Below are 115,343 nucleotides of genomic sequence, written 5' to 3' on the forward strand. Positions count from 1 at the left end.
GTCCAAGGACGAGCACGGCTCCGAGTACGGCTCGGACAAGGGCTGGGAGTCCAAGGACGAGCACGGCTCGGAATACGGCTCGGACAAGGGCTGGGAGTCCAAGGACGAGCACGGCTCCGAGTACGGCTCGGACAAGGGCTGGGAGTCCAAGGACGAGCACGGCTCGGAATACGGCTCGGACAAGGGCTGGGAGTCCAAGGACGAGCACGGCTCCGAGTACGGCTCCGACGAGCGCGGCGGTTACGGCAAGGACGAGCGCGGCTCGGACGAGCGTGACTGGAACAAGGAGCGCGAGTTCGTCTACTACGGCGAAGCCACTGTCGACAAGCACGCGAAGCCGGGTCGCTACGAGCTCAAGGGCTCCTGCGGCGAGGGCGAGCTGGTCGTGCTGCCGCACGGCGGTGTCGACGGCGGTGACGGCGGCGTCAGCACCGGTACCGACCGGGGTCTGGCCACTGGCGGGGCGGGCCTGCTCGGCGCTGCCGCGCTGGGCGGGATCGTGCTGATGCGTCGTCGGCGGACCGATGGTTCGCTCGTCTGACGTGACGACGACACCGGCCGGCGGCCGTCGCGGGAAACCGTGGCGTGCCGCCGGCACGGCCGTCGTCGTCACCATGGCCATGATCGGCGCCGGCATGATCGGCGCCAGTCTGAAGGACACACCCGCCCCCCGACCGCCGCAGCCGTTGGCCCAGGCCGCCCCGCAGACCAGCGGGCCGGCGAGCACCGCCGACGACGCCCCGCCGGTCGACGGGCAGCCGATCGGGGACGCGCCGGCCGGGCTGGCCCGGTCGGCGCCGACCAGCATCGAGATCCCCCGGATCGGTGTCGACGCGACGATCATGTCGTTGGGCACCAACCCGGACGGCACCGTCCAGGTCCCGCCGCTGGACCAGGCCGACCAGGCCGGCTGGTACGAACCTGGCGCGAGCCCGGGCGAGACGGGCAACGCCGTCATCGTCGGGCACGTGGACTCGGCGGTGCTCGGCCCGGCCGTCTTCTTCGACCTCGGCGCTCTCACCCCCGGCGACACCATCACCGTGCGCCGCGCCGACGGCGTGCCCGCCACCTTCACTGTCGACTCGGTGACGTCGTACCCGAAGACGGCCTTCCCCACCGAGCTGGTGTACGGACCGAGCGACCGGCCCGGCCTGCGGGTGGTCACCTGCGGCGGCCAGTTCGACCAGGCCGCGAAGAGCTACCCCGACAACATCGTCGTCTTCGCCACCCTGGCGGCGTGACCCACGACGAAACGAAACGCGGTCCGGCCGGTCGGGGATTCCCGACCGGCCGGACCGCGTCCGGCGTACCTGACTCAGGCGGCTGCGGAAGTCCGCACCAGGGTGCGGATCTGACGCAGCAGCACCGACAGCGCAGCGAGATCCGCTCGCGACTCGTCGAACTCCCCCATCGCCCGTCGGGCCCGATGGATGGACGTGGCGTTCGACTGTTCCCACTGCTGCACCCGCTCGTGCGGCGGCAGGTCACCCGGGGTGGAGTCGAGCACCTCAGCGGTGAGCGCGGCCAACGCGGCGTACAGGTCGTAGCGCAACGCCATCCGGGCCAGCGTCTGCCAGCGGTCCTCCCGCGGCAGCAGGGAGATCTTCGACAGCAGCGAGTCCACCCGGAACAGGTCGGACAGCACGAAGTAGACCGAGGCCACCTCGCTGACGTCCCGACCGCTGGCGTTCGCGGTCTCCACCACGTCCATCAGGCCGAAGCTGTACATCAGCCGGGTCGCCCGTTCTGCCAGCTCGCGGGGCAGCCCACGCTCGGTCATCGAGTCCATGTGCGCGACGATGCCCTGACGCTCGTTGCCGTAGAACAGCTCCTCCAGCCCGGGCAGCAGCCGGGTGACCCCGTCCCGTAGGCGGGCGATCTCGGCCGGCACGTCGATCGGCGAGCGCCGGTTGGAGACCAGCCACCGCACCGCCCGGTCGAGCAGCCGGCGGGTGTCCAGGTACACGCTGGTCTGTAGCTCCGGCGCCACCTTGTTGTCCAGCGCCTCGACCGCGTCCCACAGGTCGCGCAGGCCGAACACCTCGCTGACCACCACGTACGCCCGGATCACGTCCGCCGCACTGGCCGCCGTCTCCTCGACCACCCGGAAGATGAACGAGATACCACCCCGGTTGATCGCCTCGTTGACCAGCACTGTGGTGACGATGTCCCGGCGCAGCCGGTGCCGGCCCATCCGGTCGGCGAACCGTTCGCGCATCGGCGTCGGGAAGTAGTTGACCAGGACGTCGGTCGTCCACTCCTCGTCGGCCAGACCCTCGGTGAGGATCTCCCGCTCCAGGACGATCTTCACGTACGCGAGCAGCACCGCGAACTCCGGCGCGGTCAGCCCGGACTCGCTGCGGACCGCCAGTTCCTCGTCCGGCGGCAGCGCCTCCAGGGCCCGGTCCAACCCGCCCGAACGCTCCAACTCGTTGATCATCCGACGGTGCACCGGGAGCAGCGAGGCGGCCTGGGCCTGGGCGTTGTTGATCGCCCGCGCCTGGTCGTAGTTGTCCCGCAGCACCAGCTCGGCGACCTCGTCGGTCATCCCGGCCAGCAGTTCGTCCCGCTCGGCCGTGGTCAGCTCGCCGTCGGCCACCGCCGTGTTCAGCAGGATCTTGATGTTCACCTCGTGGTCGGAGGTGTCCACCCCGGCCGCGTTGTCGATGAAGTCCGTGTAGATCCGGCCACCGGTCAACGCGTACTCGATCCGGCCGAGCTGGGTCCAGCCCAGGTTGCCGCCCTCGCCCGCCACCCGGCAGCGCAGGTTGCGCCCGTCCACCCGGATCGCATCGTTGGACTTGTCGCCCACCTCGGCGTTGGTCTGGCTGGAGGCCTTGACGTAGGTGCCGATGCCGCCGTTCCAGAACAGGTCCACCGGGGCGGTGAGGATCGCCTTCATCAGGTCCTGCGGCGACATCTGCGTGACGTCGTCGTCCAGGCCGATCACCGCCCGGACCTGCGGCGTGATCGGGATGGACTTCGCGGTACGCGGGAAGATGCCACCACCTTCCGAGATCAGCTCCGTGTTGTAGTCCTCCCAGGACGACCGGGACAGGTCGAACAACCGCCGACGCTCCGCGTACGAGGTGGCGGCGTCCGGGGCCGGATCGAGGAAGATGTGCCGGTGGTCGAAGGCGGCCACCAGCCGGATGTGCTCGGAGAGCAGCATCCCGTTGCCGAACACGTCACCGGACATGTCGCCCACGCCGACCACGGTGAAGTCCTGGGTCTGAGTGTCCAGGCCCAGCTCCCGGAAGTGCCGCTTGACCGACTCCCAGGCGCCCCTGGCGGTGATGCCCATCTTCTTGTGGTCGTAGCCGGCGGAGCCGCCGGACGCGAACGCGTCGCCCATCCAGAAGTTGTGGTTCTTGGAGATCTCGTTGGCGATGTCCGAGAACGTGGCGGTGCCCTTGTCGGCCGCCACCACCAGGTACGGGTCGTCCTCGTCGTGCCGGACCACGTCCTCGGGCGGCACGATCTGCCCGCTGACGATGTTGTCGGTGACGTCCAGCATCGCGCCGACGAACTCCTGGTAGCAGGCGACCGCCTCGTCCCGGTCACCCGGCTTCTGCTTCAACACGAAGCCGCCCTTGGCGCCCACCGGCACGATCACCGTGTTCTTCACCATCTGCGCCTTGACCAGGCCCAGCACCTCGGTCCGGAAGTCCTCCCGACGGTCGGACCAGCGCAACCCGCCCCGGGCCACCGGCCCGAACCGCAGGTGCACACCCTCGAACCGGGGCGAGTAGACGAAGATCTCGAACTTCGGTCGCGGAGCGGGCAGGTCGGGAATGGCCTGCGGGTCGAGCTTGAACGCCACGTACGCCTTCGGCCGCCCGTCGGCGCGCTTCTGGTAGAAGCTGGTCCGCAGGGTCGCCTCGATCAGCGTCAGGTACGAGCGCAGGATCCGATCCTGGTCGAGGCTCGCCACGTCGTCCAGCGCGCCCCGGATCGTCTCCACCAGCTCACCGCTGCGCTGCTGACGCTGCTCGGTGGTCTGCTCCCCCGGCGCGAACCGGGTCTCGAAGAGCTCCACCAGCAACGCGGCGAGCTTCGGGTACGCGATGAAGGTCTGCTCCATGTAGTCCTGCGAGAAGACCGTGCCGGCCTGCCGCAGGTACTTCGCGTACGCCCGTAGCACCACCACCTGCCGCCAGGTCAGCCCGCCGCGCAGCACCAGCTCGTTGAACCGGTCCACCTCGGCCTCGCCGCGCCAGGCCGCCGCGAAGGCGTTCTCCACGTGCGGGCGCACCTCGGCCAGTTCCTGATGTCCCTCGGGCAGCATGAGCCCGAAGTCGTACAGGTAGACCCGGCCGTCGATCCGGTCCACCTCGTACGGGTGCTCGTCGACCACCCGCACGCCGAGCGAGTGCAGCACCGGGAGCACGGCGGAGAGCATCATGGGCTCGCCGTACCGGTAGACCTTGAACCGGACGTCCATCGCCTCGGCCAGGTCCGCACCCGGCACCCGGGTGCCGGGTCGCGGCGCCAACTGCTTGCGGAACAGGTGCATCTCCAGCTGGCCGGGCTCCTCCAGCAGCTCCAGCTTTGCCAGGTCCTTCATCGCCTCGTACGGCGTGTGCCCGTCCTTGTAGCCCTCCGGGAACGCGTCGGCGTACCGGGTGAACAGGTGCTTGGCCTGTTCGTCGCCGAGCTTGCGCTCCAGCACCAACCGGTAGTCGTCGTCCCACAGTCGGGTGGCGTCGGCCAACTCCTCGGCCAGCAGGTCGGCGTCGATGTCGCCGGGCGGCCGGGTCGGGTCGGTACGGACGATGAAGTGCACCCGGGCCAGCATCGACTCGGTGACCCGGGTGGTGTAGTCCACCCCGACACCGTTCAGCTCGCGCAGCAGGATGTCCTGCATGCGCAGCCGGTTCTGGGTGGTGAACCGGTCCCGGGGCAGGTAGATCAGGCAGGAGATGAACCGCCCGTACGCGTCCCGACGGAGGAACACCCGCAGCTGCCGGCGGCCGGCCATCCGCAGCACGCCGATCACCGCGTGGTACAGATCGTCGGTCTTGATCTGGAACAACTCGTCGCGCGGGTACGTCTCCAGGATCTGGATCAGATCCTTGCCCGAGTGGCTGCGCTGGCTCAGGCCGGAGCGGTCCAGCACCTCGGCCACCTTGCGGCGCACCACCGGCAGCTCACGGACGCTGGTCCGGTAGGCGGCGGTGGAGAACAGGCCCAGGAAACGCCGCTCACCGATCACGTCACCGGCGGAGTTGAAGATCTTGAAGCCGATGTAGTCCAGGTACGCCGAGCGGTGCACGGTGGCCCGGGAGTTGGCCTTGGTGATGATGAGCAGGCGCTTCTCCAGCACCTTCTCGTGCGCCTCGGGCGTCATCGAGGACAGCGACCGCGCCTCCGGCGAATCGGAGCGCAGGATGCCCAGACCGGTGCCGAGCACCGCCTCCAACGCCTTGCCGTCGGCATCGCCGTCGTCGGCGTCCACCAGCCGGTACTCGCGGTAGCCGAGGAAGGTGAAGTGGTCGTGGGCGAGCCACCGCAGCAGCTCCACCGAGTCGGTGATGTCCTTCTCCGGCACCGGTGGGCGATTGTCGGAGGTACGGGCCGAGGCCAGCTCGTCGGCGAGCGCGAGGGCCCGCTGACGCATCTTCGGCCAGTCCTCCACCGCCTCCCGCACGTCGGTGAGCACCCGCTGCAACTCGCGGCGCAACCGGTCCCGCTCGGCCGCGTCCCGGACCGGGTCGATCTCGATCCGCATCCAGCTCTCGATGATGTCGCCGGCGATCGCGTCGTCCGGCTCCACATCAGCGGAGACCTCGGTGAGCCGGCCGAGGGGCTCGCGCCGCACCACCACCAGCGGGTGCACCAGCAGGTGCACGTCGAGGTGGTACGAGTTGAGCAGCGCCGTCACCGAGTCGACCAGGAACGGCATGTCGTCCGTGACGATCTCGACGACCGTGTGGTGCTGGTCCGCGTGCGGTTCGTGGATCCGCAGCTTCAACTCGCCGGGCACCCGCTGCTGGGCGAGGTCCCGGTGCGCCCGGGCCGCGTCGAGCATCTCCTCCGCCGTGAAGCCGACCAGCTCCTCGTCCGGGGCGAACCGCCAGAAACGGCCGACAAGTGTCGCCGCGTCGTGGTCGTCCCCCGCGAGCGCGACGGCCTGGGCCACCAGGCGCTCCGCGTTGGGAACGGGTTCGTCGAGCTCCGCGTCCTCCACGTCGTCGGCCAACGCCTCGGTCGGCAGGCCCAGATCGTAGATGGTGTCGATGCTCGACCCGGTCAGCCCGGTGACGCCCGTGTCGAGCCGGCCGTAGCCGTCCCCGTCGGTCGCCGAATCGAAGCTGTCATCGTCCCGGCCGGAGTCATCCTGCCGGAGGTCGGGTTCCGGTTTGATCGCCGGACGCCGGTCCATCGGTGCCACTCCCCTCGACCCACCGCGTTGTGGGTCACTCTGCCGCCCAGCCTAGGCCCTGCCGTTCTGCGCCTTCGTCGGCGGACCACTGGCCAGACGTCCGGATCGGGACTTTGTCCTTTCACCCGTTGCGGGTCCGAGGTTGGCCGGCTGCGGGATACCCCGCCACGCGATGTTCATCACACGGGTGCGGCCCATCTTTGAGCGCGGCCGAACACCTGGGGGACGTTGGGGACGCCGTTCACGTACTACCGTGCGAGGGCAGTCCGAGATCGGAAGGACCAGCTTCATGACCTTGTCGTACCCCCGGCCCCACCGGCCGAACCCCGCTCGCCGCCTGGCCGCCGCGGTCAGCACGGCGCTGCTCGCGGCAGGCGTCCTGGTCGGTTGCTCGGGTGACGACGGGCCGCAGCGCACCGTTGACGCCTTCCTCGCGGGCTGGCGCAGCGGCGACCTCCAGTCGGTCGGCATGATCGACCCGCTGGGCTCGAAACTGCCGTCGGCCGACGTGGCTCGCGAAATCAAGGACCTCTCCGGCGAGCTGGCGGCCACCCCGCCCACCCTGACGCGACGCGGCGAGCCGAAGGTCACGAAGGACATCGCCACCACCACGGTGCAGGTGGAGTGGACCCTGCCCGGCCAGACCCGCTGGGCGTACGACCGGGAGGTGCGGCTCGCCCACGGCGGTGACGACCAGTGGCAGGTGATCTGGGAGCCGACGCTGGTGCACGAGCAGCTCGCCAAGGGCGACCGGTTGGCGCTGCGCCGCGACACCGGCGCCCGCGCCGCCGTGCTGGACAACGCCGGCCAGCCGCTCGTGACCCCGCGCCCGGTGGTCCGGGTGGGTGTGCAGCCCAACGGGGTCGCCGACATCAAGAAGCTCGTCAAGGACCTCGACGCGGCGTTCAAGGCCATCCGTCCGGCGCTGGTCCCCGGCGTCGACCTGGCCGACCTGCCCAAACGGGTGGCTGAGGCGGAGCCGGGTGCCTTCGTCGAGGTGGTGTCGCTCCGCGACGAGGCGTACCGGCAGATCAAGCCCCGGATCTACGACCTGCCCGGCACCAAGTTCATCTCCGACAAGATCGACCTGGCACCCACCCGCGAGTTCGCCCGCGCGCTGCTCGGCACCGTCGACCCGGCGCAGGCCGACGACATCGCCGCACACCCCGACCGGTACGTCGTCGGCGACCTGGTGGGGCACGGCGGGCTGCAGGGCCGCTACGACGAACGACTGCGCGGCGGCCCCGGGCTGACCGTGGTGGTCGAGCGTCCGGCTGAGGGCGGCAAACTCGAACCCACCGGCACCGAACTGTTCCGGCGGGAGCCGCAGCCCGGGCAGGCGCTGAAGACCACGTTGGACGTCGCCGTCCAGAACGCGGCCGACGGGGCGCTGCGCGGCGAAGCACGCCGGTCCGCCCTGGTGGCGCTCCGGGTCAGCGACGGTGCCGTGCTCGCCGCGGCGAACGGCCCCGGCCCGGCCGGGGAGAACCTGGCCTTCAACGCCCAGGTGCCGCCGGGTTCCACGTTCAAGATGGTCAGCACGCTGGGCCTGCTGGACCGGGGCGCGGTCACCCTGGACGGGCCGGTGGCCTGCCCGAAGACCTTCACCGTGGACGGTCGGTCCTTCAAGAACTCCGACAACTTCGAGCTGGGCTCGGTGCCGTTCCGCACCGACTTCGCCAAGTCCTGCAACACGGCGTTCGCCGCGCTGGCGCCGAAGCTCGGCGGCGACGGGCTGGCCGCCGCCGGCCGCACGCTGGGCCTGGAGGGTCAATGGGACCTCGGCACGGACGCCTTCACCGGCAAGGTCTCCACGGGCGGCAGCCCAGCCGAGCAGGCCGCGGCGTCGTTCGGGCAGGGCACCACGCTGGTCAGCCCGCTGGCCATGGCCGGCGCCACCGCCGCCGTCGCCCGCGGCCGCTTCGAGCAGCCGAAGCTGCTGATCGACCCGGCACCGGCCAAGTCGGCTCCGGCGGGTGAGCAGCTCAAGCCGGAGTCCGTCGCGGCGCTGCGCACGATGATGCGCGAGGTGGTCACCAACGGCACCGGCAGCGCGCTCAAGGATGTGCCGGGCGAGGTGTACGGCAAGACCGGCACCGCCGAGTACGACGACAACCCGGCCCACACCCACGCCTGGTTCGTCGGCTGGCGGGGTGACGTGGCGTTCGCCGTCTTCGTGGAGAAGGGCGGGGCCAGCACCGCCTCGGCCGTCCCGATCGCCGAGCGCTTCCTCCGCGCCCTGCCCACCAGCTGACCCGGACCGCCACGCCTCGGGGCACGGCGCAAAGCCGACCCCGCCCCGGGGCGTGACGCAGAGCCGGCCACGCCCTCCGGGCCGGCCCCGCCTCGGGGAGCGACCGCAGAGCCGACCGCGCCTCCGGGCCGGCCCCGCCTCGGGGCGCGACCGCAGAGCCGACCGCGCCTCGGGGGCGGCGAAGCGCCCGGACATCGCGCCTCGGGGCGGCCCTGCCGGCCTTGATCCACTCGGGTTTCAGGAAAGCGCGCTATCCGGCGCGGCCGGATGCCCCAACTTCAAGAAACCCGAGTCGATCAATCCGCCCACGACCCGGGTTCGAGTCAAGCAGTGTCGGCTTTGTGTAGATCTGCGCTGTTCTCGATAACTGAGCTCTGACGCGGAACGTCCTCGGCGGGCTGCGCGGGTCGCCGGAGCAGGCCCGGACCCGCCGATGCGGGCGGGCCGACCGGTTCGCGCTCGACCGCAGCCGGGATCACCGCCGGCACTACTCCCGACGGCTCGGTCTGCGGGTGCCCGAGGAGGCCCGGCTGCGCCGAATCGACAGCGCCGTCGCGGTCGGCATCAGCCAGTCCCCCACCGGGGCCGTCGCCGCCGGCAAGACCCACGGCGTCGAGCCCGTCCAGCCGCGCAGCACCGTCCAGCCGCGCAGCACCGTCCAGCCGCCCCGCCGCAGCGGACCGCCCGTCACCGTCCAGCCGCCCCACGCCGTCCAGCCGCTCGGCACCGTCCAGCCGTGCCGCGCCGTCAAGCCGTTCCACCCGGTCGCTGGTGCGCCGAGGGCTGGGCGTCGGCCGGGGCGACAGCAGCCGGGGTGGCACCGCCTCCGGGGCGGTCACCGGCGCCAGGCCGGCGACGACGGTGTTGACGATCTCGGCCGCGTACGAGCCGTCCGGGTCGTAGTCGGGGTCGAAGACAGTCAGCTCCACGCCGAGGCAGTGCGGGGTGTCAACCAGGCCGGCGAGCAGGATCTCCAGTTCGGCGAAGGCGATCCCACCCGGGTCGGGGGCGTCCACCGCGGGCATCACCGCCGGGTCGAGCACGTCGACGTCGATGTGCACCCAGTAGCCCGCGCAGTCGACGAGCTGCTCGTGCGCCCACTGGGCCGTCCGGGCAGCGCCTTCGGCTCGCAGTGCCGGCACCGGTCGGGTGGTGATCCCAGCCGCCTGGAGGTCGAGCCGGTACTCGTCCTGGGCGCGGATGCCGAGCACCACCACGTCGATGTCGCGGAAGTAGGGCCGACGACCCTCCAGCGCGGCCAGGTCCGCCTGCCCCCGCCCGGTGACCAGGGCCAGGTCCTCTCCGGCGGCGGCACCGACGTAGGAAGCGTTGCCGGGATGCCGGAAGTCGGAGTGCCCGTCGACGAAGACCAGCCCGATCCGCCCACCGACGGCCTCACCGAGGCGGTGCATGGCCAGGGCCGAGCCGAGCAGCACGGAGCAGTCGCCGCCCAGCACCACCGGGAACTCGCCCCGGTCGATGATCGAGCCGATGCGTTCGGCGAGGGCCAGCGAGTAGTCGGCGATCTCGCGGGCGTGACACACCCCGTCGCCGGGCCGCCAGTCGCCCGGGTCGTACCGGGCGGGGGTGACGCAGCCGGCGTCGCGGGCCCGGAGCCGGGCCAGCAGGTCGTGGTCACGCAGCGCCCCGGGCGCCTTGGCGCAACCCGGGACCGACGTGGGCGTCGGCGGCCGTAGACCGAGATTTGTCGGCGCGTCGAGGACGGCGATCCGGCGCATCATGAGCTCCCGTCCTCGGTGGTCGGGCGGGCCGGCCGGAACGCCGGCCCGCGCTGGCGTGCTACGAACTCAGAACAGGGCGCTGGCGAGGGCCCGACGCGCCGAGGCGACCGCCGGATCGTCCGGGCCGGCGATCGAGAAGAGCGAGACCAGGTGCTGGCGCGCCGTCTCACGATCCTCACCGGCGGTGCGCCGGACCAGGGCGACGAGCCGCGCGTACGCCTGCTCGGCCAGGCCGCTGAGCACCTCGATGTCGGCGGCCAGCAGTTGGGCGGCGACATCGTCGGGGGCGCTCTCGGCGGCGGCCAGCGCGGCGGACGGGTCGGCACCGGCCACCCGGCGGGCCACCCCGACCTGGGCCAGCCCCGCGGTGGCGGCGGCGTCCGCCGGGGCGTCGGCGAGGATCTTGCGGTACGCCTGCTCGGCGGCGTCCAGATCGCCGCTCATCAACGCGTCGTCGGCCTCGTCGAGGCGCGGATCCTCCGGCTCGGCGACCGTCACGCCGCCGGCCTTGAGCACGGCCTGGATCCACTGCCGCAACTGCGGCTCGGGCACCACTCCGGAGAAGGCGTCGACCGGCTGACCACCGACGACCGCGTAGACCATGGGAATGCCCTGCACCCGGAACATCTGGGCGATTCGGGGATTTTCCTGCACGTCGACCCGGGCCAGCACCCAGGCGCCGCCACCCTCGGCGTTCAGCCGCTCCAGGACCGGGGCGAACTCGTCGCTCTCCGGGAAGCCGGCCGCGCCGAAGAACACGACGACGGGCGTGGCCATCGAGCGTTCGAGCACGTCGGACTGGATGGTCGCCTCGGTGACGTCCACGATGGCGGTGTCACCGCCAGCGGAGGGCGCACCGGGTGAGCCGTTGGACGGGCCGCCCTGCGGGGGCGTGCCGGGGCGGGTACCTGCTGGTGCGGGGCCACGCAGCGTGCTGAGGTCGACCGCGCCGCGGGTGAAGATCGACGAGGTGATCCGTGGGTCGCTCATGGTTACCTAGTCTCGCACGTGAGCCCCCGATCTCAGCTCACCCGCAACCCCGACGTTGCAACTCTCACGCCCCGCCCCGACCCCCCGCGATCTTGCATATTCTGTCGCCGATACGCCGCATTTACGCCCTATGACGGCACCAAAACTGCAAGATCGACGCGGGCGGGGTGAGGGTGGGTGGGGTTAGAAGCGGGCTGGCTCTCGGTAGGTGCCCCACTCGGCGCGGAGGGCGTCGCAGATCTCGCCCAACGTCGCCTCGGCGCGGACCGCGTCGAGCATGGCGGGGATCATGTTCTCGTCGGTGCGGCTCGCCTCGATCATCCGGGTCACCGCCGCGCGGACCGCCGACTCGTCCCGCGCGCTCTTGCGCTCGGCGAGCACCCGACGCTGCTCCAGCTCCACCTCGTGCGAGATGCGCAGGATCTCCAGCTCCTTGGCGACGGTGCCGGTGTGGCAGTTGACCCCGACGATCTTCTTGTCGCCCTTCTCCAGGGCCTGCTGGTAGACGAAGGCCGACTCGGCGATGTGCCCGGTGAACCAGCCGTCCTCGATGCCGCGCAGGATGCCCGAGGTCATCGGGCCGATCTGGTGCGGCCCGTCCCCGCCGAGCTGCCGGATCCGGGCGAAGATCTCCTCCGCCTCGGCCTCGATCTTGTCGGTCAGCGCCTCGACGTACCAGGACCCGCCGAGCGGGTCGGCCACGTTGACCACTCCGGTCTCCTCCATCAGCACCTGCTGCGTACGCAGGGCGATCTCGGCGGACTCGTCGGTGGGCAGCGCCAGGGTCTCGTCCAGCGCGTTGGTGTGCAGCGAGTTCGTGCCGCCGAGCACCGCCGCGAGCGCCTCGACGGCGGTGCGTACCACGTTGTTGACCGGCTGCTGCGCGGTCAGCGACACCCCGGCGGTCTGGGTGTGGAACCGCAGCCACAGGGCCTTCTCGCTGGTCGCGCCGTACACGTCGCGCAGCCAGCGCGCCCAGATCCGGCGGGCGGCCCGGAACTTGGCGATCTCCTCGAAGAAGTCGAGGTGCGAGTCGAAGAAGAAGCTCAGCCCCGGGGCGAAGACGTTCACGTCCAGCCCGCGCGACAGACCCAGCTCGACATAGCCGAAGCCGTCGGCCAGGGTGTACGCCAACTCCTGCGCGGCGGTCGAGCCGGCCTCGCGGATGTGGTAGCCGGAGACCGACAGCGGCTTGTAGCGCGGGATCTCCCGGGCGCAGTACTCCATCAGGTCGCCGATCAGGCGCAGGTGCGGCTCCGGGTCGAAGAGCCACTCCTTCTGCGCGATGTACTCCTTGAAGATGTCCGTCTGCAGTGTGCCGTCCAGCTTGGACAGATCGGCGCCCTGCCGCTCGGCGGCGACCAGGTACATGCAGAACACCGGCACGGCCGGGCCGGAGATGGTCATCGAGGTGGTGACGCCGGACAGGTCGATGCCGTCGAAGAGCGTCTGCATGTCGGTGGCGGTGTCGATGGCCACGCCGCAGTGGCCGACCTCGCCGAGCGCCTGCGGGTCGTCCGAGTCGCGGCCCATCAGCGTCGGCATGTCGAACGCGACCGACAGGCCGCCGCCACCGGCGCCGAGGATCATCTTGTAACGCTCGTTGGTCTGCTGGGCGTTGCCGAAGCCGGCGAACTGCCGGATCGTCCAGGTCCGCCCGCGGTAGCCGGTCGGATACAGACCCCGGGTGTACGGATACTCGCCCGGCCAGCCGATCCGTTCGAAGCCCGGGTACGCGCTGCCCTCGGGCGGCCCGTAGACGGGCTCCACCGGCATCCCGGAGAGCGTGGTGAAGTCCGCGTCCCGCTTGCGCGCGGCGTCGTACCGGGCCTGCCAGCGCGCCCGGCCGGCGTCGATCTCGTCGGCGTCCATGAGCAGGGCTCCTCCTCGGGTCCTCGACTGCACGTCGAGTGTAAGGCCCCCACCTGAACGATCGCTAAGTCGTGTCGTACCGGCAAGTAACACCCCGCCGGACGGGACGGCCGCAACCCGACTCAGACCGTCGGCGACCCCACGGACCCGCCCATCGCCACGTCGTCGACCCGGATGTTGACCTCGTCCACCCGCAGCCCGTACGCCTCGACCGCCTCGGTCACCTGGGCGCGCACCTGACCGGTGATCTCCGGCACCGGCCGACCTGCCTCGATCACCAACACCAGGTTGACCACGGCGGCGTCCCCGGTCACATGGGCCGAGCAACCCCGCCGGGCGTCACCCACCTGGTCCAGCCCGACCCGGTCGAGAACCGCGTTGAAGAACCGGGCGACGTCCCCGCCCAGGTCGGCCACGCCGGGCACCGCGCGGGCAGCCGCGACGGCGATCTTCTCGATCACCTCGTCAGCGACCTGGGTCGTGCCACCGGCCGGCACCGACGCCCTGGTCAGCTTCTGCGTTGCTTCCAGGTCCACAGTCGCTCCCTGCTCCTCGCACCACCGCGTCCGGGCACGTCCTGCCCTCCGACGACGGTGGGCGGTGCGAGCCTACTGGGACGGCGCGGCCCCGGGCTGTCCGCGGTGGATGGTCAACGGGCGGCCCAGCAGCCGTCGCCGGCCGCCGGCGGGTACGCCTCAGGCCCCGGCAGTCGCCCCGGGCTGGTTCAGCTCGATGTCGTCCACAGTGACGTTGACCTGGGTGACAGTGAGGCCGTACTTCTCCACCGCCTCGATCACCGCGGCCCGCACCGCCTCGGTCACGTCGGTCACGACGTGCCCGGCGTCGATCACCAGGACCACGTTGATGACGACGGAGCCGCCCTTCACGTCGGCCGACACGCCCCGCCGAGCGTCGCCCACCTGGTCCAGGCCGACCTTGTCCAACACGCTGTTGAAGAACCGGGACACGTCACCACCGAGGTCGGCGACACCGGGCACGGTACGAGCGGCCGCACCGGCGATCTTCTCGACGACCTCGTCGGAAACCGACGTGGCACCCCGGGCCGCGCCCGTCGAGGGCGACACCGCGCCGGCGTTCTCCACCGCGTCCGTCATGATCACATCTCCCCTGGTCCCGGTGCGATGTGGACCGACCGTCCCGTCAGCCCGCCGCGCGGTGGCCGACCGCCGGCCACGCGCCGCGAGCCTACTAAAACCGGAGCCCGCTTCGCGTCCGGGCACTCGGGGCCGGCGCGCCTGCCGGTCAGCGGGCGAGCTGGGCGAGCAACTCGTCCGCCGCCGTGTACGGGTCGGTCGCGCCCTCGGCCACCCGGGCGGCGAGAGTGGACAAGTGCGTACCGTCGCGAAGGGACCCGATCCGGGCGCGGAGGGTGCCGAGCGCGATCGCCTCGATCTCGGCGGCGGCCCGCGCCTCCTGGCGGCGGCGCAGCTCGCCGTGCTCGACCAGCCAGCCCCGGTGCTTGTCGATGGCGGCGGCGATGTCGTCGATGCCCTCGCCGCGCGCTGCGACCGAGCGGACCACCTGCGGCCGCCACTGCCCCGGGCCGCGCTCACCCAGAGCGATCATGCCCTGGATGTCCCGGACGGTGGCGTCGACGCCGTCCCGGTCCGCCTTGTTGACCACGAACACGTCGGCGATCTCCAGGATGCCGGCCTTGACCGCCTGGATCGCGTCACCCATCCCCGGTGCGAGCAGCACCAGCGTCGTGTCGGCCAGCGAGGCGACCTCCACCTCGGCCTGCCCGACGCCGACGGTCTCCACCAGCACCACGTCGCAGCCGGCGCCCTCCAGCACCCGGACCGCCTGCGGTGTCGCGGCGGCCAGCCCGCCGAGGTGCCCCCGGCTGGACATCGACCGGATGTAGACGCCCGGATCGGTGGCGTGGTCCTGCATCCGGACCCGGTCACCGAGGATCGCCCCACCCGTGAACGGGCTGGACGGGTCGACCGCCAGCACACCGACCCGGTGCCCCTGCGCCCGCAGCGCCCGGACCAGCTCGTTCGTGGTGGTCGACTTGCCCACCCCGGGTGAACCGGTCAGCCCGACCACCTGGGCCTGCCCGGCGTACGGCGCCAGCGCCGCGGCGATCGCCGGCAGCAACTCGTCGCCGTTCTCCACCAGGGTGATCAGGCGGGCCACCGCGCGGGGGTCACCCGCGCGGGCCCGCTCGACCAGCAGCGGTACGTCCCGACTACGGCGCACCGACGTGCTGCCCGCCGGGACGGGCTCGGCCTCGCTCACCGCACCACCTTCGTTCGCGACTGCGGGGCTCGCAAAACCGGCTCACTCCTCGCGCTCACCGCACCACCTTCGTTCGCGACTGCGGGGCTCGCAAAACCGGCTCACTCCTCGCGCTCACTGGCCCGGCACATGGATGATCAGCGCGTCGCCCTGCCCACCGCCGCCGCAGAGCGCCGCCGCGCCCGTGCCACCGCCGCGCCGCTTCAGCTCCAGGGCGAGGGTGAGGACGAGACGCGCTCCGGACATGCCGATCGGGTGGCCGAGCGCGATCGCGCCGCCGTTGACGTTGACCTTGTCCGGGCTGACCCCGAGGTCCCGGGTGGACTGGATGCCGACCTGGGCGAACGCCTCGTTGATCTCGATGAGGTCCAGGTCCGCGACGCTCAGGCCGCCCTTCTTCAGGGCGTGGTTGATCGCGTTGGACGGCTGCGAGTGCAGGGAGTTGTCCGGGCCCGCCACGTTGCCGTGCGCGCCGATCTCGGCCAACCAGGTCAGCCCCAGCTCCTTCGCCTTGGCCTTGCTCATGACGAGCACCGCGGCGGCACCGTCGGAGATCGGCGACGAACTGCCCGCGGTGATCGTGCCGTCCTTCGCGAAGGCGGGGCGCAGCTTGGCCAGCGACTCGGCGGTGGTGTCCGGGCGGATGCCCTCGTCCTCGCTGATCACCAGCGGGTCACCCTTGCGCTGCGGGATGACCACCGGGGTGATCTCGTCGGCGAAGTGGCCGTTCTTCTGCGCGGCGGCGGCCCGCTGGTGGCTGGCGGCGGCGAAGGCGTCCTGCTCCGCGCGGGAGATACCGTGCTTGACGCCGAGCCGCTCGGTCGACTCGCCCATCGAGCAGCAGTCCCAGGCGTCGCTGAGCCCGTCGTGCGCCATGTGGTCCTTGACCACCACGTCGCCGTACTTGTAGCCGGTGCGCTGGCCCATCAGCAGGTGCGGGGCGTTGGTCATCGACTCCATGCCGCCGGCCACCACGATGTCGAACTCGCCGGCCCGGATCAGCTGGTCGGCCAGGGCGATCGCGTCCAGGCCGGAGAGGCAGACCTTGTTGATGGTCAGCGCCGGCACCGACATCGGTACGCCGGCCTCGACCGCCGCCTGCCGGGCCGGGATCTGACCGGCGCCGGCCTGCAACACCTGTCCCATGATCACGTACTGGACCTGGTCCGGGCTGACGCCGGCCCGCTCCAGCGCCGCCTTGATGGCGATCCCGCCGAGCTTCGTGGCGGGAAGGTCCTTGAGGTTGCCCAGCAGCCGGCCCATCGGGGTCCGCGCGCCGCTGACGATCACCGAAGCCATGCCTGCCTCCGAGGGGGGTGCCGAGCTGTACGCCTTAACGATTGTTCGGCCAGACTAGCGCCATGGCAGAGAACTCCCCCGTCGAGCCCGGTGCGGACTACGTCACAGACATCGGGCTTCGCAAGATTGACCACGTCGGGATCGCCGTGGCCGACCTGGACGCCGCGATCGACTTCTACCAGCGGACGTTCGGGATGCGCTGCGTACACGTGGAGACCAACGCCGAGCAGGGCGTCCGGGAAGCGATGCTGGCCGTCGGGCCGACCACCGAGGGCGGCTGCGTGCAGTTGCTCGCCCCGCTCACCCCGGAGTCGACGATCGCGAAGTTCCTGGACCGCAACGGGCCGGGCGTGCAGCAGGTCGCGTACACCGTGATGGACATCGACGCAGCCTGCGCGGCGCTGCGCGAGCGCGGCATGCGCCTTCTCTACGACGCCCCGAGGCGTGGCACGGCGGACAGCCGGATCAACTTCGTCCACCCGAAGGACGCCGGCGGCGTCCTCGTCGAACTGGTTCAACCCGCGCCCACTGCCCACTGACCCCGCCCCGCTCCGCCCCCGTTGATCAAGAGGTCGGCGTCATGCCTGCGCCGCGCAGCTGACCAAGAGCTCTTGATCAACGGGGGCGGCGTCGTTCGGGAGCCCCCGGGCGCGCACGTCAGTGCGCGGTTGGCGGGGTCGCCGGACACCTTCACGCATCGGCGGATGCAGTTTTTCACAGAGGACTTCCCGGCCTAGCTACCGTTCAGTAACGTCCGGCCCCACAAGAGCGCGACCGGTGCCGGATGTGTCGAATGCCGACATGGCGGTCGTGCCCACCGGCGCCGACGATGGCAGCACCCGGGCCCGTGCGGGTGCGGACGAACCGGAGGTCACCGTGCAGGACATCCTCGAAGCGATCATGGCGGCGGAGGAATCGAACGATCCGGACCGCGAACTCGCCGGCGTCGCCGGACTGCCCGTACCGGAGAGCTACCGGGGCGTGGTCGTCCGCGCCGAGGAAGCCCGGATGTTCGACGGCATGGCCACCCGGGACAAGGACCCACGCAAGGCACTGCACGTGCAGGAGGTGCCGACACCGCAGCTGGCACCGGGCGAGGCGCTGATCGCGGTGATGGCCAGCGCGATCAACTACAACACGGTGTGGACCAGCATCTTCGAGCCGGTGTCCACCTTCAGGTTCCTGCAACGCTACGGCCGGGTCTCCGAACTGACCCGCCGGCACGACCTGCCGTACCACGTGGTCGGCTCGGACGCGGCGGGCGTGGTGCTGCGCACCGGCCCCGGGGTGACCCGCTGGGCGCCCGGCGACGAGGTGGTCGCGCACTGCCTCTCCGTCGAGCTGGAGGACGCGGCCGGTCACGACGACACCATGCTCGACCCGCAGCAGCGGATCTGGGGCTTCGAGACCAACTTCGGCGGGCTCGCCGAGCTGGCCATCGTCAAGGCCAACCAGCTGATGCCCAAGCCACGGCACCTGAGCTGGGAGGAGGCGGCCAGCCCCGGGCTGGTCAACTCCACCGCGTACCGGCAGCTCGTCTCGCACCACGGCGCCAACATGAAACAGGGCGACGTGGTGTTGATCTGGGGCGCCTCCGGCGGCCTCGGCGGGTACGCCACGCAGATGGCACTCAACGGCGGCGCGATCCCGGTCTGCGTGGTGTCCTCACCGGAGAAGGCCGAGCTGTGCCGCCGGATGGGTGCGGAACTCGTCATCGACCGGGCCGCTGAGGGCTTCCGCTTCTGGAAGGACGAGGAGACCCAGGACCCGGACGAGTGGCGGCGCTTCGGCGAGCGGATCCGCGAGCTGACCGGCGGCGAGGACCCGGACATCGTGTTCGAGCACCCGGGACGGGAGACGTTCGGCGCCAGCGTCTACGTGGCCCGACGCGGCGGGACCATCGTCACCTGCGCCTCCACGAGCGGCTTCCAGCACCAGTACGACAACCGCTACCTGTGGATGCACCTCAAGCGGATCGTCGGCAGCCACTTCGCCAACTACCACGAGGCGTGGCAGGCCAACCGCCTGGTGGCGCTCGGCAAGGTGCACCCCACGGTGTCCCGCACCTACCCGTTGGAGCAGACCGGCCAGGCCGCGTACGAGGTGCACCGCAACGCCCACCAGGGCAAGGTCGGCGTGCGCTGCCTCGCGCCCGCCGACGGGCTGGGCGTACGCGACGGGGAACTGCGGGCCCGGCACGAGGACGCGATCAACCGGTTCCGCGGTCACTGACCGGCCCGGCGGGTCCCCGGCCCACTGACCTTCTGTGCCGGTCCCAGCCACTGACCGGCCCGGCGGGTCCCCATCGACCGGCCCGGCCGGTTCGCCGAGCGGCGCGACCGGTTGCGGGGCGCCGGCCGGCCGGACGGGTGAACGCGGGATGACCATTGCGATGATCGCTCATTGTTCTTCCGCCCTCATTAGCGGATAACCCACCCGGATCGAACAAAGGGCCTCGGGGTAACCCCGGGGCCCTTTTCCGCGTCACGCTGCGTGGCGTGCGACAGGCCGGGACCTGCCAAGATCGCCGATTGGTCCGACCTCGTCGACGGCAGGAGTTGACCATGTAAAGAGGGCACGAAAGCTTCCCACCGCTCTTGCGAAGCACCCTGGGGCGTCTGCCAGTATGTCCCAATGCCCCAGCAGCAGTCCTCCCCTCTCGCGTTCTTCGATAACGCGAACTCGCAGCCAGATTTCACCGTTGGCCTGCGCGGATACAACACTCACCAGGTCGACGACTTCCTCGGCCGGATGACCGCCGCGCTGACCCAGTCCGAGCAGGCCCGTGCCGAGGCCGAGCAGCGGATGAACGACGCCCAGCGTCGGCTCCGCCAGGCCGAGCAGCGCATGAGTGCGCTGGAGCAGAAGCTCACCGACACGAACAAGCAGCTCGAAGAGAACAGCCGGCCCACCCTCTCCGGGCTCGGCACCCGCGTGGAGCAGATCCTGCGGCTCGCCGAGGAGCAGGCCAACGATCACCGCAACGAGGCCAAGCGCGAGTCGGAGGGCATCCTCTCCGCCGCCCGCCTCGAGGCCCGCGAGATCACCGACAAGGCCCGTGCCGAGGCCGCTGCCATGAAGGCGAGCGCCGAGCGCGAGGCGGGCAACCTGCGCACGGCCGCCGAGCGTGAGGCCGCCGAGGTCCGGGTGCAGGCCCGCCGCGAGGCTGACACGCTGCGCGCCGACGCCGACCGTGAGACCAAGCAGCTGCGTACCGTCACCGCACACGAGGTGGCCGAGCTGAAGTCGACTGTCGAGCGGGAGGTCGCGACCCTGCGCGCCACCGCCGAGCGGGAGATCACCCAGCAGCGGGCGAAGGCCGCCCGCGAAGCTGAGGAGAAGCGCGCCGAGGCGACCAAGCTGCTCACCGACGCGCGGGACAAGCGCGACAAGGACCTGCAGGCCCTGGAGCTTCAGCTGGCCGAGCGTCGGGAGAAGGCCGAGCGCGAGGAGTCCGAGCGCCACGCCGCCCAGGTCGCGCAGACCCAGAAGATGGTCAGCGAGGCCGAGCAGCGGGCCCGGGCCGCGCAGGAGCGCGCCAAGGAGATCGAGCAGCGCGCCGAGGCGCGGCGGATCGAGTCGGAGCGCAACGCCGCCGAGACGATCGACAAGGCCAAGGCCCTCTCGGAGAAGACCCTCAACGAGGCGAAGGCCGAGTCGCAGCGCCTGCTCACCGAGGCTCGCACCGAGGCGGAGCTGACCACGCAGGCCGCCCGCCGCGAGGTCGAGGACCTCACCCGGCAGAAGGACGCTGTCACCTCGCAGCTGGGTCAGATGCTGTCCGGGCTCGCCGGCATCGTTCCGGGAATGCCGGCGCAGGCCGCTCCGGCTGCCAAGCCGGACGCCAAGAAGAACGACGGCGGTCAGGAGCGGGTGCCCGCGGAGACCGCCGGCTGACGCGAGGCGTCAGGTCGGGGCATCGACGGCGCGAGGTGACACCGGGTAACCGGTGCCACCTCGCGCCGTATGCGTTTCCCTACCCCTGGTATCCGTCAGCCGCGCCGGAGTGAAGTAGCTCCCACAAGGCCCGTCCGTATCGCCCCAGCAGGGCCCGTTGCGTGTGAGGATGGGGGCATGTCGCACGGCGAGGAACTGTTCGCCCTTGGCGGGGACGTGACGACGGAGCCCAGCTTCGAGTCCGCTCTGCGGGGGTACGAGAAGAAACAGGTCGACCGATATGTCGCGCGTGCTGAGCACGAGATAGCGACCCTCGCCTCCGAACGGGAACAGGCGTACACACAGATCCACAAGCTCGCCGGCCAGGTCGAGGTTCTCCAGCGTGACCTGACCCAGGTGCGCAAGCAGATGAACGTGGTCGACCGGGCGTCGTTCCGCCATCTCGGCCCGCGGGTCGAGTCGATCCTCACTCTCGCCGAGGAACAGGCCGAGCAGATCCTCGCCGACGCCAACGGGGAAATCGAGGCCCGTCGTGCCGCGGCCGAGCACATCATCGAGGAGGCTCGCGAGCAGGCCGCGCGGGCGCTGAAGGACTTTGAGATCGCTCTCGCCGCCCGGCGCGCGGAGGAGGAGCGGCACAGCGCCGCCCGGCGGGCCGAGGCGGAGGAGACCCTGCGGTCGGCCAAGGACGAGTCGGCGCAGTTGCGCAAGGCGGCGCAGGACGCGCTGGCGAAGGCCCAGCAGGAGGCCACCCAGCTGCGGGATTCCGCCAAGGAGATCCACACCCGGGCCCAGCAGGAAGCCACCAAGCTGCGCGAGACGGCCCGCGAGACGCTGGCCAACGCCCGGCAGGAGGCCAGCGATCTGCGCGATGCGGCCAAGGAGGTGCATGCCAAGGCCCTCCAGGAGGCCAAACGGCTCACCGACACCGCGACCGAGGCCGGACGGGCCACCCACGCCAAGGCGCAGCAGGAGGCCAAGCAGATCATCGACGACGCGTCGATGGCCGGGCGGGCCACCCGCGCCAAGGCGCAGCAGGAGGCCGAGCGGCTGACGACGCAGGCCACCGAGTCGGCGAAGCGCAGCCGCGCCGAGACCGAGGCGTACGTGCAGCGGATGCGCACCGAGACCGAGGCGTACGTGCAGCACACCCGGGCGCAGACCCAGCAGGAACTGGGCGCGTGGCGGGCCGGGGTGGAACAGGAGGTCAACTCCCGTCGGGAGGCGGCCGACCGGGAGCTGGCGCAGCGACGGTCCGCGGCCGAGCAGGAGTTCGCCAAGCGCCGCGACGAGTTGGACAAGCAGCACGGCGCACGCCAGCAGGAGCTGGAAGCCGCGTTCGCCAGCCGTCAGCAGGAGCTGGAGAGCGGCTTCACCGCCCGCCGCGACGAGTTGGAGACGGAGTACTCCACCCGCAAGAACGAGCTGGAGACCGAGTACACCGCCCGCAAGAACGAGATCGAACAGGGTGCGGCCGGCATCCGTCAGGCGGCCGAGCAGGACGCTGCGGCGCTGCGCCAGCGGTCCGAGGCGGAGGCCACCGAGCTGCTGAGTCGGGCCGAGACCGAGGCCGGCGACAAGCGCCGCAAGGCCGACGAGCATGTCGCGGCGTCCCGGCGGCAGTTCGAGGAGTACGCGGCCACCACGCAGCAGCACCTGGCCACCACCCAGCAGCACCTGGCGGCGACGCAGCAGGAGGCGGCGGCGGGCCGGCAGCAGTTGGCGCAGGTGATGCTGGAGATCGCCCAGGCCCAGCAGCAGCTCGCGGATCTGCGGCAGGAGACCTGGAAGGCCCGGCAGGAGTCCGACGAGCTCCAGCGTCAGATGTCCGAGCTGCGGTTGCAGAGTGTCGCCGGCCCGATCGACGGCCCGACCGCGCCGGACGCGGCGTCCGACGCGAGCGCGGACAGGTCCGGTGGTGGGGACGACGGCGTGAGCGTTACCGCCGGCACCGGCGCCCGGTCGGGTCCGGGCGAGTCGGGTACGGGCACCGGGCTGAAGGCGGAGCCCGCCGACACCCGGCAGCCGGTGAACGCGGGTACGGACGAGTCGGGGCAGCCCACGACGCGGCCGGTGGCCGAGCCGGTGACCACGGTGGACGGTGGGACGGCGAGCGCCGGGGTGGACGGGGAGCCGACAGTGGCCGCCGTGCCGGGCGAGGGTGGCCGGGGCGCCAAGCCCACCAAGATCACTAGCACCGGTGAGAACGGCAAGCGACCCAGTAAGCCGACCACCGACGAGCGCAGCGCCAAGCCCAGCAAGGTCACCCTCGACAAGGACTGACCGCCCACACCCAGGCTTCGAGATTTTGGACACTTTCCGTCAACACCTGACGGAAAGTGTCCAAAATTCACTTTGCCGTCGGGTGGCGCAGCGGTGGGGTGGGGGTCCAGCCGGCCGCTACGAGAGCGCGGCGGACGGTGTCGGCGACCTCGTCCGGGCGGGCACGGACCAGCCAGGCCGGGAAGCGCAGGATCCGGTCGCCGCTGGTCCAGACGTCGTTCTGCCGACGCATGTCCGCCGCCCACTGCCGGGCGTCCATGTGGTGCGCCCCGTCGACCTCCACCTGCACCCGCCACTTCCGCCAGTACGCGTCCAGCCAGCGGCTGCGGCCGGCCGCGTCGACCCGGTGTTTCTGAAGATCGGGTGCGGGCAGCCCGTGCCGGCGGCACAGCCGAAGAAAATCGATCTCGGAGAGCGCCTGTGCGCCGCCCGCGATGTCGCCGACCGTCTGCCCGATCAGGTGCCGGCGCGGCACCCGGGGCAGCACGTCGAGCACCGCCCGCAACTCCTCGGGCAGTACCCGGCGTTGCTGGCAACCGGCGGCCAGCACCGCCTGCGCCTCGTCCACGCCAGCCGCCCAGCCTGCCGCGTCCACCAGAGCCCGGGCCGTCGTGGTGCGTGGCGGACGGGCGAGTTGACGGTGTGATTCGGGCAGCACCGTCGTGCGATGCACCAGCACCGCTGGCATGTCGATCGGCAGGCGCCGCAGTGTGGTCCGCGCCGCACGGCGGGCGGCCGGCACCAGTACGTGCAGTGGTTCGCGGCGCAGCCCTCGTACCCCGGCCTCGGCGGCGGCGGTCACCCCGGCCAGCATCGCCCCCGGTCCGGCGGCCAGCACCGCGACCCACAGTTGCTGGTCGCGGGTCAGGCGGCCGTTGCCGGTCAGCAGGATTCCCCGGCAGATCGACCGCCACCGGCCGGTGCGGATCCGGCCCCGCACCGCGCCCTCGCTGAGCAGCCCGGCCACCTGCGCGGTGGTCAGCACGCCCGCCTGCTCGAAGGCGAGCCAGTCGAGGGTGTCGGCGTCGTCGGCGGGCAGCATCCGAACAGCCTTCACCGTCGGGAAGCCACCTCACCACCAGATCTTGGACAGTTTCCGTCAGGACGTGACGGAAACTGTCCAAGATCTACGGTTCTGGTCGACCCCCGGGGCGTCGTCGGCCTTTCCGGGCCGTTCAATCCGGCCGGGGGCACTGACGGTGGTTGGGTGGGGCACATGGAGCACCGGATTGACGGTCGCGCGGTCGGTGGCGACCATGAGGTGGCTACGCTGCTGGCGCGTGGGGGGATGATCAGAAACGGTGCGTTGTCCCGGCGCCAGTCGATCGAACTGATGAAGGAAGTCGTGACCTCATGGACCTGACCGGCCCGGTGCTGGTGTTCGCGCCTCCCGCGTGGCGGACGTTCGTGGCCGTCGCCCGTCGTCCGACGGCCTGAGCCGGGAGGTCCCTGGTGCCACAGCACGACCCGGCTGGCGACGACCCGGACGTGACCGCCGGTCCCCAGCCAGCAGAAACACCCCAGTCACCGCAAACACCGGAGCCAACAGAAACACCCCAGCCACCGCAAACACCGGAGCGGGCGGAGACAGCACAGCGGACGGCAACTCCGCAGCCGGTGCAGACGCCACCGCCGGTGCCGGTTCCCGCCCCGGGGATCGACCCGGACGAGCCGCCCGCGGTCCCGTCCGGAAAGTTCGGCACGCCGGGGCGGCCACTGCGTCGCAGCAGTTTCCTGATCGGTTTCACCGGCGCGCTGGGCGTGCTGCTGGCGTACACCCTCTATCTGGGGATTCGCAATGCCGGCGGCATCCTGGTGCTGGTGGTGATCGCGCTCTTCCTCGCTGTCGGTCTCAACCCGGCGGTGGTCCGGCTGGGCCGCTGGGGTGTGCCGCACGGCCTGGCGGTGGCCGCGGTGGCGTTGACCGTGGTGTTGCTGCTCTGCGGCGGGGTGGTGGCGCTGGTCCCGCCGATCGTCACCCAGTCGGGTCAGTTCATCGACCAGATCCCGAGCCTGCTCGACGAGCTGCGCCGCAACCCGACGGTCAATGACCTGGTGGAGCGGTACGACGTGGTGGAGCGGGTGCAGAACGCCGCCAACGCCCAGACGGTCGGGCGGGCACTCGGCGGGGTGCTGGGCGGAGCACAACTGATCTTCGGCACGGTGTTCCGGACGCTGACCGTGCTGGTGCTGACGATCTACTTCCTGGCCTATTTCGACCGGCTGCGCTCGCTGGGCTACTCGTTGGTGCCCCGGTCGCGCCGGGAGCGTGTGCAGCTGATCGGCGACGAGATCCTGGCAAAGGTCGGCTCGTACATGGTCGGCGCGCTGAGCATCGCGGTGCTGGCCGGCGCGACCACCTTCGTCTTCGCGCTGATCGTCGACCTGCCGTATCCGTTCGCGCTGGCCGTGGTCGTCGCGGTGACCGACCTGATCCCGCAGATCGGCGCCACCCTCGGCGCGGTGATCGTGAGCCTGGTCGGCTTCGCCGCGGACCTGCCCACCGGCATCGCCTGCGCGATCTTCTTTCTGATCTACCAGCAGGTGGAGAACTACCTCATCTACCCGAAGGTGATGCGGCGCTCGGTGGAGGTCAACGAGGTGGCCGCCCTGCTGGCCGCGCTGCTCGGGGTGTCGCTGCTGGGCGTGGTGGGCGCGCTGATCGCCATCCCCACGGTGGCCGCCCTGCAACTGATCCTGCGCGAGGTGGTGCTGCCCCGCCAGGAACGCCGCTGACCGTCAGCACTGACCGACGACCGGACAGAGCCAGCAGGCCGGGCGGGAGCCAGCAGGCCGGGCGGTCAGTCCGCCTTGGTGGCGGCCGGGCCGGGGACGGGCGTGTCGGCGAAGGCAGCCACCGTCCGGTCGGCGTACGCGCTGACGTCGCCGGCCTCCATCGGGCCGTCCCAGGTCGTCGGCAGCGGCACCTCGACGGCCGGGTTGACCCGCCGGACGATCTCGTCCAGAACGGTCTCCGCGTCGCCCACCCAGAGGTGCTTGGCACCCGGCACCCCGACCACCTCGGCCTGCGGCACGGCGGCGAACCGCTCCCCCGCCTCGGCGGGGCGCAGGTAGTCGTCGAACTCCGGCACCAGCGCCACCAGTGGCCGACCCGAGCTGGCCCAGGTGGCCAGGTCCTCCGGGGCGGAGAAGCGCAGCGGCGGGGAGAGCAGGATCGCCCCGACGATCGCGGGGTCGCAGCCGTACTTCAGCGCCAGGTCGGTGCCGAACGACCAGCCGACGAGCCAGATGTTGGGCAGCTCGGCGAACTCCGCGTACTCGATGGCGGCGGCCACGTCGTACCGCTCGCCCACCGCGCCGTCGAAGGCTCCTTCGCTGGTGCCGCGCACGCTGCTGGTGCCCCGGGTGTTGAACCGCAGCACCGCCAGGTCGGCCAGCGCGGGCAGCCGCCAGGCGGCCTTGCGGAACACGTGGCTGTCCATCATGCCGCCGTGGGTGGGCAGCGGGTGCAGGCAGACCAGGGTGGCCACCGGCGGCCGGTCGGCCGGCAGGGCCAGCTCACCGACCAGCCGCAGACCGTCGGCGGTGTGCAGCTCAATGTCCTCCCGGCGGCCGGGCAGGATCGACGACGCGCGGATCGCTGTGCTCACCGCTCAAGTCTGTCGCGAAGTCGCCGCCGCCGCCCGCCCAGGCACGAACAGGGTGACCCAGGTCGCTAACGGGCGGACCGCTCAGGCCGAGAGCCGGCACCGCCCCGGGCCGCTCGGTAAGGCGTCAGCACGCCAGGTTGATCAGTAGCGCGGGGTGCCCCGGCCGCGCTGCACCGCCGGGCCGCGCCGGTCCCGGGCGCGCCAGCAGCCGCTGTGCCAGTGCCGCCGGTCGGTCAGGTCACCCAGGCCGTCCGCCGGCCAGGCCACCAGGTGTGCCACCCCGGGTCGGATCTCCTGGTCACAACCGGGGCAACGGTACGTCTTGACCGACGCGCCGGCGCCGATGCCGCGTACCTGCCAGGCGCCGTCGGTCCACTGCTGCACCGAGGCGACGCCCTGCCGGACCCGGTCGGCGTCCAGGTTGGCGTTCTCGTCCCGGCGGGGGCGGTTGCGACGGGGGCTCACAGTCACCAAGCGTACGTCCGGCGGGTGCGGCCGCCCGGGGCGGTCACCAGGTCGCGGGCCGGTCCAGGTGCTCGGCGACCTGCACCCCGCCCAGCACCGTCGCCGCGTCCTCCTCGGTGAAACCCTCGTTCGGCCGGCCCCAACCGGCCGTGACTTGGGCCTTCGGTACGTCGAGCAATTCCATCGTCTCGCCCTGCGCGGAGACGTGGACCGGCCGCCCGCCCGCCGTCGCGTTGGGTTCCGGGCGGTCACCGACGATGCCGTGCGGGTATCGGAGCCGCACCTCCATCGAGCGGAATCCGCTCCCGTTGACGACCAGCGAGACGTCCAGCGCGGTCGGGAGGCTGGCCACGCTGACCTCGCATCCGGCATTCCACGCCCCCGCCGGCATCGCGGTGAGCCGCACCGGGGCGCTGCACCGGTGCGCCACATCCAGCCGCAGCGCGCTCCTGGCCGCCTGCAGCGCCGCGTCGGTGGGCGCCACCGTGCGCAGGCGGGCGAAGAGACCGGGCACCGGCTGCCATCGCAGCACCCAGATCGGGTCACTGTCGGGGATGTCCAGGGAGAACTGAGTCAACTGACCGTCGTAGGGCGGAATCATCACTGCCGGGACGTACCTGTCGCCCTCCAGGTGGACCTCCTCGGCCACGCCGGCGCTGCGGGCGAGGGAGAAACTGACCGGTGCGGCGCCGCCGAGATCCAGCTGGGCGCTCTCCAGGCCGTCCGCCGATCGCCAGCTCAGGTAGCGGGCGTGGGCCGGGTCGACGCCGAAGTGCAGCAGACCGGGGTCCTTTCCGACCAGGTCAGGGCGGGTGAGTGCGCCCGGCACCCCGTCCGCCACCGCCGGCATGGCCGCCTGGGTTGCCGGCTTCGCCCCCGTCCACGGCACCCGCACGGGCAGCCCACCGCCGCCCGCCACGCCGAGGCCGAGCACCGTCACCACGCCGAGCGCCGTCCCGCCCACCGCGGCCCGTCGCCGCATCCGCCGGGCCCGGCCCCGGGCAACCGCCCCGCTGGTCAAGAGGCTGATGTCCACCTGACCCTCGGCGTGCTCCCGCAGGGTGGAGATGATCCGCTCGTCGAGGTCTGTCACGGTCGGCTCCCGTTGCTGGCCGGGGCACCGCAGCGCTCCCGGAGGTTGGCGAGCGCCCGCATCGCGTGGGTACGGACGGTGACCGGCGAGCAGTTCAGGATCTGCGCGATCGTCGCGTCGTCGAGGTCCTCGTAGTAGCGCAGCACCAGGACCGCTCGCTGACGGTCGGGCAGGCCCAGGATCAGCCGCCACATCTCGTCCCGGTCGGCCGCTTCGCCGCCCAGGTCGCCTCGGTGCGCCCGCTCGGCGAAGGTGTCGACGACCAACTCCCGGCTGGACCGACGCCGCCACCAGGAGATGTTGGCGTTGACCAGCATCCGGCGCACGTAGACGTCCGGCCGGTCGGCGCGGGCGATCCTGCGCCACTGCACGTACGCCTGGGACAGCACGTCCTGGGCGAGGTCCTCGGCCCGGTGCTCGTCACCGGTCAGCAGCCGGGCGAGCCGGACCAGCGCCGGACCCCGGCTGCTGACGTACTCCTCGAAGGTCACACCCTGCAGACGCGCTCAGCGCCCACGGGCGTTGACCCGGTCAGCGGTGTGAGTGGTCGCGGAAGCCGCGGCGGGTCTTGCGGCCCAGGTAGCCGGCGGTGACCAGGTGCTCCAGCAGCGGCGCGGGCGCGAAGCCCGGCTCGCGCAGTTCCAGGTACAGCTCGCGCTGGATGGCCAGGGAGACGTCCAGCCCCACCACGTCGAGCAGCTCGAACGGGCCCATCGGGTAGCCGCAGCCCAGCTTCATGGCGTGGTCGATGTCGTCGGCCGTGGAGTAGCTGGCCTCCAGCATCTTCACCGCGTCGTTCAGGTACGGGAAGAGCAGCGCGTTGACGATGAACCCGGACCGGTCGCCGCAGACCACGCCGGTCTTGCCGAGGGCGGCGCAGACGGCGCGGGCGGTGGCGGTGGCCTCCGGGGAGGTGCGGATGGTGCGGACGACCTCGACCAGCGGCATGACCGGCGCCGGGTTGAAGAAGTGCAGCCCCACCACGTCGGCCGGCCGCTGGGTGGCCATCGCCACGTCGATCACCGGCAGCGACGAGGTGGTGGTGGCCAACACGACGCCCGGCTTGCAGATCTCGTCGAGGCTGGCGAAGAGGGCCTTCTTGACGCTCAACTCCTCGACGACCGCCTCGACCACCAGGTCGACGTCGGCGAGGTGGTCGAGCGTGGCGGACCAGCTGATCCGGCCCAGCGCGGCGTCCCGGTCGGCCTCGGCGAGCTTGCCGCGCACCACGCCCTTGTTCAGCGAGGTCTTCACCGCCTCGCAGACCTTCGCGGACTTCTCCGCGCCGCGGGTGACCGAGACGACCTCGTAGCCGGCCTTCGCGAACACCTCGATGATCCCGGTGGCCATCGTCCCGGAACCCACCACGCCCACCTTCGCGATGGCGCGGGCCCCGTCGGCGAGCGCGGCCTCCGTGGCCGGCGGCGTCGCCTCATCCGATACGACCACCGGGGAGCCGGGCCGCTCGTAGGTGTAGAAGCCCCGGCCGGACTTCCGGCCGAGCAGTCCCGCCGTGACCATCTGCTTGAGCAGCGGCACCGGGGCGTGCCGGCGGTCCCGCCCGCCGCGCCGGTACATGGTGTCCAGGATCTCGTACGCGGTGTCCAGACCGATGAGGTCCATCAGCGCCAGCGGGCCCATCGGCAGGCCGCAGCCGAGCTTCATGGCGGCGTCGATGTCCTCCCGGGTCGCGTAGTGCGACTCGAACATGCCGACGGCGTGGTTGAGGTAGCCGAAGAGCAGCGCGTTGGCGATGAAGCCGGCCCGGTCGTTGATGGTGACGTCGACCTTGCCGAGCCGGGCGCAGAGCGCCTCCACGTCGGCGACCACCTCGGGCGCGGTGACGACGGTGCGGACCACCTCGACCAGCTTCATCACCGGAGCCGGGTTGAAGAAGTGGATGCCGATGACCTGGTTGGGTCGGCTGGTGGCCACCGAGATCTCGGTGACGCTCAGCGACGAGGTGTTGGTGGCGAGGATCGTGTCGGGGCGGCAGACCCGGTCCAGCTCCGCGAAGATCCGCTGCTTGAGGTCCAGGTGCTCGGGCACCGCCTCGATGACCAGGTCGACGGAGTGCAGCGCGTCCAGCCCGACCGCGAAGTGCACCCGCTCGTGCAGGGCGTCGCGGTCCGCCTCGGCGAGCTTGCCCTTGGCGACCGCCCGGTCGGTGGAGCCCTTCAGGGTGGCCCGGCCGCGTTCCAGGGCGGGTGCGGAGATCTCCACGGCCACCACGTCGATGCCGTTGCGGGCGAAGACCTCGACGATGCCGGCACCCATGGTGCCCAGCCCGACCACCCCTACGGTGCTGAACTCGCGCGCCACGACCGGCCTCCCCAGAGACTCCGCACGGCCACTGAACGGCCGCTAAGGTTATGCGCGCGAGTCTGCCACGTGACGGTGAGTTGTCGAGACGCCGTGGCATATTTCACCCACGGCACGGCACTGCTCCCCGGCCGACCGCCGGGCCGCCGGTCAGGCGGTCGACCGGCTGGTCAGGGCCAACAACTCGGCGACGAACTCCGCCGGGCGTTCCAGGTGCGGGCTGTGCCCGCACGCCGGCAGCACCACCTCGTGGTACGCCCCGCCAGCCGCCGCGTACCGGTCGAGCACCGCCCGGGTCTGGCCGACCATCGGCTGCGGCGGGCAGGCGTCCGCGCCGGGCCAGCCGGGCACGAGGTCCAGCGAACCCAGGTACGCCAGGTCGAACAGCGAGGTGTCCGAGACGATGACGTCGGCGTCGCCGCGTACCCAGGTGACCGGCGGTTTCTCGGCGACGGCCACCAGTTCGTCGGCGAGCCGGAACCAGGTCGGCGCGAGCGCGTTGAGCACGCCGCGCTCCCCCGGCGCGGTGCCCGGCCAGTTCTCCGACGGCACCGCCGTGCCCGGGTAGTTGTCGTCCCCGGTCGCTGTGGAGAGCACGGTGTCCAGCAGCAGCTCCTCGTCCACGCCGAGCGAGGCGGGATCGGCCACATAGGTGGTTCGCAGGACGGCGCGCGGGCTGGCCGCCGCGTCGGCGCTCCGGTCACCGGCGGCGAGTCGGGCCACGAAGTCCCGGTTCGCCGTGCCCGCGCCGGTGCCGGCGAAGTCGGGGGTGGTCGGCGTGCCGGTCAGGTCGCGGGTGCCGCCGAAGCCGTACGGGGAGACCGGAGCGGCGAGCAGCAACGCCCCCACCCGGTGCGGGTGGTCGACCAGCAGGCTCATCGCCACCCCGCCGCCGAGGGAATGCCCGACCACCACCGGGCGCGCGTCGGCGGGGAAGAGTGTGGGGTCGGCCAGCAGGGCGGCGACGTCGTCGGCGAAGTCCCGCAGGCCCCGGGTGGCGTCCACCGGGGCGGTCGCGGAGTCGCCGTACCCCCGCAGGTCGGGGGCGACCACCCGCAGCGTCGGTGGCAACCGGCGGACGAGCGGCTCCCAGAACAGCGCTGACGAGCAGTTGCCGTGGATCAGCAGAACCGGAGCGCCGTCCGGCGGGCCGGCCACCCGTACCGCCTGGGTGATGCCGTTCGCCGTCACGATCCGCTGCTCGGTTTCCATCCGCGGCATGCTGCCACGGGTGTTCCCGCCGGTCCAGGTGTCGGACCGCCATCCAGCGCGGCCGCCCCGTGTGGCTGGCCGCCAGGCGGTCAGCGGCGGGTGCCCGGCGGTGCGGCCAGGGGCAGCGGCAGGGTCGGCCGGACGTCGCGCCGGGGCGGGCCGAAGCTGAGCCCCACCGGGTCGGTGAGCGCCACCCCGGGGTCGAACAGGCGCAGTTCGGTACGACCCAGCCGGATCACGTCACCGTCGGAGAGTCGTTCCACCTCGGTGATCCGCCGGTCGTTGAGCCAGGTGCCATTTGTCGAGCCGAGGTCCCGCAGGGACGGCCCTTCCGGTGCCAGCCACACCTCGGCGTGGCGACGGCTCAGGTGCGGGTCGTTGATGACCACCTGGCCGCTCGGCGCTCGGCCGATCACCTGTATCTCGGCTCGCATACGAAAACTCGCGCCGCGCATCGGCCCACCCGCGACCGTCAACAGCGGCATCAGTTCCGGATGTTCCTCCATGGACAGTCAGCCCTCCACCCCACACCGTCACTCCGCGCGTCAGCTTGCCATCAGACGGTAGTCGTCAATACCGACCGGCCGGTCAGCCTCTCGTCACCTCCCGGACACCTGCCGTTCGACGATTCGGGCGGGCCACACTCGTCACCACCACACTGACCTGCACTGATCAACGATCGGTCGGGTTGGCGCGACGCCGGCCCCTCGGCCCCGAATCGGCGACCCTACCGGTGAGTAATCCTCGGGTCTAGACTTCCGCCATGACGGCAGTGCATGTCCCGGGCGTTCCGGTCATCGAAGCGGGCCAGTTGGTCTCCACCAGCCCGGCGACCGGTGCCGAGGCCGGTCGCTTCCCGGTCGCCACCGACGTCGACGTGCAGCAGGCCGTCGCCTGCACCCGTGCCGCCGGCGAGTGGTGGGCCAGCCTTGGCTTCACCGGCCGTCGTGAGCGGATGCTGCGCTGGCGTGCCCTGCTCGCCACGCGCATCGAGCAGTTGGCCGAGGTGGTGCACGTCGAGGGCGGGAAGCCGGTCGCCGACGCCATCGTCGAGATCGTCACCGCGATCGAGCACATCGACTGGGCCGCCCGTAACGCCGGGCGCGTACTCGGCCCACGCCGGGTGCGGTCTCGGCTCATCCTCGCCGAATTCTCCGGGCACCTCGAATACCAGCCGTACGGGGTGGTCGGCGTGATCGGGCCGTGGAACTATCCGGTCTTCACGCCCATCGGCTCCGCCGCGTACGCCCTCGCCGCCGGCAACGGCGTGGTGCTCAAGCCGAGCGAGTACACCCCGGCCGTCGGCCAGTGGCTGGTGGACAGCTTCGCCGAGGTGGTGCCCGAGCAGCCGGTGTTCACCGCCGTGCACGGGCAGGGCGACGTGGGCGCCGCGCTGTGCCGCTCCGGCGTCGACAAGCTGGCCTTCACCGGCTCCACCGCCACCGCCCGCAAGGTGATGGCCGCCTGCGCCGAGTCGCTGACCCCGGTGCTCATCGAGGGCGGCGGCAAGGACGCCATGATCGTCGACAGCGACGCCGACCTGGACGCCGCCGCCGAGGCGTGCGTCTGGGGCGGCATGACCAACGCGGGCCAGACCTGCATCGGCATCGAGCGGGTGTACGCCGTCGACGCCGTCTTCGACACCTTCGTCGACAAGGTGGTGGCCCGCGCTGGCCGGCTGACGGTCGGGCCGCAGGGCACCGACATCGGCCCGATCACCATGCCCCAGCAGATCGACGTGATCCGTCGGCACATCGACGCCGCGATCACGTCCGGCGGGCGCGCCGTGCTCGGCGGCCCGAGCGCCGTGCAGCCGCCGTACGTCCACCCCACAGTGCTGGTGGACGTCCCGGAGGACTCGGCGGCGATCCGCGAGGAGACCTTCGGCCCCACGCTGACCATCAGCCGGGTCCGCGACGCCGACGAGGCCGTCACCCGCGCCAACGCCCTGTCGTACGGCCTCGGTGGTTCGGTCTTCGGCCGGCGGCGCGCGGTGTCCATCGCCCGGCGGCTGCGCTCCGGGATGGCGTCGATCAACTCCACGCTGACCTTCGCCGGCATGTCCACCCTGCCGTTCGGCGGTGTCGGTGACTCCGGTTTCGGCCGGATCCACGGTGAGGACGGCCTGCGTGAGTTCGGTCGGGCCAAGGCGATCACCCGACGCCGCGCCCGGTCGCTGCTGCCGTCGATGACCTTCGACCGCACCCCCACCGACGTGGCCCGGCTCGTCAAGGCCATCAAGATCATGTACGGAAGGTGAGTGTCGGATAACCGATCTTCAATAAGGATCGGCGTATCCGCATGTTTGTACGCCGTGGCCACGGCGGTACATTGCGTTAAATGGGCCCCAATCGATTGCGCTACCGCCTTGTCGACAGTGACCAGTCGTGGAGCGCCCGACGGCGTCGGCACCGCTCGGACTGGCTGGCGCGCACCTTCCCGGACATCGGCGACATGCACGTTGTCGATCTCGGTGGCCGGCTCGGCACCTGGCACCGCGCCACCGTCCGGCCGGCCCGCGTGACAGTCGTCAACCTGGAGTCGCCGCCCACCGCCGTCCCGGACTGGGCCCACGTCGAGCAGGCCGACGCCTGCGACCTGCCCCCGCACCTGGCCAAGGGCAGCTACGACCTGGTCTTCTCGAACTCCGTGCTGGAGCATGTGGGCGGGCACGAACGCCGGATCCGCTTCGCCGCCGCCGCCCGCTCCCTTGCTGACCGGCACTGGGTGCAGACGCCCTACCGCTACTTCCCCATCGAGCCACACTGGATCGCGCCGGGCATGCAGTTCCTGCCGGTCCGGCTGCGCACCGCGTTCGCCCGCCGCTGGCCGTTGGGGCACAAACCCACCCGCAGCCACGACGCCGCCATCCACCAGGTGCTCTGGACCGAGTTGTTGGACCGCTCGCAGATGCGGCACTACTTCCCCGACTCCACCATGCTGGTGGAGCGGGTGTTCGGCCTGCCGAAGTCGCTGATCGCGGTGCGCACCGGGTAGGGCCAGTTCCTACGAAACAGGCCCTGAGGCGCCGGGGGTCAGAACAGGGTCAGCTCGTCCTTCACGATGCCGCGCAGCTTGTCGTAGTCCACCACCACACAGCGGATGCCCCGGTCGGTGGCGAGCACCCGGGCCTGCGGCTTGATCTCCTGAGCGGCGAAGACCCCGACGACCGGGCTGAGCAGTGGGTCGCGGTTCATCAACTCGAGATAGCGGGTCAACTGCTCCACCCCGTCGATGTCGCCGCGCCGCTTGACCTCGACGGCCACCGAGCCGGAGTTGGCGTCCCGGCAGAGCAGGTCCACCGGGCCGATCGCCGTCATGTACTCGCGGCGGACCAGGGTGAAACCCTCACCCAGGGCACTCGGGTTGGCGGCCAGCAACTCCTGCAGGTGCGCCTCCACCCCGTCCTTGCGCAGACCCGGATCCACCCCCAACTCGTACGAGGTGTCCTGGAAAATCTCCTCCAGGGTGATCCGCAGCTCCTCGCCGGCCTTGTTGACGACTCGCCACACCCCGGGGGCCTCCTCCAGCCGGCAGGGCGGGCTCATCCAGTTCAACGGCTTGTACGCCCGGTCGTCGGCGTGAATGGACACCGACCCGTCCGCCTTCACCATCAGCAACCGGGTGGCCAGCGGCAGGTGAGCCGAGAGCCGTCCGACGTAGTCCACCGAGCACTTCGCAATGACCAACCGCACCCGACGAGGGTAGCCGAGCACCCACCCGTCGCCAGCGAGCGGCACTGGCGCGTCGATGCGATGCTGAGATCGTGTTCGAAGTCCTCACCGGCACCGGTCTCGCCGCCTCGGCGGGGCTGAACGCCTACATTCCCCTGCTCATCCTCGGTCTGCTCGGCCGCTACACCGACCTGATCGACCTGCCCAGCGGCTGGACCTGGCTCGGCAACGGCTGGGTCATCGTCATCATGGCCGTGCTGCTCGCCGTGGAGGTGGTGGCGGACAAGGTGCCCGTGGTCGACCACGTCAACGACGTGGTGCAGACAGTGGTCCGACCCACCGCCGGGGGCCTGGCCTTCGGTGCCGGCTCCTCGTCGGAGACGGTGACGGTCAGCGACCCGGGCAGCTTCTTCTCGTCCCACCAGTGGGTGCCGGTCGTCACGGGCGTACTGCTGGCGTTGGGCGTGCACCTGCTCAAGTCGGCGGCCCGGCCCGTCGTCAACGCGGCCACCGCCGGTTTCGGCGCCCCGGTGGCCAGCACCGCCGAGGACGCCACCAGCGTGGTGGTCTCCCTGGTGGCGATCATCCTGCCGGTGCTGGTGCTCGTCTTCCTGGTCGGCCTGGTCCTCTTCACCTTCTGGTTCGTCCGCCGTCGTGGCGAACGACGCCGCGAACGGGAGGCTGCCCGCGCCGCCGGCTTCCGCGTCTGACGGCAGGCGGGCTCGCCGTACCGGGGCTCGACAGGCCGACAAAAGCCTAGTATCGGGGCAAGAGCCTAGAGGAGGTCGGCATGACCGCAGCGTTGGAGATGCCCCGAGTCCAGGAATGCGTGGTCGCCGCCTGCGCGTACAACAGGTCCGGCGACTGCCACGCCTTCGCGATCACGATCGGCAGCATGGATCACGCGCACTGCCACACCTTCGTCGAGTCGACGGTGCAGGGCGGTGTGGAGAGCCTGATCGCGCAGGTGGGCGCCTGCCAGCGCGCAGACTGCCGGCACAACGAGCAGTTGGAGTGCCACGCGTCGTCGATCAGGGTCGGCCCGGACAACGACATGGCCGACTGCATGACCTACGCCGGCCGCTGACCCGAGCCGGCCGGCGATCTGCCGGCCGCTGACCCACGCCGACCCGCCGGGGTGACGAGTGGTCAGGGCAGGTCGTTGGCACGACGGATGACCGTCACCAGGTCGTCGATGATGCCGGTGAGGGCGAAGTCCTTCGGGGTGAAGACCCGGGCGACCCCGGCCGCCCGCAGGGTGTCCCCGTCACCTGCCGGGATGATGCCGCCCACCACCACCGGCAGGTCCGCCCGTCCGGCGGCGCGCAGCCCGTCGAGCACCGCGGGCACGGCGGCCAGATGCGACCCGGAGAGCACGGAGAGCCCGACCAGGTCGACGTCCTCCTCCACCGCGGCGGCCACGATCTGCCCCGCCGTCAACCGGATGCCCTGGTAGACCACCTCGAAGCCGGCGTCGCGGGCGCGTACCGCGATCTGTTCCGCGCCGTTGGAGTGCCCGTCCAGGCCGGGTTTGCCGACCAGCAGCCGCAGCCGGCCGCTGCCCAGCTCACGCGCGGTGGCGGTGACCCGCTCGCGGACCGCCGCGAGGCCCGGCTCCCCGCCGCCACCGGTCGCGCCGGCCAGGCCGGTCGGTGCCCGGTACTCGCCGAAGACCTGCCGCAGCGCGCCGGCCCACTCGCCGGTGGTCACCCCGGCCCGCACGCACTCCAGTGTCGCCGGCATCAGGTTGGTGCTGGTCGCGGCGTCCGCGCGGAGCCGGGTCAGCGCCGCGTCGACCGCTGCCGCGTCCCGGTCGGCCCGCCACCGGCGTACGCCGTCCGCGGCGGCCGCCTCGACGGCGGGATCGACCTGTTCGACGGCGCCCGCACCGGCGGCGGTCAGCGGCGAGGGTTCGGTCTCGGTGTACCGGTTGACCCCGACCACCACATCGGCACCGGACTCCATCCGTCGACGACGGTCGGCCAGCGAGGCGACCAGCGCGCTCTTGAGGTAGCCGGTCTCCACGGCGGCGACGACACCGCCCAGCTCCAGCACCTTGTCCAGCTCGGTCCGCGCCCCGGTGACGATGTCGTCGACCAGCGCGGTCATCACGTGCGAGCCGGCGAAGAGGTCGGGATATTCGAGCAGGTCCGACTCGTACGCCAGGACCTGCTGCATCCGCAGCGACCACTGCTGGTCCCAGGGGCGGGGCAGGCCGAGCGCCTCGTTCCAGGCGGGCAGTTGGACCGCCCGGGCCCGGGCGTCGCGGGACATCGTCACACCGAGCATCTCCAGCACGATGCGCTGGATGTTGTTCTCCGGCTGCGCCTCGGTGAGGCCGAGCGAGTTGACCTGAACGCCGTAGCGGAACCGCCGCTGCCGGGCGTCGGTGACCCCGTACCGGTCCCGGGTGATCTCGTTCCAGAGCACGCCGAACGCGCGCATCTTGGCGATCTCCTCGACGAAGCGCACCCCGGCGTTGACGAAGAACGAGATCCGCTGGACCACGTCGCCCATCCGTTCGGCGGGCACCTGGCCGGAGTCGCGCACGGCGTCGAGCACGGCGACCGCGGTGGCCAGCGCGAAGCCGACCTCCTGCACGGGCGTGGCGCCGGCCTCCTGTAGGTGGTACGAGCAGATGTTGACCGGATTCCACCGGGGCATCTCACGCAGCGTGTACGCCACCACGTCGGCGGTGAGCCGCAGCGACGCCGCCGGCGGAAAGATGTAGGTGCCCCGGGACAGGTACTCCTTGATGATGTCGTTCTGGGTGGTGCCGGCGCAGCGGGTCAGGTCGGCGCCCTGCTCCAGCCCGACGGTGCCGTACAGGGCGAGCAGCCACATCGCCGGGGCGTTGATGGTCATCGAGGTGTTCGTGTCGGCGAGCGGGAGACCGTCGAAGAGCGCCCGCATGTCGCCCAGGTGGGCCACCGGCACACCGACCCGTCCGACCTCACCGGCGGCGAGTTCGTGGTCCGGGTCGTACCCGGTCTGGGTGGGCAGGTCGAAGGCGACCGAGAGCCCGGTCTGCCCCTTCGCCAGGTTGCGGCGGAAGAGGGCGTTGGTCGCCGCCGCCGACGAGTGGCCGGCGTAGGTACGCATCACCCACGGGCGGTCCCGCTCGGGCAGCCGCCCCGGGAATGCCGTCTCATCCATGGCCGGAGTCTAAGTTACCGTTCAGTAAAAGGGGCTGTGGAAAACCACACAGGTCCATGTCGGGGACGTCCGGGTGCCAAGTGCCCGCAGTGGCGTGGACCGCCACACCCCGGGCACCACCCGGGCCGGGTCAGGACGCACACTGGACGGCATGGATGACGAGCTGGCCATCTCCGTCCGAGGGCTGCGCAAGGCGTACGGCGACAACGTGGCGGTGGCGGGCGTGGATCTCGACGTGCACCGTGGCGAGGTGTTCGCGTTGCTCGGCCCGAACGGCGCCGGCAAGACCACCACCGTCGAGATCCTGGAGGGTTACCGGCACCGGGACGCCGGCGAGGTCTCCGTGCTCGGCGCGGACCCGGCCCACCCGGACGCCGACTGGCGCTCCCGGGTCGGCATCGTGCTCCAGGGCACCGGCGAGTTCGACGAGCTGACAGTGGCCGAGGTGATTCAGCACTTCTCCGGCTTCTATCCCGACGCCGACGACCCGGCGAAGGTGATCGAGCGGGTCGGGCTGGCCGGCAAGGCGAAGGCCCGCACACACACCCTCTCCGGCGGGCAGAAGCGCCGCCTGGACGTGGCGCTGGGCATCATCGGCCGACCGGAGCTGCTCTTCCTCGACGAGCCGACCACCGGCTTCGACCCGGAGGCCCGCCGCGAATTCTGGGAGCTGATCCGCGACCTCGCCGCGGCCGGCACCACCATCGTGCTCACCACCCACTACCTGGACGAGGCCGAGGCGCTCGCCGACCGGGTCGGCGTGATCGCTGGCGGTCGGCTGGTGGAGGTCGCCGCTCCCAACCGGCTGGGCAATCGGCAGGACGCCCTCGCCACGGTTTCCTGGCGTACCCCGGAAGGGGCGGTGCAGAGCGCGCAGACCGCGACGCCGACGGCCTTCGTGGCCGATCTCGCCGCGCGCCACGGCGGTGAGGTCCCCGGTCTCACGGTGACCCGGCCGACCCTGGAGGACGTCTACCTCACGATGATCGGACACTCGCGATGACGACCACGACGAAGCCGGCGACGCCGGTCACCGCGACCCGCGGCCGGCGGCCGGGCGCCGGCGCGCTCGCCCTGCGCCAGGGCCGACTGGAGATCACCCAGTTCCTGCGCAGCCGGGAGTCCGTCGTCTTCACGATGGGTTTCCCGGTCATCATGATCCTGATCTTCGCGTCGATCTTCGACGGGACGATCGGCGGTGGGGTGAAGTTCACCCAGTACTTCATCACCGGCATGATCGCGACCGGCCTGATGACGGTGAGCTTCCAGAACCTCGGCATCTGGATCCCCATCGAGCGGGACCGGGGCGTGCTCAAGCGCTACCGGGGCACGCCGATGCCGAAGTGGGTCTGGTTCGCTGGCAAGGTGATCATGGTGGTGGTGATCGGCATCGCCGAGACGGCGCTGCTGCTGGCCTTCGCGGTGGCGCTGTTCGACCTCGACCTGCCAGGCACCGCCGGGAAGTGGCTCACCTTCGGCTGGGTCGCCGTGCTCGGGGTGACCGCGTGCACCCTGTGCGGCATCGCCATCTCGTCGCTGGCCCGCACCGCCCGCAGCGGCTCGGCGGTGGTCACCCCGGTCTCCCTGATCCTTCAGTTCATCTCCGGGGTGTTCTTCGTCTTCACCGACCTGCCCACCTGGATGCAGCAGGTGGCGGCGCTGTTCCCGCTCAAGTGGATGTGCCAGGGACTGCGGGCGGTCTTCCTGCCGGAGAGCTTCGGCGCCCAGGAGCCGGGCGGCTCATTCGAACTGGGCCGGGTGGCGATCGTGCTGGCCCTGTGGTGCGTAATCGGCGTGGTGCTCTGCCTGACCACCTTCCGCTGGACCACCAAGCGCGACGGCTGAGCGGCCGGCCGGGGCGGTCACCCGCCCCGGCCGCCACACCTCAGTACGTGTAGAAGCCCTTGCCGGTCTTGCGGCCCAGGTCACCGGCGGTGACCATGCGCTGGAGCAGCTCCGGCGGGAAGAACTTCTCGTCGGCCGTGTCGGTGTAGATGTTCTTCGAGGCGTGCAGCAGCACGTCCACGCCGGTCAGGTCGGTGGTCGCCAGCGGGCCCATGGCGTGCCCGAAGCCCAGCCGGCAGGCGGTGTCCAGGTCCTCCGCCGACACCACGCCGGACTCGACCAGCTTCACCGCCTCCATCACCAGGGCGGAGATCAGCCGGGTGGTGACGAAACCGGCGATGTCCCGGTTGACCACCACTACCGTCTTGCCGATCTCCTCGGCGAAGGCCCGCGCGGTGTCCAGCGTGGCGTCGGTGGTCTTGTAGCCCCGAACCAGCTCGCAGAGCTGCATCATCGGCACCGGGGAGAAGAAGTGGGTGCCGACGACCGCCTCGGGCCGCTCGGTCACCGCGGCGATCTGGGTGACCGGGATGGCCGAGGTGTTGGTGGCGAGCACCGCGTCCGACTTGCAGATCTTGTCCAGGGCTCGGAACACCTCGTGCTTGATCTCCAGGCGCTCGAAGACCGCCTCGACCACGATGTCCGCGTCCGCCGCCGCCTCCAGGTCGGTGGTCGGGGTGATCCGAGCCAGCGTCGCCTCGACCTCGGACGCCTCGATCCTGCCCTTTTCGGCGAACTTCTCCAGTGACTTCCGAATGCCGCCCAGACCCCGGGTGGTGGCCGCGTCGTCCAGGTCGCGCAGCGTCACCTGCCAGCCCGCCTGCGCCGCCACCTGGGCGATGCCGGAACCCATCAACCCGGCCCCGACGACCGCGAGTCGACCCGCCATCTGCTTCTCCCTCGCTGCGATTGAGTGCCTGCCTGCACCCTAGTCGGCGAGCCTGAACGATGGCTAAGTGGCGGTCGGGAGAGGTCGCTGAAGGCCGACCTCAGATCTCCAGCGCCGGCTCCTCCGGCGTGGTGCCCCGCTCGACAGCCACCCCGAGCGCCCGCAGGTCGGCCACGAAGTCCGGGTAACCCCGGTCGACGTGGTGCACGTGGGAGACCTCGGTGACCCCGTCCGCGCAGAGCCCGGCGATGATCAGCCCCGCGCCGGCACGGATGTCGGTGGCCCGCACCGGGGCGCCGGAGAGCCGGTCCCGTCCGCGGACCACGGCGTGGTGCCCGTCGGTCTTGATGTCCGCGCCGAGCCGCATCATCTCGTTGGCGAACATGAACCGGCCGTCGAAGATGTTCTCGGTGATCAGCGACGCGCCGTCGCTGACGGCCGCCAGCCCGATCGCCATCGGCAGCAGGTCGGTGGCGAAGCCGGGGTACGGCAGCGTCACCACGTCCACCGCCCGGGGCCGTTCGTCCATCCGTACGCGGAAGCCGTCCCCCCGCGTCTCCACCAGCCCGCCGGCGGCGACCACCTTGTCCAGCGCGACCTCCAGGAAGGCCGGGTCCAGCCCGGTCACGGTCACGTCGCCCCGGGTCATCGCCGCGCCGAACGCCCACGTGCCGGCGACGATCCGATCCCCCACCGTGGCGTGGCGCACCGGGCGCAGACCGGGCACACCGGTGATCCGCAGGGTGGACGTGCCCGCGCCGGCGATGCGCGCGCCCATCTGGTTGAGCATCGTGCAGATGTCGACGATCTCCGGCTCCCGCGCCGCGTTGTCGATCATCGTGGTGCCCTGGGCCAGCACCGCCGCCATCACCAGGTTCTCGGTGGCGCCGACGCTGGGGAAGTCCAGCATGATGTCCGCGCCACGCAGCCCGTGCGGGGCGGACGCGATGACGAACCCGTGCTCACCGGAGATCTCCGCGCCCATCCGGGTCAGCCCGGAGATGTGCATGTCCAACCCCCGCGACCCGATCGCGTCGCCGCCGGGATGGGCGACCCGCACGTACCCCCGGCGCGCCAGCAGCGGGCCGAGTACGCAGATCGACGCGCGCAACCGGCGGACCAGGTCGTAGTCGGCCTCCGCGCCCGGCTGCTCGGGTACGTCGATCGTCACCGACCGGGACCGGGCCACGCCGCCACGAGCGACCATCGGGTCGACCGGGTCGTCCGCGTCGAACTGGACGTCGCAGCCCAGCCGGCGCAGCACCTCCCCCATGATCGCGATGTCGGTGATCCGGGGGACGTTGGTGATCACGCTGCGGCCGGGGGCGAGCAGCGCCGCCGCCATCAGCTTCAACGCCGAATTCTTGGCGCCGACCACATGCACGGTGCCGGCCAGTCGGGCGTCACCGCGGACCCGGATGACGTCGACGTCGTTGACCGCCGGATCGCCGGCGTCGCCGGGGCCCACCACCACCGGCCAGTCGGCGGTGCTGTCCGGCCGCGCCGGGATCGTCAGGTCGGGTATCCGTAGGCTGTGCGTCATGGCCGTCCACCTCACGCGCATCTACACCAAGGCCGGCGACGCCGGCATGACCAGGCTGAGCAACAACGAGCAGGTACCGAAGACCGATCCGCGGATCGCCGCGTACGCGGATGTCGACGAGTGCAACGCGGCGCTCGGCGTCGCGCTCGCGCTGGGCAACCTCGACGAGGAGCTTCGCGGCGTGCTGGGGTCGGTGCAGAACGACCTGTTCGACGTCGGCGCCGACCTGTCCACCCCGGTCGAGCCGGAGCCGAAGTACCCGCCGCTGCGGGTGACCGAGGAGTACGTCGAGCGCCTGGAGGGCTGGTGCGACGAGTACAACGCACGCCTGAGCAAGCTCGACTCCTTCATCCTCCCCGGCGGCACCGCAGGCGCGGCGCTGCTGCACGTGGCGCGGACCGTCGCCCGGCGCGCCGAACGGGCGGCGTGGGCGCTGGTCGCCCACGATCCGGACCGAACCAGCACGCTCCCGGCAAAGTATCTCAACCGGCTCTCCGATCTGCTCTTTATCCTGTCAAGAACGGCAAATCCGGCAGGAGATGTGCTATGGGTGCCGGGCGGCAAGCGCTGAACGTCGGCGCTCCGCACCACGTCGAGGTCTGAGTTCCCACTCTGCCCGCCACCACGCGTCGCCACCGACGACTCCTCGGACCGGCCTGACCAACGCCTCGATCGACGCGACGACGTGACGGGGCGGCATCCCGACCACCGAGAAGGCAGAACTCAGCCGCACCGGTAACGGCAGGTGATCAAAGCCGCGCCGGACCGACGCACAGCGGCCATGAAAGGTTTCCGGGGCAGCCCGCCCGGCGCAGGGATCAAGCCTGACCGCCGGGAGCCGGGCGGGCTGCCCCGGCAACCGAAAGAGCGACCAAGACGAGCCTCAGGCGGCCGGCCAGTCCTGGGAGGCCATACGCGGCGAGACCGCCCCCGGAGGGGCGGCCTCGAGCCAGGAGAGAAAACCGGTAACTGTCGATCGCGCCATGGCGATCTCCACCGGTGCGTGGTGACTGGTACAGCGGAGAATCACCCAGTCAGCCGGCATGGAGAACCGTTCCTGACCTTCGGGCAACCGGCGGCGCTCCACGGCCAGCCCTTTACGGGAGAGCACCCGCTTGGGCCGGATGGCGAAGCTGAACATGCGGTACCAGCGCAGCTCGTCACCGACGAACCGACCGAAGCCGGGCGACCAGCCACGGCCGTCGAGCATGGTGGAGACCCGGACGCTGAGCCGGATGATGCCACCGCTGCGGGTGACCAGAGCCCGCCGGACGAAGAGGATCAGAAGCGCGCCGAGGATGACGACAACGCCGATTCCGAAACCTTCGACGATCTCCATCCCCGGTGTGGCTCAGCGGCTCTGCGCGGAGACCGGGGTTGCGCTCTCGGCCAGCACGGTGACACCGTCGGCGCTCACCGAGAGGAAGCCGCCGGCCACCTCGTAGGCGACCTGCTCACCGCCGGCGAGCTTGATGCGCACCTGGCCGGGCTCGGCGAGCTGACCGAGAAGCGGCGCGTGCCCCGGCAGGACACCGAGCTCGCCCTCGGTCGTCCGGGCGACGACCATCTCGGCGTCACCGGACCAGACCTTCTCCTCGACGGCGACGAGCTCGACGTGAAGCTGCTGTGCCACGCTGTCTCCTTGCTGCGGCTACGGATTGCCGAAAGTCTAGCCTGACGGTGCGGCGCGCCCAACGCGGGTGGGGACAACGACGCCGCGACTACTTGGTCTTGTTGACAAATTCCGGGTGCTCGAGCAGGAACGGGTCGAGTTGCTCGTTGTGCAGGGCGGTGAAGAAGTCCGGTACCCCTTCCTTGAACTGCTCACCCAGGTACTTCTTACCGTCGAAGACCCCACCACCGGGCAACTTGATCATCTCGATGGTGTTCGGGCGGATGTCCTTCAGGGCGAGCCCGAAGTCGACCACGCTGTTTCCCCGACCGTTGAAGATCAGAGACTGCCCGGCGGCGCGGAGCACCTTGTCCAGCTTGATGGGATTGGACACCACGTCGGCGCTGAACGCCTGGCCCACCATCGCCTTGACGAACTGCTGCTGGTGGCGCTGCCGCCCGTAGTCGGAGTCCGGGACGCCGTTCTTCGGGTAGCGCTGCCGGACGTAGTCCAACGCCTGCCACCCACTCAGGTGCTGGTTGCCCTTCTTGTAGACCGCCTGCGGGCCGACGTAGCCCTCACCACGGGTGTTACCCGGACGCGGCGTGCCGTCCGGCTTCTTGTGCTCGGACCGCACGTCGCGCTCGATGTACATGTCGACGCCACCCATGGCGTCGACGATCTTCTGGAAGCCGGTGAAGTTGATGATCGCGCCCGCGTCGAAGCGCTTGATGCCGGTCACCTTCTGCACTGTGGTGGCCAGCAACTCGAAGCCCCGTGCCGCGTCGGGGTTGGCTCCCGGCACCCTGCTGCCGAACGACATGGCAGCGTTGATCTTCGTGGTCTCGCCCGGAAACTCGGCCTTCTTGAACGCCGGGATCTGCACGTAGAGGTCGCGCGGCAGCGAGAACAGGTAGGCCCGGTCCATCGACGCGGGCACGTGCAGCACCATGATCGAGTCGGCCAGTGGCGCAGCCGTCGGCGTACGCGGGTCGATGCCGACGAGCAGGATGTTGAGCGGGCCCTTGATCTCACTCTTCTTCGCCTGGGCACCCGCCGCCTGGTCGCCGAACAGGTCGGCCTTGCCGACGGCCCCCTCGTAACGGGCCATCAGCACCTCGGTACCGACCAGCACCGCACCGCTGAGCACTGTCAGCACGGCGCCGAACACCGTGCAGATCCGGGCCCACCGCGGCACACCTCGCCAGATGGACGGCTTGCGGCCACTCTTGCCGGCCTTACCCACGAGCATCTCCGTTCGTTACGCCCACGACGAAGAAGACGGGCGCACGTCGTCGAAAGGTTGCAAAGATCAACGCTCGTTCAGGTGAGCGCGCGGAACGAACCGTATCTCGGCAGTCGCGGGAGTGACGACCACGAGTAACGGACCGCGACGATGGTAGGACGCGAACATGAACAAAAGACTGCCCCGGCATTGCCGGGGCAGTCTTTTTGTTGCGGATCCGATGGGGCTGGTCAGCCCTTCATCAGCTCCTCAGCCTTCTTCTCCAGGTCGTCGAGACCGCCGCACATGAAGAACGCCTGCTCGGGGAAGTGGTCGTACTCACCCTCGCTGATCTTGCGGAACGCCTCGATGGTCTCCTTGATCGGGACCGTCGAGCCCGGCACGCCGGTGAACTGCTCCGCCGCGTAGGTGTTCTGCGACAGGAAGCGCTCGATCCGCCGGGCCCGGGCCACAGTGATCTTGTCTTCCTCGGAGAGCTCCTCGATACCGAGGATGGCGATGATGTCCTGCAGGTCCTTGTAGCGCTGCAGGATTCGCTTGACCTCGGTGGCGACCTGGAAGTGCTCCTGGCCGACGAACTCCGGGGCGAGGATCCGGGACGAGGACGCCAGCGGGTCCACGGCCGGGTAGATGCCCTTGTCGGAGATCGACCGCTCCAGGTTGGTGGTCGCATCCAGGTGGGCGAACGTGGTGGCCGGGGCGGGGTCGGTGTAGTCGTCCGCCGGCACGTAGATCGCCTGCATCGAGGTGATGGCCTGGCCCCGGACGGAGGTGATCCGCTCCTGGAGCTCGCCCATCTCGTCGGCCAGGGTCGGCTGGTAACCCACCGCGCTCGGCATCCGGCCGAGCAGGGTGGAGACCTCCGAACCGGCCTGGGTGAAGCGGAAGATGTTGTCGATGAAGAGCAGCACCTCCTGCTTCTTCACGTCCCGGAAGTACTCCGCCATGGTCAGCGCGGAGAGCGCCACCCGCAGCCGGGTGCCCGGCGGCTCGTCCATCTGGCCGTAGACCAGCGCGGTCTTGTCGATGACGCCGGACTCGGTCATCTCGGCGATGAGGTCGTTGCCCTCACGGGTGCGCTCACCCACGCCGGCGAAGACCGAGGTACCACCGAAGTTACGGGCGACCCGGGTGATCATCTCCTGGATGAGCACCGTCTTGCCCACGCCCGCGCCACCGAACAGGCCGATCTTGCCGCCCTTGACGTACGGGGCGAGCAGGTCGATGACCTTGATGCCGGTCTCCAGCATCTCGGTCTTCGGCTCCAGGTCCGCGAAGGCCGGGGCCTTGCGGTGGATACCCCAGCGGTCGTCCGGGGTGAGGGTCTCGCCCTCCTTGAGGTTGAGCACCTCGCCGATCGCGTTGAACACGTGACCCTTGACCGCGTCGCCCACCGGCACGGTGATCGGCTCACCGCGGTCACGAACCTCCGCGCCACGGACCAGACCGTCCGTCGGCTGCATCGAGATCGCGCGGACCAGGTTGTCACCCAGGTGCTGGGCGACCTCCAGGGTCAGCGTCTTCTCACCGCCGGACAGGTTCACGGTGACGTTCAGGGCGTTGAACAGGGCCGGCATGGCGTCGCGCGGGAACTCGGCGTCGACGACCGGGCCGATGACCCGGACCACGCGACCCGTGGCCGTCTTGGTCTCTACTGGGGCAGTCATCACACTTCACTTCCCGACGCGGCCAGCGCGTTGGCGCCGCCGACGATCTCGCTGATCTCCTGGGTGATCCCAGCCTGGCGGGCCGAGTTCATCTCACGCGTGTACTTCTCGATCATCTCTTCGGCGTTGTCGGTGGCGCTCTTCATCGCCCGCCGCCTCGCCGCCGACTCACTCGCCGCCGACTCGATCAACGCCGCGTAGATCCGCGTGTTGATGTACCTCGGCAGGAGCGCGTCGAGCAGCGCCTCCGCCTCCGGCTCGAACTCGTACGCCGGCAGCAGCCCCTCGGAGCGCGGCCGGTCCTCCACCTGCATCGGACCGATGATCTTGGTGACCGGGTTCTGCGTCATCAGCGAGTGGAACTCGGTGTAGACGATGTGCAACTCGTCGACGCCGAGCACCCCGTCCGCGCCGGCACCGCCGTCGACGTCGTCCGCACCCGCGGTGAACGCCTTGATCAGCGTCTCGCCCACGGCACGGGCGTCCTCGAACGACGGCTGCTCGCTGAAGCCGGTCCAGTTCGCCTCGATCGGCCGGTCACGGAACCGGTAGAACCCGACGCCCTTACGCCCGATGACGTAGAGCACCGGCTCCTTGCCGTCCGCCTTGAGCCGCGCGATCAGCGACTCGGCCATCCTGATCGCGTTGGAGCTGTAGCCGCCGGCCAGGCCACGGTCGCTGGTGACCAACAGGACGCCCGCCCGCCGCACCCGCTCGCGCGGGGTGAGCAGCGGGTGGTCGATCCGCGCGTTGGACGCCAGCGCCGTGAGCACACCGGTGATGGCCTGGGCGTACGGCAGGGACGCCTGCACCCGGGCCTGGGCCTTGGCGATCCGGCTCGTCGCCACGAGCTCCATCGCCTTGGTGATCTTCTTCATCGACTTCGCCGAGCGGATCCGTTGACGAAGAACGCGAACCTGGGCCGCCATCAGATCAGCTCTCGGCCGGGCGGTCGGTCGCGCTGTCGCGGAAGCGGGTCACCGTCTCGCGGTTCTCGTCACCCTCAAGCGGGGCGGCCGGCGCGTCGTTGACCTTGCGCTCGTCCTCCTTGTTGAGGAAGACCTGCTTGAACTCGCCGATCGCGGTGTCCAGGGAGTTGACGATGTCATCGCCCCACTGGTTGTCGGCGATCGACGCGAGGACACCCTCGTGCTTGTGCCGCAGGTACTGCAGGAACTCGGACTCGAAGCGCCGGATCTCACCCACCGGGATGTCGTCCAGCTTGCCCTCGGTGCCGGCCCAGACCGAGACGACCTCTTCCTGCACCGGGTACGGCGAGTAGTTCGGCTGCTTGAGCAGCTCGACCAGCCGGACACCGCGGTCCAGCTGGGCCCGGGAGGCCCGGTCCAGGTCGGAGGCGAAGGCGGCGAACGCCTCCAGCTCGCGGTACTGGGCCAGGTTCAGCCGCAGCGAACCGGCGACCTTGCGCATCGGCTTCACCTGGGCGGCGCCGCCGACCCGGGAGACCGAGGTGCCGACGTTGATCGCCGGACGGACGCCCTGGTTGAACAGGTCGGTCTCCAGGAAGATCTGGCCGTCGGTGATCGAGATGACGTTGGTCGGGATGAAGGCCGAGATGTCGTTGGCCTTCGTCTCGATGATCGGCAGACCGGTCATCGAGCCGCCACCCAGCTCGTCGGAGAGCTTCGCGCAGCGCTCCAGCAGGCGGGAGTGCAGGTAGAAGACGTCACCCGGGTACGCCTCGCGGCCCGGCGGGCGACGCAGCAGCAGCGACACGGCCCGGTACGCCTCGGCCTGCTTGCTCAGGTCGTCGAAGACGATCAGGACGTGCTTGCCGCCGTACATCCAGTGCTGCCCGATGGACGAGCCGGTGTACGGGGCCAGGTACTTGAAGCCGGCCGGGTCGGACGCCGGCGAGGCGACGATGGTGGTGTACTCCATCGCGCCCGCCTCCTCGAGCTGCCCCTTGATGGAGGCGATCGTGGAGGCCTTCTGGCCGATGGCGACGTAGATGCAGCGAACCTGCTTCTTCGGGTCGCCGGTGCGCCAGTTGTCCCGCTGGTTGAGGATGGCGTCCAGGGCGACGGTGGTCTTGCCGGTCTTCCGGTCACCGATGATCAGCTGCCGCTGGCCCCGACCGATCGGGGTCATCGCGTCGATGGCCTTGATGCCGGTCTGCAGCGGCTCGAACACCGACTGGCGGGACATCACGTTCGGAGCCTGCAGCTCCAGCTCGCGGTAGCCCTCGTCGGCGATGTCGCCGAGCCCGTCGATCGGCTGGCCGAGCGCGTTGACCACGCGGCCGAGGAACGCGTCACCCACCGGAACCGAGAGCACCCGGTCGGTGCGCTTGACCCGCTGCCCCTCCTCCAGCTTGGCGGAGTCACCGAGGACGACGACGCCGATCTCCCGCACGTCGAGGTTCAACGCCACGCCGAGCGTGCCGTCCTCGAACTCCAGGAGCTCGTTGGTCTTGGTCGAGGGCAGGCCCTCGACGTGGGCGATGCCGTCACCGGTGTCGGCGACGGTGCCGACCTCCTCGCGGGAGACGTCGGACGAGTAGGAAGAGACGTAGCGCTCCAGGGCGCCGCGGATCTCCTCCGTCGAGATGGTCAGCTCGGCCATCCTCTGCTTCCTTAAAATTCAGGGGCCCGGGATACCTAGTACCGACCGGTCCGAATGGCGTCTGTCATTCCGGGCGCTGTGCGGTCCAGCCACCCCGATGCTGGGCGGCGGGGCCGCTCAGCCGCGGGGCGGCGAAGCCACCGCGTTGCTGGGCGGCCGGGCCGCTCAGCGCTTCGCGAGCGCGTTGCGGGTCTCGTTGAGGCGGCGCAGGATGGTGCCGTCGTACAGGTCGGAGCCGACCCGGACGCTCACACCACCGAGTACGGCGGGGTCGACCGTCTGCTTGACGGACACCTCCCGACCGTATATCGCGGTGAGGCTCGCACCCAGCCGACGCTCGTCCTCGTCACTCAACGGGGCCGCGACGGTCACGTACGCCACCTGCCGGTCACGCCGGTCGGCGGCCAGCTCGACCAGCCGGGTGAGCGCGCCGCTGAAGGAGCGTCCCCCGAACCCGCCGAGCGCCGCCTCGACGAGGCGGACGGTGACCGGACGGGCCTTGTCGGCGAGCAGCTCGCGGGCCAGGGTGGCCCGCTGCTCGACCGGGGCGACCGGGTCGGCCAGCGCGTTGCTCAGCGCCGACTGGCCGGCCACGACCTGACCGAAGCGGAACAGCTCGTCCTCGACCTCGCCCAGCTCGCCGGCGGAGTCGGCGCTGGCCAGCAGCGCCTCCACGCCGAGGCGCTCGGCGCCGTCGAGCAGCTCCGACGGTGCCGACCACCGGCCGGAGACCAGCACCACGAGCAGGTCGAGCGCATCGGCGCCGATCCGCCCGCCGAGCATGTCGCCGAGCAGGGCGCCCCGATCCTCGCCGGACCGGGCCGGCTCGGAGAGCGCCCGGCGCAGCCGCGGCTCACGCCGCAGCAGGGTCGCCACGGAGAGGATGGCGTCGGCGGTGGAGGCCACCGCCGACGGCTCCGCGCCGCGGACGTACGCGTCGAGGCGCTCGGCCGCGATCTTGTACGACTCCCGGCTGGCGGCCTGCATCAGCGGGCCCCCGTGCTCTCGAGACCGCTCAGGAACCGGTCGACGGTGCCCTTACGCCGTGCCTCGTCGGCGAGCGACTCGCCAACGATCTTGCTGGCCAGGTCCACCGCGATCGTGCCGACCTCCGCGCGCAGCTCGCGCACGATGGTGGCCCGCTCGGCGGCGAGCGCGTCCTTGCCAGCCTGGATGACCCGGTCGGACTCTTCCCGCGCCTTGGCGAGGATGTCCTGCCGGATGCCCTCGGCGTCGGCCCGCGCGTCGTCACGGATCTTGGCGGCGTCGGTCCGGGCCTCGGCGAGCTGCGCACGGTACTGCTCGAGCAGCTGGTTCGCCTCGGCCTGGGCGGCCTCGGCGCGCTTGATGCCGCCCTCGATCGCGTCGACCCGAGCCTGGAACGTCTGCTCCATGCGCGGGAAGACGAACTTCATCAGCACGAAGCAGAGCACGGCGAAGGCGACCGAGCCGACCACGACCTCCTGCCAGAGCGGGATGATCGGGTTGTGGGTCGACTCACCACCCTCAGCGGCGAGGAAAATCATGGTTACCTCCCGGTCAAAGGGTGGATCAGGCTGCGGAGCCGGCCCAGATGAAGCCGAAGGCGATGCCCAGCAGCGCCAGCGCCTCGATGACGGCGAAGCCGATCCAGACGTACGGCAGGGTCATCCGCGACGACTCCGGCTGACGGGCGGTCGACTGGATGTAGGCAGCGAAGACCAGGCCAACGCCGATGCCCGGGCCGATGGCTGCGAGGCCGTAGCCGATGGCAGCGGTGCTACCGGTGACCTCGGCGAGAACGCTAGCGTCCATTGGTGTGGTTCCTCCTGGTTATCACACGTGACTCTCACGCGGGACGACAACGGATGGTGCGGGTGGATCAGTGCTCTTCGGCGAGCGCGCCCTGCACGTAGCTGGCGGTGAGGACGGTGAAGACGTACGCCTGCAGGCAGATCACCAGGAACTCGAGGAAGGTGAGCGCGATGGTCATCACCCAGGAGAGCACCGAGACCGGGGCCAGCCAGGCGTTGGCGCTCAGCATCGCGAAGCCGCCGAGCGTGAAGACCAGCAGGAGCATGTGACCGGCGAACATGTTCGCGAAGAGACGCACCGCGAGCGAGAACGGCCGGACGATGAAGGTCGAGAAGAGCTCGATCGGGATCAGCAGCGGCAGGATGTACCACGGTGCCGGCGGGATCAACGAGTTCTTGAAGTATTTGACGAAGCCGTGCTGCCTGATGCCGATGTAGTTGAACAGCACGTAGCTGATGATGGCGAGGATCGCCGGGAAGGCGATGTGCGAGTTCGGCGAGATCTGGAAGAACGGGATGATCGCGAACGCGTTCGTCAGCAGCACGAAGCAGAACAGGGTCGTGAAGTACGGGGCGAACCGCACACCCTGGTGACCGATCATGTCGACGGCGATGTTGTTGCGCACGAAGCCGTAGATCGACTCAGCGAACCACTGCTTCTTCGTCGGCACCAGCTGCGGGTTCCGGTAGGTCGCCAGGAAGAAGATGATCAGGACGCCGACCGCGATCCAGACCATCGCCGTGATCTTGGTGAACCAGTAGGAGTTCTCGACCCCCCACGGCAGGATGCTGGGCAGGTAGAAGTCGTCCACCGTAGGTGGGAATCCCGCCTGGCCCGCTGCCAGAACGTTCGCCTGTCCGAACACCGCGTCCCTTCCTAAGTAGGCGTGCCGAGTCGGCGGACGACCAGGATGATGCCCCCAGCCATACCGAGCACGACGCCGATCCCGGTGGCGACGCCGCCGGTGTCGAGCCACTGGTCAACCAGCCAACCGATGAAACCCCACACGAGCATGCCTCCGACGAGGTAGCTGAGCGCGGTCCAACCCTGACCGGCACCGGACGGAACATCGTCCGGTTCACCGGCGGGACGGGGGGTTTGGTCACCAGCCATGACGGGGCGAACGATATCAGCCGGGAAGACGAGGCTGTGCCTCACCCCCCGCACAACCGCGGTTGTGTGGGCTTCTCGTGGGCGCCGTCGTCTGTGGGCACGCTACTCCCCTTCCGCCCGTCGGAAAATGACCGGAGGCCGACACATTGCGGCGCGTCCGAAAGGTGGGACGACCGTCAGGTCAGCTGTGCGCCCGACGAGCGTGCACCGTGGTCAGCCACCAGATGTGTACCGCCGTCCACACTGCCACCCCGGCGACGATGCCGAGGCAGAGCGGGATCAACCCGGCCCAGCCGGTCGACGCCACCGCCACCAGCACCGCACCCAGCAGGCTGAACTTCAGCACGTACAGCCCCAGGCCGAGCGGCAGCAGCAACTGCGGGTTGACCTGGTCGGCCCGGGCCAGCACCACCGTGGTCAGGGTGTAGCTGAACACTGTGACGCCCACGCCGGCCGCCGCGCCGAGCGCCCCGGTCAGGCCGCCGGTCACCCCGCCCACCAGCGCCGCGACCGCGGCCAGCGCCGCCGACGCGCCCAGCAGCACCGGCAGGTGCCGCAGCCGCCACCGTCGGTCGGTGTCCGGCTCGACCACCCCGGGCTCAGCCACGGGGGTACGCCGGGAACGCCGCGACCAGCTCGGCCACCTCGGCACCGAGCCGGGTCAGCTGGTCGGCCCCGCCCGGAGCGCCGGGATCGGTACGCACCGCGCGGGCGATCATCGTCGCCACCTGGCGCAGCTCCCCCTCGCGCATCCCCTGCGTGGTGACGCTCGGGGTGCCCACCCGGATGCCCGAGGCCACCATCGGCGGCTGCGGGTCGTACGGAATGGCGTTCTTGTTCAGGGTGATCGAGGCGGCGTCGCAGCGACGCTCGGCCTCGGTCCCGGTCACCCCCAGCTCCCGCAGGTCGATCAGGCCGAGGTGGGTGTCGGTGCCACCGGACACCGGGCGCATCCCCTCGTCGGCCAGCCCGGCGGCGAGCGCCTGGGCGTTGCTGACCACCTGCCGGGCGTACGTCTGGAACTCCGGCTGGGCGGCCTCGCGCAGCGCGACCGCCTTGGCGGCCACCGCGTGCATCAGCGGGCCACCCTGGGTGAACGGGAAGACCGCCTTGTCGATCCGCTGCGCCAACGACTCGCGGCAGAGGATCATGCCCCCGCGGGGGCCACGCAGCACCTTGTGGGTGGTGGCGCAGACGACGTCGGCGTACGGCACCGGCGACGGGATCGCCCGGCCGGCGACCAGGCCGATGAAGTGCGCCGCGTCCACCATCAGGTACGCGCCGACCTCGTCGGCGATCTCCCGGAACCGCGCGAAGTCGATCAGGCGCGGGTACGCGGTGGCCCCACAGATGATCAGCTTGGGTCGGTGCGCCCGCGCCAGGTCCCGTACCTCGTCGTAGTCGATCAGCTCGGTGTCCGGCCGGACCGGATAGCCGACCGGGTGGAACCACTTGCCGGAGAAGTTCACCCGGCTGCCGTGGGTGAGGTGCCCGCCGTGCGGCAGGTCCATCGCCAGCACCGTGTCCCCCGGCTGCACCAGCGCGGCGTACGCGGCCAGGTTCGCGCTCGCCCCGGAGTGCGGCTGGAGGTTGGCGTGCTCGGCCCCGAACAGCTCCTTGGCCCGGGCGATGCCGATCTCCTCCGCCCGGTCCACCTCGGCGCAGCCGCCGTAGTAGCGCCGGCCCGGGTAGCCCTCGGCGTACTTGTTGGTCAGCGTCGAACCGAGCGCCGCCAGCACCGCGGGCGAGGTCAGATTCTCGCTGGCGATCAGCTGCAGGCCACCCCGCAACCGGTCCAACTCGCCGAGGACCACCCCGGCGATCTCCGGATCGGTGGCCCTGAGCTGGGCGAAATCCGGCCCCCAGAAGGTGCTCGTCTCGGTCTCCACAGCAAACGAGTCTAGGGGGCAGCAGACTGGGACCCGTGAGATGCCTCGTCACCGGAGCTACCGGCTACATCGGCGGACGGCTGACGCCGCTGCTGCTCGCCAACGGGCACACCGTGCGCTGCCTCGCCCGTAAGGCGGTGCGGCTACGCGACGTTCCCTGGGCCTCGGCGGCCGAGATCGTCGAGGGCGACCTCAGTAAACCGGAGACGCTGCCGGCCGCGTTCGCCGACGTGGACGTCGCGTACTTCCTGGTGCACTCGCTGGGCCGGTCCGACTTCGAGGCGGCCGACCGGGCGGCGGCGACCAACTTCGCGGCGGCGGCGCGGGCGGCCGGCGTACGCCGGATCGTGTACCTGGGTGGGCCGGAACCGGCCTCCGACGCGGAGGTCCCCTCCCCGCACCTGCGTTCCCGCGCCGAGGTGGGCCGGATCCTGCTGTCCAGCGGGGTGCCCACGGCGGTGCTGCGCGCAGCAGTGATCATCGGGTCCGGCTCGGCGTCGTTCGAGATGCTGCGCTACCTGACCGAGCGACTGCCCGTCATGGTCACTCCACGTTGGGTGCACAACCGGATCCAACCGATCGCGGTCCGCGACGTGCTGCACTACCTGGCCGGCTGCGCCGACCTGCCGGCCGAGGTCAACCGGGGCTTCGACGTCGGCGGGCCGGACGTGCTGACCTTCCTCGACATGATGCAGCGCTACGCCCGGGTGGCCGGGCTGCGCCGACGGGTCATCGTGCCGGTCCGTCCGCTCACCCCGTCGCTCTCCTCGCACTGGGTCGGCCTGGTCACCCCGGTGCCGAACAAGATCGCCCGCCCGCTGGTGGAGAGCCTGATCCACGAGGCGGTCGCCCACGAACACGACATCGCCCGCTACGTCCCGGACCCGCCCGGCGGCCTGACCGGCTTCGACCAGGCGGTGGCGCTGGCTCTGGCCAAGGTACGCGACGCCCAGGTGGAGACCCGCTGGTCCACCGCGAGCGGTCCGGACGCGCCCGCCGAGCCGCTGCCCAGCGACCCGGACTGGTCCGGCGGCACCGCCTACACCGACGTGCGGGAGCGGATGGTGGACGCCACACCGGCAGCGCTCTGGCGGGTCGTCGAGGGCGTCGGCGGCGAGCACGGCTGGTACTCCTTCCCCCTCGCCTGGTCGATCCGGGGCTGGCTGGACCGGCTGGTCGGTGGGGTCGGGCTGCGGCGGGGTCGACGCGACCCGCACCGCCTCCAGGTCGGTGAGGCGCTGGACTTCTGGCGGGTCGAGGAGATCGTCCCGGGCGAGTTGCTGCGACTGCGTGCCGAGATGCGGCTGCCCGGCCGGGCCTGGCTGGAGATGCGCGTGCTGCCGGCCGAGGGCGACCGTAGCCGCTACCAGCAGCGCGCTGTCTTCCTGCCGCGTGGCCTCGCCGGGCACGCCTACTGGGGGTCGGTGGCCCCCTTCCACGCTGTGGTCTTCGGCGGAATGGCCCGCAACATCGCCCGCAACGCCGAACAGCCGCGTTGACGTCGTCGGTCAGTTGCCGGCCTGGGGTTGGTTCTGGAAGGCCGTTCGCTCGCTCGGCGGGACGAAGTCGCGGACCGGTTCGTCGCGCAGGGCGTACGACAGCACCGCACCGACCGCGTTCACCATCTGGGCCTGCACCGCCTGACCGACCGCGTCGCGGGGATCGTCCGGGTTGGCGGCCATCGAGGCGACCGCGAGCTGCGGTGTGAACGCCACCACCGTCTCCGTCTCGTACCGTTCCGAGCTGCCGGTCTTGCCGGCGACCGGGCGGCCGAGCTTCGCCCGCAGCCCCGGTGCGGTGGCACCGTCGCAGCGCCCGTACATCGACTGGTCCCCGACCGGGCAGCGAGCCGCGTCGGTGGCCGCCCGCGCCACGTCGGCGTCGAGCACCTGCCGGCAGTCCGGCTTGGCGGCGTCGACCGGCCGGCCGTTCGAGTCGGTGATCGAGACCACCGGCAGCGGCGCGCACGAGGTCCCCTCGGCCGCCACCGTGGCGTACGCGCTGGCCAGGTCCAACGGGGTGGTCGCGGCCACACCCAGGGTGAACGGACCCCAGTCCTTCGCACCGTAGCGGGCCAGCTCGGCGTCGGACTTGGCCCGCAGCACGATGCCGAGCCGCTCGGCCATTTCCACCACCCGGTCGGCGCCGACCTTCTCGGTGAGCCAGGCGAAGTACGTGTTCACCGAGCGGCCGAACGCGCTCCACATGGTGCGGGGGCCGTCCATCGACGACGGGCTGGCGTTCGCCGGGCACCAGCGGCCGTCGCAACTCGCCGACCCGGTCACCGGGAAGCGGGTGAGCAACTGGGTCGGCGCCACGAACTCGGTCGACAGCGGCAGGCCGGACTCCAACGCCGCCAGCAGGGTGAAGAGCTTGAACGTCGAACCGCCCTGGTACCCCTCGATCGCGCCACCGCCGGCGATCAACTGGTTGACGGTGTTCGGGTGGTTCTTCTGCCCGACCGGGTTGTCCGCCACGCTGTACGCGCGGTTCACCGACATCGCCAGCACCCGCCCGGTGCCCGGTTGCACGACGGCGGTGGGCACCGCCTCGGCCCGGCTCCTGGGATAGATCTTCAACACCTGCTCGGTGGTGGCCCGCTGCACTCCCGGGTCCAGCGACGACACGATGGAGAACCCGCCCCGGCGCAGCGCGCGCTGCCGCTCGTCGGCGGTCGCCCCGAACGCGGACTGGCTGCTCCACCAGCGGGTGAACCAGTCGCAGAAGAAGCCCCAGTCGTTGTGCGCGTCGGGCACCCCGGTGCAGTCGTTCGGGGTCGCGCTGGGCCGCAGCTGCAGCGGTTCGGCGCGCGCCTCCGCTGCCGCGTCCGCCGGCACCTGCCCCGACTCCACCAGCCGCTCCAGGACGTACGACCGTCGGGCCACCGCGCTGTCGGCGTCGCCGTTGATCGGGTCGTCGCTGTCCGGCGAGCGCACCAGGCCGGCGAGCAGCGCCGCCTGGGCCAGGGTCAACTCGGCCGGGGACCGGGAGAAGTACCGCTTGCTGGCCGCCGCGATGCCGTACGCCCCGGCGCCGAAGTAGGCGATGTTGAGGTAGCGGGTCAGGATCTCGTCCTTGTCGAGTTCCCGTTCCAGGGCGAGCGCGTACCGCATCTCCTGGAGCTTGCGGACGGTGGTGAGTTCGGTGGCGGCTTCCCGTTGCGCCTCGGTGAGTCGGGGGTCGTTGCTGAGCACGTTGCGGACGTACTGCATGGTCAGCGTCGAGGCGCCCTGCCGGGTCTGGCCGTCGCGCTTGTTGACGGTGAACGCGCGCACCACGCCCCGCAGGTCGACCCCGCTGTGCTGGTAGAACCGGACGTCCTCGGCGGCCACTATCGCCTGGCGCATCACCGGGGCCACCTCGTGCAGGGGCACGTCCACCCGGTCCTCCTGGTAGAAGGAGGTGATCAGGGTGGTGCCGTCGTTGGCGTAGAGGTTGGACCGCTGCGCGGTGGGCGGCGTACGGAGGGTGTTCGGCAGCTCCGAGTACGGCGTCGACAGGGCGCTGAAGCCGATCCCGAAGACCAGGGCGACGGGCAGGGCGGCGGCGGCCAGCACCAGTCCGGCCAGCACGCCGGCGATCAGCACGGTCAGCAGTTTGTCGAGTTGGGCCCGGATCATCAGCTCTCCCCGCAGGAGCCGGTCACGCTAGGACCCGTTCAGAATGACCCGGAACACCCCTTTAGCCCCGGGTTTTCCCCAAACCCGGAGGAAACTCGCACCACGCCCGGGGCGGCAGCGCGCACCACGCTCAGGGCAGCAGTACGCCGGCCAGCGGGTGGACCGTCTCCTCGATCTCGTCGGCGACCCGGCTGAAGCACTGGTCGCCACGACCCCACGGGTCGTCCAGGTCGTCGGTGGGCAGCGCCGAAGCGCCCAGCCGCGCGTCGTGGGCCGCGGCCACCACTGCCACGCCCCGGGCGTACACGGCCTCCGGGGTGGCGTCGCCCGGCGGCAGCGCGGCGGCGTCCACCGCCGCCAGCAGCCGACCGAACTCGCCGAGCACGAACGTGCGGGCCGCCGCGTCCGGGCGGAGCGCCACCACGTACTCCTGCTGGTCGGCCGTGGCGGTCAGGACCAGGTCGGCGGCGTCGATGTGGTCCGAGCGCAGCTTGCGCGCCGCGAACCCGGCCACGTCCCCACCACGGCCGGTGACCTGCCGTGCCGCCGGCGGGTTCATCTCCTCGCCCGCGTGCCAGCCACCCGTGCCGGCGCTGTGGCTGTGCACCAGTTCCTCGGCCTGGGCCGGGTCCTGCGCACGCCGGGTCAGGCGCTCCCGCACCGCCAGGGCGAGCAGCCGCTCCGCCATCGGCGAACGGCAGATGTTGCCCATGCACACGTGCAGAACCGTGAACGGGGGCACTCAGACCGCCCGACCGTCGACGAGATCCGGAACCACGTCGCGCAGCTTCTCCAGTGGGATCGCCCCGGCCCGCAGCAACTGCGGCACCTCACCGGTCAGATCCACGATCGTGCTGGGCACCGGGTCCGGGCAGGGCCCGGCCTCCAGGTAGGCCCGCACCGAGTAGCTGAGCTGATCACGCGCCTCGTTGGCGGTGACAGCGGCCGGCTGGCCGGTCTTGTTGGCCGACGACACCGCCATCGGGCCGGTCTCGCGCAGCACCTCCAACGCCACCGGGTGCAGCGGCATCCGCACCGCCACGGTGCCGGTCTTGTCGCCCAGGTCCCACTGCAGGCTCGGCGAGTGCTCGACCACGATCGTCAACGCACCCGGCCAGAACGCCTCCACCAGGTCCCGGGCGGCGGTGGGCAGCGAGAAGACCAACCCGTCGAGGGTGTGCCGCGAGCCGATCAGCACCGGCGGCGGCATCTGCCGACCCCGGCCCTTGGCATCCAGCAGCGCCTTCACCGCGTACGGGGTGAAGGCGTCCGCGCCGATCCCGTACACCGTGTCGGTCGGAAGAACAACCAGCTCGCCGTTCTTGACCGCCTCGATCGCCGCAGCGATGCCGCGGTCCCGATCGGCGGGCGACCGGCAGTCGTAGAGCATCACGAGGAGTCAGTCTGCCACGCCGCCCCGATCTAGGCCCGCTGGCCGTCCGCCCGTCGGGACGCGGTGGCGAAGCGGGGACGCCCGGTGAGGTCCGGATGCTCCGCCACGGCGGTGAAGCCGCCGTCCTCGGCGAGCAGCCCGGGCACCGCCACGCCGTGGGTGTCGTCGTGCTCGACGCCGAGCACGCCCCCCGGGCGCAGCAGCACCGCCGCCCGGGCGACGACCGGCCGGATCACCACCAGACCGTCCGCGCCACCGAAGACCGCCTCCGCCGGGTCGTGCCCGGCCACCTCGGGTGGGACCACCACGTCGTCCGGCACGTACGGCGGGTTGCACAGCAGCACGTCCACCCGGCCCACCAGCTCGGCCAGCAGGTCCGGCGCGGTCACGTCGGCCTCGACCACCTCGATCGGCCGGTCCCCCGCCGCCGCCCGCTCCGCCGCGTTGCGCCGCAGCCAGGTCAGCGCCGCCGGGGACCGTTCCACAGCGACCACCCGCGCCGCCGGCAACTCCTGGGCCACCGCCAGGGCGATCGCGCCCGAGCCGCTGCACAGGTCCACCACCAGCGGGTCCGGCAGACCCTTGGCCTGCTCGACGCCCCAGCCGGCCAGCAGCTCGGTCTCCGGCCGGGGCACGAAGACACCCGGGCCGACCGACAGCTCCAGGTGCCGGAACCCGGCCCGACCGGTCAGGTGCTGCAACGGCTCACGCGCCGCGCGGCGGCGGGTCAGCTCGTCGAGCCGCACCAGCTGGTCGCCGTTGAGGTCGTCGGCGAGCGCCAGCCGGCCCCGGGGAACCCCCAGCACGTACGCCGCCAACAACTCGGCCTCCACCCGGGCGGAGCCGACCCCGGCGGCGGCGAGCGAGCGGGCCACCCGGGCCACCGCGGCGGACGGCCGGACCGGGCCTGTCCCTTCGGGGGGGTGTTGCGGCAAAGTACTCACGACATAATCATGAAGCGTCGCGGGCGACGTGACGAACAGGTGCGCCCTGGCGCGCACGACAGGAGGTTGGCGGGTGGGCTGGCTCGACCGGGTCGAGGACCAGGTTGACGCCCTCACGCACGCCCGGGCGTTGCAGGAGGCCAGCCGCTCCGCGGAGTCGTACGTCCTGCTGGAGCGGGTGATCCGCACCACCAACGACCCGGCGGCGCGAGCGGACGCCATGGTGCAACGCCTCTCCGCGCTGATCAATCTCGGTCGGACCGCGGAATTCACCAGGGCCATCGAGGAGGCGTCGGCGGCGGTCCGCGACCTCGCCGAGCCGTACCTGCACGGTCACCTCAACGCGCTGGCCGCGCTCGCCGCGCACCACCAGGGCGCGCTGGACCGCTGCGTCATGCACCTCGTCCGAGCGGCCCGCGCGCTGGGCGCCGTCACCGACCCGGACCGGGACACCGCCTGGGGCTGGCACGACCTGGCCATGGCCTACAGCTACCTGAGCTTCCACGGGTACGCGCTGGGCGCCATCGAGCGGGCCCGGCAGCTCGGGCTGACCGCCGGGATCCCGGAGGAAACGTTCGCCGCACCGGGCATCCGGCTGCGCAACGCCGTGGCCCTGGACCACAACGGCGACAGCGACGGCTGTCTGCGGGTGCTCCGGGACGTGGCGGCCGACCTGGCCCGCTTCGTGCGCGCCGGGCGGGCCGGGCAGCTGCGCCCGAGCAGCCTCGCCGCGTACGGCTACGCGGCCGCCCGACAGGCCGCACTCGGCGACCAGGTGGCGACCGAGGGCACCGAACCAGCCCGGTTGATCAGCCACGGCGGGGACAGCGCCCGTGCCCGCGACCTGCGTCAACTGGGGCAGGTGTGCCTCGCGGTCGCCGACGGTCGGCCGATCGAAGCGGTCGCCCGACTGGACACCGTCCAGGTGTCCAACGAGACGCTCGGGGCGGCCGAGCCGGCCCGGCTGCGCAGCATCGCGCTGACCCGCGCCGGGGACCACCTGGCGGCGCACCGGGCCGACCGGCTGGCGTTCCGGCTCGCCGCGCAGCGCAACGACCGGCTGCGCGACGTGTACATCGACGGCATCGCCGCCCGCATCGACCACGAGGAGATGCGCCGCGAGGCGGCGCGCTTCGAGGGCGAGGCGTTGACCGACCCGCTCACCGGGCTGCCCAACCGCCGCCGGCTGGAGCGGTACATCACCGCGGTGGTCACCCGGGGCGAACGGGTGGTGATCGGCGTCTGCGACCTGGACGGTTTCAAGGCGGTCAACACCCGGCACGGGCACCACTCCGGTGACCTGGTGCTCCAACGCATCGCCGGCGTGATCAACCGGGTGATGCGCCGGGGCGACTTCGTGGCCCGCTACGGCGGTGACGAGTTCGTGGTGGTGCTGCCGGACACCGGCATGGCCGAGGCGGCCGAGGTGGCCCGCCGGATCGAGGCCGCGGTCCGACTGGAGGACTGGGAATCGTTGGTGCCGGGCACCCCGGTCGGGGTGAGCATCGGCTTCGCCGAGGTCTCCGGCGGCAGCGGGCTGCGCGACGCGCTCAGCGTGGCGTTCGAGCAGGCCGACCGCGAGATGCTCCGCGCCAAGACCCGCCCCCGAGCAAGCTGACCGACCGGTACGCCGCGGTCAGCGGCGGGTCAGCGCGGCGGTCGGGTCGAGCGCCGCGGTCAGCGGCGGGTCAGTTCGGTGTCGCCGGCGAGCCGGGCGGCACGGTCGGCCTCGGTGAGGGCGTCCAGCACCCCGTCCAGCTCGCCGCCGAGCGCCAGGTCCAGGTTGTACGCGGTGTAGCCGATCCGGTGATCGGTGATCCGGTTCTGCGGGAAGTTGTAGGTGCGGATCCGCTCCGAGCGGTCCACCGTGCGTACCTGCGCCTTACGCGCGTCCGAGGCGGCGGCGTCGGCCTGCTCCTGGGCGGCGGCCAGCAGCCGGGCCCGCAGGATCCGCATCGCCTGTTCCCGGTTCTGCAACTGGGACTTCTCGTTCTGGCAGGAGACCACGATGCCGGTCGGCACGTGGGTGATCCGCACCGCCGAGTCGGTGGTGTTGACCGACTGGCCGCCCGGGCCGGACGAGCGGAACACGTCGATGCGCAGGTCGTTCTGGTCGATGGTGACGTCGACGTCCTCGGCCTCCGGCAGCACCAGCACCCCGGCGGCGCTGGTGTGGATCCGGCCCTGCGACTCGGTCACCGGGACGCGCTGCACCCGGTGGACGCCGCCCTCCCACTTGAGCCGCGACCAGACGCCGTTGCCGCCCTCCGGCACACCCTTGGTCTTGATCGACAGGGAGACGTCCTTGACCCCGCCCAGGTCGGAATCCTGCGCGTCGATCACCTCGGTGACCCAGCCGTGCCGCTCGGCGTAGCGGGTGTACATCCGCAGCAGGTCACCGGCGAACAGCGCCGACTCCTCGCCACCCTCACCGGCCTTGATCTCGACGATCACGTCCTTGGCGTCGTGCGGGTCGCGCGGAATGAGCAGCTCGGCGAGGCGCTCCTCCAGCACCGGCAAGGACTCGGCGATGGACTCCGCCTCACCCGCGAAGGACGGGTCCTCGGCGGCCAGCTCGCGAGCCGCGGCCAGATCGGCGCGGGCCTGCTCCAACTCGTCGGCGGCCTTGTGCAGCGGCACCAGCTCGGCGTACCGGCGGCCGACCCTGCGCGCGGTGGCCTGGTCAGCGTGGATGGCCGGGTCGGCCAACCGCTTCTCCAGCTGCGCGTACTCGTCGAGAAGGCCGGCCAGACGCTCGCTGCTCATGCTGCGGATGCTCCTTCGACGGTGCGCGACGACCGGGCCGGGCCGGGGGGCCGGCGGCCGGGCGGGAAAACTGAGGGAAACGCGGACGGCGCCCGCGTCCGGTGGAAAACCGGACGCGGGCGCCGAACGAGGAGCTACTTGGCCTTCTTGGCCTGAACCTTGGCGTACTTCTGCTGGAACTTCGCGACCCGGCCGGCGGTGTCGAGAACGCGCTGCTTACCGGTGTAGAACGGGTGGCAGGCGCTGCAGGTCTCGGCGTGGATCGCCCCGCCCTTGGCGGTGCTGCGGGTCGTGAACGTGTTGCCACAGGAGCAGCTGACCTCGGTGGTCACGTACTCCGGGTGGATGTTTGCCTTCATCTCGCCTCGGTCCTCTCGTTGGTGGTCGCCGGGTCGCCGTCATCGCTCGTCGCGCCGTACGCGACGGGCTCGGGCGTGAACCGGAACCGGTGGCCGATTGACCAGTGTGCCATGGGCCTGAGCCGACCCGGTAATCGGGCCGCACACCTCGTCCGGCATCGTCAACACGTGCCTACCCGTCCGCATTCCCACCGCCCGACGGGGCATTCGCGCACCCGGCGGACCGCCGCCAGGTACCCCGACCGGGGTACGCCCGTCGAGCCGGAGGTGCGTCGATGACCCGCCTGATCGCCACCCGGGGACTGCCGGCCTCGGGCAAGACGACCTTCGCCCGCACGCTCCAGCCGTCCGTCGCGCGGGTCAACCGGGACGACCTGCGCCGGATGCTGCACGGCGAGCGGTTGTTCACCCAGTGGGCCGAGGCGCAGGTGACCGCCGTGCAGCAGGCTCAGGTCGAGGCGCTGCTGCGGGCCCGCGCGGACGTCTGCGTCGACGACACCAACCTGCGCTCGCGGACCCTGCGGGGCTGGGCCGACCTGGCCGCCCGGCACGGCGCGCAGTTCGAGGTACACGACTTCACCGACGTGCCGCTGGACGAGTGCCTGCGCCGCGACGCCGCCCGCCCGGCCGCCGACCAGGTGGGTGCGGACGCGATCCGCCGGTTGCACGAGCGGTACCTGCGGGGGCGCACCCTGCCGCTGCCGGTGCCACAGGCACGTACCGGACGCCCCGGCGCCGTGCACCCGTCGTCGGCCGAGCCACCGGAGATCATTCTGGTGGACATCGACGGCACCGTCGCGCTGGCCGTCTCCCGCAGCCCGTACGACATGACCCGGGTGGGCGAGGACCAGCCGAACCTGGCGGTGATCGCGGCGGTCCGGGCGATGCACGCCGCCGGGTACGGGGTGGTCTTCTGCTCCGGGCGGGACGCCTCCGCCCGCGCGGCCACCGAGGCCTGGCTGGCCCGGCACGTACGGGTGCCCTACCTGGGTCTGCACCTGCGGGCGGTCGGTGACTCCCGCAAGGACTCGGTCGTCAAGCGGGAGATCTACGACCGGGAGATCCGGGACCGTTACCGGGTGGCTGGCGTCTTCGACGACCGCGTCAAGGTGGTCCGGATGTGGCGGGATCTCGGCCTCACCGTCTTCCAGGTGGCCGAGGGCGACTTCTGACCCCGGCACCGCCGCCCCGGCCCGTGCGACTCGACGGGGCGGGGCGGCGGCGGTTTCAGGCTGCGGGCGCGGCGGCCCGGGCGGTGAGTGTGATCGCGGTTTCGGTACGGACGCCGTTGACGGTGACCGCCAGAACCACCGACCCGGGACGCAGCGCCGTGAGCGTGCCGGTGGCCGGGTCGAAGCGGGCCGTGTGCCACGGACGCACCCCGGCCGCGGAGCCGACGTGCACGCCCGGCGAGGCCGACCAGTCGGCGCTGACCGGAGCGGCAACCGGCACCGTACGACCGTCCGGCTGGGTGAGCCTGGCGGTGACCGTCGCGGGGCTGCCGACCGCCACGCTGGCCGGCGCGGCAACGGTGAGCCGGTCGGCGTGCGCGTGGAACTCCGCGTCCACCCAGACCGGCCCCTCGGCGAGCGGGTCCCGGCGTGCCCGGTCGGCCTCGGCCGGGGTGACCGGGTCCACGCCGAACTCCGTCCAGCCGGTGAAGCCGCCCTGGTCAGCGGGGGTGGATGGGGTCTTGCCGGCGTTGCCGTTGATGACGTAGGGCACCCCGTCCACCCGGTCGGCGTGGAACGTGCCGACGTGCCCGCCCACGAACAGCGCGCCCTTTCCGGTGCGGTGCTGGAAATCGGCCATCCACTGCTCCAGCAGCGCCGCCTCCTTGCGGTCACCGAGCTGGCTGGCCTGCGCCGGGCTGGGGTCGCGCGCCGGGTGGTGGTGCAGCACGACGACCGAGCCGACCCGCCGGTCGGTGGCCGCCGTGTCCAGTGCCTGGCGCAGCATCCGCACCTGGTCGAAGCCTCCACCGCGCAAGGTTCCGGTGGACGAGTTCAGCGTGACGAACCGGGTGCCGTTGTGGTCGAACACTCGTGAGGTGGCACCGAACGCGGCCTCGAAGTTGCTGATCGGCGCTCCCATGATCTCGTGGTTGCCGGGCACGTAGTACCAGGGCAGGGCGTCGCCCAACTCCTCGTCGAGGATGCGCTTGGCCAGCGCGAAGTCGGCCGGGTAGGCGGTGTCCACGAAGTCACCGTTGATCAGCAGGAAGTCCGGCCTGGCGGCCTTGACCTCGCGCAGCGTCCGACGGGCCTGGGCGACCAGGTCACTGTCCGGGTCGGCGGCGACGAACTGGGCGTCGGAGAGCACCGCGAACCGCCACGGTGCGCCGTCGACGGTGCCGTCGCGTACCACCACCCGATCGGTACGCGGCGGCACCGCCGGCACATCGACGGTCGGTGGCACCTTCGCCACCAGGTCGTCGATGATCACCTCACTGGAGTACTGCGCCGCGGCGTTCGTCTCGGCCACGTAGAACCGGCGCACCCGCACCGGGTACTGCACTCCGGCTGGCACCGCGAACTCCACGTACCGCCACCCGGTCCAGGTGATCAGGGGCCCGCGCAGCACGTGCTGGGTGTCCTGGGCGTCGTGCAGGTGCAGGCTCGGCCACTCCCCGGTGCCGTTGCCGTGGATCCACATGCCGAACGCCTGCGGCTGGCCGGGCACCTCGATCCAGGCCGGTGGGTCGGCGTACGCGGCCCGCGTGCCGGTGGACTGGCTGAAGTCGTACGTCATCCGTAGGCCCGTGCCGGTGTGTCCCGGCGCCGGCGCGACCGACCCGCTGGCGCGGGCCTGGCTGAACCGCCAGGATCCGGCGTCGTCGAAGCCGGCCACCGGCACGTCGGTCAGCCCAACGGTGACCGGCAGAGCGGTGCTGGTGCGTCCGACGTGCACGGTGACCACTGCGGAGCCGGTGTCCCGCAGCGCGCTGACCGCGAGGTTGCCGTCCGCGGTCGGAGTGATCCGCAGCAGGTCCGTGTCGTAGTCGAGGGTCAGGTCGGCCGGCTCGATCGGCGCGGTGTTGCCGTCGCCGTCGTACCCGACCACGCCGACCACCGCGTTGCCGTCGCGCCCGGTCAGCCCGACGCGCGGCACGGTGGTACCGATCCGGGTCAGCGGGCCGAGCACGGTGAGACCCAGCGAGCCGGCGGCCCGGCCACGCGCCGCGGTGACCGTGCTGGCCCCTGGTGTGCCCGCGTGGAACACCCCGTCACCGTCGACCCGGCCGCGTACCGCCGGGGTCACCCGCCAACTGGGGGCGCCGGCCGCCGGGCCGTACGTCTCGTCGTAGCCGGCGGCGGTGAGGACACGGGTCAGGCCGGGAAAGACCCGGTCGGGCCGGCCGCCGCGCACCGGCGAGATGCCCGGAGCGGCGGTGGGGTCGCTGGCCGTCTGCACCCAGTAGCCGGTGAGCCGGCCGCTGCCCTTCGGCGCGTAGATGGCCAGGCCGTTGGGCACGGCCCGCTCGGTACCGTCCGACGGGCCGTTCTCCACCTGCACGGCGGGTGCGCCCGGCTCCCGGGCCAGCAGCGTGGACGAGCCGCCACCGTCGAGGTTGAGCGCATGGTGGGCGCCGAGCTCGGCCATCATGCGGCCCATCTCGGTCTGCGTCACGCCGCGGCTGTCGACCTGCCGGCCGTCCACCGTCAGCATGATCATCTTTCGGCCGTCGGCGCTGAAGCCGACGGCGGTGCGCGGAGCCAACGTCGGATCGGCGATGCTCTGCGCGACGCCGTCGCGGACCAGCACGTTGCCGCCTCCGACGGCAGCGTGCAGGCTGCTGCCGTCGGACGGCTTCGGACGCCAGGCCACCGTCACCGGGTCACCGGGGCGAAGACCAGCGAGGGCGTCCGCACCGGCGTCACGGCCGAGCAGCACGGTGCTGCCGGCGGCGATCGGTCCGCTACCTGCCACGGCGCCCACCCCGGTCACCCGGCCGCCGGAGACGGTGACCTCGACCACGCGGGCCGCGCCGTCCACCGCCCGCTGCCGGGAGTACGTCCCCCAGAGTTCGGTGAACGCGCCGACGCCGTCGACCTGCACCATGTTGTTGAACTGGGTCAGCGGCACCGGCCCGGTGGGCAGGGTGGCGCTGCCGTCGAAGTTCACCTCGATCACCCGGCCGACCCCGCTCGTGGTGACCGCCACCGCGTTGTGGTGGCCGCCGACCGCCGACTGGATCAGCTCGCCGTCGCGGATGCCGACGCCCTGGGCGGCACCGGAGTTGTTGATGTCGAAGAAGTCGCCGTTGACAGCGGCGACGGCCCGCGTGGCGTCCGCCGCCTTGCGCAGGGGCTCGGCCCGGCTGACCGCCCCGGAGTTGACGTAGTCGACGGTGGACCCACCGGCGAGGTCGGTGGTGAGGGCATCGGCGCGCAGCCAGCCGTCGGCGTCGTACCGGTCGAAGGAGGTGAGCTGCACCCCCGGAGCGACCGGTCGGGTGGTCTTCGTGGTCTCCAGTCCGCCGGCCGGCTCCAGGCCGTCGGCGGCCGAGGTCGAGGCGGTCGCGGCGGGGTCGGTGACCAGCCCGACGGAACTGGACGGCCACGACGACGCTGGCGGCGCGTCCTCGGCGACGGTGGACGGGGCGACGGCGGACGGGGCCGGCGGGGCGGCGGTGGCCGGCAGCGGCGCGGCCAGCGAGAGCAGTGGCGTCAGCAGCAGGACGCCGGTGCGGCGGGCGGATCGTCTGCGGGTACGCATGGACGACAGTCAACCCGGTCTTGAATAGAAGTTTCAAGACCTCTGGACTGAAGCGAAGGAAAACTTCACAATGACATCATCCGGGGGGGTAGCGGGCCGGAGACATGACGAAGGGGCACGACCACAACGGCCGTGCCCCTTCGTCGGTCAGCGCAGGAGGGTCACTCCCCCGGCGTCGACTTCGCGATCTGCATCAGGAACTCGATGTTCGTGCGGGACTGCTTGAGCCGGTCCAGCAGGAGATCCATCGCCGCCTGCGAATCCAGCGAGTGCAGCACCTTCCGGAGCTTGTGGATGATGGCCAGCTCTTCCGGTGCGAGCAGGACCTCTTCCTTACGCGTACCGGACGGGTTGATGTCGATGGCCGGGAAGGTCCGCTTGTCGGCGATCTTCCGGTCCAGCTTCAACTCGGCGTTGCCGGTGCCCTTGAACTCCTCGAAGATGACCGTGTCCGCCATGGAGCCGGTCTCCACCAGCGCCGTGGCGATGATGGTCAGCGACCCGCCGTTCTCGATGTTGCGGGCCGCGCCGAGGAAGCGCTTCGGCGGGTAGAGCGCTGTGGAGTCGATACCACCCGACATGATCCGGCCGCTGGCCGGCGCCGCCAGGTTGTACGAGCGACCGAGCCGGGTCACCGAGTCGAGCAGCACGACCACGTCGTGGCCCAGCTCGACCAGGCGCTTGGCCCGCTCGATGGCCAGCTCCGCCACCGTGGTGTGGTCCTGCGGCGGACGGTCGAACGTGGCCGCGATGACCTCGCCCTTGATCGACCGCTGCATGTCGGTGACCTCTTCGGGCCGCTCGTCGACCAGCACCACCATCAGGTGGCACTCCGGGTTGTTGCGGGTGATCGCGTTCGCGATCGCCTGCAGCACCATCGTCTTACCCGCCTTGGGCGGAGACTGGATGAGTGCCCGCTGGCCCTTGCCGATCGGCATGACCAGGTCGATGACCCGGGTGGTCAGGATGTGCGGCTCGGTCTCCAACCGCAGGCGCTCCTGCGGGTAGAGCGGAGTGAGCTTGTAGAACTCCGGACGACGCCGCGCCTCCTCCGGCTCCATCCCGTTGATCGTGTCCAGCCGCATCAGCGGGTTGTACTTGTCGCGCCGCTGGTCACCGCTGTTGCCGCCCTCACGGGCCGCCCGCACCGCACCGGTGATCGCGTCACCGCGGCGCAGGCCGTACTTCTTGATCTGGGACATCGAGACGTACACGTCGTTCGGGCCGGCCAGGTAACCGGTCGTCCGCACGAAGGCGTAGTTGTCGAGCACGTCGATGATGCCGGCCACCGGGACGAGCACGTCGTCCTCGCTGACCTGCGGCTCACGCCCGCCGGTGTCGGCGCCGGTCTCGCCGCGCTCGCCGCGCCCACGGCGACGGTCCCGGAAACGGCTGCGCCGGCCGCGGCGGCCGCCGCCCTCGCCGTCGTCGTCATCGCTGTCCCGCTCGGCCCGCTGACCACGGTCGTTGCGGTCGTTGCGGTCACCGCGGTCTTGACGGTCGTTGCGCTCGGCACGCTCACCCCGGTCGGCACGCTCACCACGATCGTTGCGCTCGCCCCGGTCGGTACGCTCGGCCCGCTCGCTCCGGTCGTTGCGCTCGCCCCGGTCGGCACGCTCGCCCCGGTCAGCACGCTCGGCACGCTCGCCCCGGTCAGCACGCTCGCCCCGGTCAGCACGCTCGCCGCGGTCAGCACGCTCGGCACGCTCGCCCCGGTCGGCACGCTCGCCACGCTCGCCCCGGTCAGCACGCTCGGCACGCTCGCCGCGGTCGGCACGCTCGGCCCGTTCCGGACGCTCGGCCCGGTCGCGACGGGTCTCGCCACGGTCGGCCCGCTCGCCGGCTTCCGCCTCGTCGGGACGGGTTTCGGTCGTACGCGCCTCGGTCGCCCGCGCCTCGGCGGGGCCGGCCTCGGTGGCACGGGCCCCCGCCGTCGCGGTCCGACTGCGCCGGGTGCGACTACGGCCCTCGGTCTCGGCGGCCGGCTCGGCCGGCGCCTCTTCGGCACCGCGTCGACCCTCGGCTGCCGGCCGGTCGGCGGTCTCCCGCACCTCGGCCCGCACCCCCTCACGGGTCGGGGCGGCCGCGGCCGCGACCTCGGCCCGTGGTCGAGGGGTCCCGGCGGCGTTGCCGCCCTGCCGCTCGGAAATCGCGGCGATCAGCTCCCCCTTGCGCATGCGAGCCGTGCCGGAGATGCCGAGCGACGCAGCCAGGCTCTGCAGCTCTGGCAGCAGCATCGCCGACAGACCGGTGCCGCTACGCCGACGACGGGCGGGAGCGGCGGCGGTGGCATCGCCAGCGACGTTGGAAACATCCGACGTCACGTCGGTGGTGTCGCTCAATGGATTCCTTCCCTCGATAGGCCGGGACTGCCCGGAGTCGGAACTCAGGTGGCCGGGCGGCCTCGGTGCACCCGCCTCGCAAGGACGCGTCGCGGGAGTCTGTGACACAGCAGCCGGTCGGTATCCCGACTCACCAACGTCGGTGAGCAGGTCTCGCCGTCTGCGGCGACCTGTGGAAACTGCGGCGCGGCGTGGGCCTTGGGCAGGGGTAGACGGGCTGACCGCCGAGAGCTTCGGGGGTGCGCCGCCCCGCAGGAGATCGCGTGCTTCGCGGCTGTGCTAGGTCTAGAGCGTAATCAACTCTTCCGACCTGCGGCAACAGGGTCCCGCTCGGCGTGTCCAAGTGTACCCCGAGCGACCCGCGCGCCGCTGACGTCTATCGGTAACTGCCAGATCTCCCAGTCTGTTCCCAGCGGGAAGTCCGCTGGCGGCTCGCTGAGCGCCAGGACAGTCGGCCCCGCCCCACTGACCACAGCTGCCACACCCGCCGCGCGCAACGCATTGACCAGCGAAGACGTGCCCTGCATCCCGGCTGCGCGATAGTCCTGGTGGAGCCGGTCGACGGTGGCCGGCAGCAGCAGGGCCGGATCCGTGGTGAGCGCGTGCACCAGCAGGGCCGCCCGCCCCGCTGTCAACGCCGCGTCACCGTGCGGCACGGTGGCCGGCAGGGCCGCCCGTGCGGTCGCTGTCAATCCGCGTTCCGCCGGGACGAAAACAGTGGGCCGCACCGCTTCGGCGACCGGCAGGGACACCGCCCGGGCACCGCCCGGCTCGGACCAGGCCACTGTGAAACCGCCGAGCAGGCACGGTGCCACGTTGTCGGGGTGACCCTCGATCTCGGCGGCCAGCCGCAGCGTGCCGGCGTCGTCGAGGCGGTGCTCCCCGTCGACGACGAGGGCCCGGGCCAGCAGCACACCGGCGACGATCGCGGCGGACGAGGAGCCCAGCCCACGCGCCTGCGGGATCCGGTTGACGCACTGCACGCTCAGCCCACCGGGGTGGGCCCCCAGCACGTCGAACGCGGCACGCATGGCCCGCACCACCAGGTGTCGGTCGTCGTCGGGCAGCTCACCGGCGCCCTGCCCGGTCACTGTCACCCGGACACCGCTCGGCGCGACCTCGGCGGCCAGGTCGTCGTAGAGCCCGAGGGCGAGGCCCAGCGCGTCGAAGCCCGGGCCCAGGTTGGCGCTGGTCGCCGGGACGCGGACCCGGACCGACTCGGCGGTGAAGTTCGTGGGCACGCGCTCATGCTAAGGCCTGTTTCATAAGGGCGGCCGAGCCGAGGCGGAGTCCGGGCGGCGATCCGGCAAGGCGCGGTTGCGTCCGGATACAACACCGGTATCCGGACGCAACCGCAACGCCGCCGGTCGTCGTCCGGGCCCGCCGCAGGCCGGCCAGTTCTTGTGAAACAGGCCTTAGGGCCCGGGGCCGACGAACCGGTCTCGCGCCCGCTGCCTGGGATCGCCGAGTTCAGCCGGCCGGGTCCGGGACCGGCTCGGCGGCCGGATCGGTGAGCGAGAGCCGGCGGGTGGCGATCCGCCAACCGACCGCGTACACGAGGGTGATCAGACCGCAGCCAGCAAGCACCACCCGTTCGTCGACCACGTCCACCACCAGGGCCACCGCCAGTTGGCTCACCGAGATCGCCAACGTCGCCAGCATCATGTCGGTGGCGAAGACGCGGCCCCGCAACCGGTCCGGGACCTCGCCCTGCAGGGCGAAGTTCGACATCACCCAGTTGCTGCCACCCGCGAAGTGCGCCACAAAGACCAGCAGCAGCACCAACGGAAACCAGCGCACGACGGAGGTGCCCAGGTAGGACAGGCCGTACAGCGACATGGACAACGCCAGCCCGGGCAGCAGCCAGGTCCGGTTGGTCAGCACCCGGCGCATCAGGATCGGCCCCACCAACGCTCCCGCGCCGCGTACCGCGAAGAGCAGGCCGGCGCCGAGCGGGCCGACACCGTACACACCGGCCAACAGCGGGAACACGGTCAGCACCCCGTTGCCCAGGCCCACCGCCGACTTGACGGTGACCAGCGCGAGCACCCGGGGGCGGTGACCGATGTAGCCGAGCGCCTCGCGGACGGCTGACCAGGTCCGCTGGGCCGGTTGGTCGGCGTCCCGGGGCACCTGCAACGGCCGGCGGATCCGGGTGGCGAGGGCCGCGGCGACCGCCAGGCCCGCCGCCGCCACCCAGAAGCAGACGTACGGGCCGGCAGCCGTGCTCAGCACGCCGCCGAGCGAGGCACCGACCACGGTCATGGTGCCCCAGGCCGAGCCGGCGACGGCGTTGCCGGCGGCGAGTTCGTGCGGCTCCAGCACGTTGGGCAGTGCGGCCTGGGCCGCCGGCGAGTAGAACGCCTTGGCCACCGCCACCGCGCCGATCGCCACCAGCGCCAGCCACGCCGTTGCCGCGTTGCGGACGCCGAGCAGCAGCAGCACGCCAGCCAGCGCCGCCACGTTCGCGGCGATCATGATCTTCCGGCGGTCGAAGCGGTCGGCGATCGTGCCGGTGTACGGCAGCAGCAGCGCCACGATGCCGGTGTCCACCGCCAACACCAGCGCGCCCCAGACGCCGCTGCCGGTCAGCTGCGGCAGCAGCACCAGCAGCGGCACCATGACGAACCAGTCGGCGCCGAAGACCACCAACTCGGCGAGGAAGAGGTTGCGGAAGCTCCGATTGCCGGTCAGAACCGAGAGGGTGGACGCCACGGAGCGCGACCCTACCTGGTCAGTGGTGGCGCGACACCCGCTCCCAGCAGCGCCGAGACCGTGACGAAGGTGTAGCCGCGCGACCGTAAGCCGTTGATCATGTCGGTCAGGCCCCGCAGTGCGACCAGCCGCCGGCGCGCCCCCACGTCGTGGCCGAGCACGATCGTTCCCGGTCGGACGCGGGCCACGATCCGCCGGGCGTGGCCGACCGGATCGTCGGGGAACTCACGCTCCACCATCTGCAGTGACCAGAGCACCAGTCGGTAGTCCAGTCGGGCCGCCGCGTGCAGCACCGCACCGCCCAGGTGGCCGTACGGCGGACGGAGCAGCACCGGCGGCGTCCCGGTCAGCTCGGCGATCACGTCGTGGCTGCGGCGCAGGTCGTCGTACGCCTCGGCGGCGTCCAGTTCGGCCAGGTCCCGGTGCTCCCAGCTGTGGTTGCCCACCTCGTGCCCGCCGAGCCGGTCGCGGACGACGTCGGCGTGCCGGTGGACCTGCGCCCCGACCATGAAGAAGGTGGCCGGGACCCGGTGCTCGGCCAGGGTGTCGAGCACCATCGGAGTCCACTGTGGTGCGGGGCCGTCGTCGAAGGTGAGCGCCACCAGGCGCTGGTTGGTCCGTGCCGACCAGACGACCTCCAGCGCGCCGGAGCCGACATCCTGCTGACCGTTGCCGAGGGTGGCGCTGGCGGGGCCACCGGCGATCGGCAGTTTGCGATGGCCGATCCACCACGCCTCGGACGTCCCCGCGCCGACGGCCACACCGCCCACCACCAACAGGCCACGGCGCAGCAGTTCGCGCCGTCCCCACCCGCGCGCGCCCTCGGTCATCCGCCCGCCCCGCTCCACCCACACTCCCATCCATCTACGAGGAGTATGCAAGAAGTTACACAAAGTACGCAGCGGTCGGGTCGGAGTGTTCGGCTGAAACAACCGGAACGCCCCCGGCAGAAATCCACCGGGGGCGTTCCGAACCTGGCTGCGACCTACTCGGTCGGCTCCGCCGGAGGCAGCGGCGAGGTGCGGCTACGGGGCAGCCGCAGAACCTCGAACTGGTCCGTGCCCTCCACCAGCGCGGCCGACGGCGCCGGTCGCCCGGCCGGCTGCGCACCTTCGGCGGTGGCCGGGGCCGGAGCGGGCGCGCCACTCGGCACCGCGACCTGGTTCGGGGCTGGCGCCTCGTCCGCCTCCACGGTGGTCACCGCCGACCCCCCGGAGCGCCGCCGTGCGCGCCGACCCCGCAGCGACTCCTTGGTGTGCTCCACCATCGTGTACAGCGTCGGCACCAGGATCAGCGTGAGCAACGTCGAGCTGAGCAGCCCACCGATCACCACGACCGCCAGCGGCTGGGAGATGAAGCCGCCCTCACCGGTCAACCCGAGCGCCATCGGCAGCAGCGCGAAGATGGTCGCCACCGCCGTCATCAGGATCGGGCGCAGCCGGCGACGGCCACCTTCGACCACCGCCTCCTGGACCCCCATGCCCTGCGCCCGGTACTGGTTGATCAGGTCGAGCAACACGATCGCGTTGGTCACCACGATGCCGACCAGCATCAGCACACCGATCAGCGCCGGCACGCCGAGCGGCGTTCCGGTGACCAACAGCAGGCCGATCGCACCGGTCGCCGCGAACGGGATGGAGATCAGCAGGATCAACGACTGGGTGAGGCTGCGGAACGTCGCCACCATGATCAGGAAGACGATCGCGATCGCGGCCAGCACCGCCAGGCCCAGGTCCGCGAAGGCGTCCGCCTGATCCGCGCTGACACCACCGATGGTGAAGCTCGCACCCGGCACGTTGATGCCGTCCAACCGCTTCTGCAACTCGGTGCTGGTCGCGCCCAGGTTCGAGCCGGTCGCCGAGCCGGTCACCGACACGCTGCGCTCACCGTCGATCCGACTGACCTGCTGCGGCCCCTCGCCCTGGGTGACCTTCGCGATGTCGCCCAACGTGACCGGACCCACCGGCAGCGCCCGCAGCGCCTCCACCGTCGTCGGCGGCTGCGTGCCTAGCCGCAGCACCACGTTCTGCTGCCGGCCGTCGAGCGTGACCTGCCCCAGCGGCGCGCCCCGGAACGCCTGCGACACCAACTGCCCCACGGCGGCCTCGGTGAGCCCGACCCGCCCGGCCGCGACCCGGTCGACCGTCACGTCGACTCGCGGCACCTGCGCGGCCAGGCTGGTGGTGACATCCTCGACGTCCGGCACCCCGGCCATCGCGGTCCGCGCCTCCTCGGCGGCCCGGGCCAGCACCTCCGGGTCGCTGGCCTGGACGATCACCTCCAGCTGGCTGGTCGACGCCTCCTGCCCGCCACCGAAGCTGATCTCACCCAGCCCGCTGCCGAGCTTGTCGAACTCCTTGCGCAGCACCTCACGCATCTGCTTCGCGTCGGTGTCACCGTCGAGCGCCAACGACCAGCTGGCGACGTTGTTGCCGCCGCCGCCCGCCCACGGGTTGTCCCCACCGCCCGCGGTCACCTGGTACGTCTTGACGCCCTTGGTGCGGGACAGCACCGACTCGACCTGCTTGGCCGCCGCGTCGGTGGCCGCCAGACCACTGCCGGCCGGCAGTTCCTGGCTCATGTTGAGGGTGTCCTGACCGGAGTCGTCCAGGAAGTTGGTCTCCAACTTCTGCGCCAGACCGAAGGTGCCGAAGAGCACCAGCAGGCCGAGCCCGACGGTGATCCAGCGGGTGGACCGCTTGCGCGTGGCGAAGCCGATCACCGGCAGGTACCCCCGCTGCAACGGGCTGCGCAGCTCCTTCTCCTCCGCGCCGCGCCGCACCGCCTCGTCGTCGGCGGTCCCGCCGCGCGGCTTGAGGAACCAGTACGCGAGGACCGGGATCACGGTCAGCGACACCAGCAGCGAGGCGAGCAGGGCCACCGTCACGGTGATCGCGAACGGCGCGAAGAGCTGGCCCACGAACCCGCCGACCAGCGCGATGGGCGCGAACACCGCCACCGTGGTGAGAGTGGACGCGGTCACCGCACCGGCCACCTCCCGGACGCCGGTGACGATGGCGTGCCGCTTCTCCTCCCCGTACTCCAGGTGTCGTTTGATGTTCTCCAACACCACGATCGAGTCGTCGACCACCCGACCGACAGCGATGGTCAACGCGCCGAGGGTGAGCAGGTTGAGCGAGTAGTCGCCGATCCACAGGGCGATCAGCGCCACCAGCACGGAGAGCGGGATCGAGACCGCGGTGACCACCGTCGAGCGCACCGACAGCAGGAAGACCAGGATGACGATGACCGCCATCACCAGGCCCAGCAGGCCCTCGGTGGTCAGCGACTCGATCGACTTCTCGACGAACGGCGCCTGGTCGAAGACCACGGTCAGCTCCGCGCCGGAGGCGTCCTTCAGGTCGTCCATCCGGTCACGGATCTCGTGCGAGATCTGCACGGCGTTGCCGTCCGGGGACGCGGTGACCGCCACACCGAGGCTGTCCTTGCCGTTGGTACGGGTGATCGCCGTAGCCGGAGCGAGCTGCTGCTCGACGGTCGCCACGTCGCCGAGTCGGACCGGTGCCGCCGCCGGGGCGATCACGATGCCACGCAGCTCCTCCAGGGTGGCGATCGGCGTACCGACCTGCACCGGGAGGGCCAGCGTGCCGTCCGTCACCGCGCCGGCCGGCACCGCCACGCCGTTGGTCTTCAGCGCCGCACCGATCGCCGTCGGTTGGATCTTCGCGGCGGCCAGCTTCGCCGGGTCCGGGGTGACCACCACCACGTCGTCCCGGTCGCCGGTCACCTCGACGGTGCGTACCCCCTCGATGCCCTCCAGCTCCGGCACCACCGTGGCGCGCAGCTTCTCGGCGAGCGCCCGCTCGTCCCCGCTGCCGGCCGCGGCCAGCACCACCGCCGGGAGGTCGTCGGTGCTACCCGCGATGACCTGCGGGTCGACGCCCTCCGGCAGCTGGGCGTCGATACGGCTCAACGCGGTCTGCATCTTGTTGACCACGTCGTCCAGGTCGGTGCCGAACTCGTACATCACCTGGACGGTGGCCGCCCCCTCGCGGGACGTGGAGGTGATCTTGTCCAGCCCGGGGATGCCCTGCAGGGCGTTCTCGATCGGCTCGGTCACCTGGGACTCGACGATCTCGGGGCCGGCGCCGGGATAGGGGGCCACGATGAACGCGGCCGGGAACTCGAGCGACGGCAGCAGTTGCTGCTTCAGCGACGGCACGGCGAACGCTCCGAACACCGTGGTCACCACCGCGATGAGGGCAATCAGCCCTCGGTTGGCGAGGCTGAATCTGGCGAGCAGCGACATCGGCCTGGCTCACTCCTGAACGAGAATGCGGGCGGGGATACCCGAAAGTGTGCCGGACTCGCCTACCTCGGCCCCCGCCGCCCCCGGGCCGCCCGCGCGCCGTCGATCACCACCCGGACGGTGGCGCGCTCAGGCGAGGTCGAGGGCGCGGGCCGCCGCCAGCGGGTCGTTCCCGATGGTCACCGGCGCCGGTGCGGTGGAAATCGCCCATTCCGGGTCCTTCAACCCGTGACCGGTCACCGTGCACACGACAGTGGAACCGGGCGGCACCGCTCCCGCCGCGCCCTGCTGGAGCAGACCTGCCACGCTCGCCGCGCTGCCCAACTCGACGAAGACCCCCACCTCGCGGGCGAGCAGGCGGTACGCGGAGAGGATCTCGCGGTCGGTCACCGACGCGATCAGGCCACCGGAGGCGTCCCGGGCATCCAACGCCTTGGTCCAGCTCGCCGGGTTGCCGATCCGGATCGCGGTGGCGATGGTCGACGGCTCCGGTACCACCTGGCCGGTCACGATCGGGGCCGCCCCGGCGGCCTGGAAGCCGTACATCTTCGGCGTCCGGGTGGTGGCACCGGCCGCCATCTCCTCCGAATATCCCATCCAGTACGCGGAGATGTTGCCGGCGTTGCCGACCGGCAGGCAGTGGATGTCGGGCGCGTCACCGAGCGCCTCGACGATCTCGAAGGCGGCGGTCTTCTGCCCGTGCAGACGGTCGATGTTGACCGAGTTGACCAACGCGACCGGGTAGTCCTGGGCGAGCTTGGCGGCCGTCGCGAGGCAGTCGTCGAAGTTGCCGTTGACCTGCAACAGCTTCGCGCCGTGCACCAGCGCCTGGGCCAGCTTGCCCAACGCGATCTTGCCCTGCGGCACCAGCACGGCACAGGTCAGCCCGGCCCGAGCCGCGTACGCCGCGGCGGAGGCGCTGGTGTTGCCGGTGGAGGCGCAGATGATGGCCTTGTTGCCGGCCTCGACCGCCTTGGACACCGCGAGGGTCATCCCCCGGTCCTTGAAGGAGCCGGTCGGGTTGGCACCCTCCACCTTCAGGTGCACGTCGCAACCCAGCCGGGCGGACAGCACCGGCGCCGGCAACAACGGGGTGTTCCCCTCGTGCAGCGTGACGACCGGCGTGGCCGCGGTGACCGGCAGCCGATCCCGGTACGCCTCGATCAGACCCCGCCACATGTCGTTTCTCCTCGCCTCTGGCCCCGCGCGCCGACCTCGTTCGGGCCACCTTGAACCAACCTGCCCGAGCTGTCGAGGGCAGACCCCGACCAACCCACCTGACGGGACGCGCGAGCCGTGCCGTCGATGGTGCAACGACTCAGGCGTCGCCCTCGACCCGCAGCACACTGGTCACCGACCGGACAATGTCCAGCCCACGCAGCTCGCCGACGGTCGCCGCGAGCGCGGCGTCCGGGGCCACATGCGTGACGATGACCAGCTCGGCGTCGCCGTCGCGGCCCGCTGGCCCGCCCGCCGAGCCCTGCCGCACCGTCGCGATCGAGACGTCGTGCCGGGCGAACACGCCCGCCACGGAAGCCAGCACACCCGGGCGGTCGGCCACGTCGAGGCTCACGTGGTAGCGGGTCAACGCCTCACCCATCGGCCGGACCGCCAGGTCCGCGTACGCGCTCTCGCTGGCCGCCCGCACCCCGGCGAGCCGGTTACGGGACACCGCGACCACGTCGCCGAGCACCGCACTGGCGGTGGGCGCCCCGCCGGCGCCCCGACCGTAGAACATCAGCTGCCCGGCCGCGTCCGCCTCCACGAAGACCGCGTTGAACGCGTCACCGACGCTGGCCAGCGGGTGGCTGCGGGGGATCATCGCCGGGTGCACCCGGACGCTGACCGTCTCCCGGCCGGTGCTGTCCACGCCCCGGGCCGCGATGCAGAGCAGCTTGATCGTGCAGCCCATCGCCTGGGCGCTGGCCATGTCCGCGGCGGTCACCTCGGTGATGCCCTCGCGGTGCACGTCGGCGGCGCCGACCCGGGTGTGGAACGCCAACGAGGCGAGGATCGCCGCCTTCGCCGCCGCGTCGAAGCCCTCCACGTCGGCGGTCGGGTCGGCCTCCGCATACCCCAGGGCGGTGGCCTCGTCGAGGGCCTCGGCGAAGCCGGCGCCGGTCGCGTCCATCGCGGAGAGGATGAAGTTGGTGGTGCCGTTGACGATGCCGGTGACCCGGTTGATCCGGTCGCCGTGCAGCGACTCACGCAGCGGGCGCAGCAGCGGGATGGCCCCGGCCACCGACGCCTCGTAGTAGAGGTCGCCGCCGCCCTCGGCGGCCGCATCGTGCAGGGCCACCCCGTCCTCGGCGAGCAGCGCCTTGTTGGCGGTGACCACGCTCTTGCCGGCGCGCAGCGCCTCGACCAGCCAACTGCGGGCCGGCTCGATCCCACCGACCACCTCGATCACCACGTCGACGTCGTCGCGCTTGATCAGGCCGAGCGCGTCGGTGGTGAACAGGTCCTCGTCGACCGGCAGGTCACCCCGGTCGCGGCCGAGCCGGCGGACGGCGATGCCGGCGATCTCCAACGGAGCGCCGATCCGCGCGGCCAGGTCGGCCGACTGCTCGTGCAGCAGCCGGACCACCTCCTGGCCCACAGTGCCACAGCCGAGCAGCGCCAAGCGCACAGGTGACGTCATCCAACATCCAATGCGAGCAGGTCCTCTTCGGTTTCCCGCCGGACGATCAGGCGCGCCTGGCCGTCGCGCACCGCGACCACGGGTGGCCGGGGCACATGGTTGTAGTTGCTGGCCATGCTTCGGCAGTACGCACCGGTGCCGGGCACTGCGACAAGATCTCCGGGCTGCACGTCGGCGGGCAGGAATTCATCCTTCACCACGATGTCCCCGGACTCACAGTGCTTTCCCACCACGCGGGCGAGCAACGGCTGCGCGGTGGAGGCGCGCGAGGCCAGCGTCGCCGAGTAGGACGCGTCGTAGAGGGCGGTGCGGATGTTGTCGCTCATCCCACCGTCGACGCTGACGTACGTCCGAAGGCCGTCGAGATCCTTGACCGTGCCGACCTCGTAGAGGGTGAACACGGCCGGCCCGACGATGGCCCGGCCCGGCTCGATCGACAGGTGCGGCACGGCCAGGTTCTCCGCGGCGCACTCCGAATCGACGATCTTGCGAAGTCGCTTGGCCAGATCCTGCGGTGTCGCCGGGTCGTCCTGGGTGGTGTACGCGATGCCGAAGCCACCGCCCAGGTCCAGCTCGGGCAGCTCCACCCCGCGCGCGTCACGGATCTGCGCCTGCAGGGCGAGCACCCGACGGGCCGAGACCTCGAAGCCGCTGGCGTCGAAGATCTGCGAGCCGATGTGCGAGTGCAGACCGCGCAGCTCCAGCACACCCTCGTCGAGGATCTTGAACGCGGCGTTCGCGGCGGCCCCGCCCGCGAGGGAGAAGCCGAACTTCTGGTCCTCGTGGGCGGTGGCGATGAACTCGTGGGTGTGCGCCTCGACGCCCACGGTGACCCGGACCAGCACCCGGGGGCGGACCCCGCGCTCGCGGGCCAGCGCGGTGAGCCGGTCGATCTCGGTGAACGAGTCGACGATGATGCGGCCCACCCCGGCGTCCAGCGCCCGGCCCAGCTCGGCGACCGACTTGTTGTTGCCGTGGAAGCCGATCCGCTCCGGCGGCATCCCGGCCGACAGCGCGGTGGCCAGCTCACCGCCGGTGCAGACGTCCAGGTGCAGCCCCTCCTCGGCGATCATCCGGACCACCGCCCGGCAGAGGAACGCCTTGCCGGCGTAGTAGACGTCCTCGGTCGGGAAGGCCGCCCGGAAGTCGCGGCAGCGCGAGCGCAGGTCGGCCTCGTCCAGGACGTACACCGGGGTGCCGAACTCGGCGGCGATGTCGCGGACGCTCAGGCCCGCGACGGCGACAGCGCCGTCCGCGCCGCGCGTCACCGACCGCGGCCACAGCGCCGGCACGAGGGCGTTGACGTCGGCAGGGGTACGCAGCCAGGCCGGCCCCTGGTTGCTGATGTCCGCGTGCAGCGCACCAGCCTCATGAGCCCTCATTGCTTGTCTCCGCTTCGCGACTGCGGGGCTCGCAAGCTCACTCCTCGCGCTCGCACGCGATCACATCCTCTCGGGTGCGGAGACGCCGAGCAGGTGCAGACCGTTGGCGATCACCGTGCGGGTGGCGTTGTTGAGCCAGAGCCGGGCGCGGTGCAGGTCGGTGACCTCCTCGTCGCCCAGCGGCAGCACTCGGCAGTTGTCGTAGAACCGGTGGTAGGAGGCCGCGACGCTCTCCTCCAGGTAGCGGGCCACCCGGTGCGGCTCGCGCAGCTCGGCGGCGGTGGCCACCACCGCCGGGAACTCGGCGAGCGCCTTGAGCAGCTCGTTCTCCTTCTCGTGGTCGAGCAGCTCGGGGCGGAACGCGTCGGCGTCACCCGGAACCAGCCCCACCTCAGCGGCGTTGCGGGCCACGCCCGCCGTCCGGGCGGCCACGTACTGCACGTAGTAGACCGGGTTGTCGCGGGTCGCCCGGGTCCACAGCTCGATGTCGATGTCGATCGGCGAGTCGCTGGAGTAGCGGGCCAACGCGTACCGGGCGGCGTCCACGCCGATCGCCTCGACCAGGTCCTCCAGGGTGATCACCGTGCCGGCCCGCTTGCTCATCCGCATCGGGGCGCCGTCGCGCAGCAGGTTGACCAGCTGCCCGATGAGGATCTCCAGGTTGCGCTCCGGGTCGTCGCCGAAGCAGGCGGACATCGCCTTCATCCGGCCGATGTAGCCGTGGTGGTCGGCACCCAGCATGATCACGACCCGCTCGAAGCCGCGCTCCCGCTTGTCCAGGTAGTAGGCGCAGTCCGCGGCGAAGTACGTCCACTCGCCGTTGGACTTGCGCAGCACCCGGTCCTTGTCGTCACCGAAGTCGGTGGTACGCAGCCAGGTAGCGCCCTCGGACTCGTAGAGGTGCCCCTGCTCACGCAGCCGGTTCAACGCCAGGTCCAACTCACCCCGGTCGTGCAGGTCCTTCTCGTTGAAGTAGGTGTCGAACTCCACCCCGAAGTCGCGCAACGAGCTGCGGATCTCGTCGAACATCAGCGCGACGCCCTCGACCCGGAAGATCTCCTGGGCGGCGTCGTCGTCGAGCGAGCGCACCTCCGGCCGGCGGGCCTGCACCTCGCTGGCGATCTCGGCGATGTACGCCCCGCCGTAACCGTCCTCCGGAGCCGGCTCGCCCTTGGCGGCGGCGAGTAGCGACCGGGCGAACCGGTCGATCTGCGAACCGGCGTCGTTGAAGTAGTACTCCGTGCCGACCTGCGCGCCGGTGGCCCGCAGCAGCCGGCTCAGCGCGTCACCGACGGCCGCCCACCGGACCCCACCGATGTGCACCGGGCCGGTCGGGTTGGCCGAGACGAACTCCAGGTTGATCTTCTCGCCGGCAAGCCGGTCGCTGCGGCCGTACTCCGGGCCGGCCTCGACGATCATCCGCGCGAGTTGACCGGCGGCAGCGGCATCGAGCCGGATGTTCAGGAAGCCCGGCCCGGCGATTTCCACCGATTTCACACCCGCCGCCCGACCCAACTCGTCGGCCAGGGCCGTCGCCAACTCCCGGGGCGGAACGCCGACCTTCTTGCTCAACTGCAGCGCGAGCGTCGAGGCGTAGTCGCCGTGCTCGGGGTTGCGCGGTCGCTCCACCACCGTGCTCGCCGGCAGGGCGGCGCGGTCGAGGCCACGCTGCTCGAAGACGGCGTGGGCGGCGGCAAGGACGACCGAGGCTAGTTCTGCAGGAGTCACCCAGCCATGTTATCGGGGGTAGACTCGGGCACTCGGCGGCTCCCCTGCGCGTCATCCGGCCCGCCACTCCCCTGACCGACCGACTTGACGAGGCACGATGAGCATCAGCACCCCGGGTGGCCCTGAGCGCCGCCCGACCGTGGTCAGCACCGGCAAGAAGCCGGCCGCAGGCCGGCCGGCGTCCGGCGCCAAGGCCGGCTCCGGCAAGCCGACGGGCAAGCCGGCGGGCTCCCCCAGGGCCGGCGGCAAGGGCCCGCGCAAGCCGGTCGCCCCGGTCAAGGTGAGCCAGGGCCGCGCCTGGGGGCCGATCGCGCTCTTCGTCGCAGTGGGCGTGCTCGCTGCCGGCATCATCGGGTACGGCGCCTGGGCGTCGTTCCAGGGCTCCAAGCCGTGGGACAAGCGGGCCAACGCCATCGACGGCATCGTCAACATCCGCAAGTCCGACCCGGACAGCCTCAAGTACGAGTCGCACAAGTCGGGCCCGCTGACCTGGAAGTACTCGCCGCCGGTGGGTGGGGTGCACAACGCCGCCTGGCAGAACTGCATGGGCGACGTGTACGACGCCCCGATCGCCAACGAGCACGCGGTGCACAGCCTGGAGCACGGCGCGGTCTGGATCACCTACCGCCCCGACCTGCCCACCGACCAGGTCGAAAAGCTCGCCGGCAAGGTGCGCGGCGTCGAAAAGACGTTCATGAGCCCGTACGAGGGCCTGGACAAGCCGATCTCGCTGCAGGCCTGGGGCTACCAGCTCAAGGTCGACAACGCCGACGACTCGCGGATCGACGAGTTCATCAAGGACCTGCGGGTGAACGCCTCCGTCGAGGGTCCGACGGCGCTCTGCAACACCGGCATCACCGCCACCGGCACCACGCCGCGTGAGCTTCAGCAGCAGCCCACCCAGTAAGGACCGCGATGACCGCTCCGGCGACCACCGACAGCGAGCACGACGAGATCCCGGCCGCCCCCGACGAGGGCGGCCGGGCCCCGGCGTCGCGTTACGGCGTGCTGGCGCTCGCCATCATGCTGGTGGTGGGACTCCTCCTCGGGTACGCGGGCGGTCTGCTCACCCCGCGGCTCACCAAACCCGGTGACGCCTCGGTCGAGGCGGGCTTCGCCCGGGACATGACCACCCACCACGCGCAGGCGGTGGAGATGAGCCTGATCGCGTACCGGTCGGCGACCCTCCCCGAGGTGCGGCAGATCGCTGTCGACATCGCCACCGGGCAGCAGGGCGAGATCGGCGCCATGCAGACCTGGCTGCGTGAGTGGGGCCTCAGCCCGACCGGGTCGAAGCCGCCGATGTCGTGGATGTCCGACGGTGCCACCGTCAAGGACGGTCTGATGCCCGGCATGGCCACGCCGCAGCAGATGACCGCCCTGCGCGAGGCTCAGGGCATCGCTGTCGACCGGCAGTTCCTGGCCCTGATGTACGACCACCACCTGGGCGGCATCCACATGATCGACGCGGCGCTCGGCGCTACCGACAACGCCGAGGTGCTGCGGGTGGCGAACACCATGAAGTCCACCCAGCAGACCGAACTGAACAACCTCCGGCAGCTCCAGGCGCAGGCAGCCAAGGGCTGACCCTCCGGACGGCGCACCCGGCCCGCGTCCCCGCCGACGGTTGGCGGTGACGCGGGCCGCGCCATGTTCACCACCGCGCACCCCGCCACCCGACCCCGCGCCCGGCCCCGACCCGCCGCGCGCCACCGCACCCCGCCTCGCCTCAAGTCTTGATCGACTCGGGTTTCAGGAAACCGCGCTGTCGACCGGATCGGGACAGCCCGACTTTCAGGAACCTGAGTTGATCAAGGCTCGGATGACGACTGCACGCGCCCTGAACGTCCGCCTTTGTCGCTTGTGGTCGTTTTGCGTGGCACAGGCGATTACGTTGCTTAGAGAGTTTTCTCCCCACATATCGTGACCAGTTGCGATTCGGGCTCGTTGCCCAAGACGTGGGGGTTGCACTCAGAGACGCACGGCGTTCGGTCACCAGCTGGTGCCGACGCCACACCATCGGTGGTGACGGGGCGGTGGCAGCCGTCCGTCGCGGACAGCGGCAGGGCGAGCCGGGAATGCTCAGCCGCGAACAGGAACTCGAGTTGATCGACACGCTGCGGGGCGTCCACCCCGACGAGTTCGGCCTGGACGAGGAGTTGTGGACGCGGCAGAGCCTCACCACGCTCATCCAGCGGCGCTTCGACCTGCCGTTGGACGCCGGCGCCGTCGGGGCGTACCTGCGGGCCTGGGGGTTGGGTCCGCGGGAGCCGCGTGAGCGGGCCTGCGGGCTCTGCGTCAGCGCGGTCGAGCGCTGGGTCCGCAGCGAGTACCCGGCGATCACCCGGGCTGCCCAGGAGCACCTCGCGGAGGTCTACTGGATCGGCCGGGTCCGGCTGCGCGGCACGATGCCGGCCGCCGACGTGATCTCCGCTGTCTCGTCCCGCGGCCGGGTCCGCTTCATGATCACCACACCGACAGTGGACCCGCCGCTGCCCCGCGACTTCGTGCTGCGACTCAGCGGCGAGGAACAGCGCACCGTGCACCTGATCGTGGACGGCTCCTGGCCCCGCAACGAGTGGCCCCGCCGACTCCCCCGGCGGATCGTCCTGCACCCGCTGCCCAGCTGCGGACGGGCGGTAGCCGCCTGAGCGCCGGGTGGGCCGGTCGGACACGATCGGCTCACCCGATACCGATTCGGCGTACGCACAGGAGGTTTGCTAGTCTTCTCCAGTCGCTGAGCCCCCGTAGCTCAGGGGATAGAGCACCGCCCTCCGGAGGCGGGGGCGCAGGTTCGAATCCTGCCGGGGGCACCATCCATGATCAGCACGAAAAGGCCCTTGACCAGGGGAATCCCGGTCAGGGGCCTTACTTCTGCGTCCGGCTGTCCCGATGGCCGGGACCGGCACGTCGCACCTGTTGAGCCGGCATGCCGCCGAGGACGTCACGCCGACGTCAGCACTCGCGCGTCACACCCCGGACCTCCCGCATGCGGCACAAGGTCCGGGCCCGCTCCCGATGGCCGCATGATCACAATCTCCGCCGCCGTACCAGGCCGGGGCTCGACCCGCCCGGCTTGATCGGGCGCAACCCGGGTCGGCGGCAGCGACCATAAGGTCTCCTCAATGGCGCGGAAAGCACTTAACGGACGCCGGGACCAGCGATTCAACGGGGCCACGACATGAATTGGATCATGTTAGGCTGCGCCGTTCAGTAAGCCCCTGATGAAGGCCGAGCGGATGCCAATCTCGAAATCCTTACGGTGGGCCGCAGCTTTTGCCGCTGCCTGTTCTCTCAGCACTGTGGCGCCTGCCTCGGCGTCCGCCGCACTCGACGACGACCTCAAGGTGAGCGTCGCGGATGTCTTCGTGTCGAAGACGGTCCGGTCCAGCGGATACGAAACCCGCAGCCCGGCGCCGCTCGAAGTACACGTGAGCGCCGCCCAGCCCATTCGCGGGAAGGTGACGACCACTTTCGACACCTCTGGTCTGGCCGCCGTGGCGAACGCCTCGATTGACTCCTCCCCGTTTGATAAATGCGAGCAGGTCGGTGCCGTCATCACCTGTGTCACAAACACCGGACACCCAGCGGCGATCGGGCTCAAAGCATTTCCGGACGCGCCGGTCGGGGCGTCGGGCGTGGTGAAGATAACGGTCGAAGCGGACGGTAGGCGGACCGTCCGCGATGAGGCGACGGCAACCGTCGCGGAGGACGTCCAAATCTACGAGGCCAACACGCCGAGCACCCCGGGTCCCCTGCTGACGAAACCGGGCGAGGAGTTCACAGTTGGCATGCAACTGAGAGGCTTCGGCGGGTTCGTGCACGGCGTGGTGGCGGTGTTCGACAACGATTCTGCCGACGATCTCGTCGCCGTCCGGAAGACGTACTCGAACTGCACCTACGAGGGGGACCATCTACGCACCTGCACCTTCCGGCAGCGGGTTGACCCGGCCCGCGGCCAGCGGGTGGATCTACCGTTCAAGGCGCGAGAGCCGATCTTCAGGCCCACCAGGGTGTCGCTCGATTATCGACTGTGGCCGCTGACCGAATGGGCGGCACGTCAGGCCAGTTCCCCGGTGGATGTGGGCACGCCCGGGCAGGGTGGTGTCCTACGCATCCTCAATACCGACAACACCGCCGCGCCGGCAACCGACCGTAACGTGCCGCAGGTCAACACCAACCGTCAACAGAGCATCGGCTCTATCAACATCCCTATGGACGCGGCGCTGGCCCGGCACTACCTCGCTGCGGTCGGCGACACGGTCAGCGGCAACCCAGGAGACACCGTATCCGTGCGGTTCGGGATCCAGAACCGAAGCCGCTTCGACTACGTCAAGAGTTACGGCCTCGCGTACCCCAACGTCCTCGTCGTGCTGCCGGTGGGCGTGACCGTCCTGGAGAAGCCGAGCGGGTGCGAGAAGTACGTCGAGAGCGACCCGAACGACGAGCCCGCAGGGCCGAACAGCGCAGGCGGCACGCTGGACCTCCCCGAGAATCGCGACATGCTTCTCTGTGACGTGGAGTCGGTGATCCGTGCCTGCGACCAGGCGACCTTCACGGTGAAGCTCCGCATCGACAAGGCTTCGCCGATCGAGGGACGCGTCTACGGCGGGTGGCAGTCCCCGACGATGGACTTCCCGCTCGAGGCGGACCTCGTCGTCCAGGACGCCGGATCCACCTCTCCGGTCGCGCCGTCGCCCGCGACGCCCTGCGCCGCCCCGGATCCGACCACGCCCGCTCCGTCGTCCAGTCCGGATCCGGCCACGCCTGCTCCGTCGCCCAGCCAGGATGACACGGGAGGGCTGCCAATCACGGGCGGTCAGGTCGGCGTCGTCGCCGGCGTGGGCGCCGCGCTGGCCGTGCTCGGGGTCCTCCTGACCCTGTCGGCCCGACGCCGCCGGATCAGGTTGACCATCTGAGCCTGGCCTGGCCTGGCGAGGCTCGGCGAACCGCCCCCCGTTCCACCGGTCCAGGTACGCGCAACGCCGGTGGGGCGGGCGAGGCGTAAGTGCGATCAGGTACAGAAGGGCATTGTCGACCATGCTGTTTCTCGGACTGCTACTCGCGGTGCTGGCCGGGGCGGTCATCGCGACCGTCCTCACCGTCCGTGGGATCCGCGCGGTCCTCAGGAATCGCGAACGGTCACCTCGCCTGCGGGCGGCGGCGCTCCTCGTCGGGGCGGGCGCCGTCGCCATGTACGCCTGGGGTCTGCTCCACCTCGGCTACGCGGTGCTGCAAGCCGAGGACGGTGGCGCCGGATCCTCCCCGGTCGAACCCTGCCGCCAGGCCGGGCCACAGATGGCCGGCCTGGTCGTCGGGTACGACGTCGACTTCCTCCCGTTGCACTTCGAGTGCCGCCTCAGCGGTGGCGGCACGTACGTCACCTCGTCAGTGCCCGGGTACGTCACCCCGACCGCCATCGTCCTCGGATTGGTCAGCGTCAGCTGCGCAGCCCTCGTGGTCGGCACCGGACGGCGCGAACAACGGCCGGTCGGGTGAGCGTCGATCGTCAGCCGCCGACGTACGCCGCCAGGTGCTCGCCGGTGAGGGTGGAGCGGGCGGCGACCAGGTCGGCCGGCGTGCCCTCGAAGACGACCCGGCCGCCGTCGTGGCCGGCGCCGGGGCCGAGGTCGATGATCCAGTCGGCGTGCGCCATGACCGCCTGGTGATGCTCGATGACGATCACCGACTTGCCGGCGTCGACGAGGCGGTCGAGCAGGCCGAGCAGGTGCTCGACGTCGGCCAGGTGCAGGCCGGTGGTCGGCTCGTCGAGGACGTAGACGCCGCCCTTCTCGGCCATGTGGGTGGCCAGCTTGAGCCGTTGCCGCTCGCCGCCGGAGAGGGTGGTGAGCGGCTGGCCCAGGCTCAGGTAACCGAGCCCGACGTCGGCGAGCCGGTCGAGGATGGCGTGCGCGGCCGGCGTACGGGCCTCGCCGGCGCCGAAGAACTTCTCGGCTTCCGTCACCGACATCGCGAGCACCTCGCTGATGTCGCGGCCGCCGAGCCGGTATTCCAGCACCGACGCCTGGAACCGCTTGCCCTCGCAGTCCTCGCAGGGTGCGGCGACGCCGGCCATCATCCCCAGGTCGGTGTAGATCACGCCAGCGCCGTTGCAGCTCGGGCAGGCGCCCTCGGAGTTGGCGCTGAACAGCGCCGGCTTCACCCCGTTGGCCTTCGCGAACGCCTTGCGGATCGGGTCGAGCAGGCCGGTGTACGTGGCCGGGTTGCTGCGCCGTGAGCCGCGGATGGCCCCCTGGTCGATGGACACCACCCCGGCGCCCGCCGGGATCGACCCGTGCACGAGCGAACTCTTGCCGGAGCCGGCGACGCCGGTCACGACGACGAGCACCCCGAGGGGTACGTCGACGCTGACGTCCTGGAGGTTGTTGGCGGTGGCGCCCCGGATCTCCAGCTTGCCGGTGGGCGTGCGCACCGTCTCCTTGAGAGTCGCCCGGTCGTCGAAGTGGCGGCCGGTGATGGTGCCGCTGGCCCGCAGGCCCGCCACCGTGCCCTGGTAGCAGACCGTGCCGCCGTCGGTGCCGGCTCCGGGCCCGAGGTCGACGACGTGGTCGGCGATGGTGATGGCCTCCGGCTTGTGCTCCACGACCAGCACGGTGTTGCCCTTGTCGCGCAGTTGGAGCAGCAGCTCGTTCATCCGTTGGATGTCGTGCGGGTGCAGCCCGATGGTCGGCTCGTCGAACACGTAGGTGACGTCGGTGAGGGAGGAGCCGAGGTGGCGGATCATCTTGGTGCGCTGGGCCTCGCCGCCGGAGAGGGTGCCCGACGGCCGATCGAGCGACAGGTAGCCCAGCCCGATGTCCTCGAACGAGTCGAGGAGGTGTTGCAGGCCCGCCAGCAACGGGGCCACCGACGGTTCCTCGATCTCGCGCACCCAGGCGGCCAGGTCGCTGATCTGCATGGCGCAGGCGTCGGCGATGTTCTTTCCGTTGATCTTCGACGACCGGGCCTCCTCGCTGAGCCGGGTGCCGGCACACTCGGGACAGGTCGTGAAGGTCACCGCGCGCTCCACGAAGGCGCGGATGTGCGGCTGCAACGCGTCGATGTCCTTGGCGAGGAAGGACTTCTGGATCGACGGGATCAGGCCCGCGTACGTCAGGTTGATCCCGTCGATTTTGATCTTGGTTGGCTCCCGGTGGAGCAGGTCGTGCAGTTCCCGCTTGCTGAACTTGGCGATCGGCTTGTCCGGGTCGAAGTAGCCGCAGCCCCGGAAGATCCGGCCGTACCAGCCCTCCATGCTGTAGCCCGGGATGGTGATCGCGCCCTCGTTGAGCGAGAGGTTGTCGTCGTAGAGCGCCGACAGGTCGATGTCGGTCACCGCGCCCATGCCCTCGCACCGCGGGCACATCCCGCCGAGACGGTTGAAGGTCGCCTTCTCGGTCTTCGTCTTGCCGGCACCGCGTTCGACGGTGATCGCACCGGTTGCCTTCACCGACGGGACGTTGAAGGAGTACGCGTTGGGCGGGCCGATGTGCGGCTGCCCGAGCCGGCTGAACAGGATGCGCAGCATCGCGTTGGCATCGGTGGCCGTGCCGACGGTGGAGCGGGAGTTGGCGCCCATCCGCTCCTGGTCCACGATGATCGCCGTGGTCAGGCCATCCAGCAGGTCGACCTCGGGCCGGGCCAGCGTCGGCATGAAGCCCTGCACGAAGGCGCTGTAGGTTTCGTTGATCATCCGCTGCGACTCGGCCGCGATGGTGCCGAACACCAGCGAGCTCTTGCCGGAGCCGGAGACACCGGTGAACACGGTCAGCCGACGCTTCGGGATCTCGACGCTGACGTCCTTGAGGTTGTTCACCCGCGCGCCCTGCACGCGGATCAGGTCGTGGCTGTCGGCGACGTGCGGCGCGGACGGCTGGCTGGCCGTGCTCATCGTGTCTCCATCTGTCGGGGGCGCGGGGCTCAGCGCACTTCCTGGATGCGGATCATATTGCCGGCGGGGTCGCGGAAGGCACAGTCGCGCACGCCGTACGGCTGCTCGGTCGGCTCCTGGACGACCTCGGCGTCGCTGGCCTCCAGCTTGGCGAAGGTGGCGTCGAGGTCGGTGGTGGCCAGGTTGACGCCGAAGTAGCTGCCCTTGGCCATCAGTTCGAGGATGGTCCGGCGTTCGTCGTCGGTGATGCCCGGGTTGGCGGTCGGCGGGTGCAGGACGATGGCGGTGCTGGGCTGACCGGCCGGCCCGACCGTGATCCACCGCATCCCCTCGTACCCGACGTCGAGGCGGACCTCGAAGCCGAGGACGTCGCGGTAGAAAGCCAGGGAGGCCTCGGGGTCGGTGTGCGGAAGGAAGCTGGAGTGAATGGTGATGTCCATGCTGGTCACGCTAGTTTCGGCTCGCTGGCCTGCGCTTCTCGATTCCTGACCGGTCTCGTCACCTGCTTGGCCACGCACGACGGCATCCCGGCCGTCGCCTGTGCCGCCCGCTGCCGGTAGACGCTCGGCGGCACCCCGACCAGCTCGGTGAAGCGGGTGCTGAAGGTGCCCAGCGAGGAGCAACCGACAGCGAAACAGACGTCGGTGACGTTCAGGTCGCCCCGGCGCAACAGGGCCATCGCCCGCTCGATGCGTCGGGTCATGAGATAGCTGTACGGGGATTCGCCATAGGCGAGGCGGAACTCGCGGCTCAGGTGGCCGGCCGACATGTGCGCGCCGCGAGCGAGCGCCTCCACGTTCAGCGGCTGCGCGTACTCCCGGTCGATCCGGTCGCGGACCTTGCGCAGCCGCGCGAGGTCGTCGAGTCGCTGCGTCGCGTCGGATTTGCTGCTCACCAGGAAAATCGTGCCACAGCCCACCGACAATCGGCCGCTGCCGCCACGCGGGCGGGCCGACCAGCCGGTCAGCCGGCCTCGCGGCGGGCGCGTGCCCGGCGCTTCCCCTCGTGCATGGCCTGCACCCGGGCCACCGGGATGGTCCGGCCCTCGGCGACCAGGTCGGCGGGGAGCGGTTGCGCTGCCGGCATCAGCGCGGCCCACCGGTCGCCGTCGGCGAGCAGTGCGGGCGCGCTCCGGATGGTGAAGTCGGCGGGGGTCACCTCGGGCAGGTCGGCCCAGTCGACCGGGAACGAGACCGGCATCCCGGGGCGCAACCGAGGGCTGTACACGGCGGCCACTGTCGCCCCGCCCGCCCGGGTGGCGTCCACGAAGACCCGGCCACCCCGGTCCTCCCTGATGTACGCCGTGGTGGCCAGCGCCGGGTCGAGCCGCTCGGCGCGGACGGCGAGCGCCCGGGTGGCGGCGGCCATCTCCTCGGCCGTTGGCTCGTCGGTCACCGGCACGAAGACGTGCACCCCCTTGGCCCCGCTGGTCTTGACCGCTCCGGCCAGGCCGGCGTCGGCGAGCGCCTGCCGGACCAGCAGGGCGGCGCCGACCGCCGCGCGGAACCCGTCGCCCTCCGGCGGGTCCAGGTCGAGCACCAGGTGAGTCGGGCGGTGCAGATCCGCCGTGGTGGCCAGGGTCGGGTGGTACTCCACCGCCCGCTGGTTGGCGAACCAGAGCAGGGTGCGGCGGTCGTCGCAGAGGGCGTACGAGATCTCCCGGTGCGACGCCTCCGCCCACACCGCTGCCCGGCGGACCCAGTCCGGGGTGTACCGGGGCAGGTTCTTCTGCATGAACGGCGGCTGGCCGGGGCGGACCCTGATCACCGACAGCGGCCGGCCCCGCAGGTGCGGGAGGATCCGGTCCGCGACCGCGTCGAGGTAGTCGACAAGGTCACGCTTTGTCGCGTCGTCGCGGTCGGACAACGGCTGGTCCAGGTTGGTCAGGGCCACGCCGTCCCGGGTCTCGTCAGCCTCGCTCACCCGCCCACCCTCCCGGCCGGACCGCCGCCGGTCAACCGGACGCGGCGCTTCGGTACGGATCGGTTCCGGTACCCACCGCGGCAGTGTCGGACGGATCGGCGGCCGACGGCGGCCCGGCCGCCAGTCGGGGCACTGCGGTCAGCGCCACCAGCCACGCGGCGAGAACCAGACCGGCGGCCACGGCGAACGCGGTCCGGTAGCCGCCGGCGAGCGCGGCGGTCTCGGCCCAGCCGGCGGCCCGCAGCCCGTCGCTGCGGGCGGCGGCCAGGGTGGCCAGCGCGGCCAGGCCGACCGCGCCGCCGACCTGTTGGGTGGTGTTGGCCAGGCCGGAGGCGAGCCCGGCGTCCGTGTCGGTAGCGCCGGCCATGGCCAGTGTGGTGACCGCCGGCAGGGTCAGGCCGCCGGCCACGCCGAAGAACAGCATCGCGGGAAGCACGTCAGCGACGTAGGCCCCGTCGGCGGGCAGCCGGGCGAGCAGGAGGAAGCCGACTGTCGCCAGGACGAGCCCGACCAGCAGGACCCTGCGGGCACCCCACTGGGCGATCAGCCGACCGGCCAGACCGAGCGAGACCACCGCGATCACGACCGGGGTGGGCAGGAATGCCCAGCCGGTCGCGGCGGCGTCCAGCCCCAGCACCAGTTGCAGCTCCACAGCGAGCAGGAACTGGAATCCGAAGTACGCGCAGACCATCAGGAACTGCACGGCGTTTGCCGCCACCAGACCCCTGACGCGCAGCACCCGGGGCGGCACCAGCGGGGTCGGCGCGACCCGTTGGCGCAGCGTGAACCCGCCGAGCAGCAGCGCCGCGAGGGCCATCGCGCCGAGCGTCCGAGGGCTGGTCCAGCCGTGCTCGCCCGTTCCTACGATGCCCAGCACGGCGGCCATCAGGCCGGCGGTGGCGAGCAGCGCGCCGGGCACGTCCAGGCCGGCCCGCAGGCCGATCCCCCGCTCGGCCGGGAGCCGGCGGAGGGCGGCGATGAGGATGACCGCCCCGATCGGCACGTTGACCAGGAAGATCGTCCGCCAGCCGGCGGCCTGGGTGAGCACCCCTCCGGCGACAGTGCCGACCGACGCGCCGGCCGCGCCGGTGAAGCTGAAGATGGCGATGGCCCGGGCCCGTTCGGCCGGTTCGGGGTAGAGCCGGACGATCATGCCGAGGCTGACCGCCATGGCCAGCGCGCCGCCGACGCCCTGCCCGAACCGCGCGCCGACCAGCAGCGCCGGCCCGGTGGCGACGGCGCAGGCCAGCGAGGCCACTGTGAACAGCGCGACGCCGGCCAGGAAGACCCGCCGTCGGCCCAGCAGGTCGCCGAGCCGACCGGCGAGCAGCAGCAGTCCGCCGAACGCGACCAGGTAGGCGTTGACCACCCAGGCCAGGCCGGCGGCGGTGAAGCCCAGGTCGCGTTGCACGGCGGGCAGCGCCACCGCGACGACTGTGCCATCCAGAATGATCATCAGGCTGCCGGCGCAGAGCACCAGCAGCGCCGGCCAGCGGGGTGGGACGACACGCTCCACGAGTACCTCCTTGGTGCACGGTTTGTTACCGAGGCCATCGTCTGTGACCATGAGCCGGAGCGGAAGGAGGCACTGTTGTGTCCCAGAGGAACAGCGATGTGTCCGCGCAGGTGGAGGCCGAGTTCACCTGCGCGCCCGGGAACGTGCCGTTCACCGAGGGGCAGGCCCGCGCGTGCACCGTCCGCGAGGTGCTCGACCGGGTCGGCGGCAAGTGGAGCATCAGCATCCTGGTGTCCGCCTCGCACGGCCCGGTGCGCTTCACCGAGCTGGAACGGCACGTCGAGGGCATCAGCCGCCGGATGCTCACCCTTACCCTGCGCAACCTGGAACGGGACGGCCTGCTGCACCGCACCGTCTATCCGACCGTCCCACCCAAGGTCGAGTACACCGCGACCCCGATGGCGCTGGAGCTCTACGAGTCGCTGGTGGCGCTCACCAGTTGGGCCGAGCGGCACCGCCGGGCCATCGCCGAGGCGCGGACCAGGTACGACGCCGAGCACGCCGGATAAACCCGATCACGGTGTGGTGAACGCCACCGCTTCCCTCTGACCGATCGGTCAGGGTCTGACCGATCGGTCAGGCATGCTGGTTGCGGGAGGTGGACCGACCATGGTCAGAGCGGTGTCCGACACGCACGGTGAGATTCTCGCCGCGGCGGCTCGGCAGTTCACGGTGAGCGGCTACCGGGGCACCTCCCTGCAGGACATCGCCCGTGAGGTCGGCTGCTCCAAGGCCACCGTTCTCTACCACTTCGCCAACAAGGAAGCCCTGCTCGCCGAACTGATGGCTCCGGCGATCGGCGTGCTGCGGGACCTCGACGACCGGCTCACCGGCCTGACCGGAGCGGCCGCGCAGGAGGTCGCCGCCCAGGGCTTCGTCGACCTCGCGGTCCGGTTCCGGCGGGAGATCGCCGTGCTGCGCGGCGAGTTCCCGGAGCTGCTGTGCCAGCCGGCCTTCGCGCACATCCAGCAGATCTCCGACCGGCTGCGCGACGCGTTGGCCGGGCACTCCGACCGGCCGGGCGCGCGGATCGCCGCGCTGGTGCTGCTCGCCGGGATCTCCGAGGCGTGCGGCGAGTTCGCCGACATCACCGACGACGACCTGCGCTCCGCCCTGCTCACCCTCGTCCGGCGGGCCGTCGAACCCGTCGACGCGGCCCTGCCCCAACAACCCACGACCGAGGACAAGGACTCCTGATGGCCACCCTGCTCTACCGGCTCGGCCGGGGCGCGTTGCGCCGGCGACGGCTCGTCGTCGCGCTCTGGCTCGTCGTACTCGTCGTCGCCGGCCTGGCCGCGGCGACCCTGCGCGGCCCGACGGCGAGCAACTTCACCATGCCCGGCACCGAGAGCCAGCGCGCGCTCGACCTGCTCAGCGAGCAGTTCCCCGCAGCCAGCGGCGCCACCGGCACCATCGCGGTCAAGGCCCCGGCCGACGGCCAACTCGCCACCCCTGAGGGCCAGGCCGTGGTGCAGGAACTGGTCCAGGAGGCCTCGGCACTGCCCGGCGTGGTCGGCGCAGTCAACCCGTTCCAGGTCGGCGCGGTCTCCCCCAACGGCCGGTACGCGCTGGTCCAGGTCCAGTTCGCCAGCGGCGGTGACGAGGTGACCGACGAGCAGCGCACCGCGTACGAGGAGGTCGGTGCCGCCGTCGAGGCGAAGGGTTGGCAGGTCGCCCCGGGTGGCGAGGTGCTCGGCGGTGAGCCGGAGATCGGCTCGACCGAGGCGATCGGCGTCCTGGTCGCCGCGATCGTCCTGATCATCACGTTCGGCTCCCTGGTGGCCGCCGGAATGACCATGCTCAACGCGCTGATCGGCGTGGGCGTCGGCATGGCCGGGCTGTTCGCGCTGAGCGGTGCCATCGAGTTGACCAGCACCGCGCCCATCCTGGCGCTGATGCTCGGCCTCGCCGTCGGCATCGACTACTCGTTGTTCATCACCTCCCGGCACCGACAGAACCTGCTCGAAGGTCTCTCCCCCGAGGAGGCGGTCGGCCGGGCCGTGGGTACCGCCGGTTCCGCAGTGGTCTTCGCGGGCGCCACGGTTGTCATCGCCCTCGCCGGCCTGGCCGTGGTGAACATTCCGTTCCTCACCGTGATGGGTCTCGCCGCCGCCGCGACTGTCACCATCGCCGTGCTCGTGGCGATCACCCTCCAGCCCGCGCTGCTCGGCTTCGCCGGCCACCGGGTGCTCCCGCGCCGGCTGCGTGCCGTGTCCACCACACGCGTGACCGGCGGCGTCGGCACCGACGAGGACGACACGGACGTCACCGACCGGCCGGCCGCGACCACGACCGAGGACCGCAACGGGTTCGGCTTCCGCTGGGCGCGACTGGTCACCCGGTTCCGGGTGCCGGTCATCCTGGTCTCGCTGCTCGGCCTGGGCCTGCTCGCACTGCCCACGCCGGACATGCGGCTGGCCCTGCCCGACGCCGGTACGGCGACCGTGGGCTCACCGGCCCGGGTGGCGAGCGACCTGACCACCGAGGGCTTCGGTCCGGGCTTCACCGGCCGGCTCGCGGTGGTGGTGGCGGGCGACGACGCGCAGGCGACCGCCGCCGCCGTGCCGCAGGTGACCGCGATGATCCAGCGCACCGAGAACGTCCTCGCGGTAGCGCCGCCGCAGCTGAGCCCGGACGGTCGGACCGCGCTGCTCGGCGTGGTGCCGAAGACCGGCCCGACCGACGAGGCCACCGAGACGCTGGTGCACGACGTCCGCGACGCGGTCGGCGGGGTCAAGGGTGCGGAGGTGCTGCTCACCGGCGCCACGGCGATCGGTATCGACGTCTCGGAAAAGCTCTCCGACGCGCTGCCGATCTACCTGCTGCTGGTCGTCGGGCTCTCGGTGCTGCTGCTGATGCTGGTGTTCCGCTCGCTGCTGGTGCCACTGAAGGCGGCACTGGGCTTCCTGCTCACCGTTGCCGCCACGTTCGGCATCACGGTGGCGATCTTCCAGCAGGGTCACCTCGCCGACCTGGTCGGCCTGGACACCCCTGCCCCGCTGGTCAGCTTCCTGCCCATCCTGCTGATCGGCATCCTGTTCGGGCTGGCCATGGACTACGAGGTGTTCCTGGTCTCCCGGATGCGGGAGGACTTCGTGCACGGCGACACCGCGCGTGAGGCCACGATCAGCGGCATGGGCCACGGCGCCCGGGTGGTCACCGCCGCCGCGCTGATCATGATTTCCGTCTTCGGCGGTTTCGTGTTCCTCGACGACCCGATCATCAAGTCGATGGGCTTCGCGCTCGCCATCGGTGTCGCCATCGACGCGTTCGTGGTCCGGATGACCATCGTCCCGGCGGTGATGTCGCTCCTCGGCGACCGCGCCTGGTGGCTGCCCCGCTGGCTCAACCGCGCCCTGCCGAACGTGGACATCGAGGGTGAGGGCCTGCGCACCCACCTCGGGGACCGCACGCCGACGCACGTCTGACCCATTGACGGTGGAGGTGTGGTGCCCGTCGGGCACCACACCTCCACTGCGGTAACCGCCTTCTCAGACGCCTGCCGGATAGGTCTCCATCTCACCGGGGGCGGCCGGCACCGGTAGCGGGTGCAGGGCGCTGGTGTCGTCGCACCAGATGAAGGCGTCGTAGCGTTCGCCGATCCGGGTCGGCACGTAGTTGCCCCAGGACTCGAACGACGGGTCGTAGACCACCCCGATCGCCCGGTGGTCCACCGTGTCGGTGACCCAGCCCGGCTGGTCGTCGCCGCCGAAGATCAGCACGGCCCGCTCCGGCATCAGCTCGTGCAGCCGCCGCTCGATCGACCCCTCCCGGGCCGGGGGTACCACCATCGCCTCGGCCGGCGAACCCCAGCGGGGTGCGGCGATCGCCGTGCCCCGGTACGTACCGAAGCCGATCAGGGCGACCGCGTCCTCGCCGTGCCGCTCCCGAGCCAACTGGCCGATGTTGACCATCCCGTCGGCGGTCATGTCGGTGGCCCGTGCGTCCCCGACGTGCGTGTTGTGCGCCCAGACGATGCCCCGGGCGTCGGGGCCGTACCGGTCCAGCAGCCGGTCCAGGGTGTCCTGCATGTGGGTGTCGCGGATGTTCCACGAGTCCGGCCCACCGGCCACCATCGCCCGGTAGTAGCGCTCCGCGCCGGCCACCACCTCCGCGTTCTGCCAGGCCGAGAAGCGGTCCGGGCCGTCGGAGAGGGCGTGTTCGCGGGTCCGGGCGAGCAACCGGACGACCTCCTCCTCGCAGCGGGCCGAGACGAACCGGCTGGCTGCGCCGTACTCCTCGACCCGCTTGCCGTACGGCTCGAAGCAGCGGTACGCGTCCTGCGCCGCCTCCAGCGACTTCGGGTCCTCCTCCCCCAGGTAGTCGAAGATCGCCTGCATCGACTCCCAGAGGCTGTACACGTCGAGCCCGTGGAACCCGGCCCGTTGCTCCTCGGGCCGCTCCACGTTCCAGGCCCGCAGCCAGCTGGCGAAGCGGGCCACCTCGGCATTGGCCCACATCCAGGTCGGCCATCGCTCGAACTCGGCGAGCGCGAGCTGCGGTTCGAGCGCGCCGCCCGGCGCGGCCGTCACCGACCGGTGCACCCGGTCACAGTCGGGCCAGTCGCCCTCCACGGCGACGAAGGAGAACCCGCACTCCGCGATCAGCCGGCGGGTGAGCTGCTCACGCAACCGGTAGTAGTCGTAACTGCCGTGGGTGGACTCCCCGATCATCACCACCCGGGCGTTGCGAACGCGCTCCAGCAACGGGTCGAAATCGCTCGGCGCGCCGAGCCGCTGAACCAGCATGCCAGCGGCTACCCGGCCGCCGCTGCGACAAACCGTGGGCGCGTCGCGGGCCGACACGCCGCCGCCGGGCCGTCGCGGGTGCCAACCACACCGGTGTACGACCACCGCGAACGGGTAGCCGGCCGACATGACCGTCACCGGGGTGCAGTTGCAGGAGTACCTGGCCGGGCTCGACTACCCGGTCTCGCGGGAGGACCTGATCCGCTGGGGCCAGGAGAACGGCGCCAGCACGGAGATGTTGCAGATGCTGCAGGCGCTACCCCCGGAGCAGTTCAACTCCCCCGACGAACTGAACGCCGCCCTACCCACCCCCACCTAACCACCCCAACCCACCCCCGGTGATCATGAGGTTATTGTCCTCTGCCACGGCGTGTCGCGCCGCTAACTTCATGATCACCGGGGCCGATGGGTGGGTGGGGGTTGGGGGTTGTTCAGGGGAGGGGGATGGTGCGGGATTCGGTGCGGGCGGTTTCGGCGGCGGCGAGGATGGTCACGACCTCGCGGCCGAAGCGGACGTCGCAGCGGTGGTCCCGGGTGCCGGCGCGCACCTGTTCGATCAGTTGGTCGATGGCGACGCCGAACGCGGTGGCGGGGTCGTTCTCCCCGGACGGGACGTTCTCGATGCCGTTCTCGCCGTAGAACACGAACTCCCGGGCCATCGACTCGGTCGGGGCATCCAGCGAGAGCGAGGCGCTGCTGGTGGCACCGCCCTCGTGGGTGAGCAGCAGGTGCACCATCCCGCTCGGTCCGTTCATCGCCGCCACCCGCGTCACCCGACCCAGCACCGGCAGGAGGATCGACAGGGCGTGCGGGGCGATGTCCCAGAGCGCTCCGTGCTCCCGACGCCACAACGAGCCGCCGTACGGGCTGCCGTCCTGGAAGATCGAGGCGAACGCGGTGGTCCGACCGTGCTGCCAGCCCCCGGCGGCGGCGGTGGCGGCGAGGAACGAGGTCACGTTCGGCTGGAACCGCTGGGTGAAGAAGACGACCGAGGCGACCCCGGACTCCTCGGCTGCGGCCACGACGCGGTCGGCGTCGGCCACGCTGAGCGCCAACGGCTTGTCCAGCAGCAGGTGCCGGCCGGCGCGGGCCGCCCGGACCGCGATGTCGGCCTGGATGTCCGGCGGCAGGGCGACGGCGATCGCCTCGCACTGCTCGATCAGCGCGTCGACGTCGGCGTAGGCGGGCACCCCGTACCGTTCGGCCAGCGCGGAGGCCCGCTCCGGGTTGCGACCCCACACCCCGACAAGTTCCGCGTCGGGATGGGCGTGCAGTGCCTTCCCGTGCGTCTCGATCGCCCAGTGACCGGTGCCGAACAAACCGAACCGCACGTGTACCTCCGCTGTTTCCCCGCACCGCGGCAACGCCACGGACGTGATCCACGCTAGTCGCCCCGGCGGCCATACCGACGGCGGGTTCGACCAATCGAAGCAGCCCACCTTCGTTTCGAGGACACCGTCGAGCCGCGGACGGCGGACGGCGGACGGCGGACGGACGCCGGTGCACCGATGGCGCCGGTGGGCTGACGGCACCGTCCCGCGCCTCTCGGCGACGTCAGGTCCGATCGGCCTCTCGGCGACGTCAGGTCCGATCGCCGCCGGACACCCCGGGGGCGGCGCGGCAGTGTCGACGACATGCCAACGACGAATCCAGCGGCGGCCAGCGGTGCCGTGACGTTTGAACACTGGTACGACTTCGCCGAGGGCGGCCCCGTGCACCGCGCGCTGCTGCCGTTCCCATTGACGGCGCCCGCGCCGTTCGAGGTCGCGCGCTGGTCGGTGGCCCCGAACACGTCCAACGACCTTGATGTCCATCGGTCCCGCGAAGTGTGGATCATCGTCTCCGGAAGCGGGACGTTGACGTTCGCCGACCAGACGGCGGTGCTGCGGGCCGGGGACGTCACGGCGTTCGAGAGCAGGGTGCCGCACCAGATCCGCAACGACGGACCGGACCCGCTCGTCGCCATCTCCGTCTACTGGCTGCCGGCCGGCGACTGACGCCACCCGGGAGGCGGGGGAACGGGAACCGGGGACGCCTCGACCGGCCCTCGTCACACGCGGAGAGGCAGAGCACCCGCTTACTACGACGGTTAGTAGGCTGTGCCGGTGACCGAGGCAACGACCGGGTGGATCCGGTGAATTCGCCGGTGGACGGGCTCGTCGCGACCGTACCGATCGTGCTGTCGCTGCTCGTCGCGGTGTGGGCGCTGGTGGCGGCGGTACGCCACCGGCCGCCGGACCGGGTGCAGTTCGTCGGTCTGGCCGTACTCGAAGTGGCGTTGCTGGTGTTGACAGTGGTGGCGCTCGTCGCGGTCGGTGGCGGGGAGCGGCCCGGCGAGCCCGGTGCCTTCTTCGGCTACCTGGTCACGCTGGTGTGCCTGCCGCCACTGGCCTGGGTGCTGGCCCGGATGGAACCGACCCGCTGGGGATCGGCGATCGTGTGCGCGGTCTGCCTGGTGGCCCCGGTGGTGGTGGTCCGGTTGCAGCAGACCTGGGAGGTGCTCGGTGGTTGAGACGGCGCAAGCCCCCAGGCGTACGAACTCCGGCCCGGGTCGGCTGTTGATCGCGGTCTACCTGCTCTTCGCGATCGCGGCGACCAGTCGGGCCGGGCTGCAGATCGCCACCAAGTTCGACGAGGCCCCGGTGGCGTACCTGCTCTCCGGGGTGGCCGCGCTCATCTACATCGTGGCGGCGGTGGGGTTGGCCCGCGCCGGCCACGCCGGCCGGCGGGTCGCGCTGGCCTGCTGCTCCGTGGAACTGGTCGGGGTGGTCGCGGTCGGCATTCTGAGCCTGGTCGACAGGGAGCTTTTCCCGGACGAGACGGTCTGGTCGGGGTTCGGCAGCGGGTACGGCTACATCCCGCTGGTGCTGCCGGTGCTCGGCCTGATCTGGCTCTGGCGCACCCGCCGCGCGGCGGCCTGACCCGGCGACGAGGGCGTCCCGCCCAGCGGAGCGCCCTCGTCGGCAGTGCGGGTCAGTCCCGGGGGCCGCCCGCGACGTAGATGACCTGACCGGAGACGAAGCCGGCACCCTCGCTCGCCAGGAACGAGATCGTGTGCGCGACGTCCTCCGGCCGACCCGGGCGACGGACCGGGATCTCGGCGGCGGCGTGCTTCTGGAAGTCGTCGAAGTCGACCTTCATGCGGGCGGCGGTGGCGGCGGTCATGTCGGTGACGATGAAGCCCGGCGCGACCGCGTTCACCGTCACCCCGAACGGACCCAGTTCGATGGCGAGCGTCTTGGTGAAGCCCTGGAGGCCGGCCTTGGCGGCGGCGTAGTTCGCCTGGCCCCGGTTGCCCAGCGCAGAGGTGCTGGAGAGGTTGACGATCCGCCCCCACTTGCGCTCCACCATGTGCTTCTGGGCGGCCTGGCTGAACAGGAACGCGCCGCGCAGGTGCACCCCCATCACCGTGTCCCAGTCGGCGTTGGTCATCTTGAACAGCAGGTTGTCGCGGAGCACACCGGCGTTGTTGACCAGCACGGTGGGCGCGCCCAGTTCGGTGGCGATCCGGGCCACCGCCGCCTCGACCTGGTCGCGGTCGGAGACGTCGGCGCCCACCCCGAGCGCCCGGCCGCCGGCGGCGGCGATGGCGTCCACCGTCTCCTTGGTGGCGGCCTCCTCGATGTCGACCACGGCGACGGCCATTCCGTCGGCGGCCAGCCGCCGGGCGGTGGCCGCGCCGATGCCGCGTGCGGCTCCGGTGACGATGGCGACGCGGGGCTCCTCCGACATGATTACCTCCGGGTAACGTGGGGTCGATCGAAGGAGCTTAACCTTCCACTGCTAGTTATCGGTGATGACCATGGCTGCCACGCGCTCCGCGACACACCGGATCGCCGTGCCTCAGAAGCCCCGGCCCCGGCAGAGCCGGATCCACCGGTATCCGTGGCCGGAGACCTTCACCGCGCCGAGCTTGCCCAGCTCGCCGTAGCCACGGTCGGCGAGCACGTCGATCGGCTGGTCAGCCTCCGGCTCGAGACTGCTGAGGTCGACCTCCACGTCGTCGGTGCCCAGGTTGTGCAGGAAGACCATCGTGCCCGTCGGCCCGTCGGCCCGGTGCGCGAGCACGCCGGGCGGCATCGCCACGTCGATGTGGGTCGTCGAGCCGGAGCCGATCTCCGGAGCCTCCCGCAGCGTACGGATCATGCGCTCGAACCAGCCGAGCAGCGACCTCGGGTCGCCCCGCTGGGCGGTGACGTTGACGTTCTGGTAGCCGAACTCACCCTTGTCGATAACCGGGCGGACCAGCTTCTCCGGGTCCGCCGTGGAGAAGCCGGCATTCGGCTGGAACGACCACTGCATCGGGGTACGGATCGCCTCCCGACCGGGCAGCGACAGATCCTCGCCCATCCCGATCTCCTCGCCGTAGCGCAACACCGGCGTGCCGCGCATCGAGAACTGCAGGGCGTACGCCAGTTCGATGCGCCGCCGGTCGTTACCGAGCATCGGGGCGAACCGGCGACGGATGCCCCGGTCGTAGATGCGCATGTTCTCGTCCGGGCCGAACTCCGCGTACACCTGGTTGCGTTGTTCGGTGGTGAGCCGGGACAGGTCGATCTCGTCGTGGTTACGCAGGAAGGTGGCCCACTGCCCACCGACCGGCAGCTTCGGGGTGTCGCGCAACGCCTCGATCAGCGACTCCGGATCCTGCCGGGCGAGGGCCAGCATGAGTCGGCCGTTGAGCATGAAGTCGAAGAGCATGTGGATCCGGTTGCCGGAGCCGCTGGCGTCGCCGAAGAACGTCGGTAGCTGGTCCGGCTCGACGTTCGCCTCGGCCAGCAGGACGGCGTCACCGCGACGCCACTGGACGTGCTGGCGCAGCTCGGTGAGGAACTCGAAGTCCTTCGGGGAGTTCGGGTTGCCGGGCTCGGTCAGCTCGATGATGAACGGCACCGCGTCCATTCGGAAGCCGGAGACACCGAGCTGGAGCCAGAACGACATGATCTTCTTGACCTCGGCCCGGACCTGCGGGTTGGCGAAGTTGAGGTCGGGCTGGAACTTGTAGAACCGGTGGTAGAACCACGCCTTGGCGGTGCGGTCGTAGCTCCAGGTCTCGTTCTGTTCGCCGGGGAAGACCATGCCCTGGTGCCGGTCGTCCGGCTCGCTGTCGGACCAGACGAACCAGTCCCGGTACGGCGAGTCCGGCGACGAGCGGGCGGACTGGAACCACGGGTGCTCGTCGGAGGTGTGGTTGACCACCAGGTCGATGATCACCCGGATGCCCCGGTTCTGCGCCTGGTGCAGCAGCTCGGCGAAGTCGCCGAGGGTGCCGAAGCGCGGGTCCACGTTGTAGAAGTCGGTGACGTCGTAGCCGTCGTCGCGGTTCGGTGACGGGTGGATCGGGTGCAACCACAGGCAGGTCACGCCGAGCCGGGCCAGGTAATCCAGCCTCCCGATCAACCCACGGATGTCACCGACCCCGTCGCCGTCGGAGTCGGCGTACGTGTCGATGTCGAGGCAGTAGACGACGGCTTCGGAATACCAACGGTCACCCATGCCGGAGAAACATCTCCGATCGATCACCGCGGCAAACCCTTGGTTATCGTGCCTGTCATGGGAAACGACCTGGTACCGCCGAGCGAACCGTTGGACTGGTCCCGGGGTGCCTGGCTGCACCCGCCGGTACGCGTCGAGGAGGGCCCGGCCGGTGAGCTGGTCGTCGAGCCGGCGGCGGACAGCGACTTCTGGCGCAGGACCAGCTACGGCTTCGTCCACGACAACGGCCCGGCCCTGCTGGCACCGCTGCCGGTGGACACCGCCATGGAGGTGAGCTTCCGGCTCGACTTCTCGGCGCAGTTCGACCAGGCCGGCGCGTTCGTCCGCGTCGACGAGCGCACCTGGACCAAGGCCGGCGTCGAGATCAGCGACGGGGAGGTGCAGCTCGGCGCGGTGGTGACCCGGGAGTTCTCCGACTGGTCGGTGGGGCCGGTGCCGGAGTGGGCGGGTCGGGAGGTGACCGTCCGGGTCAGCCGGGCCGGCGACGCGCTGACGGTCCGCGCCCGGGTCGACGACGAGCCGTGGCGACTGGTCCGGCTCGTCCCGCTGGACCCGGCGGCGGACGCAGTGGCCGGCCCGTTCTGCTGCGCCCCGTCCCGCGCCGGGCTGACAGTGGTGTTCACCGGCTGGCGGCAGGGGCCGGCGGACACCGCCCTGCACCCGGAGGTGTAACGACCGCTCCGGTGGGTATGACCGTACGATCCCGAGCACCGACGCGGAAGGACGACAATGGCGTACGCCCAGGCTGGCGACCCGTCCGAGTTCACCGGGTTGACCGGCTGGGTGGCCTCGGTGATCGAGGTGATGGGCCCGGTCGGCGTGGCGCTGCTGGTGGCGTTGGAGAGCATCGTCCCGCCGATCCCCAGCGAGGTCGTGCTGGCGATGGCCGGTTTCCTGGCCCACGAGGGCGAGTTCAACGTCGTGGTGGTGGTGCTGGCCGCGACGGTCGGCTCGCTGGTCGGGGCGTTGGTGCTCTACTGGCTGGGCGCGGCCCTCGGCGAGGAACGACTCAAGCGCTGGTTGGACCACATCCCGTTGGTGGACCGCGACGACCTGGAGAAGGCCGACAGGTGGTTCGAGCGGCACGGCCGGTGGGCGGTGCTGATCGGCCGGGTGGTGCCGGTGGTCCGCAGCCTGGTCTCCGTGCCGGCCGGTGCCAACCGGATGCCGCTCGGCGAGTTCATCCTGCTCACCACCATCGGCAGCGGGGTGTGGAACGGTCTCATCGTGGGCGCCGGTTACGCGCTCGGAAGTCGCTGGCAGGACGTCGAGCGCTACAGCGACTGGTTCAACTACGCGATCGTCGCGGTCTTCGCCGTCATGGTGGCCAGTTGGGTGATCCGTAAGGTCCGCAAGCGTCGGGACCGCGGCGACCGGCGGTCGGTGACCGCCGGCCGCTGATCCGCGTCAGCGCCCACCCGGCGCCGGAACGGCCTGCGGGCGGCGGAGCACCGCCTGCTCGATGGCCGACCACACGCTCGTGGTCACCAGGTAGATCACCGCGGCGAGCGGCAGCACCAGCGCCACCAGCACCGTCGTGAACGGCAGCAGGGGCAGCAACCGGCCGAGCGTGGCCGCACCCGGCCCCTCGGTCGGCGTACCGGCCACCGTGCCCACCGCCGCCGACGCCCGGCGGGCCCGCCGCGACGACCACCAGGCCACCGCCAGCAACACCACCAGCAGTACGCCGAAGAGCGGCCCGGCCGCCCCGGTCAGCCCGTCGCTGAGATGGTGACCCAGCCGCACCCCGGCCAGCCGCTCGTCCAGCAACCCGGTGCCACCCTCGCTGGTGCTGAACAACCGGTACAGCACCAGCAGGAACGGCGCCTGAAGGAGCAAGGGCAGGCAGCCGGCGATCGGGTTCGCGCCGGCCTCGCGGTACAACGTGAACACCTCGCGCTGAAGCGTCGCCGGGTCGTCGGCGTACCGCTGCTGAAGGTCGCGCACCTGCGGGGCGAGCGCCGCGCGACGCCGCTCGCCGCGGACCTGCGCGACGGTCAGCGGCGAGATCAGCAGCCGGACGGCGATGGTGAAGAGCACGATGGCGGCGGCGGTCGCCGCGCCGCCGGCCAACGGTTCGAGCAGCTCGGTGAGCCAGGACAGCGCGCTGCCGGCAGCGCCGACAACGTCGTGCAGTGGTGCGAAGGCAAGCATGGGAAACCCCTCGGTCCGATTCCGGTGAGGCCTCCCCCGGGCGGTATCCGCTCAGCGAGGGGGCCGGTGACGGCGGGATCGACCGCGCGGCGGCGGGGCGCTACGCGGCCGAGGGGTGCCCCGGAGCACGGGGACGAGGGCGACCGGCCGCATCCGGGTCGATCTGGCGGGGCATTCGGCGACTTCGGGAGCGGGCCCGCAGACCGGCCCACCGTGGCCCGACACCGGGCGTGCCCGCCCGGTCCCGGACCCGGGCCGCCAGCACCACCGCGAGCAGCACCAGGGCGGTCAACGCGGCACCCGCGAGCAGGTCGGCCGGGCGGCCCGCGAGCAGGGTGAGCTGGGCGAACGCGGACAGCCACGCGACCCCGACATAGCCCAGCAGCACCGGCACGGGCCCAGCATAGGACCCGCTGTCACGTCACCCGGTCGAAGCCGGTGGCCGCCCCGAGCACGACGTTCCGCCGCCACGTTTCCCGGCATCGCCACGTTGGGTAACCAACGGCGGACCGACGCGGACGGACCGCGAACGGGAGGAACGGACGGGTGATGTCGATGACCGGTCAGGTGGCCGAGGTGCCCAGCGACATGGCTGCGGCGACCGGATTGCTCACCGTGGGTGTCGAGGAGGAGTTCCTGCTCGTCGACCCGCACACCGGGGCTGCGGTTCCGGCCGTGGACCTGGTCATGGAGCAGGTTCCGGCCGAACTCCGCGGGCAGGTGGAGCGGGAGTTCCAGACCAGTCAGATCGAGATCGGCAGCCCGCCCGGCCTGGAGCTCTCGTCGATCCGGCACTCCCTCGGCGTCCTGCGTCGGGCGCTCTCCGACGCCGCCGAACGGGCCGGCGTACGCCTGCTCGCCATCGGCACCGGCCCGGTGGACGGCCCGGTGCCGCCCGTGGTGGACAAGCCCCGCTTCGACCGGATGATCGAGCGGTTCCGGCTGCTCGTTCCCGGCCCCGGCAACAACGGGATGCACGTGCACGTGGGGGTGCCCGACCCGGACACCGGCGTGCAGGTGCTCAACCACGTCCGGCCGTGGCTGCCGATGTTGCACGCGGTGACCACCAACTCGCCGTTCTCCCGCGGCGAGGACACCGGCTACGCCAGTTGGCGTTCGGTGGAGTGGGAGCGCTGGCCGTCGGTGGCGCCGACGCCGTTCCTGGAGTCGCACGAGCACTACCAGCGGCTGATCCGCCAGTTGATCTCCACCGGGGTGATGCTGGACGAGGGGATGCTCTACTGGTACGCCCGACTGTCGGCGAAGTACCCGACGGTGGAGCTGCGCATCGGCGACGTCTGCCCGTCGGTGGACGACGCGGTGCTGGTCGCCGCTCTGGTCCGGGCGCTGGTGGCCACCGCCATGGCGGATGTCGAGGCCGACCGCCCGGCGTTGCGGACCGACCACCACCTGCTGGTCGGCGCGCACTGGCGAGCCGCCCACGACGGCCTCGAAGGTGAGGGCGTCGACGTCACCACGGGTGAGCTGGCCCCGGCCTGGGAGCTGCTGGACCGGTTCGTCGAGCGGATGCGGCCGGCGCTGGAGGAGCACGGCGACTGGGCCGAGGTGACCGACCTGCTGGCCGGGCTGCGCCGGCACGGCAGCGGCGCGGCGCGGCAGCGCGCCGTGTTCGAGCGCACCGGCCGACTCACCGACGTGGTACAGGACGTCGCGCGGCAGACCCGCGGCTGATCGTCGCGTGACAGGATGAACCCGTGGCCCAACGGCTGATCGTCATCGGCGGGGACGCCGCCGGAATGTCGGCGGCGTCCCAGGCCCGACGCCGCCGTGGTCGCGACGACCTGGAGATCATGGTCTTCGAGCGCGGCCACTTCACCTCCTACTCGGCGTGCGGCATCCCGTACTGGATCAGCGGGCTGGTGCCCGACCCCGAGGCGTTGATCGCCCGCGATCCGGAGGTCTTCCGCCGGGAGCACGCGATGGACGTCCGGATGCGCCACGAGGTCACGACCATCGACCTGGAGCGCCGCGAGGTGGTGGCCCAGAACCTGGAGGGCGGCGGCGAGGTCCGTGAGCGCTTCGACGACCTGATGTACGCCACCGGCGCGGTGCCGGTGAAACCGCCGTGGGCGGTCACCGACGCGCACGGGGTGTTCGGCATGCAGACCCTCGACGACGGTGCGGCGCTGCGCGACTGGCTCGACGCCGACCCGCAGCCGCGCCGGGCGGTGGTGATCGGCGGTGGGTACATCGGCGTCGAGATCGCCGAGGCCATGATCCAACGCGGCCTCTCGGTGACCCTGGTGGAGGCGGGCGAGCAGCCCATGTCGACGGTGGACAGCGACATGGGCGAGCTGGTCGCCGACGCGATGCGCGGTCTCGGCATCACGATCCGGGGCAGCCTGCCGGTGACCGGCCTGGAGGAGCACAACGGTCGGGTGTCCGCCGTGGTCACCGAAGAGGGTCCGATCCCGGCCGACGTCGTCGTCCTGGGTCTCGGCGTACGCCCCAACACCGCGCTCGCCGAGGCGGCCGGGCTGCCCCTCGGGCCGACCGGCGCGATCCGGGTCGACCGCCGGATGCGGGTGCCCGGGCTCCCCGGGATCTGGGCGGCCGGCGACTGCGTGGAGACCCTGCACCGGGTCAGCGGGCTGCCGGTGCACGTGCCGCTCGGCACGCACGCCAACAAGCAGGGCCGGGTCGCCGGGATCAACATCGGCGGCGAGTACGCCACCTTCACCGGCGTGATCGGCACGGCGGTCACCAAGGTCTGCGACCTGGAGGTCGGTCGGACGGGTCTGCGCGAACGCGACGCCAAAGCTGCCGGCTTCGAGTTCGTCTCGGTGATCGCCGAGTCGACCAACCGGGCCGGCTACTACCCCGGTTCCCGGCCGATGACGGTCAAGCTGATCGCCGAGCGTCCCAGCGGCCGGTTGCTCGGCGCGCAGATCGTCGGTTGGTCCGAGGCGGCCAAACGGATCGACACGCTGGCCGTGGCGCTGTGGAACGGCATGACGGTGGACGATATGACGCAGCTGGACCTGGGCTACGCTCCGCCGTACGCGCCGGTGTGGGATCCGGTGCTCATCGCCGCCCGAAAAGCGGTCGACGCGCTCGCCGCGCTCGACCGTTGACCCGCGCCCGCCGTGGAGGACCACCCCGTGACCCAGACCCCGACCCGGCCGACGACGCGTCGGCGCCCCACCATGGTCGACGTGGCCCGGCGGGCCGACGTCAGCCTGAAGACGGTCTCCCGGGTCGTCAACGACGAGCCGGTGGGGCAGGAGTTGGTCGGCCGGGTGCTGGCCGCCATCGCCGAGCTGGGCTTCCGGCGCAACGACATCGCTCGTAACCTGCGCTCCCGGCAGCTCAACGCCACCGTCGGGCTGCTGATCGAGGAGATCGCCAACCCGTTCTACGCGACCATCGCCAGCGTCGCTGCCGAGATCGCCGCCGCCCACGGCACCATGCTGATCACCGCGTCCTCGGAGGAGGACCCGGAGCGGGAACGCGCCCTGCTCCAGGACTTCACCCAACGCCGGGTCGACGGTCTCCTGGTGGTGCCGGCGGGCCTCGACCACTCGTTCCTGCGGCGTGAGGTCGAGCTGGGTATGCCGGTGGTGTTCCTGGACCGGCCGCCGCAGGGGCTGCAAGCCGACTCCGTGCTGTTGGACAACCGGGGCGGCAGCCAGGCCGGGGTCAACGCGCTGCTCGACGAGGGGCACCGACGGGTCGGGCTGCTGCTCGGCGCGCCGAGCGTGCCCACCATGCGTGAGCGGCTGACCGGGGCCCGGGCGGCACTGGACGCCGCCGGAGTCGAGCCGGACGATTCGCTGGTCCGCGAGCGGCTCATCGCTCCCGAGGAGGCCGGGCGGGCGGTCGCCGCGCTCCTCGACCTCCCGGAGCCGCCCACCGCGTTCTTCTGCGCCAACAACCGGCTCACCGTCGGTGCGCTCCAGGAGCTGCACCGACGGGGCAGTGACGCCGCGCTGGTCGGCTTCGACGACTTCGAACTGGCCCACCTGATGCCCCGGCCGCTGACCGTCGTCGCGTACGACACCCGGGAGCTGGCGAGGGTCGCCACCGAGCGACTGTTCCAACGGATAGCCGGCGACGACACCCCACCTTCCACGACGGTCCTCCCCACCACCCTGCTGAAGCGCGGCCTCCCCTAACCCCTAAGCCCCAGGCCCGCACCGCACCCGCGATCTTGCAGTTTCGGTTGCCGTTTTCCGGCACGATGCCCTTTCTGTCGGGACAGAAAGGGCAAGATCGCGGGGCGGGGGTGGGGTGGAGGTCAGGTTTGGGGGGTGGTCAGGAGGGCTTTGAGGTCGGCGCGGCTTGGTGGGTTGGCGCCCCGGCGGGCGCAGGTCAACGCGGCCACCGTGGCGGCCTGCCGGAGGACCACGCCCCACTGCGGCCCGGTCACCGCGGCGAGCCGGTCGGCCGGCCGGTCACCGAGCGCGTCGAGGTCGGCCAGTGCGGCCAGCAGACCACCGGTGAACGAGTCGCCGGCACCGACGGTGTCGACCACCGTGGTCCGCACCGCCGGTTCCTCGTGCAGCGAGCCGTCGGGCGCGAGCAGCCAGGCGCCCTCGCCGCCCCGGGTCACCACGGCGCAGGACACCCCGGCCGCCCGCCACTCGGTCATCACGTCGGCCAGCGACCGGTCCGGGTAGAGCCAGGCCAGGTCCTCGTCGCTGGCCTTGACCAGGTGCGCGAGGCGAATCTGCCGGCGTACCCGCTGCTGCTCCGCCGCCCGGTCCGTGACGATGCTCGGCCGCAGGTTGAGGTCGATGGAGACGGTGAGCGCGTCCCGCTGGCGTTCCCGGGCGAGCAGGCCCTCCAGCACCTCCGCGCCGGGGGCCAGCGCGAGCGCGAGGGATCCGGTGTGCAACGCGATCGCCGGTGATGCGGCCAGTTCGGGCAGTTCCTGCGGCGTCCACTGCCAGTCCGCCGCACCGGCCAGCCGGAACTCGTAGCTGGCCTGCCCGGCGGCGTTCAGCGTGGCCACCGCCACCGACGTGGGCTCCTCGGCGTGCACCGCCCACCCCAGGTCCACCCGGTTGGCGCTCAGGTGCTCGACGAGCTGCCGACCGTACTCGTCGTCGGCGAGCCGGGCCAGCAGTCGTACCGGCTGGTCGAGCCGGGCCAGGGTCACGGCGACGTTCGCCGGGGAGCCACCCGGCACCGCCCGCTGACCCTCGGCGGTGACGACAAGGTCGATCAGTGCCTCACCCGCGACGACGATCACGCGGTCACCTCCCCCGGTGCGAGCGGGCCGGGGCCACCGAGCCCGTCGGCCGCGCGGGACAGCAGTACCGCCTGGTAGGCGTGGTAGACGTCCGGTCGCCCGTGCCAGACCGTGCCGGCGGGCCGGTTCTGCGCGTCCAACTCGTGCCGCCATCCGGTCTGATCGATGAGGCAGCGGCGGGCGTACGCCCAGAAGACCCGGTACCAGTCGAGGTAGACCGCGTCCCCGGTGCGGCGGTGCAGGGTGATCGCCGCACCGACGGCCTCGGCGAGCACCCAGTGCATCCGGGAGCGCACCACCGGCCGGTCGTCCCAGTCGATGGTGTAGACGAAGCCGTCCGCGCCGTCGACGGCCCAGCCGCGACGCACGGCGGCGGCGAACAGGGCGCGGGCGTCGGCGAGCAGCCAGCGGGGTGGCTGCGGCAGCACCGCCTCCAGCTCCAGCAGCAGCCGGGCCCACTCCAGCCAGTGTCCGATGGTGGAGCCGTACGGCCGGAACGGGTCGGCGGGCTGGTCCCGGTTGTAGTCGGGCAGCGGCGACCAGTCGGTGGTGAAGTGTTCGGGCAGCCGCCAGTCGTGCCGGGCCGCCTCACCGTGCACGAGGTGGGTGGCGATCCGCAGGGCCCGGTCGGCCCAGCTCGCGTCGCCGGTGGCGGCGGTAGCGCCGAGGAACGCCTCGACCATGTGCATGCTGCTGTTGGCGCCCCGGTAGTCCTCGGTGACCGTCCAGTCGCGGTTCCACGACTCGCGGACCGCCCCGGCGTCCTCGTCCCAGAACCGGTCCCGCACGACGGCCAGCACGTCCGCGAGCAAGCGGTCCGCGCCGGGTCGTCCGGCGCGCGCCGCGCTGGAGGCGGCGAGCAGCACGAACGCGTGGTCGTAGCCGGCCTTGCGGTCGTTGACGGGTGCTCCCTGCTGGTCCACCGCGCTGAACCAGCCGCCGTACCGGTCGTCGCGCAGCAGAGTGCTGAGCGCGGCGACCCCGTGGTCGACCAGGGCGGCGGCGTCCGGGTCGCCGTTGCGATGGGCGAGGGCGGCCACGTGGGTCATCCGGCAGGTGATCCAGGTGTGGATCGGTTCGCCGCGATCCGGGGTGCGGTCGTCGGTCAACCACCAGAAGCCGCCCTCGGGCCGTACCGAGCGGCGGGCGGTGTCGAGCAAGGTCCGGGTCTGGTCGGCGAGGAAGTCGTCCAGATCGAGCAGGTCTGTCGACCCCGCCGGAGCGGGGGTCGTTGCGGGGTCGGATCGGGGCACGTCGGTCATCTCAGCTGGTCACCGTTGGGTAGGAAAGGGACATACGGCCAGGATCGGCGGACAGGCCGGGTCCGCGCCGGGAAACCGTCAAGGGGACACCGCGAACCGGGTGCGGCCGGGAGAGGATCATGCACACGATCCCTTCCCTTTTGTCCGTTGACATCGTTGTCACCGGTCAACCCTGCTCCGGCAGCCGGCCGACTGTCAATTCCGGCTGCGTCACACCACTGCGGGTCAGCTGCGGTCAGTAGTAGTCGTCGATCGGCCGACGTGCCTCCTCGAACAGCGCCGGCCCCTCGTAGCGGACCGGAGGCAGCGCCGGGGTGGCCGGCTTGACCTCCTCGAACTGCTCGCTGGACAGCGCGTACACCACCCGGCCGAGGCCAGACCGCTCGATCGCTGTCGCACACATCCCGCACGGCTGGCAACTGGTGAACATGGTGGTGCCGGCAGCCACCTCGGGCGGAAGCTCCCGAGCCGCCCAGACGGCCAGCTTCAACTCCGGATGCGCGCTGATGTCCACGTCAGAGACCACTGTGTTGTGGTCCTCGACCAGGACCACGCCGGCCGCGTCGACAAGCAGCGAGCCGAACGGCCGTTCGCCGGACGCTCCAGCCCGCCTGGCGATCTCCACGGCCTGGCGGAGAAACTTCTCGTCGTCGGGGGTCATCGATCCTCCTCGCCAATCTGCACCCGTCCACGCTAGCCACTGTGGACGGCACAGGAACGCCGTGACAGCCCAGGAGGACCAGATGGATCTGCCCGAAGGACTTGACTGGGTACGCGGATCACCCGCCGGTCGCGCCTGGCTGGCCGCCCTCCCGACCTGGCTGACGGAGTGCGCCGAGCGGTGGTCGCTGCGACTAGACCCACCCTTCCGGTACGCGTACGCCTCCCTGGCGCTCCCCGCCCAGCTGCCCGACGGCACGGCGGTGGTGCTGAAGCTCCAGTACCCCGACGAGGAGAGCCGGCACGAGGCCGACGCGTTGGCCCACTGGGACGGCGACGGGGCGGTCCGCCTGCTCGCCCACGACCCCGGGCGGCGCGCCCTGCTGCTGGAACGCTGCCAGCCCGGCACTCCCCTGCACGACCTTCCGCCGGACCGGGCGCTCGACGCGGTGATCGGGCTGCTCCCCCGGCTCTGGCGACCGGCCGGCGCGCCGTTCACCCCGCTGGCGCAGGAGGCCGCCGGCTGGATCGACCGGATGCCCCGAGCCTGGGAACGGGCCGGCCGGCCGTACCAACGACGGCTGCTCGACGCGGCGCTCGACCTGCTCGGCGACCTGGCGTCGAGCCAGGGCGAGCAGGTGCTGGTCAACCAGGACCTGCACGCCGGCAACGTGCTCGCCGCCGACGCGCTCCCCGCTGACCGGGGGCCGTGGCTGGCGATCGACCCGAAGCCGCTGACCGGGGAACGGGAGTTCTCGGTCGTGCCGATGGTGCGCGGCCAGGAGTTGGGTCACTCGCCGGCCGCCGTCCGGCACCGGCTGGACCGGCTCAGCGCCGAACTGGGGCTGGACCGGGAGCGGACTCGGGGTTGGACGATCGGGCACACGCTGGCCTGGAG

Annotated in this window: 97 protein-coding genes, 1 tRNA gene and 3 pseudogenes (1 of these 101 cut by a window edge); 38 read left to right on the plus strand and 63 right to left on the minus strand. The window is 71.3% G+C overall.

All coding sequences use genetic code 11. The annotated features are described in order from the left end of the window. Positions 1-541, plus strand: a pseudogene (locus QSK15_RS12965) (hypothetical protein); the annotation flags it as partial. Position 542: 1 nt separating this feature from the next. Beyond that, on the plus strand, positions 543-1,241 hold the full coding sequence (locus tag QSK15_RS12970; RefSeq protein WP_285794487.1) for a class F sortase: 699 nt from the start codon (positions 543-545) through the stop codon (positions 1,239-1,241). 74 nt (positions 1,242-1,315) lie between these two features. On the opposite strand, the gene QSK15_RS12975 is transcribed toward QSK15_RS12970, so the two are convergent. Continuing rightward, positions 1,316-6,385 carry an NAD-glutamate dehydrogenase gene (locus tag QSK15_RS12975; protein ID WP_285794488.1) on the minus strand — a complete coding sequence of 1,690 codons (5,070 nt, stop codon included), beginning with the start codon at positions 6,383-6,385 and terminating at the stop codon, positions 1,316-1,318. Positions 6,386-6,674: 289 nt separating this feature from the next. Between QSK15_RS12975 and QSK15_RS12980 the strand changes: the two genes are divergently transcribed. Continuing rightward, positions 6,675-8,639 (plus strand): penicillin-binding transpeptidase domain-containing protein, encoded by a 1,965-nt coding sequence (locus QSK15_RS12980; RefSeq protein ID WP_285794489.1) that lies wholly within the window; start codon positions 6,675-6,677, stop codon positions 8,637-8,639. A gap of 775 nt (positions 8,640-9,414) precedes the next feature. On the opposite strand, the pseudogene QSK15_RS12985 reads toward QSK15_RS12980, so the two are convergent. From QSK15_RS12985 to QSK15_RS13015, 7 genes and pseudogenes are all read right to left on the minus strand, one after another. After that, positions 9,415-10,381, minus strand: a pseudogene (locus tag QSK15_RS12985) (arginase family protein); the annotation flags it as partial. A 66-nt stretch (positions 10,382-10,447) separates the two neighbouring features. Beyond that, positions 10,448-11,371 (minus strand): tetratricopeptide repeat protein, encoded by a 924-nt coding sequence (locus tag QSK15_RS12990; RefSeq protein ID WP_285794491.1) that lies wholly within the window; start codon positions 11,369-11,371, stop codon positions 10,448-10,450. 183 nt (positions 11,372-11,554) lie between these two features. Continuing rightward, positions 11,555-13,243, minus strand: coding sequence for a coenzyme B12-dependent isobutyryl-CoA mutase large subunit (gene icmA / locus QSK15_RS12995; RefSeq protein WP_285794492.1), 1,689 nt, complete (start codon positions 13,241-13,243; stop codon positions 11,555-11,557). Between the two features lie 122 nt (positions 13,244-13,365). Beyond that, a complete protein-coding gene (locus QSK15_RS13000) occupies positions 13,366-13,779 on the minus strand; it encodes an Asp23/Gls24 family envelope stress response protein (protein ID WP_030333243.1) in 414 nt (137 codons plus the stop codon). A 159-nt stretch (positions 13,780-13,938) separates the two neighbouring features. Then, entirely contained in the window at positions 13,939-14,358 is a 420-nt protein-coding gene (locus QSK15_RS13005) for an Asp23/Gls24 family envelope stress response protein (protein ID WP_285794493.1), read from the minus strand. A 148-nt stretch (positions 14,359-14,506) separates the two neighbouring features. Beyond that, the gene (gene meaB, locus QSK15_RS13010; protein WP_285794494.1) at positions 14,507-15,505 is read right to left on the minus strand and encodes a methylmalonyl Co-A mutase-associated GTPase MeaB; all 999 of its coding nucleotides are present in this window, start codon (positions 15,503-15,505) and stop codon (positions 14,507-14,509) included. 114 nt (positions 15,506-15,619) lie between these two features. Further along, complete coding sequence (locus tag QSK15_RS13015; protein ID WP_285794495.1) at positions 15,620-16,804, minus strand: acetyl-CoA C-acetyltransferase; 1,185 nt, start codon at positions 16,802-16,804, stop codon at positions 15,620-15,622. Between the two features lie 62 nt (positions 16,805-16,866). Between QSK15_RS13015 and mce the strand changes: the two genes are divergently transcribed. The 4 genes from mce (at position 16,867) to QSK15_RS13035 (ending at position 22,984) form a co-directional block, all read left to right on the plus strand. Continuing rightward, entirely contained in the window at positions 16,867-17,343 is a 477-nt protein-coding gene (gene mce / locus QSK15_RS13020) for a methylmalonyl-CoA epimerase (protein WP_285794496.1), read from the plus strand. Between the two features lie 337 nt (positions 17,344-17,680). Continuing rightward, positions 17,681-19,036 (plus strand): crotonyl-CoA carboxylase/reductase, encoded by a 1,356-nt coding sequence (ccrA, locus tag QSK15_RS13025; protein ID WP_285795106.1) that lies wholly within the window; start codon positions 17,681-17,683, stop codon positions 19,034-19,036. Positions 19,037-19,438: 402 nt separating this feature from the next. After that, complete coding sequence (locus tag QSK15_RS13030; RefSeq protein ID WP_285794497.1) at positions 19,439-20,701, plus strand: DivIVA domain-containing protein; 1,263 nt, start codon at positions 19,439-19,441, stop codon at positions 20,699-20,701. Between the two features lie 177 nt (positions 20,702-20,878). Next, positions 20,879-22,984: a coiled-coil domain-containing protein gene (locus QSK15_RS13035; RefSeq protein WP_285794498.1), complete on the plus strand. Its 2,106-nt coding sequence runs from the start codon at positions 20,879-20,881 to the stop codon at positions 22,982-22,984. Positions 22,985-23,051: 67 nt separating this feature from the next. Here the strand turns inward: QSK15_RS13035 and QSK15_RS13040 are convergent, their stop codons facing one another. Beyond that, entirely contained in the window at positions 23,052-24,041 is a 990-nt protein-coding gene (locus QSK15_RS13040; RefSeq protein WP_285794499.1) for an endonuclease domain-containing protein, read from the minus strand. A 159-nt stretch (positions 24,042-24,200) separates the two neighbouring features. On the opposite strand from QSK15_RS13040, the gene QSK15_RS13045 reads away from it, so the two are divergent. Together QSK15_RS13045 and QSK15_RS13055 are read left to right on the plus strand one after the other, a co-directional pair. Next, positions 24,201-24,347 (plus strand): hypothetical protein, encoded by a 147-nt coding sequence (locus QSK15_RS13045; protein WP_285794500.1) that lies wholly within the window; start codon positions 24,201-24,203, stop codon positions 24,345-24,347. 293 nt (positions 24,348-24,640) lie between these two features. After that, positions 24,641-25,720, plus strand: a complete 1,080-nt coding sequence (locus QSK15_RS13055; protein ID WP_285795108.1) for an AI-2E family transporter — start codon at positions 24,641-24,643, stop codon at positions 25,718-25,720. 65 nt (positions 25,721-25,785) lie between these two features. Here QSK15_RS13055 and QSK15_RS13060 read toward each other — a convergent pair whose 3' ends face one another. The 7 genes from QSK15_RS13060 to QSK15_RS13090 all read right to left on the minus strand — a co-directional run bounded on the left by QSK15_RS13060 (position 25,786) and on the right by QSK15_RS13090 (position 32,193). Continuing rightward, positions 25,786-26,595, minus strand: a complete 810-nt coding sequence (locus QSK15_RS13060) for an alpha/beta hydrolase (RefSeq protein ID WP_285794501.1) — start codon at positions 26,593-26,595, stop codon at positions 25,786-25,788. A 141-nt stretch (positions 26,596-26,736) separates the two neighbouring features. Beyond that, positions 26,737-27,060 (minus strand): Rv1322 family protein, encoded by a 324-nt coding sequence (locus QSK15_RS13065; RefSeq protein ID WP_244236068.1) that lies wholly within the window; start codon positions 27,058-27,060, stop codon positions 26,737-26,739. A gap of 43 nt (positions 27,061-27,103) precedes the next feature. Next, positions 27,104-28,153 (minus strand): hypothetical protein, encoded by a 1,050-nt coding sequence (locus tag QSK15_RS13070; protein ID WP_285794502.1) that lies wholly within the window; start codon positions 28,151-28,153, stop codon positions 27,104-27,106. Continuing rightward, positions 28,150-28,644 (minus strand): SigE family RNA polymerase sigma factor, encoded by a 495-nt coding sequence (locus QSK15_RS13075; RefSeq protein WP_030333215.1) that lies wholly within the window; start codon positions 28,642-28,644, stop codon positions 28,150-28,152. The genes QSK15_RS13070 and QSK15_RS13075 overlap by 4 nt, the downstream gene beginning before the upstream one ends. A 40-nt stretch (positions 28,645-28,684) precedes the next feature. After that, positions 28,685-30,475: a 3-hydroxyacyl-CoA dehydrogenase family protein gene (locus QSK15_RS13080; RefSeq protein WP_285794503.1), complete on the minus strand. Its 1,791-nt coding sequence runs from the start codon at positions 30,473-30,475 to the stop codon at positions 28,685-28,687. 150 nt (positions 30,476-30,625) lie between these two features. Continuing rightward, entirely contained in the window at positions 30,626-31,696 is a 1,071-nt protein-coding gene (locus tag QSK15_RS13085) for an alpha/beta hydrolase (protein WP_285794504.1), read from the minus strand. A gap of 80 nt (positions 31,697-31,776) precedes the next feature. Then, positions 31,777-32,193 carry an FHA domain-containing protein gene (locus QSK15_RS13090; protein WP_285794505.1) on the minus strand — a complete coding sequence of 139 codons (417 nt, stop codon included), beginning with the start codon at positions 32,191-32,193 and terminating at the stop codon, positions 31,777-31,779. A gap of 257 nt (positions 32,194-32,450) precedes the next feature. On the opposite strand from QSK15_RS13090, the gene QSK15_RS13095 reads away from it, so the two are divergent. After that, entirely contained in the window at positions 32,451-33,947 is a 1,497-nt protein-coding gene (locus QSK15_RS13095; protein WP_285794506.1) for an aldehyde dehydrogenase family protein, read from the plus strand. Positions 33,948-34,027: 80 nt separating this feature from the next. Continuing rightward, complete coding sequence (locus QSK15_RS13100; RefSeq protein ID WP_285794507.1) at positions 34,028-34,684, plus strand: methyltransferase domain-containing protein; 657 nt, start codon at positions 34,028-34,030, stop codon at positions 34,682-34,684. 38 nt (positions 34,685-34,722) lie between these two features. Here QSK15_RS13100 and nucS read toward each other — a convergent pair whose 3' ends face one another. Further along, a complete protein-coding gene (nucS, locus tag QSK15_RS13105; protein ID WP_030333204.1) occupies positions 34,723-35,382 on the minus strand; it encodes an endonuclease NucS in 660 nt (219 codons plus the stop codon). 71 nt (positions 35,383-35,453) lie between these two features. Between nucS and QSK15_RS13110 the strand changes: the two genes are divergently transcribed. Both QSK15_RS13110 and QSK15_RS13115 read left to right on the plus strand, forming a co-directional pair. After that, positions 35,454-36,071 carry a DUF4126 domain-containing protein gene (locus QSK15_RS13110; protein WP_285794508.1) on the plus strand — a complete coding sequence of 206 codons (618 nt, stop codon included), beginning with the start codon at positions 35,454-35,456 and terminating at the stop codon, positions 36,069-36,071. 80 nt (positions 36,072-36,151) lie between these two features. Continuing rightward, the gene (locus QSK15_RS13115; RefSeq protein WP_285794509.1) at positions 36,152-36,448 is read left to right on the plus strand and encodes a DUF1540 domain-containing protein; all 297 of its coding nucleotides are present in this window, start codon (positions 36,152-36,154) and stop codon (positions 36,446-36,448) included. A 62-nt stretch (positions 36,449-36,510) separates the two neighbouring features. Here the strand turns inward: QSK15_RS13115 and QSK15_RS13120 are convergent, their stop codons facing one another. Next, positions 36,511-38,517 (minus strand): ethylmalonyl-CoA mutase, encoded by a 2,007-nt coding sequence (locus tag QSK15_RS13120; protein ID WP_285794510.1) that lies wholly within the window; start codon positions 38,515-38,517, stop codon positions 36,511-36,513. Between the two features lie 151 nt (positions 38,518-38,668). Here QSK15_RS13120 and QSK15_RS13125 point away from each other — a divergent pair, with 151 nt between their 5' ends. Together QSK15_RS13125 and QSK15_RS13130 are read left to right on the plus strand one after the other, a co-directional pair. Then, the gene (locus tag QSK15_RS13125; protein WP_285794511.1) at positions 38,669-39,520 is read left to right on the plus strand and encodes an ABC transporter ATP-binding protein; all 852 of its coding nucleotides are present in this window, start codon (positions 38,669-38,671) and stop codon (positions 39,518-39,520) included. Beyond that, positions 39,517-40,362, plus strand: coding sequence for an ABC transporter permease (locus tag QSK15_RS13130; protein ID WP_285794512.1), 846 nt, complete (start codon positions 39,517-39,519; stop codon positions 40,360-40,362). The genes QSK15_RS13125 and QSK15_RS13130 overlap by 4 nt, the downstream gene beginning before the upstream one ends. Before the next feature lie 40 nt (positions 40,363-40,402). Here the strand turns inward: QSK15_RS13130 and QSK15_RS13135 are convergent, their stop codons facing one another. Both QSK15_RS13135 and murA read right to left on the minus strand, forming a co-directional pair. Further along, positions 40,403-41,251: a 3-hydroxyacyl-CoA dehydrogenase family protein gene (locus tag QSK15_RS13135; RefSeq protein WP_285794513.1), complete on the minus strand. Its 849-nt coding sequence runs from the start codon at positions 41,249-41,251 to the stop codon at positions 40,403-40,405. 100 nt (positions 41,252-41,351) lie between these two features. After that, complete coding sequence (gene murA / locus QSK15_RS13140; protein ID WP_285794514.1) at positions 41,352-42,794, minus strand: UDP-N-acetylglucosamine 1-carboxyvinyltransferase; 1,443 nt, start codon at positions 42,792-42,794, stop codon at positions 41,352-41,354. On the opposite strand from murA, the gene QSK15_RS13145 reads away from it, so the two are divergent. Further along, entirely contained in the window at positions 42,793-43,365 is a 573-nt protein-coding gene (locus QSK15_RS13145) for a cob(I)yrinic acid a,c-diamide adenosyltransferase (protein WP_285794515.1), read from the plus strand. The two genes, murA and QSK15_RS13145, sit on opposite strands and share 2 nt — an antisense overlap. 312 nt (positions 43,366-43,677) lie before the next feature. Here QSK15_RS13145 and QSK15_RS13150 read toward each other — a convergent pair whose 3' ends face one another. From QSK15_RS13150 to glyA, 13 genes are all read right to left on the minus strand, one after another. Next, positions 43,678-44,133, minus strand: coding sequence for a DUF2550 domain-containing protein (locus tag QSK15_RS13150; protein ID WP_030333188.1), 456 nt, complete (start codon positions 44,131-44,133; stop codon positions 43,678-43,680). A gap of 12 nt (positions 44,134-44,145) precedes the next feature. Next, positions 44,146-44,427 carry a F0F1 ATP synthase subunit epsilon gene (locus QSK15_RS13155; protein WP_030333186.1) on the minus strand — a complete coding sequence of 94 codons (282 nt, stop codon included), beginning with the start codon at positions 44,425-44,427 and terminating at the stop codon, positions 44,146-44,148. Positions 44,428-44,515: 88 nt separating this feature from the next. Continuing rightward, complete coding sequence (locus QSK15_RS13160) at positions 44,516-45,658, minus strand: LCP family protein (protein ID WP_285794516.1); 1,143 nt, start codon at positions 45,656-45,658, stop codon at positions 44,516-44,518. Between the two features lie 224 nt (positions 45,659-45,882). After that, positions 45,883-47,319: a F0F1 ATP synthase subunit beta gene (gene atpD / locus QSK15_RS13165; RefSeq protein WP_285794517.1), complete on the minus strand. Its 1,437-nt coding sequence runs from the start codon at positions 47,317-47,319 to the stop codon at positions 45,883-45,885. Continuing rightward, positions 47,319-48,248 (minus strand): F0F1 ATP synthase subunit gamma, encoded by a 930-nt coding sequence (locus tag QSK15_RS13170; RefSeq protein ID WP_130404088.1) that lies wholly within the window; start codon positions 48,246-48,248, stop codon positions 47,319-47,321. Before QSK15_RS13170 ends, atpD begins: the two co-directional genes overlap by 1 nt. Positions 48,249-48,252: 4 nt before the next feature. Continuing rightward, a complete protein-coding gene (gene atpA, locus QSK15_RS13175) occupies positions 48,253-49,905 on the minus strand; it encodes a F0F1 ATP synthase subunit alpha (RefSeq protein ID WP_285794518.1) in 1,653 nt (550 codons plus the stop codon). Between the two features lie 165 nt (positions 49,906-50,070). Further along, positions 50,071-50,892: a F0F1 ATP synthase subunit delta gene (locus QSK15_RS13180; protein WP_285794519.1), complete on the minus strand. Its 822-nt coding sequence runs from the start codon at positions 50,890-50,892 to the stop codon at positions 50,071-50,073. Then, on the minus strand, positions 50,892-51,431 hold the full coding sequence (locus QSK15_RS13185; RefSeq protein ID WP_279519714.1) for a F0F1 ATP synthase subunit B: 540 nt from the start codon (positions 51,429-51,431) through the stop codon (positions 50,892-50,894). The genes QSK15_RS13180 and QSK15_RS13185 overlap by 1 nt, the downstream gene beginning before the upstream one ends. Positions 51,432-51,456: 25 nt before the next feature. Continuing rightward, positions 51,457-51,699: an ATP synthase subunit C-like protein gene (locus QSK15_RS13190; RefSeq protein ID WP_130404096.1), complete on the minus strand. Its 243-nt coding sequence runs from the start codon at positions 51,697-51,699 to the stop codon at positions 51,457-51,459. A gap of 67 nt (positions 51,700-51,766) precedes the next feature. Further along, the gene (atpB, locus tag QSK15_RS13195; protein ID WP_285794520.1) at positions 51,767-52,564 is read right to left on the minus strand and encodes a F0F1 ATP synthase subunit A; all 798 of its coding nucleotides are present in this window, start codon (positions 52,562-52,564) and stop codon (positions 51,767-51,769) included. Between the two features lie 11 nt (positions 52,565-52,575). Then, positions 52,576-52,812, minus strand: coding sequence for an AtpZ/AtpI family protein (locus tag QSK15_RS13200; protein ID WP_285794521.1), 237 nt, complete (start codon positions 52,810-52,812; stop codon positions 52,576-52,578). 181 nt (positions 52,813-52,993) lie between these two features. Then, positions 52,994-53,419, minus strand: coding sequence for a hypothetical protein (locus tag QSK15_RS13205; RefSeq protein ID WP_285794522.1), 426 nt, complete (start codon positions 53,417-53,419; stop codon positions 52,994-52,996). Then, positions 53,412-54,701 carry a serine hydroxymethyltransferase gene (glyA, locus tag QSK15_RS13210; RefSeq protein ID WP_285794523.1) on the minus strand — a complete coding sequence of 430 codons (1,290 nt, stop codon included), beginning with the start codon at positions 54,699-54,701 and terminating at the stop codon, positions 53,412-53,414. Before glyA ends, QSK15_RS13205 begins: the two co-directional genes overlap by 8 nt. A 35-nt stretch (positions 54,702-54,736) precedes the next feature. Here glyA and QSK15_RS13215 point away from each other — a divergent pair, with 35 nt between their 5' ends. After that, positions 54,737-56,200 carry an SDR family oxidoreductase gene (locus QSK15_RS13215; RefSeq protein WP_285794524.1) on the plus strand — a complete coding sequence of 488 codons (1,464 nt, stop codon included), beginning with the start codon at positions 54,737-54,739 and terminating at the stop codon, positions 56,198-56,200. Positions 56,201-56,209: 9 nt separating this feature from the next. Here QSK15_RS13215 and QSK15_RS13220 read toward each other — a convergent pair whose 3' ends face one another. From QSK15_RS13220 to prmC, 4 genes are all read right to left on the minus strand, one after another. Next, on the minus strand, positions 56,210-58,321 hold the full coding sequence (locus QSK15_RS13220) for a transglycosylase domain-containing protein (RefSeq protein ID WP_285794525.1): 2,112 nt from the start codon (positions 58,319-58,321) through the stop codon (positions 56,210-56,212). A 130-nt stretch (positions 58,322-58,451) separates the two neighbouring features. Further along, the gene (locus QSK15_RS13225) at positions 58,452-59,063 is read right to left on the minus strand and encodes an arsenate reductase/protein-tyrosine-phosphatase family protein (protein WP_285794526.1); all 612 of its coding nucleotides are present in this window, start codon (positions 59,061-59,063) and stop codon (positions 58,452-58,454) included. Beyond that, positions 59,064-59,711, minus strand: a complete 648-nt coding sequence (locus tag QSK15_RS13230; RefSeq protein WP_030333157.1) for an L-threonylcarbamoyladenylate synthase — start codon at positions 59,709-59,711, stop codon at positions 59,064-59,066. Positions 59,712-59,743: 32 nt separating this feature from the next. Further along, on the minus strand, positions 59,744-60,658 hold the full coding sequence (prmC, locus tag QSK15_RS13235; protein WP_285794527.1) for a peptide chain release factor N(5)-glutamine methyltransferase: 915 nt from the start codon (positions 60,656-60,658) through the stop codon (positions 59,744-59,746). A 73-nt stretch (positions 60,659-60,731) separates the two neighbouring features. On the opposite strand from prmC, the gene QSK15_RS13240 reads away from it, so the two are divergent. After that, on the plus strand, positions 60,732-62,276 hold the full coding sequence (locus tag QSK15_RS13240) for a GGDEF domain-containing protein (RefSeq protein WP_285794528.1): 1,545 nt from the start codon (positions 60,732-60,734) through the stop codon (positions 62,274-62,276). 59 nt (positions 62,277-62,335) lie between these two features. Here QSK15_RS13240 and prfA read toward each other — a convergent pair whose 3' ends face one another. Together prfA and rpmE are read right to left on the minus strand one after the other, a co-directional pair. Then, positions 62,336-63,424, minus strand: coding sequence for a peptide chain release factor 1 (gene prfA / locus QSK15_RS13245; RefSeq protein ID WP_285794529.1), 1,089 nt, complete (start codon positions 63,422-63,424; stop codon positions 62,336-62,338). A 134-nt stretch (positions 63,425-63,558) separates the two neighbouring features. Further along, positions 63,559-63,783 carry a 50S ribosomal protein L31 gene (gene rpmE, locus QSK15_RS13250; RefSeq protein WP_030333150.1) on the minus strand — a complete coding sequence of 75 codons (225 nt, stop codon included), beginning with the start codon at positions 63,781-63,783 and terminating at the stop codon, positions 63,559-63,561. Positions 63,784-64,058: 275 nt separating this feature from the next. On the opposite strand from rpmE, the gene QSK15_RS13255 reads away from it, so the two are divergent. Next, entirely contained in the window at positions 64,059-64,955 is an 897-nt protein-coding gene (locus tag QSK15_RS13255; protein WP_285794530.1) for a phosphatase domain-containing protein, read from the plus strand. 55 nt (positions 64,956-65,010) lie between these two features. Here the strand turns inward: QSK15_RS13255 and QSK15_RS13260 are convergent, their stop codons facing one another. The 10 genes from QSK15_RS13260 to argS form a co-directional block, all read right to left on the minus strand. After that, on the minus strand, positions 65,011-68,502 hold the full coding sequence (locus QSK15_RS13260; RefSeq protein WP_285794531.1) for a phosphodiester glycosidase family protein: 3,492 nt from the start codon (positions 68,500-68,502) through the stop codon (positions 65,011-65,013). A 161-nt stretch (positions 68,503-68,663) separates the two neighbouring features. Continuing rightward, positions 68,664-70,844: a transcription termination factor Rho gene (gene rho, locus QSK15_RS13265; RefSeq protein ID WP_285794532.1), complete on the minus strand. Its 2,181-nt coding sequence runs from the start codon at positions 70,842-70,844 to the stop codon at positions 68,664-68,666. Between the two features lie 296 nt (positions 70,845-71,140). Next, positions 71,141-72,085 carry a homoserine kinase gene (thrB, locus tag QSK15_RS13270; RefSeq protein WP_285794533.1) on the minus strand — a complete coding sequence of 315 codons (945 nt, stop codon included), beginning with the start codon at positions 72,083-72,085 and terminating at the stop codon, positions 71,141-71,143. A 229-nt stretch (positions 72,086-72,314) separates the two neighbouring features. Next, complete coding sequence (locus tag QSK15_RS13275) at positions 72,315-73,559, minus strand: MFS transporter (protein ID WP_285794534.1); 1,245 nt, start codon at positions 73,557-73,559, stop codon at positions 72,315-72,317. 11 nt (positions 73,560-73,570) lie between these two features. After that, positions 73,571-74,419: a polysaccharide deacetylase family protein gene (locus QSK15_RS13280; RefSeq protein ID WP_285794535.1), complete on the minus strand. Its 849-nt coding sequence runs from the start codon at positions 74,417-74,419 to the stop codon at positions 73,571-73,573. A 125-nt stretch (positions 74,420-74,544) separates the two neighbouring features. Then, positions 74,545-77,829, minus strand: a complete 3,285-nt coding sequence (locus QSK15_RS13285; RefSeq protein ID WP_285794536.1) for an efflux RND transporter permease subunit — start codon at positions 77,827-77,829, stop codon at positions 74,545-74,547. 129 nt (positions 77,830-77,958) lie between these two features. Beyond that, positions 77,959-79,008 (minus strand): threonine synthase, encoded by a 1,050-nt coding sequence (gene thrC / locus QSK15_RS13290; protein ID WP_279519731.1) that lies wholly within the window; start codon positions 79,006-79,008, stop codon positions 77,959-77,961. Positions 79,009-79,147: 139 nt separating this feature from the next. Beyond that, positions 79,148-80,458: a homoserine dehydrogenase gene (locus tag QSK15_RS13295; protein ID WP_285795109.1), complete on the minus strand. Its 1,311-nt coding sequence runs from the start codon at positions 80,456-80,458 to the stop codon at positions 79,148-79,150. A gap of 8 nt (positions 80,459-80,466) precedes the next feature. Further along, on the minus strand, positions 80,467-81,852 hold the full coding sequence (gene lysA / locus QSK15_RS13300) for a diaminopimelate decarboxylase (protein WP_279519732.1): 1,386 nt from the start codon (positions 81,850-81,852) through the stop codon (positions 80,467-80,469). 60 nt (positions 81,853-81,912) lie between these two features. After that, positions 81,913-83,580 (minus strand): arginine--tRNA ligase, encoded by a 1,668-nt coding sequence (gene argS / locus QSK15_RS13305; RefSeq protein ID WP_285794537.1) that lies wholly within the window; start codon positions 83,578-83,580, stop codon positions 81,913-81,915. A 97-nt stretch (positions 83,581-83,677) separates the two neighbouring features. Between argS and QSK15_RS13310 the strand changes: the two genes are divergently transcribed. From QSK15_RS13310 to QSK15_RS13335, 6 genes are all read left to right on the plus strand, one after another. Beyond that, positions 83,678-84,487 (plus strand): thioredoxin-like domain-containing protein, encoded by an 810-nt coding sequence (locus tag QSK15_RS13310; RefSeq protein ID WP_285794538.1) that lies wholly within the window; start codon positions 83,678-83,680, stop codon positions 84,485-84,487. An 8-nt stretch (positions 84,488-84,495) separates the two neighbouring features. After that, entirely contained in the window at positions 84,496-85,167 is a 672-nt protein-coding gene (locus tag QSK15_RS13315) for a DUF305 domain-containing protein (RefSeq protein ID WP_285794539.1), read from the plus strand. Between the two features lie 371 nt (positions 85,168-85,538). After that, the gene (locus QSK15_RS13320; RefSeq protein ID WP_279519737.1) at positions 85,539-86,231 is read left to right on the plus strand and encodes a winged helix-turn-helix domain-containing protein; all 693 of its coding nucleotides are present in this window, start codon (positions 85,539-85,541) and stop codon (positions 86,229-86,231) included. Between the two features lie 90 nt (positions 86,232-86,321). Then, a tRNA-Arg gene (locus QSK15_RS13325) sits at positions 86,322-86,396 on the plus strand. A gap of 408 nt (positions 86,397-86,804) precedes the next feature. Further along, a complete protein-coding gene (locus QSK15_RS13330) occupies positions 86,805-88,499 on the plus strand; it encodes a hypothetical protein (RefSeq protein WP_285794540.1) in 1,695 nt (564 codons plus the stop codon). Between the two features lie 121 nt (positions 88,500-88,620). Further along, a complete protein-coding gene (locus QSK15_RS13335) occupies positions 88,621-89,079 on the plus strand; it encodes a hypothetical protein (RefSeq protein ID WP_285794541.1) in 459 nt (152 codons plus the stop codon). A 10-nt stretch (positions 89,080-89,089) separates the two neighbouring features. On the opposite strand, the gene QSK15_RS13340 is transcribed toward QSK15_RS13335, so the two are convergent. The 5 genes from QSK15_RS13340 to QSK15_RS13360 all read right to left on the minus strand — a co-directional run bounded on the left by QSK15_RS13340 (position 89,090) and on the right by QSK15_RS13360 (position 94,910). After that, positions 89,090-91,471: an ATP-binding cassette domain-containing protein gene (locus tag QSK15_RS13340; protein WP_285794542.1), complete on the minus strand. Its 2,382-nt coding sequence runs from the start codon at positions 91,469-91,471 to the stop codon at positions 89,090-89,092. 29 nt (positions 91,472-91,500) lie between these two features. Continuing rightward, a complete protein-coding gene (locus QSK15_RS13345; RefSeq protein ID WP_285794543.1) occupies positions 91,501-91,911 on the minus strand; it encodes a VOC family protein in 411 nt (136 codons plus the stop codon). 5 nt (positions 91,912-91,916) lie between these two features. Then, complete coding sequence (locus QSK15_RS13350) at positions 91,917-92,366, minus strand: helix-turn-helix transcriptional regulator (RefSeq protein WP_285794544.1); 450 nt, start codon at positions 92,364-92,366, stop codon at positions 91,917-91,919. Positions 92,367-92,434: 68 nt separating this feature from the next. Next, positions 92,435-93,394, minus strand: coding sequence for a DNA polymerase domain-containing protein (locus QSK15_RS13355; RefSeq protein WP_285794545.1), 960 nt, complete (start codon positions 93,392-93,394; stop codon positions 92,435-92,437). A 31-nt stretch (positions 93,395-93,425) separates the two neighbouring features. After that, positions 93,426-94,910, minus strand: coding sequence for an MFS transporter (locus tag QSK15_RS13360; RefSeq protein ID WP_285794546.1), 1,485 nt, complete (start codon positions 94,908-94,910; stop codon positions 93,426-93,428). A 143-nt stretch (positions 94,911-95,053) separates the two neighbouring features. Between QSK15_RS13360 and QSK15_RS13365 the strand changes: the two genes are divergently transcribed. From QSK15_RS13365 to QSK15_RS13375, 3 genes are all read left to right on the plus strand, one after another. Further along, positions 95,054-95,419: a winged helix-turn-helix transcriptional regulator gene (locus QSK15_RS13365; RefSeq protein WP_285795110.1), complete on the plus strand. Its 366-nt coding sequence runs from the start codon at positions 95,054-95,056 to the stop codon at positions 95,417-95,419. A gap of 100 nt (positions 95,420-95,519) precedes the next feature. Then, positions 95,520-96,107 carry a TetR/AcrR family transcriptional regulator gene (locus QSK15_RS13370; RefSeq protein WP_285794547.1) on the plus strand — a complete coding sequence of 196 codons (588 nt, stop codon included), beginning with the start codon at positions 95,520-95,522 and terminating at the stop codon, positions 96,105-96,107. Further along, entirely contained in the window at positions 96,107-98,338 is a 2,232-nt protein-coding gene (locus tag QSK15_RS13375) for an MMPL family transporter (RefSeq protein WP_285794548.1), read from the plus strand. Before QSK15_RS13370 ends, QSK15_RS13375 begins: the two co-directional genes overlap by 1 nt. A 63-nt stretch (positions 98,339-98,401) precedes the next feature. On the opposite strand, the gene QSK15_RS13380 is transcribed toward QSK15_RS13375, so the two are convergent. Then, positions 98,402-99,658 (minus strand): erythromycin esterase family protein, encoded by a 1,257-nt coding sequence (locus QSK15_RS13380; RefSeq protein ID WP_285794549.1) that lies wholly within the window; start codon positions 99,656-99,658, stop codon positions 98,402-98,404. Positions 99,659-99,785: 127 nt separating this feature from the next. Between QSK15_RS13380 and QSK15_RS13385 the strand changes: the two genes are divergently transcribed. Then, the gene (locus QSK15_RS13385) at positions 99,786-99,977 is read left to right on the plus strand and encodes a DUF2795 domain-containing protein (RefSeq protein WP_285794550.1); all 192 of its coding nucleotides are present in this window, start codon (positions 99,786-99,788) and stop codon (positions 99,975-99,977) included. A gap of 112 nt (positions 99,978-100,089) precedes the next feature. On the opposite strand, the gene QSK15_RS13390 is transcribed toward QSK15_RS13385, so the two are convergent. Then, a complete protein-coding gene (locus QSK15_RS13390) occupies positions 100,090-100,989 on the minus strand; it encodes a Gfo/Idh/MocA family protein (RefSeq protein ID WP_285794551.1) in 900 nt (299 codons plus the stop codon). Between the two features lie 303 nt (positions 100,990-101,292). Between QSK15_RS13390 and QSK15_RS13395 the strand changes: the two genes are divergently transcribed. The 3 genes and pseudogenes from QSK15_RS13395 (at position 101,293) to QSK15_RS13405 (ending at position 102,659) form a co-directional block, all read left to right on the plus strand. Further along, on the plus strand, positions 101,293-101,655 hold the full coding sequence (locus QSK15_RS13395; protein ID WP_285794552.1) for a cupin domain-containing protein: 363 nt from the start codon (positions 101,293-101,295) through the stop codon (positions 101,653-101,655). A gap of 137 nt (positions 101,656-101,792) precedes the next feature. Next, positions 101,793-102,170, plus strand: coding sequence for a hypothetical protein (locus QSK15_RS13400; RefSeq protein ID WP_377617162.1), 378 nt, complete (start codon positions 101,793-101,795; stop codon positions 102,168-102,170). After that, positions 102,163-102,659, plus strand: a pseudogene (locus QSK15_RS13405) (hypothetical protein). Before QSK15_RS13400 ends, QSK15_RS13405 begins: the two are co-directional and overlap by 8 nt. Here QSK15_RS13405 and fabG read toward each other — a convergent pair. Continuing rightward, positions 102,632-103,390 (minus strand): 3-oxoacyl-ACP reductase FabG, encoded by a 759-nt coding sequence (fabG, locus tag QSK15_RS13410; RefSeq protein ID WP_285794555.1) that lies wholly within the window; start codon positions 103,388-103,390, stop codon positions 102,632-102,634. The pseudogene QSK15_RS13405 and the gene fabG overlap by 28 nt on opposite strands. A gap of 111 nt (positions 103,391-103,501) precedes the next feature. Continuing rightward, positions 103,502-105,154: an alpha-amylase family protein gene (locus QSK15_RS13415; protein ID WP_285795111.1), complete on the minus strand. Its 1,653-nt coding sequence runs from the start codon at positions 105,152-105,154 to the stop codon at positions 103,502-103,504. 57 nt (positions 105,155-105,211) lie between these two features. On the opposite strand from QSK15_RS13415, the gene QSK15_RS13420 reads away from it, so the two are divergent. Together QSK15_RS13420 and QSK15_RS13425 are read left to right on the plus strand one after the other, a co-directional pair. Next, the gene (locus QSK15_RS13420) at positions 105,212-105,826 is read left to right on the plus strand and encodes a DUF1349 domain-containing protein (RefSeq protein ID WP_030333085.1); all 615 of its coding nucleotides are present in this window, start codon (positions 105,212-105,214) and stop codon (positions 105,824-105,826) included. Positions 105,827-105,883: 57 nt separating this feature from the next. Next, a complete protein-coding gene (locus QSK15_RS13425) occupies positions 105,884-106,555 on the plus strand; it encodes a DedA family protein (RefSeq protein WP_285794556.1) in 672 nt (223 codons plus the stop codon). Between the two features lie 6 nt (positions 106,556-106,561). Here the strand turns inward: QSK15_RS13425 and QSK15_RS13430 are convergent, their stop codons facing one another. Together QSK15_RS13430 and QSK15_RS13435 are read right to left on the minus strand one after the other, a co-directional pair. Next, a complete protein-coding gene (locus tag QSK15_RS13430) occupies positions 106,562-107,308 on the minus strand; it encodes a YidC/Oxa1 family membrane protein insertase (protein ID WP_285794557.1) in 747 nt (248 codons plus the stop codon). A 100-nt stretch (positions 107,309-107,408) separates the two neighbouring features. Further along, positions 107,409-107,702 (minus strand): DUF6412 domain-containing protein, encoded by a 294-nt coding sequence (locus tag QSK15_RS13435; protein ID WP_285794558.1) that lies wholly within the window; start codon positions 107,700-107,702, stop codon positions 107,409-107,411. 161 nt (positions 107,703-107,863) lie between these two features. Here QSK15_RS13435 and QSK15_RS13440 point away from each other — a divergent pair, with 161 nt between their 5' ends. The 3 genes from QSK15_RS13440 to QSK15_RS13450 are packed head-to-tail and all read left to right on the plus strand — an operon-like array spanning position 107,864 to position 111,444. Then, on the plus strand, positions 107,864-109,000 hold the full coding sequence (locus QSK15_RS13440) for a carboxylate-amine ligase (RefSeq protein WP_285794559.1): 1,137 nt from the start codon (positions 107,864-107,866) through the stop codon (positions 108,998-109,000). A 23-nt stretch (positions 109,001-109,023) separates the two neighbouring features. Then, positions 109,024-110,403, plus strand: a complete 1,380-nt coding sequence (locus QSK15_RS13445; protein WP_285794560.1) for an FAD-dependent oxidoreductase — start codon at positions 109,024-109,026, stop codon at positions 110,401-110,403. 27 nt (positions 110,404-110,430) lie between these two features. Next, a complete protein-coding gene (locus tag QSK15_RS13450) occupies positions 110,431-111,444 on the plus strand; it encodes a LacI family DNA-binding transcriptional regulator (RefSeq protein ID WP_377617166.1) in 1,014 nt (337 codons plus the stop codon). Between the two features lie 122 nt (positions 111,445-111,566). Here the strand turns inward: QSK15_RS13450 and QSK15_RS13455 are convergent, their stop codons facing one another. The 3 genes from QSK15_RS13455 to QSK15_RS13465 form a co-directional block, all read right to left on the minus strand. Then, entirely contained in the window at positions 111,567-112,523 is a 957-nt protein-coding gene (locus QSK15_RS13455; protein ID WP_285794561.1) for a carbohydrate kinase family protein, read from the minus strand. Further along, positions 112,520-113,785 carry an AGE family epimerase/isomerase gene (locus QSK15_RS13460; RefSeq protein WP_352232178.1) on the minus strand — a complete coding sequence of 422 codons (1,266 nt, stop codon included), beginning with the start codon at positions 113,783-113,785 and terminating at the stop codon, positions 112,520-112,522. Before QSK15_RS13460 ends, QSK15_RS13455 begins: the two co-directional genes overlap by 4 nt. A gap of 235 nt (positions 113,786-114,020) precedes the next feature. Continuing rightward, positions 114,021-114,446, minus strand: a complete 426-nt coding sequence (locus QSK15_RS13465; RefSeq protein WP_285794562.1) for a nucleoside deaminase — start codon at positions 114,444-114,446, stop codon at positions 114,021-114,023. Between the two features lie 82 nt (positions 114,447-114,528). Between QSK15_RS13465 and QSK15_RS13470 the strand changes: the two genes are divergently transcribed. Continuing rightward, on the plus strand, positions 114,529-115,343 hold the 5' portion of the coding sequence (locus QSK15_RS13470; RefSeq protein ID WP_285794563.1) for an aminoglycoside phosphotransferase family protein. 67 nt of this gene lie beyond the right edge of the window; the window shows 815 of its 882 coding nt (coding positions 1-815); the start codon lies at positions 114,529-114,531; its stop codon lies off the right edge, out of view.

This window comes from Micromonospora sp. NBRC 107095, from assembly GCF_030269705.1.
Classification (GTDB): Bacteria; Actinomycetota; Actinomycetes; order Mycobacteriales; family Micromonosporaceae; genus Micromonospora; species Micromonospora parva.

Coding starts and splice junctions, on each gene's coding strand:
- QSK15_RS13190 (WP_130404096.1), bottom strand. CDS start 51,699: ATGGACGCTAGCGTTCTCGCCGAGGTCACCGGTAGCACCGCTGCCATC.
- QSK15_RS13035 (WP_285794498.1), top strand. CDS start 20,879: ATGTCGCACGGCGAGGAACTGTTCGCCCTTGGCGGGGACGTGACGACG.
- QSK15_RS13090 (WP_285794505.1), bottom strand. CDS start 32,193: ATGGAGGAACATCCGGAACTGATGCCGCTGTTGACGGTCGCGGGTGGG.
- QSK15_RS13260 (WP_285794531.1), bottom strand. CDS start 68,502: ATGCGTACCCGCAGACGATCCGCCCGCCGCACCGGCGTCCTGCTGCTG.
- rpmE (WP_030333150.1), bottom strand. CDS start 63,783: ATGAAGGCAAACATCCACCCGGAGTACGTGACCACCGAGGTCAGCTGC.
- QSK15_RS12975 (WP_285794488.1), bottom strand. CDS start 6,385: ATGGACCGGCGTCCGGCGATCAAACCGGAACCCGACCTCCGGCAGGAT.
- QSK15_RS13115 (WP_285794509.1), top strand. CDS start 36,152: ATGACCGCAGCGTTGGAGATGCCCCGAGTCCAGGAATGCGTGGTCGCC.
- murA (WP_285794514.1), bottom strand. CDS start 42,794: ATGACGCACAGCCTACGGATACCCGACCTGACGATCCCGGCGCGGCCG.
- thrC (WP_279519731.1), bottom strand. CDS start 79,008: ATGTGGCGGGGTCTGATCGAGGCGTACCGGGATCGGCTGCCGGTCACC.
- atpD (WP_285794517.1), bottom strand. CDS start 47,319: ATGACTGCCCCAGTAGAGACCAAGACGGCCACGGGTCGCGTGGTCCGG.
- QSK15_RS13255 (WP_285794530.1), top strand. CDS start 64,059: ATGACCCGCCTGATCGCCACCCGGGGACTGCCGGCCTCGGGCAAGACG.
- QSK15_RS13130 (WP_285794512.1), top strand. CDS start 39,517: ATGACGACCACGACGAAGCCGGCGACGCCGGTCACCGCGACCCGCGGC.
- mce (WP_285794496.1), top strand. CDS start 16,867: ATGGCAGAGAACTCCCCCGTCGAGCCCGGTGCGGACTACGTCACAGAC.
- QSK15_RS13200 (WP_285794521.1), bottom strand. CDS start 52,812: ATGGCTGGTGACCAAACCCCCCGTCCCGCCGGTGAACCGGACGATGTT.
- QSK15_RS13095 (WP_285794506.1), top strand. CDS start 32,451: ATGACGGCAGTGCATGTCCCGGGCGTTCCGGTCATCGAAGCGGGCCAG.
- QSK15_RS13170 (WP_130404088.1), bottom strand. CDS start 48,248: ATGGCGGCCCAGGTTCGCGTTCTTCGTCAACGGATCCGCTCGGCGAAG.
- fabG (WP_285794555.1), bottom strand. CDS start 103,390: ATGTCGGAGGAGCCCCGCGTCGCCATCGTCACCGGAGCCGCACGCGGC.
- QSK15_RS13395 (WP_285794552.1), top strand. CDS start 101,293: ATGCCAACGACGAATCCAGCGGCGGCCAGCGGTGCCGTGACGTTTGAA.
- QSK15_RS13030 (WP_285794497.1), top strand. CDS start 19,439: ATGCCCCAGCAGCAGTCCTCCCCTCTCGCGTTCTTCGATAACGCGAAC.
- QSK15_RS13120 (WP_285794510.1), bottom strand. CDS start 38,517: ATGGATGAGACGGCATTCCCGGGGCGGCTGCCCGAGCGGGACCGCCCG.
- QSK15_RS13430 (WP_285794557.1), bottom strand. CDS start 107,308: ATGCTTGCCTTCGCACCACTGCACGACGTTGTCGGCGCTGCCGGCAGC.
- prfA (WP_285794529.1), bottom strand. CDS start 63,424: ATGAGCAGCGAGCGTCTGGCCGGCCTTCTCGACGAGTACGCGCAGCTG.
- QSK15_RS13185 (WP_279519714.1), bottom strand. CDS start 51,431: ATGATTTTCCTCGCCGCTGAGGGTGGTGAGTCGACCCACAACCCGATC.
- QSK15_RS12990 (WP_285794491.1), bottom strand. CDS start 11,371: ATGAGCGACCCACGGATCACCTCGTCGATCTTCACCCGCGGCGCGGTC.
- QSK15_RS13180 (WP_285794519.1), bottom strand. CDS start 50,892: ATGCAGGCCGCCAGCCGGGAGTCGTACAAGATCGCGGCCGAGCGCCTC.
- QSK15_RS13150 (WP_030333188.1), bottom strand. CDS start 44,133: ATGGAGATCGTCGAAGGTTTCGGAATCGGCGTTGTCGTCATCCTCGGC.
- icmA (WP_285794492.1), bottom strand. CDS start 13,243: ATGGACGCCGACGAGATCGACGCCGGCCGGGCGCGCTGGCAGGCCCGG.
- QSK15_RS13385 (WP_285794550.1), top strand. CDS start 99,786: ATGACCGTCACCGGGGTGCAGTTGCAGGAGTACCTGGCCGGGCTCGAC.
- QSK15_RS13310 (WP_285794538.1), top strand. CDS start 83,678: ATGAGCATCAGCACCCCGGGTGGCCCTGAGCGCCGCCCGACCGTGGTC.
- QSK15_RS13230 (WP_030333157.1), bottom strand. CDS start 59,711: ATGCTCTACGACTGCCGGTCGCCCGCCGATCGGGACCGCGGCATCGCT.
- QSK15_RS13135 (WP_285794513.1), bottom strand. CDS start 41,251: ATGGCGGGTCGACTCGCGGTCGTCGGGGCCGGGTTGATGGGTTCCGGC.
- lysA (WP_279519732.1), bottom strand. CDS start 81,852: ATGAGGGCTCATGAGGCTGGTGCGCTGCACGCGGACATCAGCAACCAG.
- QSK15_RS13315 (WP_285794539.1), top strand. CDS start 84,496: ATGACCGCTCCGGCGACCACCGACAGCGAGCACGACGAGATCCCGGCC.
- QSK15_RS13280 (WP_285794535.1), bottom strand. CDS start 74,419: ATGGGAGTGTGGGTGGAGCGGGGCGGGCGGATGACCGAGGGCGCGCGC.
- QSK15_RS13285 (WP_285794536.1), bottom strand. CDS start 77,829: ATGTCGCTGCTCGCCAGATTCAGCCTCGCCAACCGAGGGCTGATTGCC.
- QSK15_RS13440 (WP_285794559.1), top strand. CDS start 107,864: ATGACCGGTCAGGTGGCCGAGGTGCCCAGCGACATGGCTGCGGCGACC.
- QSK15_RS13160 (WP_285794516.1), bottom strand. CDS start 45,658: ATGCTCGTGGGTAAGGCCGGCAAGAGTGGCCGCAAGCCGTCCATCTGG.
- QSK15_RS13425 (WP_285794556.1), top strand. CDS start 105,884: ATGGCGTACGCCCAGGCTGGCGACCCGTCCGAGTTCACCGGGTTGACC.
- QSK15_RS13125 (WP_285794511.1), top strand. CDS start 38,669: ATGGATGACGAGCTGGCCATCTCCGTCCGAGGGCTGCGCAAGGCGTAC.
- QSK15_RS13345 (WP_285794543.1), bottom strand. CDS start 91,911: ATGGACATCACCATTCACTCCAGCTTCCTTCCGCACACCGACCCCGAG.
- QSK15_RS13220 (WP_285794525.1), bottom strand. CDS start 58,321: ATGATCCGGGCCCAACTCGACAAACTGCTGACCGTGCTGATCGCCGGC.
- QSK15_RS13415 (WP_285795111.1), bottom strand. CDS start 105,154: ATGGGTGACCGTTGGTATTCCGAAGCCGTCGTCTACTGCCTCGACATC.
- QSK15_RS13380 (WP_285794549.1), bottom strand. CDS start 99,658: ATGCTGGTTCAGCGGCTCGGCGCGCCGAGCGATTTCGACCCGTTGCTG.
- QSK15_RS13100 (WP_285794507.1), top strand. CDS start 34,028: ATGGGCCCCAATCGATTGCGCTACCGCCTTGTCGACAGTGACCAGTCG.
- QSK15_RS13005 (WP_285794493.1), bottom strand. CDS start 14,358: ATGACGGACGCGGTGGAGAACGCCGGCGCGGTGTCGCCCTCGACGGGC.
- QSK15_RS13460 (WP_352232178.1), bottom strand. CDS start 113,785: ATGACCGACGTGCCCCGATCCGACCCCGCAACGACCCCCGCTCCGGCG.
- QSK15_RS13420 (WP_030333085.1), top strand. CDS start 105,212: ATGGGAAACGACCTGGTACCGCCGAGCGAACCGTTGGACTGGTCCCGG.
- QSK15_RS13335 (WP_285794541.1), top strand. CDS start 88,621: ATGCTGTTTCTCGGACTGCTACTCGCGGTGCTGGCCGGGGCGGTCATC.
- QSK15_RS13370 (WP_285794547.1), top strand. CDS start 95,520: ATGGTCAGAGCGGTGTCCGACACGCACGGTGAGATTCTCGCCGCGGCG.
- QSK15_RS13465 (WP_285794562.1), bottom strand. CDS start 114,446: ATGACCCCCGACGACGAGAAGTTTCTCCGCCAGGCCGTGGAGATCGCC.
- QSK15_RS13340 (WP_285794542.1), bottom strand. CDS start 91,471: ATGAGCACGGCCAGCCAGCCGTCCGCGCCGCACGTCGCCGACAGCCAC.
- QSK15_RS12980 (WP_285794489.1), top strand. CDS start 6,675: ATGACCTTGTCGTACCCCCGGCCCCACCGGCCGAACCCCGCTCGCCGC.
- QSK15_RS13330 (WP_285794540.1), top strand. CDS start 86,805: ATGAAGGCCGAGCGGATGCCAATCTCGAAATCCTTACGGTGGGCCGCA.
- QSK15_RS13375 (WP_285794548.1), top strand. CDS start 96,107: ATGGCCACCCTGCTCTACCGGCTCGGCCGGGGCGCGTTGCGCCGGCGA.
- QSK15_RS13045 (WP_285794500.1), top strand. CDS start 24,201: ATGGAGCACCGGATTGACGGTCGCGCGGTCGGTGGCGACCATGAGGTG.
- QSK15_RS13085 (WP_285794504.1), bottom strand. CDS start 31,696: ATGCCGCGGATGGAAACCGAGCAGCGGATCGTGACGGCGAACGGCATC.
- QSK15_RS13145 (WP_285794515.1), top strand. CDS start 42,793: ATGGCCGTCCACCTCACGCGCATCTACACCAAGGCCGGCGACGCCGGC.
- atpA (WP_285794518.1), bottom strand. CDS start 49,905: ATGGCCGAGCTGACCATCTCGACGGAGGAGATCCGCGGCGCCCTGGAG.
- QSK15_RS13015 (WP_285794495.1), bottom strand. CDS start 16,804: ATGGCTTCGGTGATCGTCAGCGGCGCGCGGACCCCGATGGGCCGGCTG.